110 protein-coding genes and 1 pseudogene (2 of these 111 only partly in view) are annotated in these 111,650 nt (G+C 63.9%); 65 read left to right on the forward strand and 46 right to left on the reverse strand.

All coding sequences use genetic code 11. From position 1 onward, the window contains the following. Together WDX12_RS01435 and WDX12_RS01440 are read left to right on the forward strand one after the other, a co-directional pair. On the forward strand, positions 1–1,017 hold the 3' portion of the coding sequence (locus WDX12_RS01435) for a mandelate racemase/muconate lactonizing enzyme family protein (RefSeq protein WP_320293420.1). The gene continues 195 nt to the left of window position 1, outside the view; the window shows 1,017 of its 1,212 coding nt (coding positions 196–1,212); its start codon lies beyond the left edge, outside the window; the stop codon is at positions 1,015–1,017. Further along, positions 1,014–1,934 carry an NAD(P)-dependent oxidoreductase gene (locus WDX12_RS01440; RefSeq protein WP_434723688.1) on the forward strand — a complete coding sequence of 307 codons (921 nt, stop codon included), beginning with the start codon at positions 1,014–1,016 and terminating at the stop codon, positions 1,932–1,934. The genes WDX12_RS01435 and WDX12_RS01440 overlap by 4 nt, the downstream gene beginning before the upstream one ends. A gap of 72 nt (positions 1,935–2,006) precedes the next feature. Here the strand turns inward: WDX12_RS01440 and WDX12_RS01445 are convergent, their stop codons facing one another. Further along, positions 2,007–2,945 (reverse strand): diacylglycerol/lipid kinase family protein, encoded by a 939-nt coding sequence (locus WDX12_RS01445; protein WP_434723689.1) that lies wholly within the window; start codon positions 2,943–2,945, stop codon positions 2,007–2,009. A gap of 902 nt (positions 2,946–3,847) precedes the next feature. Between WDX12_RS01445 and WDX12_RS01450 the strand changes: the two genes are divergently transcribed. Both WDX12_RS01450 and WDX12_RS01455 read left to right on the forward strand, forming a co-directional pair. Further along, positions 3,848–4,981 carry a hypothetical protein gene (locus WDX12_RS01450; protein WP_434723690.1) on the forward strand — a complete coding sequence of 378 codons (1,134 nt, stop codon included), beginning with the start codon at positions 3,848–3,850 and terminating at the stop codon, positions 4,979–4,981. A 141-nt stretch (positions 4,982–5,122) separates the two neighbouring features. Further along, on the forward strand, positions 5,123–5,638 hold the full coding sequence (locus WDX12_RS01455) for a hypothetical protein (RefSeq protein WP_320293416.1): 516 nt from the start codon (positions 5,123–5,125) through the stop codon (positions 5,636–5,638). A gap of 65 nt (positions 5,639–5,703) precedes the next feature. Here WDX12_RS01455 and WDX12_RS01460 read toward each other — a convergent pair whose 3' ends face one another. Then, a complete protein-coding gene (locus tag WDX12_RS01460; RefSeq protein ID WP_434723691.1) occupies positions 5,704–6,330 on the reverse strand; it encodes a hypothetical protein in 627 nt (208 codons plus the stop codon). A 180-nt stretch (positions 6,331–6,510) separates the two neighbouring features. On the opposite strand from WDX12_RS01460, the gene WDX12_RS01465 reads away from it, so the two are divergent. Further along, on the forward strand, positions 6,511–6,993 hold the full coding sequence (locus WDX12_RS01465; protein ID WP_434723692.1) for a YegJ family protein: 483 nt from the start codon (positions 6,511–6,513) through the stop codon (positions 6,991–6,993). Between the two features lie 3 nt (positions 6,994–6,996). Here WDX12_RS01465 and WDX12_RS01470 read toward each other — a convergent pair whose 3' ends face one another. Both WDX12_RS01470 and WDX12_RS01475 read right to left on the reverse strand, forming a co-directional pair. Then, entirely contained in the window at positions 6,997–7,968 is a 972-nt protein-coding gene (locus WDX12_RS01470; protein WP_434723693.1) for a DUF3137 domain-containing protein, read from the reverse strand. Positions 7,969–8,329: 361 nt separating this feature from the next. Beyond that, positions 8,330–9,373 (reverse strand): CapA family protein, encoded by a 1,044-nt coding sequence (locus WDX12_RS01475; protein WP_430699215.1) that lies wholly within the window; start codon positions 9,371–9,373, stop codon positions 8,330–8,332. A gap of 139 nt (positions 9,374–9,512) precedes the next feature. On the opposite strand from WDX12_RS01475, the gene WDX12_RS01480 reads away from it, so the two are divergent. The 7 genes from WDX12_RS01480 to WDX12_RS01510 all read left to right on the forward strand — a co-directional run bounded on the left by WDX12_RS01480 (position 9,513) and on the right by WDX12_RS01510 (position 18,106). Next, positions 9,513–10,766, forward strand: coding sequence for a hypothetical protein (locus tag WDX12_RS01480; protein ID WP_430699205.1), 1,254 nt, complete (start codon positions 9,513–9,515; stop codon positions 10,764–10,766). Between the two features lie 369 nt (positions 10,767–11,135). Continuing rightward, positions 11,136–14,270 (forward strand): excinuclease ABC subunit UvrB, encoded by a 3,135-nt coding sequence (gene uvrB, locus WDX12_RS01485; RefSeq protein ID WP_434723694.1) that lies wholly within the window; start codon positions 11,136–11,138, stop codon positions 14,268–14,270. A gap of 430 nt (positions 14,271–14,700) precedes the next feature. Beyond that, positions 14,701–16,227, forward strand: coding sequence for an ABC-F family ATP-binding cassette domain-containing protein (locus tag WDX12_RS01490; RefSeq protein WP_434723695.1), 1,527 nt, complete (start codon positions 14,701–14,703; stop codon positions 16,225–16,227). Positions 16,228–16,327: 100 nt separating this feature from the next. Further along, positions 16,328–16,717 (forward strand): nuclear transport factor 2 family protein, encoded by a 390-nt coding sequence (locus WDX12_RS01495; RefSeq protein ID WP_320293408.1) that lies wholly within the window; start codon positions 16,328–16,330, stop codon positions 16,715–16,717. Positions 16,718–16,810: 93 nt separating this feature from the next. Next, positions 16,811–16,993, forward strand: a complete 183-nt coding sequence (locus WDX12_RS01500; RefSeq protein ID WP_320293407.1) for a hypothetical protein — start codon at positions 16,811–16,813, stop codon at positions 16,991–16,993. Positions 16,994–17,141: 148 nt separating this feature from the next. Beyond that, positions 17,142–17,558, forward strand: coding sequence for a VOC family protein (locus WDX12_RS01505; RefSeq protein ID WP_434723696.1), 417 nt, complete (start codon positions 17,142–17,144; stop codon positions 17,556–17,558). 194 nt (positions 17,559–17,752) lie between these two features. Next, the gene (locus WDX12_RS01510) at positions 17,753–18,106 is read left to right on the forward strand and encodes a DUF1428 domain-containing protein (protein ID WP_434723697.1); all 354 of its coding nucleotides are present in this window, start codon (positions 17,753–17,755) and stop codon (positions 18,104–18,106) included. Positions 18,107–18,375: 269 nt separating this feature from the next. Here WDX12_RS01510 and WDX12_RS01515 read toward each other — a convergent pair whose 3' ends face one another. Both WDX12_RS01515 and WDX12_RS01520 read right to left on the reverse strand, forming a co-directional pair. Next, positions 18,376–20,016, reverse strand: coding sequence for a tetratricopeptide repeat-containing sulfotransferase family protein (locus WDX12_RS01515; protein ID WP_434723698.1), 1,641 nt, complete (start codon positions 20,014–20,016; stop codon positions 18,376–18,378). A gap of 192 nt (positions 20,017–20,208) precedes the next feature. Next, a complete protein-coding gene (locus WDX12_RS01520; RefSeq protein WP_434723699.1) occupies positions 20,209–20,595 on the reverse strand; it encodes a Kazal-type serine protease inhibitor domain-containing protein in 387 nt (128 codons plus the stop codon). A 437-nt stretch (positions 20,596–21,032) separates the two neighbouring features. On the opposite strand from WDX12_RS01520, the gene WDX12_RS01525 reads away from it, so the two are divergent. The 3 genes from WDX12_RS01525 to WDX12_RS01535 all read left to right on the forward strand — a co-directional run bounded on the left by WDX12_RS01525 (position 21,033) and on the right by WDX12_RS01535 (position 22,419). Beyond that, positions 21,033–21,245: a cold-shock protein gene (locus WDX12_RS01525; RefSeq protein WP_006202520.1), complete on the forward strand. Its 213-nt coding sequence runs from the start codon at positions 21,033–21,035 to the stop codon at positions 21,243–21,245. 239 nt (positions 21,246–21,484) lie between these two features. Beyond that, positions 21,485–21,697, forward strand: a complete 213-nt coding sequence (locus tag WDX12_RS01530; protein WP_006202521.1) for a cold-shock protein — start codon at positions 21,485–21,487, stop codon at positions 21,695–21,697. A gap of 290 nt (positions 21,698–21,987) precedes the next feature. Further along, complete coding sequence (locus WDX12_RS01535) at positions 21,988–22,419, forward strand: BA14K family protein (RefSeq protein WP_434723700.1); 432 nt, start codon at positions 21,988–21,990, stop codon at positions 22,417–22,419. Between the two features lie 114 nt (positions 22,420–22,533). Here the strand turns inward: WDX12_RS01535 and WDX12_RS01540 are convergent, their stop codons facing one another. The 3 genes from WDX12_RS01540 to WDX12_RS01550 all read right to left on the reverse strand — a co-directional run bounded on the left by WDX12_RS01540 (position 22,534) and on the right by WDX12_RS01550 (position 24,648). Next, positions 22,534–23,172 carry an MBL fold metallo-hydrolase gene (locus WDX12_RS01540; RefSeq protein ID WP_434723701.1) on the reverse strand — a complete coding sequence of 213 codons (639 nt, stop codon included), beginning with the start codon at positions 23,170–23,172 and terminating at the stop codon, positions 22,534–22,536. Positions 23,173–23,304: 132 nt separating this feature from the next. After that, on the reverse strand, positions 23,305–23,607 hold the full coding sequence (locus WDX12_RS01545; protein WP_320293400.1) for a hypothetical protein: 303 nt from the start codon (positions 23,605–23,607) through the stop codon (positions 23,305–23,307). Positions 23,608–23,754: 147 nt separating this feature from the next. Then, entirely contained in the window at positions 23,755–24,648 is an 894-nt protein-coding gene (locus tag WDX12_RS01550) for a branched-chain amino acid aminotransferase (RefSeq protein ID WP_320293399.1), read from the reverse strand. A gap of 259 nt (positions 24,649–24,907) precedes the next feature. Here WDX12_RS01550 and WDX12_RS01555 point away from each other — a divergent pair, with 259 nt between their 5' ends. From WDX12_RS01555 to WDX12_RS01570, 4 genes are all read left to right on the forward strand, one after another. After that, positions 24,908–25,438 carry a MarR family winged helix-turn-helix transcriptional regulator gene (locus WDX12_RS01555; RefSeq protein ID WP_430699204.1) on the forward strand — a complete coding sequence of 177 codons (531 nt, stop codon included), beginning with the start codon at positions 24,908–24,910 and terminating at the stop codon, positions 25,436–25,438. Further along, positions 25,425–26,144 (forward strand): response regulator, encoded by a 720-nt coding sequence (locus tag WDX12_RS01560; RefSeq protein ID WP_040989639.1) that lies wholly within the window; start codon positions 25,425–25,427, stop codon positions 26,142–26,144. The genes WDX12_RS01555 and WDX12_RS01560 overlap by 14 nt, the downstream gene beginning before the upstream one ends. A gap of 52 nt (positions 26,145–26,196) precedes the next feature. Then, positions 26,197–27,612, forward strand: coding sequence for an ATP-binding protein (locus tag WDX12_RS01565; RefSeq protein ID WP_434723702.1), 1,416 nt, complete (start codon positions 26,197–26,199; stop codon positions 27,610–27,612). A gap of 273 nt (positions 27,613–27,885) precedes the next feature. Continuing rightward, positions 27,886–28,950: a glycosyltransferase family 4 protein gene (locus WDX12_RS01570; RefSeq protein ID WP_434725756.1), complete on the forward strand. Its 1,065-nt coding sequence runs from the start codon at positions 27,886–27,888 to the stop codon at positions 28,948–28,950. On the opposite strand, the gene WDX12_RS01575 is transcribed toward WDX12_RS01570, so the two are convergent. From WDX12_RS01575 to WDX12_RS01585, 3 genes are all read right to left on the reverse strand, one after another. Continuing rightward, complete coding sequence (locus WDX12_RS01575) at positions 28,942–29,301, reverse strand: tRNA-binding protein (protein ID WP_066994400.1); 360 nt, start codon at positions 29,299–29,301, stop codon at positions 28,942–28,944. The genes WDX12_RS01570 and WDX12_RS01575 overlap by 9 nt on opposite strands. Before the next feature lie 18 nt (positions 29,302–29,319). Next, complete coding sequence (locus WDX12_RS01580; protein ID WP_320293395.1) at positions 29,320–29,820, reverse strand: YbjN domain-containing protein; 501 nt, start codon at positions 29,818–29,820, stop codon at positions 29,320–29,322. A gap of 314 nt (positions 29,821–30,134) precedes the next feature. Continuing rightward, positions 30,135–30,437 (reverse strand): accessory factor UbiK family protein, encoded by a 303-nt coding sequence (locus WDX12_RS01585; RefSeq protein WP_224636597.1) that lies wholly within the window; start codon positions 30,435–30,437, stop codon positions 30,135–30,137. A gap of 206 nt (positions 30,438–30,643) precedes the next feature. Between WDX12_RS01585 and WDX12_RS01590 the strand changes: the two genes are divergently transcribed. From WDX12_RS01590 to WDX12_RS01625, 8 genes are all read left to right on the forward strand, one after another. Further along, on the forward strand, positions 30,644–30,883 hold the full coding sequence (locus WDX12_RS01590; protein ID WP_434723703.1) for a BrnA antitoxin family protein: 240 nt from the start codon (positions 30,644–30,646) through the stop codon (positions 30,881–30,883). A gap of 107 nt (positions 30,884–30,990) precedes the next feature. Continuing rightward, positions 30,991–31,845, forward strand: a complete 855-nt coding sequence (gene lgt, locus WDX12_RS01595) for a prolipoprotein diacylglyceryl transferase (protein WP_434723704.1) — start codon at positions 30,991–30,993, stop codon at positions 31,843–31,845. Then, complete coding sequence (locus WDX12_RS01600) at positions 31,842–32,909, forward strand: class I SAM-dependent methyltransferase (RefSeq protein WP_434723705.1); 1,068 nt, start codon at positions 31,842–31,844, stop codon at positions 32,907–32,909. Before lgt ends, WDX12_RS01600 begins: the two co-directional genes overlap by 4 nt. Positions 32,910–32,997: 88 nt before the next feature. After that, positions 32,998–33,786 (forward strand): peptidoglycan editing factor PgeF, encoded by a 789-nt coding sequence (pgeF, locus tag WDX12_RS01605; protein ID WP_434723706.1) that lies wholly within the window; start codon positions 32,998–33,000, stop codon positions 33,784–33,786. After that, positions 33,786–34,937, forward strand: coding sequence for a M24 family metallopeptidase (locus WDX12_RS01610; protein ID WP_320293390.1), 1,152 nt, complete (start codon positions 33,786–33,788; stop codon positions 34,935–34,937). The genes pgeF and WDX12_RS01610 overlap by 1 nt, the downstream gene beginning before the upstream one ends. Positions 34,938–34,992: 55 nt before the next feature. After that, positions 34,993–35,607, forward strand: a complete 615-nt coding sequence (locus WDX12_RS01615) for a hypothetical protein (RefSeq protein ID WP_434723707.1) — start codon at positions 34,993–34,995, stop codon at positions 35,605–35,607. A gap of 170 nt (positions 35,608–35,777) precedes the next feature. Further along, entirely contained in the window at positions 35,778–36,713 is a 936-nt protein-coding gene (locus tag WDX12_RS01620; protein WP_434723708.1) for a ribose-phosphate pyrophosphokinase, read from the forward strand. Between the two features lie 94 nt (positions 36,714–36,807). Next, positions 36,808–37,323 (forward strand): hypothetical protein, encoded by a 516-nt coding sequence (locus WDX12_RS01625; protein ID WP_320293768.1) that lies wholly within the window; start codon positions 36,808–36,810, stop codon positions 37,321–37,323. A gap of 181 nt (positions 37,324–37,504) precedes the next feature. Here the strand turns inward: WDX12_RS01625 and WDX12_RS01630 are convergent, their stop codons facing one another. Next, positions 37,505–38,074, reverse strand: a complete 570-nt coding sequence (locus WDX12_RS01630; protein WP_434723709.1) for a dihydrofolate reductase family protein — start codon at positions 38,072–38,074, stop codon at positions 37,505–37,507. A gap of 115 nt (positions 38,075–38,189) precedes the next feature. Beyond that, positions 38,190–39,059, reverse strand: coding sequence for an AraC family transcriptional regulator (locus WDX12_RS01635; protein ID WP_320293386.1), 870 nt, complete (start codon positions 39,057–39,059; stop codon positions 38,190–38,192). A gap of 112 nt (positions 39,060–39,171) precedes the next feature. Between WDX12_RS01635 and WDX12_RS01640 the strand changes: the two genes are divergently transcribed. Next, on the forward strand, positions 39,172–40,401 hold the full coding sequence (locus WDX12_RS01640) for an MFS transporter (RefSeq protein ID WP_434723710.1): 1,230 nt from the start codon (positions 39,172–39,174) through the stop codon (positions 40,399–40,401). Positions 40,402–40,479: 78 nt separating this feature from the next. Here the strand turns inward: WDX12_RS01640 and WDX12_RS01645 are convergent, their stop codons facing one another. Then, positions 40,480–41,337 carry an alpha/beta fold hydrolase gene (locus tag WDX12_RS01645; RefSeq protein ID WP_434723711.1) on the reverse strand — a complete coding sequence of 286 codons (858 nt, stop codon included), beginning with the start codon at positions 41,335–41,337 and terminating at the stop codon, positions 40,480–40,482. Between the two features lie 147 nt (positions 41,338–41,484). On the opposite strand from WDX12_RS01645, the gene WDX12_RS01650 reads away from it, so the two are divergent. Then, positions 41,485–41,928, forward strand: coding sequence for a MarR family winged helix-turn-helix transcriptional regulator (locus tag WDX12_RS01650; protein WP_320293383.1), 444 nt, complete (start codon positions 41,485–41,487; stop codon positions 41,926–41,928). Between the two features lie 75 nt (positions 41,929–42,003). On the opposite strand, the gene WDX12_RS01655 is transcribed toward WDX12_RS01650, so the two are convergent. Then, the gene (locus tag WDX12_RS01655; protein WP_434723712.1) at positions 42,004–42,648 is read right to left on the reverse strand and encodes a glutathione S-transferase family protein; all 645 of its coding nucleotides are present in this window, start codon (positions 42,646–42,648) and stop codon (positions 42,004–42,006) included. Positions 42,649–42,998: 350 nt separating this feature from the next. Between WDX12_RS01655 and WDX12_RS01660 the strand changes: the two genes are divergently transcribed. From WDX12_RS01660 to WDX12_RS01690, 7 genes are all read left to right on the forward strand, one after another. After that, on the forward strand, positions 42,999–43,643 hold the full coding sequence (locus WDX12_RS01660; RefSeq protein ID WP_434723713.1) for a 50S ribosomal protein L25/general stress protein Ctc: 645 nt from the start codon (positions 42,999–43,001) through the stop codon (positions 43,641–43,643). A gap of 110 nt (positions 43,644–43,753) precedes the next feature. Further along, positions 43,754–44,476, forward strand: a complete 723-nt coding sequence (pth, locus tag WDX12_RS01665) for an aminoacyl-tRNA hydrolase (RefSeq protein ID WP_320293380.1) — start codon at positions 43,754–43,756, stop codon at positions 44,474–44,476. 63 nt (positions 44,477–44,539) lie between these two features. Next, positions 44,540–45,292, forward strand: a complete 753-nt coding sequence (locus WDX12_RS01670; protein WP_434723714.1) for a tetratricopeptide repeat protein — start codon at positions 44,540–44,542, stop codon at positions 45,290–45,292. Positions 45,293–45,404: 112 nt separating this feature from the next. After that, entirely contained in the window at positions 45,405–46,508 is a 1,104-nt protein-coding gene (gene ychF, locus WDX12_RS01675) for a redox-regulated ATPase YchF (RefSeq protein WP_434723715.1), read from the forward strand. A gap of 135 nt (positions 46,509–46,643) precedes the next feature. Continuing rightward, positions 46,644–47,618: a magnesium/cobalt transporter CorA gene (gene corA, locus WDX12_RS01680; RefSeq protein WP_320293377.1), complete on the forward strand. Its 975-nt coding sequence runs from the start codon at positions 46,644–46,646 to the stop codon at positions 47,616–47,618. 112 nt (positions 47,619–47,730) lie between these two features. Then, positions 47,731–48,192 carry a MaoC family dehydratase gene (locus WDX12_RS01685; RefSeq protein ID WP_320293376.1) on the forward strand — a complete coding sequence of 154 codons (462 nt, stop codon included), beginning with the start codon at positions 47,731–47,733 and terminating at the stop codon, positions 48,190–48,192. Continuing rightward, positions 48,189–48,659, forward strand: coding sequence for a MaoC family dehydratase (locus WDX12_RS01690; protein ID WP_320293375.1), 471 nt, complete (start codon positions 48,189–48,191; stop codon positions 48,657–48,659). Before WDX12_RS01685 ends, WDX12_RS01690 begins: the two co-directional genes overlap by 4 nt. A gap of 127 nt (positions 48,660–48,786) precedes the next feature. On the opposite strand, the gene WDX12_RS01695 is transcribed toward WDX12_RS01690, so the two are convergent. The 5 genes from WDX12_RS01695 to petA all read right to left on the reverse strand — a co-directional run bounded on the left by WDX12_RS01695 (position 48,787) and on the right by petA (position 53,127). After that, a complete protein-coding gene (locus WDX12_RS01695) occupies positions 48,787–49,332 on the reverse strand; it encodes an adenine phosphoribosyltransferase (RefSeq protein WP_434723716.1) in 546 nt (181 codons plus the stop codon). A 195-nt stretch (positions 49,333–49,527) separates the two neighbouring features. After that, positions 49,528–50,223, reverse strand: coding sequence for an acid phosphatase (locus WDX12_RS01700; protein WP_320293373.1), 696 nt, complete (start codon positions 50,221–50,223; stop codon positions 49,528–49,530). A gap of 140 nt (positions 50,224–50,363) precedes the next feature. Continuing rightward, positions 50,364–51,221, reverse strand: coding sequence for a cytochrome c1 (locus WDX12_RS01705; RefSeq protein ID WP_434723717.1), 858 nt, complete (start codon positions 51,219–51,221; stop codon positions 50,364–50,366). Between the two features lie 27 nt (positions 51,222–51,248). Next, positions 51,249–52,550: a cytochrome b gene (locus WDX12_RS01710; protein ID WP_320293371.1), complete on the reverse strand. Its 1,302-nt coding sequence runs from the start codon at positions 52,548–52,550 to the stop codon at positions 51,249–51,251. A 16-nt stretch (positions 52,551–52,566) separates the two neighbouring features. Next, positions 52,567–53,127 (reverse strand): ubiquinol-cytochrome c reductase iron-sulfur subunit, encoded by a 561-nt coding sequence (gene petA, locus WDX12_RS01715; protein WP_042647595.1) that lies wholly within the window; start codon positions 53,125–53,127, stop codon positions 52,567–52,569. Between the two features lie 312 nt (positions 53,128–53,439). Here petA and WDX12_RS01720 point away from each other — a divergent pair, with 312 nt between their 5' ends. After that, the gene (locus tag WDX12_RS01720) at positions 53,440–53,784 is read left to right on the forward strand and encodes a cupin domain-containing protein (RefSeq protein ID WP_434725757.1); all 345 of its coding nucleotides are present in this window, start codon (positions 53,440–53,442) and stop codon (positions 53,782–53,784) included. A gap of 73 nt (positions 53,785–53,857) precedes the next feature. After that, positions 53,858–54,712 (forward strand): alpha/beta fold hydrolase, encoded by an 855-nt coding sequence (locus WDX12_RS01725; RefSeq protein WP_434723718.1) that lies wholly within the window; start codon positions 53,858–53,860, stop codon positions 54,710–54,712. Here WDX12_RS01725 and WDX12_RS01730 read toward each other — a convergent pair. From WDX12_RS01730 to WDX12_RS01750, 5 genes are all read right to left on the reverse strand, one after another. Beyond that, entirely contained in the window at positions 54,709–55,020 is a 312-nt protein-coding gene (locus tag WDX12_RS01730; RefSeq protein WP_320293370.1) for a DUF6665 family protein, read from the reverse strand. The genes WDX12_RS01725 and WDX12_RS01730 overlap by 4 nt on opposite strands. A 9-nt stretch (positions 55,021–55,029) precedes the next feature. Then, positions 55,030–56,913, reverse strand: coding sequence for an ABC transporter ATP-binding protein (locus WDX12_RS01735; RefSeq protein ID WP_434723719.1), 1,884 nt, complete (start codon positions 56,911–56,913; stop codon positions 55,030–55,032). Continuing rightward, a complete protein-coding gene (locus tag WDX12_RS01740; RefSeq protein WP_434723720.1) occupies positions 56,910–58,802 on the reverse strand; it encodes an ABC transporter ATP-binding protein in 1,893 nt (630 codons plus the stop codon). The genes WDX12_RS01735 and WDX12_RS01740 overlap by 4 nt, the downstream gene beginning before the upstream one ends. A gap of 154 nt (positions 58,803–58,956) precedes the next feature. Then, positions 58,957–60,837 carry an ABC transporter ATP-binding protein gene (locus WDX12_RS01745; protein ID WP_434723721.1) on the reverse strand — a complete coding sequence of 627 codons (1,881 nt, stop codon included), beginning with the start codon at positions 60,835–60,837 and terminating at the stop codon, positions 58,957–58,959. 26 nt (positions 60,838–60,863) lie between these two features. Next, positions 60,864–61,283: a hypothetical protein gene (locus tag WDX12_RS01750; RefSeq protein ID WP_434723722.1), complete on the reverse strand. Its 420-nt coding sequence runs from the start codon at positions 61,281–61,283 to the stop codon at positions 60,864–60,866. A 470-nt stretch (positions 61,284–61,753) separates the two neighbouring features. Here WDX12_RS01750 and WDX12_RS01755 point away from each other — a divergent pair, with 470 nt between their 5' ends. Next, a complete protein-coding gene (locus tag WDX12_RS01755) occupies positions 61,754–62,212 on the forward strand; it encodes a tRNA (cytidine(34)-2'-O)-methyltransferase (RefSeq protein WP_320293365.1) in 459 nt (152 codons plus the stop codon). 147 nt (positions 62,213–62,359) lie between these two features. Continuing rightward, the gene (soxR, locus tag WDX12_RS01760) at positions 62,360–62,803 is read left to right on the forward strand and encodes a redox-sensitive transcriptional activator SoxR (protein ID WP_320293364.1); all 444 of its coding nucleotides are present in this window, start codon (positions 62,360–62,362) and stop codon (positions 62,801–62,803) included. Positions 62,804–62,806: 3 nt separating this feature from the next. Here the strand turns inward: soxR and WDX12_RS01765 are convergent, their stop codons facing one another. After that, positions 62,807–63,064, reverse strand: a complete 258-nt coding sequence (locus WDX12_RS01765) for a hypothetical protein (protein ID WP_320293363.1) — start codon at positions 63,062–63,064, stop codon at positions 62,807–62,809. 120 nt (positions 63,065–63,184) lie between these two features. Between WDX12_RS01765 and hemF the strand changes: the two genes are divergently transcribed. The 5 genes from hemF (at position 63,185) to WDX12_RS01790 (ending at position 66,967) form a co-directional block, all read left to right on the forward strand. After that, positions 63,185–64,099: an oxygen-dependent coproporphyrinogen oxidase gene (gene hemF, locus WDX12_RS01770; RefSeq protein WP_434723723.1), complete on the forward strand. Its 915-nt coding sequence runs from the start codon at positions 63,185–63,187 to the stop codon at positions 64,097–64,099. Positions 64,100–64,356: 257 nt separating this feature from the next. Then, positions 64,357–64,617: a DUF1344 domain-containing protein gene (locus WDX12_RS01775; RefSeq protein ID WP_320293361.1), complete on the forward strand. Its 261-nt coding sequence runs from the start codon at positions 64,357–64,359 to the stop codon at positions 64,615–64,617. A gap of 241 nt (positions 64,618–64,858) precedes the next feature. Continuing rightward, the gene (locus tag WDX12_RS01780) at positions 64,859–65,044 is read left to right on the forward strand and encodes a DUF1059 domain-containing protein (protein WP_008877709.1); all 186 of its coding nucleotides are present in this window, start codon (positions 64,859–64,861) and stop codon (positions 65,042–65,044) included. A gap of 282 nt (positions 65,045–65,326) precedes the next feature. Further along, entirely contained in the window at positions 65,327–65,905 is a 579-nt protein-coding gene (locus tag WDX12_RS01785) for a hypothetical protein (RefSeq protein ID WP_434723724.1), read from the forward strand. Between the two features lie 81 nt (positions 65,906–65,986). Then, entirely contained in the window at positions 65,987–66,967 is a 981-nt protein-coding gene (locus WDX12_RS01790; protein ID WP_434723725.1) for a S8 family serine peptidase, read from the forward strand. A gap of 23 nt (positions 66,968–66,990) precedes the next feature. Here the strand turns inward: WDX12_RS01790 and WDX12_RS01795 are convergent, their stop codons facing one another. The 3 genes from WDX12_RS01795 to WDX12_RS01805 are packed head-to-tail and all read right to left on the reverse strand — an operon-like array spanning position 66,991 to position 69,547. Continuing rightward, positions 66,991–68,259 carry a CCA tRNA nucleotidyltransferase gene (locus tag WDX12_RS01795; RefSeq protein WP_434723726.1) on the reverse strand — a complete coding sequence of 423 codons (1,269 nt, stop codon included), beginning with the start codon at positions 68,257–68,259 and terminating at the stop codon, positions 66,991–66,993. After that, entirely contained in the window at positions 68,256–68,888 is a 633-nt protein-coding gene (locus WDX12_RS01800; protein ID WP_434723727.1) for a CoA pyrophosphatase, read from the reverse strand. The genes WDX12_RS01795 and WDX12_RS01800 overlap by 4 nt, the downstream gene beginning before the upstream one ends. Beyond that, positions 68,888–69,547: a DUF1285 domain-containing protein gene (locus tag WDX12_RS01805; RefSeq protein WP_434725758.1), complete on the reverse strand. Its 660-nt coding sequence runs from the start codon at positions 69,545–69,547 to the stop codon at positions 68,888–68,890. Before WDX12_RS01805 ends, WDX12_RS01800 begins: the two co-directional genes overlap by 1 nt. Before the next feature lie 154 nt (positions 69,548–69,701). Here WDX12_RS01805 and WDX12_RS01810 point away from each other — a divergent pair, with 154 nt between their 5' ends. The 4 genes from WDX12_RS01810 to WDX12_RS01825 are packed head-to-tail and all read left to right on the forward strand — an operon-like array spanning position 69,702 to position 76,551. Next, positions 69,702–70,706, forward strand: coding sequence for an AAA family ATPase (locus WDX12_RS01810; protein ID WP_434723728.1), 1,005 nt, complete (start codon positions 69,702–69,704; stop codon positions 70,704–70,706). Next, on the forward strand, positions 70,706–71,641 hold the full coding sequence (locus WDX12_RS01815) for a DUF58 domain-containing protein (protein ID WP_127864491.1): 936 nt from the start codon (positions 70,706–70,708) through the stop codon (positions 71,639–71,641). The genes WDX12_RS01810 and WDX12_RS01815 overlap by 1 nt, the downstream gene beginning before the upstream one ends. Then, the gene (locus WDX12_RS01820) at positions 71,638–74,460 is read left to right on the forward strand and encodes a DUF4159 domain-containing protein (protein WP_434723729.1); all 2,823 of its coding nucleotides are present in this window, start codon (positions 71,638–71,640) and stop codon (positions 74,458–74,460) included. The genes WDX12_RS01815 and WDX12_RS01820 overlap by 4 nt, the downstream gene beginning before the upstream one ends. Before the next feature lie 3 nt (positions 74,461–74,463). After that, positions 74,464–76,551, forward strand: coding sequence for a hypothetical protein (locus WDX12_RS01825; RefSeq protein ID WP_434723730.1), 2,088 nt, complete (start codon positions 74,464–74,466; stop codon positions 76,549–76,551). A 44-nt stretch (positions 76,552–76,595) separates the two neighbouring features. Here WDX12_RS01825 and clpS read toward each other — a convergent pair whose 3' ends face one another. The 4 genes from clpS to WDX12_RS01845 form a co-directional block, all read right to left on the reverse strand. After that, the gene (gene clpS / locus WDX12_RS01830) at positions 76,596–76,901 is read right to left on the reverse strand and encodes an ATP-dependent Clp protease adapter ClpS (protein ID WP_434725759.1); all 306 of its coding nucleotides are present in this window, start codon (positions 76,899–76,901) and stop codon (positions 76,596–76,598) included. Positions 76,902–77,028: 127 nt separating this feature from the next. Continuing rightward, positions 77,029–77,373, reverse strand: a complete 345-nt coding sequence (locus WDX12_RS01835; protein WP_320293354.1) for a hypothetical protein — start codon at positions 77,371–77,373, stop codon at positions 77,029–77,031. A gap of 152 nt (positions 77,374–77,525) precedes the next feature. Continuing rightward, the gene (locus WDX12_RS01840; RefSeq protein WP_434723731.1) at positions 77,526–77,810 is read right to left on the reverse strand and encodes a hypothetical protein; all 285 of its coding nucleotides are present in this window, start codon (positions 77,808–77,810) and stop codon (positions 77,526–77,528) included. A gap of 39 nt (positions 77,811–77,849) precedes the next feature. After that, positions 77,850–78,191, reverse strand: coding sequence for a hypothetical protein (locus WDX12_RS01845; RefSeq protein ID WP_320293352.1), 342 nt, complete (start codon positions 78,189–78,191; stop codon positions 77,850–77,852). 236 nt (positions 78,192–78,427) lie between these two features. On the opposite strand from WDX12_RS01845, the gene WDX12_RS01850 reads away from it, so the two are divergent. The 3 genes from WDX12_RS01850 to WDX12_RS01860 all read left to right on the forward strand — a co-directional run bounded on the left by WDX12_RS01850 (position 78,428) and on the right by WDX12_RS01860 (position 81,020). Continuing rightward, positions 78,428–79,144 (forward strand): response regulator transcription factor, encoded by a 717-nt coding sequence (locus tag WDX12_RS01850; protein ID WP_320293351.1) that lies wholly within the window; start codon positions 78,428–78,430, stop codon positions 79,142–79,144. Then, positions 79,141–80,550: an ATP-binding protein gene (locus tag WDX12_RS01855; RefSeq protein WP_434723732.1), complete on the forward strand. Its 1,410-nt coding sequence runs from the start codon at positions 79,141–79,143 to the stop codon at positions 80,548–80,550. Before WDX12_RS01850 ends, WDX12_RS01855 begins: the two co-directional genes overlap by 4 nt. Before the next feature lie 95 nt (positions 80,551–80,645). After that, positions 80,646–81,020 (forward strand): YciI family protein, encoded by a 375-nt coding sequence (locus WDX12_RS01860; protein WP_434723733.1) that lies wholly within the window; start codon positions 80,646–80,648, stop codon positions 81,018–81,020. A 21-nt stretch (positions 81,021–81,041) separates the two neighbouring features. On the opposite strand, the gene WDX12_RS01865 is transcribed toward WDX12_RS01860, so the two are convergent. Continuing rightward, on the reverse strand, positions 81,042–82,523 hold the full coding sequence (locus WDX12_RS01865) for a pyridoxal phosphate-dependent decarboxylase family protein (protein ID WP_434723734.1): 1,482 nt from the start codon (positions 82,521–82,523) through the stop codon (positions 81,042–81,044). Positions 82,524–82,618: 95 nt separating this feature from the next. Further along, positions 82,619–83,704 (reverse strand): PLP-dependent cysteine synthase family protein, encoded by a 1,086-nt coding sequence (locus WDX12_RS01870; protein WP_320293347.1) that lies wholly within the window; start codon positions 83,702–83,704, stop codon positions 82,619–82,621. Between the two features lie 212 nt (positions 83,705–83,916). Here WDX12_RS01870 and WDX12_RS01875 point away from each other — a divergent pair, with 212 nt between their 5' ends. Further along, on the forward strand, positions 83,917–85,944 hold the full coding sequence (locus tag WDX12_RS01875) for a transcriptional regulator (protein WP_434723735.1): 2,028 nt from the start codon (positions 83,917–83,919) through the stop codon (positions 85,942–85,944). Between the two features lie 13 nt (positions 85,945–85,957). Here WDX12_RS01875 and WDX12_RS01880 read toward each other — a convergent pair whose 3' ends face one another. From WDX12_RS01880 to WDX12_RS01900, 5 genes are all read right to left on the reverse strand, one after another. Further along, complete coding sequence (locus WDX12_RS01880; RefSeq protein ID WP_320293345.1) at positions 85,958–86,995, reverse strand: MBL fold metallo-hydrolase; 1,038 nt, start codon at positions 86,993–86,995, stop codon at positions 85,958–85,960. Positions 86,996–87,176: 181 nt separating this feature from the next. Beyond that, on the reverse strand, positions 87,177–89,207 hold the full coding sequence (locus WDX12_RS01885; protein ID WP_434723736.1) for an autotransporter domain-containing protein: 2,031 nt from the start codon (positions 89,205–89,207) through the stop codon (positions 87,177–87,179). Between the two features lie 109 nt (positions 89,208–89,316). Continuing rightward, positions 89,317–90,498, reverse strand: a complete 1,182-nt coding sequence (gene choV / locus WDX12_RS01890) for a choline ABC transporter ATP-binding protein (protein ID WP_320293343.1) — start codon at positions 90,496–90,498, stop codon at positions 89,317–89,319. Beyond that, positions 90,495–91,349 carry a choline ABC transporter permease subunit gene (choW, locus tag WDX12_RS01895; protein ID WP_320293342.1) on the reverse strand — a complete coding sequence of 285 codons (855 nt, stop codon included), beginning with the start codon at positions 91,347–91,349 and terminating at the stop codon, positions 90,495–90,497. The genes choV and choW overlap by 4 nt, the downstream gene beginning before the upstream one ends. A gap of 121 nt (positions 91,350–91,470) precedes the next feature. Beyond that, a complete protein-coding gene (locus WDX12_RS01900) occupies positions 91,471–92,406 on the reverse strand; it encodes a choline ABC transporter substrate-binding protein (protein WP_434723737.1) in 936 nt (311 codons plus the stop codon). A gap of 232 nt (positions 92,407–92,638) precedes the next feature. On the opposite strand from WDX12_RS01900, the gene WDX12_RS01905 reads away from it, so the two are divergent. Beyond that, entirely contained in the window at positions 92,639–93,250 is a 612-nt protein-coding gene (locus tag WDX12_RS01905) for a thymidine kinase (RefSeq protein WP_320293340.1), read from the forward strand. 5 nt (positions 93,251–93,255) lie between these two features. Here the strand turns inward: WDX12_RS01905 and WDX12_RS01910 are convergent, their stop codons facing one another. Beyond that, positions 93,256–94,152, reverse strand: coding sequence for a DMT family transporter (locus WDX12_RS01910; RefSeq protein ID WP_434723738.1), 897 nt, complete (start codon positions 94,150–94,152; stop codon positions 93,256–93,258). A gap of 100 nt (positions 94,153–94,252) precedes the next feature. On the opposite strand from WDX12_RS01910, the gene WDX12_RS01915 reads away from it, so the two are divergent. The 9 genes from WDX12_RS01915 to WDX12_RS01955 all read left to right on the forward strand — a co-directional run bounded on the left by WDX12_RS01915 (position 94,253) and on the right by WDX12_RS01955 (position 105,782). After that, on the forward strand, positions 94,253–95,110 hold the full coding sequence (locus tag WDX12_RS01915) for a LysR substrate-binding domain-containing protein (RefSeq protein ID WP_434723739.1): 858 nt from the start codon (positions 94,253–94,255) through the stop codon (positions 95,108–95,110). Positions 95,111–95,209: 99 nt separating this feature from the next. Continuing rightward, positions 95,210–95,596 (forward strand): c-type cytochrome, encoded by a 387-nt coding sequence (locus tag WDX12_RS01920; RefSeq protein WP_434723740.1) that lies wholly within the window; start codon positions 95,210–95,212, stop codon positions 95,594–95,596. A 279-nt stretch (positions 95,597–95,875) separates the two neighbouring features. After that, complete coding sequence (locus WDX12_RS01925; RefSeq protein ID WP_320293336.1) at positions 95,876–96,964, forward strand: hypothetical protein; 1,089 nt, start codon at positions 95,876–95,878, stop codon at positions 96,962–96,964. 136 nt (positions 96,965–97,100) lie between these two features. Then, positions 97,101–98,246, forward strand: a complete 1,146-nt coding sequence (locus WDX12_RS01930; RefSeq protein ID WP_434723741.1) for a hypothetical protein — start codon at positions 97,101–97,103, stop codon at positions 98,244–98,246. Continuing rightward, positions 98,239–99,084 (forward strand): Fic family protein, encoded by an 846-nt coding sequence (locus tag WDX12_RS01935; protein ID WP_434723742.1) that lies wholly within the window; start codon positions 98,239–98,241, stop codon positions 99,082–99,084. The genes WDX12_RS01930 and WDX12_RS01935 overlap by 8 nt, the downstream gene beginning before the upstream one ends. A 2-nt stretch (positions 99,085–99,086) precedes the next feature. Beyond that, positions 99,087–100,997 (forward strand): ATP-binding protein, encoded by a 1,911-nt coding sequence (locus WDX12_RS01940; RefSeq protein WP_434723743.1) that lies wholly within the window; start codon positions 99,087–99,089, stop codon positions 100,995–100,997. 261 nt (positions 100,998–101,258) lie between these two features. After that, complete coding sequence (locus WDX12_RS01945; RefSeq protein WP_434723744.1) at positions 101,259–102,557, forward strand: DUF6638 family protein; 1,299 nt, start codon at positions 101,259–101,261, stop codon at positions 102,555–102,557. A 102-nt stretch (positions 102,558–102,659) separates the two neighbouring features. Then, positions 102,660–103,784, forward strand: a complete 1,125-nt coding sequence (locus WDX12_RS01950) for a DUF2333 family protein (protein ID WP_434723745.1) — start codon at positions 102,660–102,662, stop codon at positions 103,782–103,784. Positions 103,785–104,102: 318 nt separating this feature from the next. Beyond that, positions 104,103–105,782 (forward strand): formate--tetrahydrofolate ligase, encoded by a 1,680-nt coding sequence (locus WDX12_RS01955; protein WP_434723746.1) that lies wholly within the window; start codon positions 104,103–104,105, stop codon positions 105,780–105,782. A gap of 66 nt (positions 105,783–105,848) precedes the next feature. On the opposite strand, the gene WDX12_RS01960 is transcribed toward WDX12_RS01955, so the two are convergent. The 3 genes from WDX12_RS01960 to WDX12_RS01970 form a co-directional block, all read right to left on the reverse strand. Next, a complete protein-coding gene (locus tag WDX12_RS01960) occupies positions 105,849–107,165 on the reverse strand; it encodes a hypothetical protein (RefSeq protein WP_434723747.1) in 1,317 nt (438 codons plus the stop codon). Positions 107,166–107,182: 17 nt separating this feature from the next. Continuing rightward, entirely contained in the window at positions 107,183–107,398 is a 216-nt protein-coding gene (locus WDX12_RS01965; protein ID WP_320293328.1) for a hypothetical protein, read from the reverse strand. Positions 107,399–107,560: 162 nt separating this feature from the next. Next, on the reverse strand, positions 107,561–108,202 hold the full coding sequence (locus WDX12_RS01970) for a cysteine hydrolase family protein (protein ID WP_434723748.1): 642 nt from the start codon (positions 108,200–108,202) through the stop codon (positions 107,561–107,563). A 126-nt stretch (positions 108,203–108,328) separates the two neighbouring features. Between WDX12_RS01970 and WDX12_RS01975 the strand changes: the two genes are divergently transcribed. Further along, entirely contained in the window at positions 108,329–109,324 is a 996-nt protein-coding gene (locus WDX12_RS01975; RefSeq protein WP_434723749.1) for a helix-turn-helix domain-containing protein, read from the forward strand. Positions 109,325–109,342: 18 nt separating this feature from the next. Here WDX12_RS01975 and WDX12_RS01980 read toward each other — a convergent pair. Beyond that, positions 109,343–109,571: pseudogene (locus WDX12_RS01980) on the reverse strand (sugar O-acetyltransferase); the annotation flags it as partial. 448 nt (positions 109,572–110,019) lie between these two features. On the opposite strand from WDX12_RS01980, the gene WDX12_RS01985 reads away from it, so the two are divergent. Beyond that, positions 110,020–111,650 carry the 5' portion of an autotransporter domain-containing protein gene (locus WDX12_RS01985; RefSeq protein ID WP_434723750.1) on the forward strand. 2,413 nt of this gene lie beyond the right edge of the window, so the window shows 1,631 of its 4,044 coding nt (coding positions 1–1,631); it begins with the start codon at positions 110,020–110,022; the stop codon falls past the right edge of the window.

Consider the following 111,650-nt stretch of genomic DNA (forward strand, 5'->3'; position numbering starts at 1 on the left):
GATCCGCACGACATCGAGAATTTCTTCCGCCGCGCCTATTCGTCCGGCTTCACCCAGCGCCCCGACGTCTCCGGCATGGGCTGCTTCTCGGCGCTCGAAATGGCCTGCTGGGACATCGTCGGCAAGGAGGCCGGCAAGCCGGTCTACAAGCTGCTCGGCGGCCAGGTGCATGAGACGCTTCGCTCCTACACCTATCTCTATCCGCACACCGGCAGCGTCCATTCGGAGGATGCACGCGGCAGGAACGTCTACAACGACCCCGACATGGCCGCCGCCTGCGCGCTCGAATATGTCGAGCAGGGCTTCAACGCCGTGAAGCTCGATCCGGCCGGCCCCTACACCGCCTATGACGGCCACCAGCCGCGCCTGATCGACATCGATCTGTCGGCGCGCATGATCAAGGCGATCCGCGAGGCGGTCGGCACCAGGGCCGACATCCTGTTCGGCACGCATGGCCAGTTCACCGCATCGGGCGCGCTGCGCATGGCGCGCGCCATCGAGCCTTACGATCCGCTTTGGTTCGAGGAGCCGGTGCCGCCGGACATGCCCGAGGTCATGGCGCAGGTCGCACGCGGCACGTCCATTCCGATCGCCACCGGCGAACGGCTGACGACCAAGTTCGAGTTTGCCCGCGTCATCGAGAACCGCGCCGCCACCATCCTGCAGCCCGATCTCGGCCGCTCCGGCGGCATCCTGGAGACCAAGAAGATCGCCGCCATGGCCGAGGCCTACCATATCCAGGTGGCGCCGCACTGCTATTGCGGCCCGATCGTCGGCGCAGCCAACATCCAGCTTGCCGTCACGCTGCCCAACTTCCTCATCCTGGAATCGCTCAGGCAGTGGGACGGTTTCCACGAAAAACTGCTCAAGAAGAAGATCGAATGGCAGGACGGCAACGTCATCCCGTCGAAGGAGCCGGGCCTCGGCGTCGAGCTCAACGAGGAGGTCTGCGACGCCCATCCCTATAGCGGCAAGGACCTGCATCTGCAGATGATGCAGACGCCGCTGATGCCGTGACCGCGCGCCTCGCTTACGCCTTCATCGGCCTTGGCCATCTTGGCGGCAACCTTGCCGCCAGCCTGCTGCGCAACGGCTTTGCCGTCACGGTCTTCGACCGCGACCCGGCGGCGGTCGAGCGTCTCGTCGCGCTCGGCGCCACGGCGGCGGCGAGCCCCGCCGAGGCCGCCCGTGCCGGCAACGCGATCACCTGCCTGCCCTCGCCGAAGGTCAGTGAAGCGGTGCTCGCCGGCCCCGACGGATTGCTCCAGGGCCTGCCCGCCGGCGGCACCTGGATCGAGATGTCGACCAACGGCCGCGACGAGATTCTGCGGCTCGCCGCCCTTGCTTCGAAAAAAGGCATCAAGACGCTCGAATGCCCGGTGACCGGCGGCGTGCATCTGGCCGCGGTGGGCAGGATCACCGCGCTCGTCGGCGGCGACGCCGCGCTCTACGAACGCCATCGCCCGGCCATCGAGGCGATGTGCGCCAAGTCCTTCCTGATGGGACCAATAGGCTCGGCGGCGGTGATCAAGGTGATCACCAACATGCTGGCCTTCATCCATCTGGTCGCCGCCGGCGAGGCGCTGATGCTTGCCAAACGGGGCGGGCTCGACCTCGCCCAGGCCTATCACGCCATCGCCGCCTCTTCCGGCAACAGCTTCGTCCACGAGACCGAAAGCCAGCTCATTCTGAACGGTTCCTACGACATCGGCTTCACCATGGACCTGGCGCTGAAGGACCTCGGCTTCGCGCTCGCGATGGGCAGGGATTTCGGCGCGCCTCTCGATCTCGCGTCACGCGTCAACGCGATCTTCGAGGAGGGCAAGCACACCTATGGCGGCGGCGCCTGGTCGACGCAGATCGTCAAGCTTTTGGAGGACGCGGTCGGGACGGAGCTGCGCGCGCCGGGCTTCCCAGCCAAGCTCGAGATATAGCCGGCAAATAATTTAGCCAGCCATTTCAATCGCCTGACCACAAACATTGAATCAGCCTCTCAGCCAGTTGAATCAACTTCGCAGCGTCAGCGCGCGAGGCAGAATCTCGAAGGTCGCTGGAATCCGGCCTGGCGACTCGCCGTCTATGTCGACCAGCGCGCTATTCTTCTCGATATCGCCGAGCGGCTCGACCAGCACCTTGCGGCCACGCAGGATGGTGATCGACGGATGATTGCGATGCCGGCCGCCATAGAGCAGGCGGATGTCCCTTATCAGGCCGAGCTTGCCGGCGGCGCGCAGGATGACGATGTCGAACTGGCCGTCGGCGAGCTCGGCGTCCGGCGCGATCATCATGCCGCCGCCGAAGAATTTGCCGTTGGCCACGGCCACCAGCGCCATGCGCGCCTCGACCGGCTCGCCGTCGTCGATGGTGATCCGGACATCCTGGAAGCGGTAACGGACGAATTCCAGAACCGTGCGCCAGAAGAACAGCGCCTTGGCCGAGGCCCTGCCCTTGCGCTTGTCGGCATTGACGGCGCGATCCGTCGCGCCGGACAGGCCGAGGCTGGCGATGTTGATGAAATGGCGGCTGGCCAGCGCACCATGGTCGTCGATGTAGCAAATGCGTCCGGCGTCGATCTTGCGGCCCTCGGCCTCGGCGATCCGCTTCAGTGTCGCATCGATACCGCGCGGCAGGCCAAGCCCGCGCGCGAAGTCGATGCCGGTGCCGCACGGCAGGAGCCCAAGCGCGCTTTCGCGGCCGGTCTCGTGCCGCGCCTGCAGCAGCCCGTCGGCCACCTCGCTGGCGGTGCCGTCGCCGCCGGCCGCGATCACCAGGTCGCATCCGCCGGCGGCAAGGTCGATCGCCAGCCGCTCGGCGTCGCCGCCGCCTTGCGTCTCGCGCAGGTCGAAATCGCCGAAATTCGTCTTGAGCGAGGCCGCCGCCTCCGCCCAATGACGCTTGAGCCTGCCGCCTCCGGCAATCGGATTGAGAACCACCCCGACCTTCAAGCCGACCTCCCCCCAGGCTCGTCGCAAATACGCGGCGGCACCCGCTCTGGCGACCAAACTCTTTTTGCCGGCATTGAAACGCGGACCGGGCGGCGGAGCAAGGCTCCAACATCCAAGGTTGCTAAAAAAGCGGGGCAGGCTGTCTAAGGGGTTCGGCCGGCGGATTCCGAGGCTTTTGCCATTGGTCCCCGATAATCCCGCTATCCACAGGCTCACCGGCATTCCCCAAACCCCTTACCCGGCGTACGTTGAACCCATCTCAGGCGGCCACTGAACGCCCCAGCCGAAAGGCAAAAGCGCAAGGCGGATTTCCTGAGGCCCGTACGGCCCAGAACGAGAGCAGGCTTGCCTGTTGGAGGGACGGATGCCGAGACCTACGGGTGCCGCGGAAAGCGTGCCAACGCCGACGGCGGACCGATGCTGCCATGAAGGCCGGGAAAAACCTTCGATGGCACGCTGGGCGAAGCCCGCAAGGGTGGAGATCGGCGTGGTCTGGAACGGGAGCTGCCCTCGGGCGGCGACTGGCAGGACCGTCAAAATCAAGGCTGGCCTGGCGCGACGACTTTACGGAAGTTGCTGCCTCAACCGGTTCTGATCTGACAGGGAGGCGCTGGGAGAAATCCCAGCGCCAACTGTCTTTTTGGGACCCTTCCCCACCGATCGCTGCCGTGCGCCATCAGGCAGGCGAGTGGTGCGCGAGGATCGCCCGCGCCGGGAACCTCTTTCGCCTTTGTTGCCCAACCGGGCTGTTCCCCGCGCTAAAATCGGCTAACGTTCAGCGTGACGTGAAGGGGGATGCTTCATGCCGCTGATCCGCAAGCTTGCCGTCGCCGGCATCTTCGCCGACCGTGCCGGTCTTTGCATGCCGATATGCCGGTCCCTCGATCCAGGCGCGGCCTGACATGTTCCTGCTGCGCTGGCTGAGACGGCTCATCAAGACAATCCTCTGGCTGATCGTTCTCGTGGTACTGGTCCCGGTTCTGGGGCTGGCCTACGGCTTTCTCACCACCCCGGCGCTCGACAAGACCCCATTTCCCGGCATCGCCGAGGATGCTCCGCCGGCACAGCTCGCCGCGAAGGTGAGACAGGCGACACGGGATTATCAGGTGCCTGAGCAGGCGGCATGGCTCGCTTATCCGAAATGGGCGGCCGTCCATGCTGCGCACGACTACGCTGCCTTTGTCGGTAAGGATCAGCCGAGCGGCTTTCCCTATTGGGCCTATGTCGGCCATTGCTGGCAGGACTACGCAACGATCATCCGTGTGACTTCCGCTCGCGGCATCGACATCCTCGATTACGTCGTGCCGACGCTCATCGGCACCGGCCTGACGATCGACTACGCCACCCAGTGGGCCTACGAGAACACGGTCGGCCGGGTGACCGAGGCAACCGCCGGCAAGCGCGTCGCGGCCGACATCTACCAGGCCAAGATCGCCGGCGATTATGCCGCCTTTCTCGACACCGGACCCTGGACCGATTTTCCTTATGCCGAAAAGCGCGCCGGCCTGTTTGCGGTCGAGCCGGCAGCCGGCGACGACTCCATCCGCACCAGCGAACGCAAGCTCGCTTTCGGCCTGGCCGACACGGTCAAGCAATGGGGAGCCGATCTCGGCAAATCGGCCTTGGCCGGCGCCGGCGACCCGAGCCCGCCCGATATCCATGTCTGGGCCAAGGGCCCGGTCGGCGAGGCGGCGCGCAACGAGCCGGACACGCTCCTCGAGCGCGATCTCGGCGGCGACGGCACCATCTTCGTCACCAGCCGCTCGCAGGCCTTTACCGCGATGCTCCCGCGCCTCATCGACAAGGGCATCTCCTTCGTCGAGATCGGCGGCAACGACGAGATCATGATCACGGTGACCGCGGGCGCGGAGATCACCGCTCCCGAGGGCTCGCGCATCCTGTTCAACCAGCCGATCCCGGTATCGCCCGACACGCGCCGCATCGCGCTGACCGTCGCCGTGCGCAAGCTGCATTTGGTCCTGCCGGCTCTGGCCAAGGCCCGTGCCAAATTGGAACATGTTTACGCCGACGACTGAGGCATTTCGGTCACAGTGGCCGGCTGAGCAACCTTCGGAAACGTCCCGTCATCCACATTTCACAATCGCGGCCAAATCCCGCCTTGTTCGGCATGGATTGATGCGATTGGGGATTGGGAGGCAATTCGAAGGGACAAGACCGTGATCAAGACCGCCCTTGTCGCCATGACCATTGTCGGCTGCGACTGCGACGCCAAGCTGTGCGAATATATCGGCGAGACGCCGGCCAAATGGTCGACGATCGCCGACTGCGAGGCGGCGATGAAGAGCCAGATGCTGCACCAGCGCAATTTCAACTATCCGCTGGTTTCAGGCATCTGCCGCGTCAAGGGCTCGGCCTCGTCGTCCGAGCTTGCCGCGAAAGCCTCCAGACCGGATCTGAAGCCCAGGAACCGCGTCGTCGAAACCATCGCCCCGCTGCCGCCCGAGCTCGACCATCGCCCCAGCGCCCCGGTCGGTGGAACGGTGACCGCCAGCGAAACGGAGGCCGCGAAACCTGTGGCCTTCGACGGGTCGGTCGATGGCGGACGCGCCGTGCTCTACCGCACCACGGCCGGCTATGCCGTGGTCAAGACCGATCTCAGCCGCGCCGCCGGCGCAACGGTGGACGCGGCGAAGCGCTCGGCGAACTGGCTGGCCGGTCTGACCGGGCTGTGAGCCTGTCCAACAAGGCGTGTCGAGACTCGAGTTAAGCCGGCCTCACCTGAACATCGTCACGCGCCCTACAGCTTGATCTTCAAGGTCTCCCAGAACTTGTCGATCAGCGGCTGTTCGGTGGCGTTGTCCTGGTCGCCGATGCGCGTGATGAAGAGCAGCCCCTGATCGACGGTGCCGAAGCCGACGATCTCGAAATCCGCACTGTCGGTGCGCGTCTTCACGGTGGCCTTGAGGCCCGTCAACTCCTTGCCGTCGGCGAGCTTGCGGGTCGTCGCCCGCTGCGTCAGCTGTCCACCCGCCTGGACCGTTTCCTTGGTCATCTCCTGCAGCATCAGCTGGTTGAGGGAGACCGGGTTCATCTTGTCGTATTTCTGCACCACGACGAGGGTGCCGAGCGCCGATGCCATCAGATACTGGGCGATGCCTTCGCCAAGATCGGTCTTGGTGACCGAATTGGTGCTCGGATGGACGAAGGAGAATGTGCCGCCCGAGAAGGTCGCGAAATCATTGTGGTCGATCCGCACCTTGCTGGTCTTGCCGCCGGGCAGCGTCACGTCGATATCCTCGCCCGGATCGATGTCGACCGTCACGCCGTCGATCGTCAGCTTGAACGCCTTCGGGTCGTCGGCACGGGTTGGTCCGGTGCAAAGCACGATCACCGCGAGCACTGCTGCCGCTAATCTCAGTCGCATATCCTGTCCTCTCCGCGCAGTTCTGATCACCGCGTTCGATGGCGGCCTCGTTTCGGCGGCCGAAGCCGCTTCCTTATCATTCCCCGATGACAATTGGCGTGGGCCGGTTCTCTGATTGATAAAGCCGACACATTGCTCGAAAATAATGCGCAAGGATATTGGCCTTGACCGGGGGGTGTCATGACAATTGCCATTCGTATCGCGCTATGCTTGCTGCTGGCGCTCGCTCCTTTGGATGCTTGGGCGCAAAGCGACGACAAGGCCATGATGATCGTCTCGGACGACGCCGAGATGGCCGCGGCAATCGAGAAGGCGCGATCCGGCCTGGATGAATTCCTGGCTTTGTCCGATGCTCCGCTGCCGGGAACCGATAAGTTCAAGCTGAAGGTGATGATCGTCGACGGCAATGCGACGGAGCATTTCTGGGTCATACCATTCAAGCGGACCGACACCGGCCTCGTCGGCATATTGGCGAACGAGCCGGAAATCGTCCGCAACGTCGTCCTCGGCCAGAACATCGAATTCACCAGGGACGATATTTCCGACTGGGGCTACACCAAAAACGGCCATCAGGTCGGCAGCTTCACCGTCTGCGTTATGCTCAAGAAGATGTCGAAGGAAGAGGCGGATAACCTGCGTTCTGCATACGGCTTCGATTGCTGAACCTTACCCGGCCGCCTCGTCCCTCGCGCCGATCTTGCGCACCAGCGCCGCCGTTGCCAGCATCGCGCCGAGATCGGTGATCATCGGCGCGACATGAATGGTGTAATCGATCGGCTGCGCAATATCCGGCAGCTCGAAGAAGTTCTTCGATCGCGGCATCAACAGAAAGCCGTCGCTGCCGCTGAGCGCCACCCGCGCCTGATCGTAGGGCCATGTCTCGCGCAGCCAGGTCAGCGCCTGCGCCATCCGGCCGGTCACCAGCGGCCGCGCCGCCTCGACATTGTCGGTGCGGAATTCATAGGTGGCATCCAAGTCGTCGACGCCGGATGACAGCTCCTGCATCTTCGAGGCGAACATGCCGCGGAAGAAGTGCGTTACCTTACCGGCCTTGCGCGCCGCAACCAGCGTTCCCGGGAACGGCTCGATGGTCTCGAACGCGACGATGACGCCCTTGAAGGCAACCGTCTCGCTCTTGCCCGAGCCTTCCCAGAGCTTCGCCTCGTAAAGCTCGAACGCAAAATCCTCATAGCGTCCCGAAATGATGTCGTCGAAGCTCTGCCGGCTGAAGGCGCCGACCGTTTCGCGCGGCATCCTGTCGAAGGAGTTCGGCCGCACGCCGTGCTGGTAGCGCACGTCGCGCACGAAGCCGAAGATCATCGGCAGCAGCGTGTCGCGGAAGGATTGCTGCAGCCGCGTCGCCGGCCGCAGCGCCTGGAAATAGAGCAGCACCGCGGCAACGAGGCCGCCGAGGTAGAGAAAGACATGCGGCGTCGATAACCACTGTTCATGGGGATCGGCGACAGCGTTGAACAACCAGGCCACGAGCGCCACGAAGACGACGACCAGACCGACGAACACGGGCACACGCCAACGCACCTGTCGCTGGGCTGACGCCCGTTTTGCCTCATAGTCCTCGATGCCGCGCCTGATGCCCGCGATGACCGCTTCGCTCGGCATGAAATCCGCTGCTTCCATGGCCACCCCCGGCCGCCGCTGAGATGGGCTATGATAACTGCTTTCGCGCGAAAGTCGCCTGCGCTCGCGGCGGTAGGCGGCTAGTTCCCCAACACAGGGATTTTGAAAGATTGCAGGCCTGTCGGCGGGCAAGGTTATCAACGTCCGTTGGGGGTAGTCAGCGCAAACGCTGGCGATGAGCTGAAGGCTGCCGGACCTCGTCATTCTAGGGTCTACGCGCGTCGCTTCCAAGTCACGGAATGGATCCTCGGGTCTGCGCGCGTCGCTACGCTCCTTGCTCCGCCCGTGGATGACGATCGCGACGGGCGTTTCAGCCAATCGCCAAGCATGGGATCTGCCAACGCACTCTGTGCCAGGGGGACTAGTCCCTCAAGGTAGGAAAAATCGCCTCCAGCCGGCCAGCGACCCGCGGCTTGAGCGCGCCATCCAGGGCCTCGACCGGCACCAGCCGCTCATGGCTGCCTGCCCGCAACCGCATGAAGAAATGCATCCTGTAGGCGGCAATCGCGCCGCGCGTGGCCGGATCGGCGCTGACATCGACGACGAATATCGAGCCGACGCGTGCCGGCCAAGGCAGCCTGGCAAAGGCAGTGCCGAGGAAATCGCCAAGGCCATAGGCGATCACGCTGCCGCCGATGCGCCCGACGGGCTGCACGACATGGGAGTGATGCCCGACGATCAGCCGCGCGCCGCGATCCTGGAGCCGCCTCGCCAACGCCCGCGTCGCCGGCCGTGGAAAGTGCCGGAACTCCCAGTCCCAGTGCGGCACCGCGCAGGCGAGGTCGATGCCGGCAACAGCGTCGAGCGGCCATTCGGCCGCACGCCTCGAGATGCGCTCCTCGAACGGCGCGGCGTCCGTGTTGCGCCAGAGCGTAAAGGCGGCAAAGCCGATCGCCAGCGGTCCGGCGGCATGACGCTGGACCGGTCCGCCCGCAACCGTGCCGATGGTTCGAATCCCGAGCCGCCTGAGCGCTGCGAGCGTTTCCTCGAAACCGGCTATGCCCTGATCGAGCACATGATTGTTGGCCAGCGACAGCACGAGCCTGTCGCGCGCGATGCCGGCATTTTTCAGCGCATGCGCCAGGAAACGCTCGCTCATCGCGTGATGCGTGCCAAGCCACGTGCCCATTGCCGCATGTGGGCGTTCGACGATCGGGCTTTCGCAATTGCCGACCACGAGGTCGGCGGATGAAAGCAGCGCGGCGATCGCCGGATCGCATTCCGGCGCATCGCGATTGGCGACCGCCGAAATGTCGCCAACGAAGGCCACCCGTGCCTTCCGCATGGGCTGCGGATCGATCAACGTCGCCGCGGGCGCTGCCAAACCGTTCCGGTCGCCGGCAAGCGACGGTCTCAGCAGGCGAGGCAGCCACGACAGCTTGTAGGAGAGCGGATAATTCGACACGGACACGTCCAGTTTTGTCCTGTGTAGACTGTCTGACGGGCCGGTTGAAGCCGGCCGCCGAGTGATCCCGCGGCAGATATCTCGGGCTGACCAAAATACGTGTATGCTCACCGCGCCCGCGCAGTGGAGGACGATGACGATGTCGCTCAAAGCAGTGTTTGCAATTGCCCTGTCGATGTTCCTGCCGGCGTCCTTCGCCTGGGCGGAGATGCCGGACGCGGCCAAGTCGATGTTCGAAGCGAAAAGCGTGGCCGAGCGGAACACTGCGCTGGCGACGCTGGAGGTGGCAGCGGCCAAGGACCCGGCAGCGGCCTATGCGGCCGGCGCCGGCGAATTCTTCACCGCACTTGAGCTCCTCGCCGGCGGCCTGCATCGCCACGGGTTCGAGAGCCCGAAATCCTTCATGCTGCCGCTGATGCGGTTGCCCGTGCCGGACAATCCCAACCCGCAGCCGCTGACTTACGAAGAATTCCGAGCCATCCTGGTCGCCTTCCGCGACCGGCTCGAAAAATCCGCCGCCACGCTCGGCTCAGTCCCAGCCAACGCCGACATCGGCATGGTTGTCGACCTCACCCGCGCCGGTATCGATCTCAACGAAGACGGCGTGATTGCGCCAGACGAAAGCTTCGCCGCCATCATGGCGTCGCTCTCACGTGGCAGCATCGACACGAGCAATACCGCGCCCTCGCTCACCTTCCGCTTCGACCGCGCCGACGGTTTCTGGCTGCAGGGCTACGCCGAATTCCTGATGGCGCAGGCCGATTTCTGGCTGGCGCATGATTTCCGCAATGCCTTCGACGGCTCCTTCCACATGCTCTTCCCGCGGGCAAAACTGCCGCTACAGGACGCACTGGTGCCGCCGGACGGCGGCATGAGCGGCAACATGTTCGCCTCGGAATGGCGCTTCGCCGACTTCATCTCGTTGGTGCATCTCGTCAACTGGCCGGTGATCGAGCCGGAACGCCGGCAGGCCGCGCGCCGCCACCTGCTGGAGATGATCCGGCTGTCGCGCGAGAACTGGAAAGCGATCCTGGCCGAGACCGACAACGACCGCGAATGGTTGCCGGGACCGCAGCAGAAGGGCATCAACCCGCTGACCGGCCTCGAGGTCGGCGAGGAACAGGTGCAGGCCTGGCTGGCCACGCTGACGGTGGCCGAGGACCTGCTCGAAGGCCGCGTGCTGCTGCCGCATTTCCGCATCACCGGCAAGGGCATCAACATGAAGCGCTTCTTCGACGAGCCGAAACCCTTCGATCTGGTGCTGTCGATCACCGGCCCCGGCATCGCGCCCTATCTCGAAAGCGGCAAGATCCTCAGCAGCGACGATTTCGACCAGATCCAGCGCCAGTTCGGCGGCGCCGGATTTTTGACCTTTGCGCTGTGGTTCAACTGAGACATGGCAGGACTGGGTTCCGCGCCCCCCATGCAATGGGGGAGAGGTGGCTCGGCGAAGCCGAGACGGAGAGGGAGCGCCCTGCGAAGAACCCTCTCCGTCCGCTTCGCGGACACCTCTCCCCCGCCTCTGGCGGGAACCCAATCCTCGAGGTGGCGACAACCAATAGCGCTCGTGGCCCATAGCGGCCTGCAACACGCAGCATCGCCGCGGCGCTTGCCGCGCCCGCAACGTCGGCGGTAGACGATACCCGGTTCACCAAGTCATGACGTCTCTCCTGACAGCCTTCTGTCAGCAGCGTCCGCGCTCGGCCGGCGCCCAATCACTCGGCCCTTTCCATTTTGGCCGAGTCCACCCATATTCGGGGTCATGGCCAGACATCCTGACAAGAAGACGCCTTCGCAAGACGGCGCGCCGAAGCGGCGCAACCCGCTGACCGAATTCCTCGACGCCGCCGAACCGCTGAACCCAGGCGGCTTCGCCGAAGCGCCGCAGGCAGAGTTTTCCGGCGCGCCGCTGACCGGCTCGATCTCCGATTGGGCCGGGCAGATCGAGCGCGAGGCGGAGAAGCAGCCGAAGGCGAAAGCCCCGAAAAAGATACCCGAGCGCTCCTCGGCGCCCGGACGCACGGCGCGCGGCACCTCGATGGGCGGCGCCGCGTCGGCGAAGGAACGCGCGGCCGCCGGCCTCAACCCGGTGGCCGGCCTCGACATCAGCTTGGAGGACGCCGAGTCGGTTTCCTCGAGCAGCGTCACCGCGACCGTCGCGGCACTGTCGGCGTTGATCGAATCCGGCAATCCGCTGCACAAGGACGGCCAGCTCTGGACGCCGCACCGACCGGCCCGGCCAGAAAAGTCGGAAGGCGGCATCGCCATCAAGATGGTATCGGATTTCGAGCCGGCCGGCGATCAGCCGACCGCCATCAAGGACCTCGTCGAAGGCGTCGACCGGAACGACCGCACCCAGGTGCTGCTCGGCGTCACCGGCTCGGGCAAGACCTTCACCATGGCCAAGGTGATCGAGGAGACGCAGCGCCCCGCCCTCATCCTGGCGCCCAACAAGACGCTGGCCGCGCAGCTTTACGCCGAGTTCAAGAAATTCTTCCCCGAAAACGCGGTCGAGTATTTCGTCTCCTACTACGACTATTACCAGCCGGAAGCCTACGTTCCGCGCACCGACACCTATATCGAGAAGGAATCCTCGATCAACGAGCAGATCGACCGCATGCGCCACTCGGCGACGCGCTCGCTGCTCGAGCGCGACGACGTCATCATCGTCGCCTCGGTCTCCTGCATCTACGGTATCGGCTCGGTCGAGACCTATACGGCCATGACCTTCCAGATGCAGGTCGGCGATCGGCTCGACCAGCGCTCCCTGCTCGCCGACCTCGTCGCCCAGCAATACAAGCGCCAGGACATCAACTTCGTGCGCGGCTCGTTTCGCGTGCGCGGCGACACGATCGAGATCTTTCCGGCTCACCTGGAAGACCGGGCCTGGCGCATCTCGATGTTCGGCGACGAGATCGAGTCGATCACCGAATTCGATCCGCTGACCGGGCAGAAGACCGGCGAACTGAAGAGCGTCAAGATCTACGCCAACTCGCACTATGTGACGCCGCGCCCGACCTTGAATCAAGCCATCAAGTCGATCAAGGAGGAGCTCAAGCACCGCCTGCAAGAGCTTGAAAAGGCTGGCCGTCTTCTGGAAGCGCAGCGGCTCGAACAGCGCACGCGCTTCGATTTGGAGATGCTGGAGGCGACCGGTTCCTGCGCCGGCATCGAGAACTATTCGCGCTATCTCACCGGCCGCCAGCCGGGCGATCCGCCGCCGACCTTGTTCGAATATGTGCCGGACAATGCGCTGATCTTCATCGACGAGAGCCACGTCACCGTGCCGCAGATCGGCGGCATGTATCGCGGCGACTTCCGCCGCAAGGCCACGCTTGCCGAATACGGTTTCCGCCTGCCCTCCTGCATGGACAACCGGCCTCTGCGCTTCGAGGAATGGGACGCCATGCGTCCCCTCTCGGTCGCGGTTTCGGCGACGCCCGGTGGCTGGGAACTGGAGCAGTCCGGCGGCGTCTTCGCCGAGCAGGTCATCCGCCCGACCGGGTTGATCGATCCGCCGGTCGAGGTGCGTCCAGCCAAGAGCCAGGTCGATGACGTCGTCGGCGAGATCCGGGACACGACCCGGGCGGGCTATCGCACGCTGGTCACCGTGCTGACCAAGCGCATGGCCGAGGACCTGACCGAATACCTGCATGAGAACGGCATCCGCGTCCGCTACATGCATTCCGACATCGACACGCTGGAGCGCATCGAGATCCTGCGCGACCTGCGCCTCGGCGCCTTCGACGTGCTGGTCGGCATCAACCTTTTGCGCGAAGGCCTCGACATTCCCGAATGCGGCTTCGTCGCCATTCTCGATGCCGACAAGGAAGGCTTCCTGCGTTCCGAAACCTCGCTGATCCAGACCATCGGCCGCGCCGCCCGCAACGTCGACGGCAAGGTCATCCTCTATGCCGACCAGATCACCGGCTCGATGGAGCGGGCGATGGCGGAGACCAACCGCCGCCGCGAGAAGCAGATGGAGTGGAACACCGCCAACGGCATCACGCCGGAATCGGTCAAGTCGCGCATCGCCGACATCCTCGACTCGGTCTACGAGAAGGACCATGTCCGCGCCGACATCTCACAGTTCACCGACGATGCCGGTGCGATGATCGGCAACAATTTGAAAACCCATCTCGAGGCACTCGACAAGCAGATGCGCGACGCCGCCGCCAATCTCGACTTCGAGAAGGCCGCGCGCGTCCGCGACGAGATCAAGCGGCTGCGCGAGATGGAGCTTGCCATCTCCGACGACCCGCTGGCGCGCGAGGTGGAAAGCCAAAGTCCTGCATCGGGCCGCGAAAAGGGCAAGCACAACAAGGGCGTGGCCAAACATCGTACGGTCGAGGAACAGGAGCGCTTCCGCCAACTCGACGAAGCCCGCGCCGCCGAGGAGGCGGCCAAGGCTGCCCGGCCCAACCTCTTCCGCAAGCCGCATCTCGACGAGATGGGCGCCGACGGCGCCGTGCCGGTGAAGAAGCCGCTGTTCGCCAAGCCGTCGATCGACGACATGGGGCCAGGCACAGACATGACAACCCCGGCCGGCGCGGTGTCGCGCTCGCTGTTCAAGAAACAGTCGGCGTCCGAAGCGCACGGTTCCGATTTCGGCATTCCCGGCGATCGCACCAAGCCGCTGTTCCGCAAGAACTCGCTCGACGAAATGACGGTGCGGCGGACGGAAAAGCCGGTCGAGGGAAAAGTGCCGGCGAAGCCAAAGCCGATCTCCCCCCAAATGGGCGAGATGTCCGGCAGGACAGAGGGGGGCGCGAAGGAACGCGACGACTCCTCTAAACCAATCGTTCGCCAGCGCGCCGGCATCGGTTCCTACGAAGACCCGGGTGACGAGCGCCGGCAGAAACGACGGCCGGGCAAGACCGGGCGGCCGGGGCAGTAGCGCCTTTTCCTTCTCCCCCTGTGGGAGAAGGTGGATCGGCGCGCAGCGCCGAGACGGATGAGGGGTGTTCCAGCGGAGTGAGACGTTTGCGTTCCCTGGAACACCCCTCATCCGACCGAGCTTCTCTCGGCCACCTTCTCCACAAGGGGAGAAGGTAAAGCGCCCTTGCCACCAACCCCTCCCCCGGTGTACCCATCCCTCGTCTCGAACATCCTGAAGGAGGGCTGCGTGAACTATTACCACCATCGTCAGCGTGGCCCGATTTGCGCCCTGCGAGCTTGCTTGCAGGGCTGACCAGGACGGTCCGGGAATTCCCCCGCTTCGATTTTTGGTCTGCCCTTCGTGGTGTCGCTGAGCTTGGCCTGATGGTCTGCCGGCGCGCCGTCAAAGTGCATTCGCCGGATTTTCCGGACAGACCAGAGAAATCGACATGGCCCTGATCAGCCTCAAATCCCTCGGCGTCACCATGAGTGCGCCGCTCTTCTCCAATCTCGACCTCACTGTCGCCGCCGGCGATCGCCTCGGCATCGTCGCGGCCAATGGCCGTGGCAAATCCACGCTTCTCAAATGCCTGGCCGGCGAGTTCGAAGCCACCTTCGGCGACATCACCCGGTCGCGCGGCCTGCGCGTCGGCCATGTCGAGCAGTCTGTCCCCAACGCATTGCTCGGCCGCAGCTTCCATGACGTCGTCGCCGATGCCTTGCCGGCCGAGCAGCGCGACAGCGAGCTCTGGCGCGTCGATGTCGTGCTGGATTCACTCGAAGTGCCGGAAGACATGCGCGCCCGGCCGATGCGCGCGCTGAGCGGCGGCTGGCAGCGGCTGGCACTGATCGCGCGCGTCTGGGTCACCGATCCGGACGTGCTTCTGCTCGACGAGCCGACCAATCATCTCGACCTCGTCAGGATCAGCCAGCTGGAAACATGGCTGAACGCGCTGCCGCGCGAGGTGCCGGTGATCATCGCCAGCCACGACCGCGCCTTCCTCGACGCCACCACCAACCGCACGCTGTTCCTGCGTCCCGAAGACTCGTCGGTGTTCGCGCTGCCTTATTCCCGCGCCCGGCAGGCGCTCGACGAGCTCGACGCATCGACGGCGCGCAAGTTCGAGCGGGACATCAAGATCGCCCAGCAGCTGCGCAAGCAGGCCGCCAAACTCAACAACATCGGCATCAATTCCGGCAGCGACCTTTTGACGGTGAAGACCATGCAGCTCAAGGAGCGGGCCGAGAAGCTGGAGGATGCCGCCGTGGCGGCACATCGCGAACGCTCGGCCGGCGCGATCAAGCTGGCCAACCGCGGCACCCACGCCAAGGTGCTGATCACGCTGGAAGACGCGGCGGTCGAAACCCCTGACGGCACGCTGCTGTTCAGGACCGGCAAGCGCCACATCTGCCAGGGCGATCGCTTCGCGCTGCTCGGCCGCAACGGCGTCGGCAAGACGCGCTTCATCGCGATGATCCGCGACGCCATCGCCGAGCCGGGTTCGGTCGCGGACATCAAGGTGACGCCGTCGACCGTGCTCGGTTATGGCGATCAGGCGCTGTCGGGTATCGATGGCGACGACACGCCGCTTACGATGGTCTCGCACCGCTTCGAGGTCGGCGAGCAGCGCGCCCGCTCGCTGCTCGCCGGCGCCGGCGTCGCGATCGAGATGCAGGAGCGGAAGATCGGCACTCTGTCCGGCGGACAGAAGTCGAGGCTGATGATGCTGGTGCTCCGGCTCGTCCATCCCAATTTCTATCTGCTCGACGAGCCGACAAACCATCTCGACATCGACGGCCAGGAAGCGTTGGAGGACGAATTGTTGAAGCATCAGGCGAGCTGCCTGCTCGCTTCGCATGACCGCTCCTTCATCCGCGCCGTCGGCAACCGCTTCTGGCTGATCGACAGGCGGCGGCTGACCGAGATCGACGACCCTGAGGCGTTCTTCCGCTCGGTCGCCGAAACGCCGAACTGAGAGACAATATCTGCTGGGCTGGTACCGCCGGCCCGGCAATACTTTTCCATCTGCTAAAAAAGGAGCATCTTGAATTGCTCAACCATGGAGGGAACGGGCCATGCGTGCAGTAGACATCGTCAGCAATCTCTACCAGGCCTATGCGGAGCGTGACATCGAGGGCGCCCTCGCGCATTGCGCCGAGGATGTCGTGTTCCGCTGGATTGCCGATCCCCGGCAATCGCGTCATGCCGGCACCGCGCACGGCAAGCAGGAATTCCTCTCCAGGCTCCTGGCGCTCGACGACGACTTCGAATACCGGCACTTCGTCCCGGTCGAGATCGTCGACGGCGGCGACAAGGTCGCGGCGCAGGTCGAGATCCACATGACGCGACGCGCCACCGGCGAGGAGTTCATCATGCGCACCGCCGATTTCTGGACGGTGCGCGACGGCGAGATCGTCGAGATGGTGGAATATTACGACACCGCGCTGGCCGCGTCGGTGTTCTGAAAAAAGATCGCAGCGATCTGTCGGATCGCCTGCTGCCGCCTCGTCCTTGGGACGCCGACACGATGATGCCGGCATCAACCAGGGAGAACCAACATGTCGGTACTGTCGTCCATCGGCCGCCTCGCCAACCGCTATGCCGCTGCGCGTGCCCGTCATCGCAGCGAGCGCATCCTGCTTTCGCTGCCCGCCGAACTGCGCAAGGACATCGGCTTTCCGGAAATCTTCGAAACGCGCGACAGCCGCCGCGCCGCCACGTTCTCGGCGAAGGTCATATAAAGTGGCATATCCAATGCGATTGTTCTCCGGTCGCCCGGACTGCCGGGAACCGGCCCTTTAGAAAATTTTCGAGAGGCATGTAGGATCGCCGCCGCTTCGTCCGTCCTTGGGTGGCAAACCAGATCAACCCGTGAAGAGGAACACGAGAATGAACGACCAGACCCCGCCCCGCGCCAAGGTCCTTGGCGGATTGACCCCCTACCTGCAGGTCGACGGCGCCATCAAGGCCGCCGAATTCTACAAGAGGGCTTTCGGCGCGGAGGAAGTGTTCGCCTATCCGCCGGACGACAAGGGCCGCACCATGCACATCCATCTCTATGTCAACGGCTCGACGCTGATGCTGGGTGATGCCTATCCCGAGCACGGCCATCCGCACCAGGCGGCGCAGGGCTATACGCTGCAGCTCCATCTCGGCAGCGACGATATCGATGCCTGGTGGAAGCGCGCGGTCGATGCCGGCTGCGAGGTCGTCACCCCGCTCCAGGTGATGTTCTGGGGCGACCGCTGGGGCCAGGTGAAAGACCCCTTCGGCGTCGCCTGGGCGATGAACGCGCCGGTGAAGTGAGCCCTTCTACCTCTCCCCCTGTGGGAGAGGTCGGATTGCCCCGAATTGCCCTTCGCAATTCGGCTGGCAATCCGGGTGAGGGGTAAGCTTGGCGCCAAGCTGGAACACCCCTCATCCGTCTCGGCGCTGCGCGCCGATCCACCTTCTCCCACAGGGGGAGAAGGGAGAGCTGCACCCAACCGAGGAGTTTCATCATGTCCTATGTCGATGGTTTCGTGCTTGCCGTGCCGAAGGCAAATCTCGACGACTACAAGAAGCTGGCCAACAAGGGCGGCGCCGTCTGGATGGAGCATGGCGCGCTCGCTTATGTCGAATGCGTCGGCGACGACGTGCCTTATGGCGAGCTGACCTCGTTCCCGCGCGCCGTGCAGGCCAAGGACGACGAGGTCGTCATCTTCTCCTGGGTCGTCTACGAATCCAAACAGAGCCGCGACGCTGTCATGGCGAAAGTGATGGCCGATGAGCGTCTCAAGATGGACTGGTCCACCATGCCATTCGACGGCAAGCGCATGATCTTCGGCGGCTTCCAGCCGTTCATAGAGCTGTAGTCGGGCGGCCCATCGGTCGTCATCCACGGGCGGAGCAGGAGCGGAGCTCCTGCGCAGACCCGAGGATCCATGCCGTGACATAGAGGCGCCGCTACGGTCCAGAATTCTGTTCCGCTGCAATCTTCGCGCAGGTAACGGCATGGATTCCAGGGTCTCCGCGACGGAGCTTCGCTCCTGCTTCGCCCTGGAATGACGAAATTGCGAGGCAGCGGCTAATCTCGAAGGTCTGCGATGACTCAGAGCAAACGGCCTACCGGTATAATGCCGCCCTATCCGTTCTGGAGCTTATCGAGAAGCGGCTTGAGCTTGTCCCCATACCGCTTCCATAGATCGACGGAGCCCTGATACATCGGCTGGCGCACCTGCGCCGCCGATGCGGTGCGCACCGGCCGGTCGGTCTCGTGGAACGACAGCACCTTGTCGTCCCAAGGCAGGCCGAGATACGCCATCAGCGCCCTTGTCTGCCCTTCCTGGTCGGCGACGAAATCCTCATAGCGGACATCGTGCACGACGCCCGGCAGCACCTTGTGCCAATGCGCCATGATGTCGGTGTAGAGATTATGGAAATCGGCGAGCTCGCCGAGGTCGTAGCCGTAGCGGTGGCTGTCGCCGCGGAAATGCACCTTGAAGATCGACAGGCACGTCGCCGCCGCATCGCGCGCGCAATGGACGATCTTGGCCTTCGGCAGCATCATGTGCAGGAAGCCGACCAGCAGGAAGTTGCCCGGCATCTTGTCGGTGACATGACGATAGCCCGGATAGCGGGCATGCAGCATGTCGAGATAGGCCTGGCCGGCTTCGGCGAAGGCCTTGTCGGGCACGTCGGCGATACCGGCGGGAAAGCCGCCCGGCATGTTCATCGGAAACTGCTTGCCAACGGCCGTCTTCAGGATGTTCAACTCGCCGGCGCCAAAGACCTGGGGGTGGCTGGCGATGATCTGCTCGACCAGCGTGGTGCCGGAACGCGGCATGCCGACGACGAAGATCGGCGTGTCGTCGGAAATGCCGCTTGGCCTGTGCTTCTCGAAGAAGGCCGTGTCGAAGGCATCCTTCATTGCCTCGAACTCGTTGCGCGTGCGGGCTGCATCGTAGTTGATGACCTTGCGGCGGATGGCATTGCCCTCGGCGAAATAGTCGAAGGCGCGGCCATAATCCTTGAGGTCGTCATTGACCTTGCCCAGGCCGAAGGAGAGCTGCATGCGCGCGAGGCTGCCCTGCGGCGCCTTGGCGTGCTCGGCCTCCATGCCGGAGAGTTCCTTGTCGCGCTCGGTCTGGCGCTTGACCTGCGTCAGCAGAAGCCAGGCTTTGGCCATGGCGGGAGCGATCGCCACCGCTTGGCGCGCGAGATCGGCGGCCTCGTCGAGCTTGCCCTTCTCCATCATCGCGACGCCCAGCCCGTAGAGCAGCTCGGCGTCCTTCGGCCGGATCGACAGCGCCTCGCGAAACAGCGCGATCGCCTCGTCCAGCCGTCCGGCTTCCTGCAGCGTCTCGGCAAGGCCGATGCGCGCGCGGACATGGAACGGGTTGCGGCCGATCGTGCCGCGATAGATCTCCTCGGCCGCGTCAAACTGGCCAAGTTGCTTCAGCGACGAACCGAGATTGTCGCGCGCGGCCAGTTGGTCCGGCCGGATATCCACCGCGCCGCGGAAGAAATCGACCGCGGCGGCGATGCGCCCCAGGTCGCGCATGACCGTGCCCATATTGTTGAGGAAGTCGGCATTCTCGGGCTGCAAGGTCACCGACTGCTCGATGAGGTCGAGCCCTTCTTCGCTCCTGCCGGTCTGGTGCAGCAGCAATCCGAGGAAATGCAGCGCGGCGACATGGTTTGGCTGCTGCCCCAGGACCTGCCGGTAGAGTGCCTCGGCCTCCTGGCGCCGGCCTGCCTGATGCAGTTGCAGCGCCTTTTGCACATACGGGTCGAGCGGGCTGGCCGAGCCACCTGGCCTGCCACCGGCGTTTGCCGCTCTTCTGTGATCTCTGTTAATGGGAAACCTGCCGTGTTTGTTGGTCCGCCGGACCTAAGCCATGCGGGCAAGAGATTCAAGACAAAGCGTCAGCGCCCAGCGCGGTATCCATTCGCGAAGGTGGACGCCGCCGCCTTCTCAGCAGGGCCCGTCGCCGACGATGCGATAGTCCGCCGCGCGCGCCTCGCATGCGTTCGGGAAGGTGCGCACTTGTCCGTGGCGCCTGCCGCGAACCGGCGCGTATTCGCGCGTGCAGAACGTCTGCTCCCCACCACCACCGTCGCAGCAAGGACCTTCGCGCACGATGCGGTAGCCTTCCGTTTCAGCCAGGCAGGCATTGGCGAAGGTCTGGCGGTCGCCGCCGCGCCGGGCGCAGACCGGTTGGTATTGCATGGTGCAGAGCTGCGGATGTGGCTGGGGCGGCCGCGGGCGCGGGCCATCGTCGACGACGAGGGTGCAGGCCGCCAGCAGCGCGGACAGCATGAAAATGACGATGCCCTGCCGCGAGACCGCAAGAAACCGCATATGTCCCTTCTCCATCCCGAAGCGTGACGCCGGCTCGCGATCCTCGCATTCCCCGCCACAAACGCAACCACCGTTTGTGGAGCCGAGAGCAGCCTCGCGCTGGCCCATGCTTGGCCCGTCTCTGGCCGATGACCGGTAAAGAGGCCGGGTCTATCGAGACCCCAGCGTTGGACGCGCCGCGGGCCGCCCGCGAGCGTCGTATTGCAACCTTCACGTTTCCGTGTAATAAAAACCATGTTCGGGCATTTGCGACCCGGAGAGCGGAACGTTTTGGACGACCTTTCCCCGATAAGTGTGAATCTCTGACAACCCCGTTTTTCGGCGGGGGGTTTGACCATGCGCGAATGCATGACCGCCGAAGCAACCACCAGGATTTGCCCAAGGCGCGAGGCAGCGGGCAAACCACAAGACTGACACGGGTGAAGGAGTTTTCCCCAATGGCCCAGACCGGTACCGTAAAGTTCTTCAATGCCACCAAAGGCTTCGGCTTCATCACGCCGGATGGCGGCGCCAAGGACGTGTTCGTCCACATTTCCGCGATCGAGGCCTCTGGCCTGCGCACGCTGGTCGACGGCCAGAAGGTCACCTTCGACGTCGAGCCGGACCGCATGGGCAAGGGCCCGAAGGCGGTCAACCTGCGCGCCGCCTGATCGCCGGAACCGCCTGTCCTTGCGGATGCAATGATGCGGCAGGATCGTGAACCGGCTTCTGGACAGGCCTGAAATTGCGAAGGCGCGACCGAAACGGTCGCGCCTTTTTTTGCGCGCAAATGCCTGCATCGGCAGGCGAAAACTTTCTCTTGCCGATAGCGCTAAAATAAAGGACAAATTTCCTCTCGGGCAGTTTTGCCGGCCCGAGACTTGACTTGATGGGATCAAAGGAGTTTCCCATGCCGCAGACCGGCACCGTCAAATTCTTCAACCATGCCAAGGGCTTCGGCTTCATCACGCCCGATGATGGCGCGAAGGATGTCTTCGTCCACATCTCGGCTGTGCAGGCGTCGGGCCTTCCCGGTCTTGAGGATGGGCAGAAAGTGACATTCGACACCGAGCCGGACAAGCGCGGCAAGGGTCCGAAGGCCGTCAATCTGTCGATCGGCTAAGCCGGCCACGACGGATCCGACGGAAGCTTTTGAGGCGGGACCGCTCCCGCCCGGAATGGATTGTGCCCAGGTCCGGAAAAGTCGACCCGGCTTCGAAAAAATCGCCCAGGCTCGAAAAAGTCGCCCGGGCTCGAAAAATCGCCAAGCCACGAAAAATCGCCAGGCCACGAAAAATCGGTTGCGCCGATTTCCGTTCAGCCTCCGTTCAGCCAAGGTCTTCTATTAACCTTTGCTAAAGCCGGTCTGTATCCCCCGAAAAAATGCGCGGGCCGGCGCGAAGGAGACCGAAAATGAACCGCTTTCTCAAGACCGCCATCCTGAGCGTTGGCATTGCCGCGACCACATTGGCCACCTTCTCGGCGGCCAATGCCGATGACTGGCGCTGGCGCCATCATCACGACCGTGGCGGTGACGCCCTCGCCGCCGGCGTTGTCGGCCTCGCGGCGGGCGCCCTGATCGGCAGCGCGCTCAGCAACCCCGGGCCGCGCTATTACGAACCGGCCTATGGTGACGACTATTATGTCGACCGGCCGGTGCGCCGCTATTACGTGCAACAGCCGCGCTATTACGTGCAGCCGCGTACGGTCTATGCCGACCGCTATGCCGAGCCGTGGACCCGCGCCTGGTACGAGTATTGCTCGGACCGCTACCGCAGCTTCAACTCGCGCACCGGCACCTTCACCGGCAATGACGGCGACCAGCACTTCTGCGTCGCCAACTAAGCCACCCCAGGGTTCCCTGCCCAAGAAAAGCGCCGCCTCCAGCGGCGCTTTTTCTTTTTTGAAGCACTCGCCACTGACGCTCGCAGGCCGGCCTCACCTGAATATCGGCACAGCCTAGGTCAGAAACGGATTGGTCCGCCGTTCATCGCCGAAACGGCTGCCTGGGCCATGGCCGCAGATGAAACCTATGTCGTCGCCAAGCGGCAGGAGCTTGTCCTTGATCGAGGCGATCAGCGCGGCATGGTCGCCGCCGGGCAGATCGGTGCGCCCGATCGAGCCGCGGAACAGCACGTCGCCGACATGCGCGAACTTGGCCGCCCGGTTGTAGTAGACGACATGGCCCGGCGCGTGCCCCGGGCAATGCAGCACCTCGAATTGATGATTGCCGAACGACACCGTTTCGCCTTCGGCAAGGAAGCGGTCCGGCACGCAGTTGCGCACGCCGGCGATGCCGTAGCGCCTGCCCTGGTTCTCGAGATTGTCGAGCAACATCTTGTCGGCCTCATGCGGGCCGATGATGTCGATGCCCAGCGCATCCTTGAGCTCCATCGCGCCGCCGGCGTGGTCGATGTGGCCGTGCGTGATCCAGATGGCGCCGGCGGTGATGGCATTGTCCTTCAGCACCGACAGGATCTTGTCGACATCGCCGCCGGGATCGACGACGACGCCCGTCTTGTCGTCCATGTCAAACAGGATGGTGCAATTCTGCTGGAACGGCGTGACCGGCACGATGCCGGCATTGAGCTGACCCATGGCTTTCCTTTCGAGATGTAGCCGTGATGTAGAGGCCATGGCGTGCCGCGTCCACCGTCGGCCGACGCGAATAGTCCGCAAAAGGAAATGGGCGGCCGAAGCCGCCCATTTTGAAACCTGAAGTGGCAGGCCTTACTTCTTCATCGCGCCCATGACCGCGCCGATGATACCGGTCAAGATAGCGCCGCCGCCGGCGCCTCCAAGGATGTTCTTCAGATCGATCGCGCTTCCCGCCGCTCCCGCGGCTGCTGCCGGATCGGCGCCGCCGAGCAGGCTACCGAGGATGGCTGCACCACCGACGCCGCCAATCGCGCCGCCGAGAATTTTGGTGAGCTGGCCCATCGCCGCCTGCTTCAGTGCCACACCTACTGCCTGTCCGCCGATAACACCCGCAATCACCTGTACAACGATCTGAACAATCGTGTTCGTATCCATGTAACTGGTCCCTCCATAGCCGCCAGCCTCCTCGGGCCGACACCACCATGAGACGCCGAACCGTTCGAAAGTCAAATGCGCGAAAGCTTAAATAAAAGGGGCGGCTCGAAAACCGCCCCTGTTGCATAAAAAAGCTGTGACTAAACGCTATTCTGCGGCAATCGCATGCTTTGGTTGCACTGCGGCAGAATAGTCGTTCATCAACGTCTTGGCGATCTCGCCGACCTCGAATCGGTACGGACCGATCTCCGAAACCGGCGTGACCTCGGCGGCGGTGCCCGTGAGGAAGCACTGCTCGAAACCTTCGAGTTCCTCCGGCATGATGGGGCGCTCGATCACTTCGAAACCGCGATCCTTCGCCAGGCCGATCACGGTGCGGCGGGTTATGCCGTCGAGGAAGCAGTCAGGCGTCGGCGTATGGATCTTGCCGTCCTTGACGAAGAAGATGTTGGCGCCGGTGGCTTCCGCCACCTGGCCGCGCCAATCGAGCATCATGGCGTCGGCGTAGCCCTTGGCCTCGGCGGCGTGCTTGGACAGCGTACAGATCATGTAGAGGCCGGCGGCCTTCGACTTGGACGGCGCGGTGCGCGGATCGGGCCGGCGCCATTCGGCGACATCGAGGCGGATGCCCTTGAGCTTCTGCGCCGGATCGAAATAGCTCGGCCACTGCCAGATGGCGATGGCGCAGTTGATGCGGTTGTTCTGCGCCGAAACGCCCATCTGCTCGCTGCCGCGCCAGGCGATCGGGCGCACATAGGCGTCCTGGAAACCCTGTTTCTTCAGCAGCGTGCGGCAGGCCTCGTCGATCTCGGCGACCGGATAGGGAATCTTAAAGCCGAGCAGGCGCGCCGATTCATGCAGGCGTTCATTATGCTCGGTCAGCTTGAAGATCTGGCCGCCATAGGCGCGCTCGCCCTCGAAGACGGCGCTTGCATAGTGCAGGCCATGGGTCAGCACATGGACCTTGGCGTCGGCCCATTTGACGAACTCGCCGTTCATCCAGATGAAGCCGTCCAATTGATCGAAGGGAACGGATGCCATGGAAACCTCCCGCGGGCAGGCGCCCGCAAATCGTGGTGTTTTTAAAGCCTTTCGCACCGGCCTCGCCCCAGGAGCCGAAACGCTGGCCAATGCTTGAAAGCGTAGGCGGATATTCAATCCGTGGCAAACTCAGGAAGTTCCGGAAAAACGGCTTCCCCTTGCCTTTTCGTTCGCAATCCGCCGAAAAGCTTGTCAAAAATTATCATTGCCCGGAAATTACGTCAATAGTACTGACATAATTCCCGCCTCGCATGGAGAAATGATGACGAGCCCCGCAGCCGGTAAACCGATCAGGACGGCGATCGCCGATGAGGACGGCATCGACTTCGCCATCATCGAACTTTTTTTCTTCGCCTATCGCGATTTCACCTCCGACCCGGACCAGATACTGGCCGACTACGGCTTCGGCCGCGCCCATCATCGCGTGCTGCACTTCGTCAACCGCAGGCCGGGCCTCACCGTCGCCGAACTGCTCGACGTGCTGAAGATCACCAAGCAGAGCCTCGCGCGGGTTTTGAAGCAGTTGATCGACACCGACCATATCGTCCAGGTGCAAGGTCCGCGCGACCGCCGGCAGCGCGAACTCTACCCGACCGCCAAGGGTCGCGCCTTGGCCTTGGCGTTGGCGCGGCCACAGTCGCGCCGCATCCGTGCGGCATTGGAGGATTCCGGAGCCACCGAACGCGCCACGATCGAGCGCTTCCTGGAAGCGATGGTCAATCCGGAACTAAGAGCGCAGATCGACATTGTGCCTGCGCAAACATCGGGGAAGAACCATGGAGACCATTGAGAAGGTCGATCATCCGGCAGCGCCCGACGATGACGCGCCGCATCTTCTGGTTGTCGATGACGACACGCGTATCCGCAACCTGCTCAAGCAGTATCTGTCCGAGAACGGCTTTCGCGTCACCGTGGCCGGCAATTCCGGCGAAGCCAGGCGCAAGCTCGCCGGCCTCGACTTCGACCTACTGGTGCTCGATGTCATGATGCCGGGTGAAACCGGCGTCGACCTTACCAAGGCGCTGCGGGCCGAGAAAAATGTGCCGATCCTGATGCTGACGGCGCTGTCCGAGACCGACAGCCGCATCACCGGACTGGAAGCCGGCGCCGATGATTACCTGCCGAAACCGTTCGATCCGCGCGAGCTGATCCTGCGCATCAACAACATTCTGCGCCGTGGCGGCCCGGCGGCCACGCCGAAGGTCGAGCAGCTGGTGTTCGGGCCCTACACGTTCCAGATCGCCAAGCGCGAATTGAAGCGCGGCGGCGAAGCGCTTAAGCTGACCGACCGCGAGCAGGAGATCCTCGCGATCTTCGCCGCGCGGGCGGGCGAGACCATACCGCGCCACGAGCTGGTGGGCGATGAATCGGATGTCGGCGAACGCACCATCGACGTGCAGATCAACCGGCTGCGCCGCAAGATCGAGCGCGATCCGTCCAATCCGGTATGGCTGCAGACGGTGCGCGGTATTGGGTATCGGCTCAGCGTCGAATAAACTACCGTCGAAGGCCCTTTGCTGAACAGGCCATCGACGAGCGGAAGGGCGAATGGCGACCACGCAACTGGAACAGCCTGAAGGAGGCGGCCCCGGCGATCTCGCGCTGCGGACGCTGAGGGCGATGCCGCGCGCCTGGAACCGGTTCTGGCGCCTGGTCGCGCTCTACATGCCGAAGCGGCTCTACGCCCGCTCGCTGATCATCGTCATCGCGCCGATGATCCTGCTGCAGTCGGTTGTTGCCTTCGTCTTCATGGAACGGCACTGGCAGACGGTAACCCAGCGCCTGTCGCAGGCGACGATCTCGGACATAGCGGCCGTCATCGACATGATGGAGACCTATCCGCATGACGCCGACTACGCCAACATCATCCGCATCGCCCAGGACCGCATGCAGCTGAAGGTCGATCTTTTGCCGCCCGACCCGCTGCCGCCGCCCGGCCCGAAACCGTTCTTTTCGATCCTCGACGAGGCGCTGTCGTCGGAGATCACGAGACAGATCAACCGTCCGTTCTGGATCGACACGGTCGGCAACTCGAATGTCGTCGAGGTCCGCGTCCAGCTCGAAGGCAAGGTGCTGCGCGTTTTCGTGCGGCGCAGCCAGGCATATGCCTCCAACACCCACATCTTCCTGATCTGGATGGTCGGCACTTCGCTGGTTCTGTTGATGATCGCCATTCCCTTCCTGCGCAATCAGATCAGGCCGATCCTGACGCTGGCCGAAGCCGCCGAGAGTTTCGGCAAGGGCCGGCCGATGCCGCGCGATTTCCGCCCCCGCGGCGCCGAGGAGGTTCGCCGAGCGGGTTTCGCTTTCATCCAGATGCGTGAGCGCATCGAGCGCCAAATCGAGCAGCGCACCGCCATGCTGACCGGCGTCAGCCACGACCTCAGGACCATCCTCACCCGATTCAAGCTCCAGCTGGCGCTGGCTGGCGGCAAATCCGAGACCAAGGCCGCGCTGAACCAGGACATCGACGACATGCAGTCGATGCTGGAAGGCTATCTCTCCTTTGCCCGTGGCGAGGCCGCGGAAGATACCGGCCGTTTCGACCTCAACGCCTATTTCCAGAAGCTTGGCGAGGAAGCGCAATTGCGTGGCTGCAAGCTCACGACGACGCTGACCGGTGATCCGGCCGTGCATGTGCGGCCGAACGCCTTTGCCCGTTTGCTGTCCAACGTCATCGGCAATGCCTTCCGCTATGCCAAGACCGTCGAGGTCCACGCCAATCATGGCCGCGGCTCGCTCACCGTCACCATCGACGACAACGGGCCGGGCATCGCTGCCGACAAGCGCGAAGAGGTGTTCAAGCCTTTCCTGCGGCTCGACGAGGCGCGCAACCTCGACGCCAGCGGCACTGGACTTGGCCTGTCGATCGCCCGCGACATCGCCCGCAGCCACGGCGGCGACATCGGCCTCGAGGACAGCCCGCTCGGCGGCCTGCGCGCCGTGATCAAGGTGCCCGCCTAGCCAGAGCATGATCCCGAAAAGTGGAAGCCGGTTTTCGGATAAGATCATGCTCAATCAAAAGCAGCTTCATCCGCGCGTCATGAAATCATGGTCAAGAGCGCGCATGAAGCGCGCGACCCTTGTTGATTCGGCCCTGCCGCCCTGCTTCGATCCCGTGCCCAGCCGGGTGCGCTGGAGCGAGGCGCGGGCCGCTGCCTGGTTGCCGTTCCGGCACCGCGCCGGCGCGTCCGATAGCCATTCCGGCAAAGGATCATCATGCACATCAGGATCGCCATGCGTATCCTGATGGTCACCGACGCATGGCGGCCGCAGGTCAATGGCGTGGTGCACACGCTGGAACGCCTTACCGAGGCGCTGAAACCCTTCGACGTCGAGCTCGATTTCCTGACGCCGAACCGCTTTCGCACCTTGCCGATGCCGACCTATCCCGACATCCGGCTCGCATTGACGACGCCGGGCCATGTCGCGCGCATGATCGACGCCGCCAAGGCCGACCACATCCACATCGTCACCGAAGGTCCGCTCGGCATCATGGCGCGCCGGCATTGCCGAAAGGTGGGCCGCCCCTTCACCACCAGCTACCACACGCGCTTTCCCGAATATCTCAGCGCCCGCCTGCCGGTGCCGGAGCGCTGGGCTTACAGCTGGCTGCGCGACTTCCACAATTCGGGACAGGGCACGCTCGTCGCGACGCAATCGCTGGCGGACGATCTCGCGACACGCGGCTTCACCAAGCTGAGGCCCTGGACACGCGGCGTCGACACCGACCATTTCCGGCCCGACAAGCGCAAGGAAACCGGCTTCCCCCGCCCGGTTTTCCTGTGCGTCGGCCGCGTCGCGATCGAAAAGAACCTGACCGCCTTCCTTGATCTCGACCTGCCCGGCAGCAAGGTTATCGTCGGCGAGGGACCGGAGCTGGCAAAGCTCAAGGCGCGCTATCCCAAGGCGCATTTCCTCGGCCATCGCCCGAACGACGAACTGGCCGAGATCTACGCGTCGGCCGATGTCTTCGTCTTCCCGAGCCGCACCGACACCTTCGGCAACGTCATCATCGAGGCGCTGGCCAGCGGAACGCCCGTCGCCGCCTATCCGGTGACCGGACCGATCGACATTGTCGGCGATGGCGTCGGCGGAGCCGTGTCGAACGATCTTGGTGAAGCGGCGATGAAGGCGCTTCACGTCGACCGCGCCGAAGCCCGCCAGCGCGCGATGCGCTACAGCTGGCAGGCCTGCGCCGAAATGTTCCTCGACGTGGTCGACGAAGCGCTGGGCATGCCAAGCAAGCGCGCCGATCAGGATCGGCTGGCTCAAGGTCGCCCCAGCCTCGTCCTAGAATAGGCGCCCGCCGTCCGGCACTTTACGCTCGATGGCGCCGAGCACCACCGCGCCTTCTTCATCGGGAAAGCCGAGCGTCAGCACTTCCGACATGAACGGGCCGATCTGGCGCGGCGGGAAATTGACCACCGCGAAAACCTGGCGGCCGATCAGCGTTTCCGGCGCGTAGTATTTGGTGATCTGCGCCGACGACTTCTTCACCCCGATCGCCGGACCGAAATCGATCTTCAGCTTGAATGCCGGCTTGCGCGCCTCCGGAAACGGCTCGGCCTCGACGATCGTGCCGGCCCGGATGTCGACACGGTCGAAATCGGCAAAGCTGATCTCGGGCTTGCGCTCGCTGCTGGAACTCATCGGTGATGTCGGCCTGGCTCAGGCGTTTCCATGGGTCTCGAAGAGCACGCTGGACAGCGCGTCCTTGGCCGATGTACCCGACCAGACGACGAACTGGAAGGCCTGGAAATAGCATTCGCAGGCCTCGAGCGCCGAGGACAACAGCACCTCGACCTGCTGGCTCGACGGCTCGACCCCGCCGGCAAGCAGCAGCGATTGCCTGAACATGATCGCGCCTTCCTGTTCCCACAGGTCGAAGTGACCGAACAGCATCTGTTCGTTGATCAGCGACAGCAGCCGCATCACTTCCAGCGCACGCGTTTCGGGCACCTTGATATCGAAGGCGCAGGCCAGATGCAGCGCCTCGAAATCCTCCATCCAGGAAAAGGAGACATGGTAGTCTGTCCAGCTGCCGGCCACCGAAATCGCAATCTCGTCGTCGCCGGCGCGCTCGAAGGACCAGTCGTTGTTGTGGGCCACCTGCTCGATGACATCCACCGGGTGGATTTCGCGGGAGAATTCGAGTTCGAGGAGTTCCATGAATGCTTCCTGTGTTCAGGGGAGCGCCACACGCTCCGCGGGGCACACACGACGAACAATCTTGTCTAGAACTCGGACGGTCAGGACTTTCCAACGCAAAGACCCCAACCGGACCCCACCGCCCGGCGCATGACCCTACTTCGAATCATGCAACAAATTCAGTCTATTGATCGGGAGTCGCGTGAACAGCCCAATTTTTCGCACTGCGTCATCCGCATGTGGAAAGGTGGCTGTCACAAAGATTCATGCAATGCCGGTAAGCGATTCACGGCAAAGCGATTTTTCGGATCGCGCTATGTGGAAAAGTTTAACGATTATTTTTTTGCGCGGGGCTTTGCAGCACCCGCAGGTGCGGCCTGCCCGGTCAGTTCGGCGAGCCTAGCCTCGAGCGCCTCGACGCGCGTCGCCAGCTGGATGTTGTCTTCCCTCGCCTTGACCGCCATCTCGCGCACGGCCTCGAACTCTTCGCGCTGCACCACATCCATGGAATTCAGCATGCGCTCGGCCTGGGCCCGGAACGCCGTCTCCACTTCGCGACGCACACCCTGCGCGGCACCCGCGGCATCGGTCATGATCTTTGCGAATTCATCGAGAATGCGGTTCGGTCCGGTCGACATGGCAGATCCTCGCTTGCTTGATTTGACGTAGTGGGGCGCGACGCGGAATGCAAGAACGTTGAGGTTTAATGCCGCCTCTGCGTTGCTATGGCGCATGGCGGTGCCATGCCTGAACAGAGCTATCGCATCGCCCCGACCTGTACTTGAAGCCGCCAAATCGCCTATTGTGCTCGTGTATTGTTCCAGCACTCAGTCAGGATCGACCAATGGCAACGCCCCCGCGCCGACCGACAAACCCGATCGCAGCCGCGGAAGCCGTCTTCAAGCCCGTCAAAAAGCCCGCGGCGCCAATTCGCGAGGCCACGGCGGCGCCAAATGTCAGAGAGCTTGTTTCGATAAGGATCGATCGCGCCGTACTGGACCACTTCCAGGAGGATGGCCCTGGCTGGCAGGACAGGATCAACGACGCTCTAAGGCAGATTGTCGCCGGCAAACCTCAGGTTTGAAATCGCTCGCCGTGGCGTTCAGAACATCAATCGCCTTGCCTTGACCCTGCCAAAACCCTGCCGCATGGTCCGCGCCCGATAGACGACCGCAACCGGGAGATCCCAGTTTGAGCGAATATTTCCTGCTGCCGCTGGCCTCCCTGCCCTTCCCCAACATCAATCCGGTTATCGTTCAAATCGGGCCGCTGGCGGTGCACTGGTACGGCGTCGGCTATATCGTCGGCATCCTCTTTGCCTGGTGGTACGCCAAACGGCTGGTCACCAATACGCGCCTGTGGCCGGACGGCAAGCTGCCGATGAAGCCCGAGGACCTCGACGACTTCATCGTCTGGGCGGCGATCGGCGTCGTGCTCGGCGGGCGCACCGGCTACGTGCTGTTCTACGACCTGCCGCGCTACATCGCGCATCCGCTCGATATCTTCGCCGTCTGGCAGGGCGGCATGTCGTTCCATGGCGGCCTGCTCGGCGTCATCCTCGCCATGACGCTGTTTTCGCTCAAGCGCCGCATCCACACCTGGACGCTGTTCGACGTGGTGTCGGCCGGCGTGCCGGTTGGGCTAGGCCTCGTGCGTGTCGCCAACTTCATCAATTCGGAGCTCTGGGGCCGGCCGTCGGACGTGCCATGGGCGATCGAGTTCCCCAATGGCGGGCCATTCACCCGCCATCCCAGCCAGCTCTACGAGGCCTTGCTCGAAGGCCTGGTGCTGTTCCTGGTGCTGCGCTTCCTCACCCATTCGCGCCTGAAACTGAAGACGCCGCGCTTCGTCGGCGGCGCCTTCATCTGCGGCTACGGCCTATCGCGCATCTTCGTCGAGTTTTTCCGCGAGCCCGACCAGCAGCTCGGCTACCTGCTCGGCACCAACTGGCTGACCATGGGCATGATCCTGTCCACGCCGATGGTGCTGGCCGGCATATGGGCCATGGTCACCGCAAAGCCGATGGCGCAGCCGCAGGCGGCATGACCCGGCTCAAGGAGCGCATCGTCGATCTTATCGAAGCCGTTGGACCGATGCCGGTCGACGAATATATGGCGCTCTGCCTGTTCGATCCCCAGAACGGCTATTACACGACGCGCGAGCCATTCGGCGCCGCCGGCGACTTCATCACGGCGCCCGAGATCAGCCAGATGTTCGGCGAGCTCGTGGCGGTCTGGCTCTACCAGGCCTGGCAAGCTGCCGGCCGGCCGTTGCCGGCGACCTTCGCCGAGATCGGACCAGGCCGTGGCACCTTGATGAAGGACATGCTGCGCACCTGGTCGCGGCTCGACCCGGCGCTCGTGGCCGGCGCGTCCTTTGCCATGATCGAGACCAGCCCGCGCCTGGCTGAGATCCAGAAACAGACGCTTGCAGGCCAAAACGCGGCGCTTGCCTGGCACCAGACCATCGACGCGTTGCCGCGACGGCCGCTGTTCATCGTCGGCAACGAATTGTTCGACGCCGTGCCGATCCGGCAGTTCGTGCATGTCGGCGAAAGCTGGCGCGAGCGCATGATCGGTCTCGGCGACAATGACGAGCTGCGCTTCTTTGCCGGCGCCGGCTCGCTCGATCCCACGCTGTTGCCCCAAGATGCCTCCGGCGCGCCCGAAGGCGCGATCGCCGAAGTGGCGCCAGCCCGTGTTGCATTGATGTCGGTGATCGCGGGGCGCATCGCTGCCCAGGGCGGCGCGGGCCTCTTTATCGACTACGGTCATTTGCAGCCTGGCATCGGCGACACCTTGCAGGCCTTGCGCCGGCACCGGCATGAAGACGTGCTGGCCGGCCCCGGCGAGGCCGATCTCACTTCGCATGTCGATTTCGCCGCGCTTGCAACAGCAGTCCACCCGCATGGGCTTCGTGTCGAGATGACGACACAGGGAGAATTCCTGCTTGGCATGGGCTTGATCGAGCGCGCCGGCGCGCTCGGGGCGAACGCCGACGAGCAGGCCCGTCAAGCCATCGCCGACGCGGTCGAACGCCTGGCCGGCCCCGACGCGATGGGCGAGCTGTTCAAGGTGATGAAGATCCTGCCGGCGGCGAGAGCCGCTTGAGATTGGCAGGCGGTCCCGACGCCTGGTCCTGCCAGTCGTCCGAACTTCGCCTTGACGAGACCGCCCCGCACGGACGACAAACCCAACCATGCTGAATCAGACCAGACCCGATCCAGTACGCTCGCCGCTGCTTGAAAAGGCGCAAGGCATGCGCCACGGCTACTTCACCCGCATCGGCGGCGTCTCCGACGGCATCTATCGGGGGCTCAACATCGGCACGGGCTCCAGCGACGACCAGACACTGGTCGCCGAGAACCGGCGGCGCGTTGCCGACTGGATGGGCGTGCCGGCGGATCGTCTGTTGACCGCGCACCAGATCCACTCGCCGGATGTCGTCGTCGCCAGGGAACCCTTCGCGGGCCCTCGCCCGAAGGCCGACGCCATCGTCACCGATCGTCCGGGCATCGCCATCGGCGCCTCGACCGCCGATTGCGGACCGGTTCTGTTCGCCGACGCCGAGGCGCGCGTCATCGGTGCCGCCCATGCGGGCTGGAAGGGCGCCTTCACCGGCGTGCTCGAAAACACCATCACCGCGATGGAAGGCCTCGGCGCCCGTCGCGAGCGCATCGTCGCGGTGCTCGGTCCTTCCATCGGCCCCGACAATTACGAGGTCGGGCCGGAATTCGTCGCCCGCTTCGTCGAGGCCGATACCGGCAATCACCACTATTTCAGGCCGTCGAAGACCGCCGGCCACTCGATGTTCGACCTCAACCAATATACGGTCGACCGGCTGCGCAAGGCGGGCGTGACCGCCGAGGGTCTCGGCCGCTGCACTTACGCGGAAGAAGAGCTTTTCTATTCCTACCGGCGTACCACACACCGCAAGGAAGCGGATTACGGGCGCCAGGTTTCAGCAATCGTCCTGGAGAAAGAGTAATGGCGCTGCATTTCGAACGATCGGAATTCGACGCGCGGCGCGACCGGCTGCTCATCGAGATGGCCGACAAGAAGCTCGACGCCGTGCTCTTGTTCGCGCAGGAGAGCATGTACTGGCTGACCGGCTACGACACGTTCGGCTTCTGCTTCTTCCAGTGCCTGGTGGTGAAGGCCGACGGCTCGATGGTGCTGCTCACCCGTTCAGCCGATCTGAGGCAAGCGCGCCATACCTCGACCATCGAGAACATCGTGCTGTGGACCGACCGCCAGGGCGCCAATCCGGCGATCGACCTGCGGAACCTGCTCAACGACCTCGACCTGCTCGGCGCCCGCATCGGCGTCGAATACGACACCCATGGCCTTACCGCCTACAATGGCCGCCGCGTGGACGAGCAGTTGCAGACTTTCGGCCAGATCGCCGATGCTTCAGGCATCGTCGGCCGGCTGCGCCTGTTCAAGAGTCCGGCCGAAATCGCCAAGGCGGAAAAGGCCGCCAATCTTTCCGACGACGCGCTGGACGCCGCCTTGCCTCTGATCAAGCAGGGCGGCGACGAAGGGCTCATCCTCGCCGCCATGCAGGGCGCGGTCTTCGCCGGCGGCGGCGACTATCCCGCCAACGAGTACATCATCGGCTCTGGCCCCGATGCCTTGCTCTGCCGCTACAAGGCCGGCCGCCGCAAGCTCACCAAGAACGACCAGCTGACGCTCGAATGGGCCGGCGTCTTCCACCACTATCATGCCCCCATGATGCGCACCGTTTTGACCGGCAAGGTGTCGAAGCGCCACCAGGAATTGTTCGACGCTTCCCGTGCCGCCCTGCTCGCGGTCGAAAAGGCAATGACGCCGGGCAACACGTTCGGCGACGTCTTCGACGCGCATGCCCGCACGCTCGAGGCGCACAACCTGACCAAGCACCGGCTGAATGCCTGCGGCTATTCGGTCGGCGCCCGCTTCACGCCGTCCTGGATGGACATGCCGATGTTCTACCAGGGCAATACCGAGCCGATCGCACCGAACATGACGCTGTTCGCGCATATGATTATCATGGACTCCGAGACCGAGACCGCGATGACGCTCGGCCGCACCTACCTGACCACGGAATCGGCGCCCAAGCCGCTGTCGCGCCATGATCTCGACTTGATCGTGCAGTGAATCCATAATGGTTGGTTCACGCGGGGGCGTTCGCCAGTAAGGAGTTTTCAGGCAGATGAGACGATCGCAGGTGTCGACCGTGTCATTGCTTGCGGCGCTGGCGCTTGGCGCCTGCACCAATGCCAAGGACGTCCTGGAGCCTTCGGCCATCACCCCGCCGGCGACCTCGGCCCAGTCTTCGGCCGTCCCGCAGGGCACGTCGACAACGGCCACGTCTCCGACCACGACCGCGCCCGCTCCTTCGACCACGGCGACATCCGTGACACCCGCAACGCCCACCCAGACCGCAGCCCTCGCCAAGACGCGGCTGCAGGTGGCGCCGATCGTAGGCGCATCCGTGGAGGCCGCGGCGCCCTTGACGGCGGAACTGCAGACCCGTGCGAGGCAGCGCGGCCTGACGCTTGTCGGCAGCACGGACCAGACGGCGACGCATGTGTTGAAAGGCTATTTTTCGACGATGTCCGAGGGCAAGGACACGACCGTCATCTATGTCTGGGACATTTACGACCCCTCGGGCAATCGCCTGCACCGCATCAATGGCCAGCAGAAGGCGCCTGCGGCCGGCAGCGGCGAAGGCTGGCCCACGGTGGCGCCCGCGACCATGCAGGCCATTGCCGACCAGACGATCGACCAGTTCGCAGCCTGGCTTGGCAGCGGCGGCGCCGGTTGACTATTGCCGGCCGAACTGTTGCCGGCTTGCGATGTTTTTCCATGTTTGTTGCGGTCGCCGGAAGGATTCCCCACAACGAGGCTTGCAATACCGGCGCGGGCCGCTAAAAGCCCGCATAAAAGGCTCTTGAGAGTCTCTCCGGCCTCTCCATCCTTCACCAGGAACGGTGCATGAAGCTTTTCGCGGGCAATTCCAACCGGGTGCTGGCCGAAGCGGTCGCTCGCTATCTCAACATCCCGCTAGGGAAGGCCAGCGTCAGGCGCTTCGCCGACCAGGAAATCTTCGTCGAAATCCAGGAGAATGTGCGCGGCGAGGATGTCTTCATCCTGCAGTCGACCTCTTATCCGACCAACGACCATCTGATGGAACTGCTCATCATGATGGACGCCTTCATGCGCTCCTCGGCCAGGCGCATCACGGCCGTCATCCCCTATTTCGGTTACGCAAGGCAGGACCGCCGCGCTTCCGGCCGCACGCCGATCTCGGCCAAGCTGGTCGCCAATATGATCGCCCGTGCCGGCGCCGACCGCGTGTTGACGCTCGATCTGCATGCCGGCCAGATCCAGGGTTTCTTCGACATCCCGACCGACAATCTGTTCTCGGTGCCGGTGATGGCCCGCGACGTGAAGGCCAAGTACAAGCAGCTCGGCAATGTCGTCGTCGTATCGCCCGACATTGGCGGCGTGGTGCGGGCGCGTGCGCTGGCCAAGCGCTTCGACGCGCAGCTCGCCATCGTCGACAAGCGCCGCGAGCGTCCCGGCGAGTCGGAAGTCATGAACATCATCGGCGCCGTCGCCGGCAAGGACTGCCTGCTGATCGACGACATCGTCGATTCCGGCGGCACGCTTTGCAACGCGGCCGACGCGCTGCTCGCCAATGGCGCGACCTCCGTCACCGCCTACATTACCCATGGCGTGCTCTCCGGTGGCGCCGTTGCCCGCATCGCCGGATCGAAGCTGCAGGAACTGGTGATCACCGACTCCATCCAGCCGACGCAGGGCGTGCTCGACGCCCCGAACATCCGCGTCATTTCGATCGCCGACCTGATGGGCGAAGCGATCTCGCGCACGGCCACGGAAGAATCGGTGTCGAGCCTGTTCGACTGATTTTTCGCCCTGTCGGGGCGCCCATAGAATCCGAACGACCCGTAGAATCTGAACGACAAGACGTCCTGACATCGTCGCGAAAGGTATGCAGCTGATGCTGAATCGAATCAAAATGGCTGGCGTCGCGGCGACGCTCCTGACAATCGGCGTCGTCGGCACGGCCTATGCACCGACGATTGCTTCGATTTCGACCGCGCGGGCTCAAACGCAATATCTGCCCACCGAAAAGGACTTCATTGGCAAATGGACGATCACTGGGTCCGCTATCCGGCCGCCGCGTGATCTGAAGGAGCCCGCATCGCCCGACATGGAGGCGGCCGCGACGGAATTTCAGCAAACGGTGACGGCGTTCTACGGCGCGTTCGACTATCTGGAGATCACGGCGGACGGCCGTTACAATTTTCACCAACCGGGAGACCCTGCATCGGGATCTTGCGTTTGGTGCGGGACATGGTCCTTCAAAAACGATTCATTGTGGCTTGCGCTGGATACGGCGCCCAGGCTCGACATTTACGCCAAGGGCGGCGACCTCCAGATGACCTACACGGCGGAGCCCGAAAAGACCTCGCGCTATAAGTGGCTGGTTTTCGGCTGGACCAGGGCTGATTGATGATACCTTCGAGTTCGACGGCACGCTGTGAGGCGATCTCGCGCACGTCAACCGAAGAATCGATTGAGCTTGTTCGATTGATCCGAGCGAGCAGTTTCCGCGCCCGGCAAGAATTCGCTGAACGCAGACGCCGAAAGCGGGCGCGCCCCGCAACCGAGGAATCGGTGTCGAGCCTGTTCGATTAATCAGGACTGGTGGCCGCGGGCGCATAGCGCAGCAGCGTCACCCCTTGCGCAAGGCGCTCCGTGCCGAGCGGCTTCAATGACAGCGACAGACCGGACCGGAAATACGGCTTGCCGCCGCCCAGCACGACCGGATGCACGTAAAGCCGGTACTCGTCGATCAGGCCGGCACACGCAAGATGCCCGGCAAGCTCGGCGCCGGAGACGGAAATCTCGCCGTCCGTGTCCGCCTTGAGCGCCCTCACCACTGCCTCCGCGTCGCCTTTGACCAGACGGGCATTCGGCCCAACCTCCTGAAGCGTGGTTGAAAACACGACCTTCGGCGTTTCTCGCCAGGCGTAGGCAAAATCCCGCTCGACGTCTTCAGCGGCGATCTCGCGCTCGGGGCTGTCCCAGAAACGCATGGTTTCATACATCCTGCGCCCGCAAAGCGCGATCGATGTCCGTCGCATCTCGTCGTTGAAATGCCGATGCAGTTCTTCCTCGGGCACCGGCAGGTCGATGTCCCCGCTCGGCCCGGCGATATAGCCATCCAGCGATGTCAGCATGGCATAAACGATCGTCGCCATGGGAGGCCTCCGATTTCGCTTTCTCGCAAAAGGAACATAACTGATTGCAAATTGCAATCGGAATTGGAACCTTAGGCTGGAGCCGGCGCATCCGGTCAGCGCCGCCGGCGCTGCGTCACGCGGCGATCGGACCGCCTGTGCGGCGCGGGTTTTCACCGGCATCGCGCGCGCCGCGCATATAGCCGCGCGGCGAGGCGCCAAGCATACGCTTGAACATCGTGATGAAGGCCGGCACGCTGTCATAGCCGAGATCGAGCGCCACCCTGGTGATCGGCTCGCCGTCGGCGAGCCTCGGCAGCGCCGCGAACAGGCAGGCCTGCTGGCGCCAGGTCGACAGCGACAGGCCGGTCTGACGATGGAAGGCGCGGGTGAACGACCGGCGGCTCATGCCCGCTTCATCTGCCCATTCGTCGATCGTCGCATGCGGTGAAGGGGCCGCCACGAAGCGCCGGCAAAGCGCCGCGAGCTTCGGATCGGACGGGAAAGGCAGGCCGAGCGGCCGTTCCGGCAGGTTCGGGATCTCGTGCAGCAAAAGCCCCATGACAAGCGCGGCGCGCCCCTCGAGCTCGCCGCCCTGCGGCAGCTTCTCCGATTCGACGATCAGGCTGTGCATCAATTCCGTGATGCCGACGACGCGCAACCCTTCCGGTAGGCCGGGAATGGCATCCGGCATCACATAGACCGAGCGCATCGAGACATCACCCAGCATCTCGACGGAATGCTCGATCCCGGCAGGTATCCACATCGCGTGGTCTGGCGGCACCATCCAGCGCCCGTGTCTGGTCTTCACCAGGACCACGCCGACCAGCGCATGCAGCAACTGGCTGCGGCTGTGGCGGTGCTGCGGCACGTGATAGCCGTCCGGATATTCGGTCGGCAGCGCCACCGCTGGCCCGACGGCCTCTTCCAGCCATTGCCAGCGTGTCTGGTGCAGACGCCCGAGCTCAGCGGCATCGCCTTTGAAGATTTCCCTGCCATGCGGCATCGGAGATGGCCCACTTGCGAAACTATTGGACCAAACCACGAAAGAAGTCGCTTGGCAACAGGCCTATAAGGCGGCCTGCGGTTCGCCGCGAGAAGACCACGGAGCATTTGCCTTGACTGATACGACCGCCACATCCGTCGCCGCGCCGGCGACGGCAAGCAGCACCTCGGCGCAGGCGACGGCCTTTGCCGTCATCCTTTCGGTGAGCTTCTGCCACGGCATCAACGACATCATGCAGTCGCTGCTGCCGGCGATCTATCCGCTCCTCAAGGACAATTACGGTCTCGATTTCTGGCAGATCGGCCTTCTGACCTTCACCTTCCAGGTCACGGCCTCGCTGCTGCAGCCGGTTATCGGCATGGTCACCGACAAGCGGCCCATGCCTTATTCCTTGCCTTGGGGCATGGCTTCGTCGCTGGTCGGCCTGATCGTACTGGCTTATGCCGGCCATTATGTGCTGCTTCTGGTCGGCGCCTCGCTGATCGGCATCGGCTCGGCGATCTTCCATCCGGAATCCTCGCGCATCGCCCGCTTCGCCTCGGGCGGCCGCTTCGGCCTCGCGCAGTCGTTGTTCCAGGTCGGCGGCAATTTCGGCCAGTCGATGGGGCCGCTGCTCGCCGCCTTCATCGTCGTGCCCTTCGGGCAGACCAGCATCTCCTGGTTCGCCGTCGGCTCGCTGATCGGCATCTTCGTGCTTTGGCAGGTCGGCGGCTGGTACAGCCGTATGCGCGCCTCACAGGCCGCTCGCAAGCAGGGTGCCCACGTGTCGCCCTTTCCGCGCAAGAAGGTGATGGGCGCGCTCGCCGTCCTGACGCTGCTGGTCCTGACCAAGAACGCTTATATCGCCTCGCTTGCCAGCTACTACACCTTCTACTCCATGCATAAGTTCGGCGTTTCGGTGCAAACGAGCCAGGTGATGCTGTTCCTGTTCCTCGGCGCGTCGGCGCTCGGCATCCTGCTTGGCGGCCCGTTCGGCGACCGTTACGGACAGAAGGCGATGATCTGGTTCTCGATCGTCGGCGTGCTGCCCTTCACGCTGGCGCTGCCCTACGCCAATCTGGAATGGACGATGGTGCTCACCGTGATGATCGGCCTCATCCTGTCCTCGGCCTTCTCCAACATCGTGGTGTTCGCGCAGGAGCTGGTGCCAGGCCGGGTCGGCACGATCGCCGGCATCTTCTTCGGCTTCGCCTTCGGCATGGGCGGCATCGCCGCCGCGGTGCTCGGCGTCGTCGCCGACATGAAGGGCATCGATTTCGTATTTCAGGTCTGCTCGTACCTGCCCTTCCTCGGTCTGCTGACCGTGTTCCTGCCAAACATGAAGGAAGCACGGAAGGCTTGATTGCCCGGGCACTCCGAACGGCCTCTGAAGATCGAAGCACCCGCCGCTTGGCGGGTGCTTCGTGTTTGGCGACCTGCTTCAAGCCTTGAAGAAGGCCAGCAGATCCGCGTTGATGACGTCCGCATGCGTCGTTGCCATGCCGTGCGGAAAGCCCTTGTAGACCTTGAGCTCGCCCTTCTTGAGCAGCTTGATCGAGATGAGCGCGGAATCGGCGATCGGCACGATCTGGTCGTCGTCGCCATGCATGACCAACACCGGCACGTCGATTGTCTTCAGGTCCTCGGTGAAGTCTGTTTCCGAGAAGGCCTTGATGCAGTCGTAATGCGCCTTGGCGCCGCCCATCATGCCCTGGCGCCACCAATTGTCGACGACGCCTTCGGAAACCTGGGCGCCGGGACGGTTGAAGCCGTAGAACGGGCCGGCCGGCACGTCGTGGAAGAACTGGGCGCGGTTGGCCGCCAGCGCCGCGCGGAAACCGTCGAACACCTCGATGGGCAGGCCGCCCGGATTGGCCGCCGTCTTGAGCATGATCGGCGGCACCGCGCCGATCAGCACGGCCTTGGCGACGCGGCCGCCCGAGCCATACTTGGCGACGTAGCGCGCCACCTCGCCGCCGCCGGTCGAATGACCGACATGGATGGCGTCCTTGAGGCCGAGATGTGCGGTGAGTTCGGCCACGTCGGCGGCGTAGGTGTCCATCTCGTTGCCGATGTCGGTCTGGGTCGAACGGCCATGGCCGCGCCGGTCATGGGCGATGACGCGGTAACCCTGTGCCAGGAAGAACAGCATCTGGGCGTCCCAGTCGTCGCTGCTCAGCGGCCAGCCATGGTGGAAGACGACCGGCTGGCCGGTTCCCCAATCCTTGTAGAATATCTGCGTTCCATCCTTGGTGGTGATCGTGCCGCTGCCCGAACCTGGCTTGGTCTGCGAGGTCATCTCAATCTCCTTTGTTGATATCGCAATAAACAATATCGCGATAATCATCTGATAACGGACACCGCAACCCTTGTCCATGGAAATATGTATCGCGATATCATTTTTCGTGGTATGCAATAGATGCTCAGTCGGCAAAAGGAATGCGCCGTGCCTCTCCCGTTGGACAATCAGCTCTGCTTCACGCTCTACGCCACCAGCATGGCGATCAACCGCACCTACAAGCCGATGCTGGACGAGATGGGGATCACCTACCCGCAATATCTCGTGCTCAACGCACTGGGAGAAACGGACGGCATGTCGGTGGGCAGCATCGCGCATCGGCTGGCCCTGGAATCGAGCACCATCACGCCGCTGGTGAAGCGAATGGAGCAGGCTGGCCTTGTCACCCGCCAGCGCAGCCATACGGACGAGCGCCAGGTGCAGGTCGACCTGACCCCTGGCGGACGAGCCTTGCTCGTCCAATGCAATTGCCTGAACGAGACGCTGATCGAGCGCTCAGGCATGAAACTGGCGGAGCTCGATGCCTTGAACCGGCAAATCCAGGCGCTGCGCGATGCGCTGAACGGCGGCCTGGCGGTTGACGCCGCCTAGAGGTGCTGAAAACGAGGTCAAGCGCGGCGGAAGGGTTTGCGTCCCGGCACCTTTGACGGGCTCAGCGGATGCAGGTCACGCCTCGATCTTGACCGGCGGCAGCGGCGGCGCCTCCAGCCCCTGGAACGGATCGCGCCAGGCGTCGATCGCCTCCAGCCGGCCATACCAGCGCCGGATCGCCGGGTAGTCGGCGAGCGGCAATCCGGCGACGTCGTTGAAAGGCAGGAATGTCGCCATGCGGAAGTCGGCATAGGAGACAGAATTGCCGACCAGCCAATCCCGTGCGGAAAGCTCAGGCTCGAGCACCGCCGCGGCTCTATGGAACTGCCTCAGTCCCTCCTCGACCAGCGCCTGATCGATAGGACCAAGCCCATAGCGCTGCTTGGTGCCGCGCTCGAAATGCACCATGTCGCAAGCGAAGGCGAACCGTTCCTTGCCCCAGCTGATCCAGCGGATCATGTCCGGCTCGTCGTCCCCGCCGCGCCAGAAATCCGAGCCGACCTCGCGCGAAAGCCGGCAGGCGATGGCGTCGGCCTCCCACAGGCTCCATCCCTGCCCGGCCAGAATCGGCAAGGTCAGATTGGGGTTGAGCGCGCGATAGCGTTCGGCCTGCCCCGGCGCCATGGGCGATGCGAACTCGAACGCGATCTCCGCCTTGAGATAGCGCGCCGTCGCGACCGCGAGGCGAGGATTGGGATTGCGGCTGAACAGGAGTTTCATAGTGGTCCCCACGGGTCTGGTTGCATGCCGCAGGACGGCTGAGAACCGCCTGTTCCTACATTTGTCGCAAATGGGATTTCCGGTTTATGCATTCGGTGCTGGAAACCACCCTGCAAGCCTTCCAGCCCAACCGCTTGCGCCCTTGCCCGCCTTCCGCTATAGAGCCGCCACCCGCGTAGACACCCTTGGAGGCAACGCGGAGGAAGGCCGGCCAGGCCTCGCATGATCCCCAGACGCATTTGGATCGCCAAACGCATCGGACAGATCGTGCAGGGCCGCGACGGCTTTCGACGTTTACGGTTGGCCTCGTGCTTGCCGCAAGCGCTCCATAACACGCGAAAGGAAATGCCATGAGCCACGATGCTTACGAGCTCAAGGCCGAAGCGCGCGAACAGGTCGGTAAGGGGTCCGCCCGTGCAGTTCGCCGCAACGGTAAAGTGCCTGCAGTTATCTACGGCGACAAGCAGCCTCCCCTGGCGATTGCGCTCAACTACAAGGATCTCTTCTACAAGATCCATGGCGGCGGGTTCCTGACCACGATCGCCACGATCGATGTCGACGGCAAGAAGATCCAGGTCCTGCCGAAGGATTTCCAACTCGACCCGGTCAAGGATTTTCCTGTCCATGTCGACTTCCTGCGCATCGGCAAGGACACCGAAGTCAATGTCGACGTGCCTGTCCACTTCATCAATGAGGACAAGTCGCCCGGCATCAAGCGCGGCGGCGTGCTCAACATCGTCCGTCACGAAGTCGAGTTCCACTGCCCGGCCAACGCGATCCCGGAATTCATCACCGTCGATCTCACCGGCACCGACATCGGCGATTCGATCCACATCTCGGCGGTCAAGCTGCCGGCCGGCGTCAAGCCGGTCATCTCCGATCGCGACTTCACCATCGCGACCGTTGCCGGCTCGTCGGCGATGAAGCCGGAGACGGAAGCGACCCCCGAGCCGGCGGCGACCGAGACGGCGGCCCCGGCGGCCGAAGAGAAGTAATTCTCCGAGCCGGATGATTTCATCCGGCTCCAAATCAGAGAATAGAGCATGATGTTTTCCGAAAACCGCTTCACACTTTTCGGCATCATGCTCTAGGTCCGGAGACGGCGATGCTTGTCTTTGCAGGCCTCGGCAATCCGGGCGCGAAATACGAAAATAACCGGCACAATGTCGGCTTCATGGCGGCGGACGCGATTGCCCGCCGCCATTCCTTTTCGCCGTGGTCGAGAAAATTCCAGGGCCTGATCTGCGAAGGCACGCTCGGCGGCGAGAAGGTGCTGCTGATCAAGCCGCAGACCTTCATGAATCTCTCCGGACAGTCGGTCGGCGAAGCGCTGCGCTTCTATAAGCTCGAACCTTCCGCCCTCACCGTCTTCTATGACGAGATCGACCTTGCCGCCGGCAAGCTTCGGGTCAAGGTCGGCGGCGGCTCCGGCGGCCATAACGGCATCCGTTCGCTCGACCAGCATGTCGGCAACGCCTTTCGTCGGGTGCGCATTGGCGTCGGCCATCCCGGCGTCAAGGAGATGGTGCACGGCCATGTGCTCGGCGATTTCGCCAAGGCCGACCGCGAATGGCTCGATGTCCTGCTGGCGGCAATCGCCGACGACGCCGGTCTGCTGGCCAAGGGCGACGACAGCTCGTTCATGAACCGCGTCACGCTCGCCTTGCGCGACAAGCTCGTGCCGACCGGCGATGACGACCGCCCGCCGCCCAAGCCGCCGAAGCAGCAAAGCCATGTCCGCCAGGCGCGCCCGCAACAGCCGGCGGCAAAACTTCCCGAAAGCGGCCCGATGGCCGCCATGCTGAAGAAGCTGTTTGGAAAAGACTAAAGGGCGGCGCGTCCGCGCGGGATCGCTCAGCGGCATCGCACCCGGGCCACAAGTGAGATCGGCATGGCGGACAGTGTTTCGGATATCGCGGCACGCGCCAGAAAACTCGGCCTGGCCGGGGACTTCGCCGCGGGTCACGCGCTGATCGACCAGGCCTGTCGTCTGGCCGGCGACGATCCGCAAGCCCGCGCGCTCTGCGCCCTCGAACGCGGTCGCCTCTACAATTCCGCCGGCGAGCGCGAGACGGCGCGGCCGCTGTTCGGCGAAGCCTGGCGACTGGCGCGGGCAGCCGGAGCTCATGCATTGGCCGCGGATGCCGCGCATATGCTGGCAATCGTCGGTACGCTTGACGACGCCGTCGAATGGACCGCGACGGCCCTTGCCCATATCGGCGAGCATCCGGAGGCCGGTATCTGGCGTGGCCCCCTGCTCAACAATCTCGGCTGGTCCTATTTCGACGCCGGCCGGCTCGCGGATGCATTGGCGCTGTTCGAGCAGGCGGTCGAGCTGCGCCGCTCGGCCGGCGAGAAACGCGAGCTGCGCATCGCGCGCTATGCCGTGATCAGGACGTTGCGTGCGCTGGAGCGCCTGGAAGAAGCCCACCGGCTTGCCGAAGAAACCGCAGCTGCGGCGGCCGCCGACGGCGCGCAGGCGCCTTATGTGCTGGAGGAGCTGGCCGAATGCCGCGCCCTTCTCGGCGACTTGGACGGCGCTCGCGACAGCGCCCGAGAGGCGCTGGCTGTGCTGGAGAAGGACCAGGCCTTCGTCCGCAGCGAACCGGAGCGTCTCGCCCGGCTGCGCCAGCTTGCGCGGTGATCCGGCGATAACCAGATTAGCGGCCGTGAGGCGGCCGATCGGGGCTTGACGTTCGTCACCCCTATCGCCCATAGCCCTCACCAAAATCGAATTCCGACAGGACTGGACGAACATGGGTTTCAAATGTGGCATCGTTGGCTTGCCCAACGTCGGCAAGTCGACGCTGTTCAATGCGCTGACCAGGACGGCCGCCGCGCAGGCCGCCAACTATCCTTTCTGCACCATCGAGCCGAACACCGGCGAGGTGGCGGTGCCGGATCCGCGCCTGCAGAAGATCGCGGCGATCGGCAAGTCGAAGGAGATCATCCCGACCCGCATCTCCTTCGTCGACATCGCCGGCCTGGTACGCGGCGCCTCCAAGGGCGAAGGGCTGGGCAACCAGTTCCTCGCCAACATCCGCGAGGTCGACGCCATCGTGCATGTGCTGCGCTGTTTCGAGGATGACGACATCACCCATGTCGAAGGCCGCATCGACCCTGTCGCCGACGCCGAGACGGTCGAGACCGAGCTGATGCTCGCCGACCTCGAAAGTCTCGAGCGCCGCATCGCCCAGATCCGCAAGCGGGCCGCAGGCAAGGACAAGGAAGCCATGGCCGTCCTGCCGATGATGGAGGCCGCGCTTGAACTGCTGCAGGCCGGCAAGCCGACGCGCTTCCTGTTGAACGGCATCGCGGCGGAGGATCTGCGCATCCTGCAGGGGCTGAACCTGCTCACCTCGCATCCCGTTCTCTATGTCTGCAACGTCGCCGAGGCGGACGCCGCCACCGGCAACGAGCACACCAGGGCGGTGGAGAAGATGGCCGCCGCGCAGGGCGCCGGCACGGTGGTGATCTCGGCGGCGATCGAGGCGGAAGTTGCCCAGCTTTCCGACGAGGAGGAAATGGAGTTCCTTGCGTCGATCGGCCTCGATGAGCCGGGCCTCAACAAGGTGATCCGCGCCGGCTACGAACTCCTGCATCTGATCACCTATTTCACCGTCGGGCCGAAGGAGACGCGCGCCTGGACGATCCACAAAGGCGATAAGGCGCCGCAAGCGGCCGGCGTCATCCACACCGACTTCGAACGTGGCTTCATCCGCGCCCAGACGATCTCCTACAACGACTTCGTAACGCTGGGCGGCGAGGTGGCCGCCAAGGAAGCCGGCAAGGCGCGCGACGAAGGCAAGGAATATGTCGTCCAGGACGGCGACATCATGCTGTTCAAGTTCAACACCTGATTCCCTTTCGGTGCCGCTACCGCCCGCTGTCTTGACCTTGTGATATCACGGGGCTAGTCGGCTATTGCAGGCGGTGTTTCGTCGGCAATCCCGGTGCAATCGAACGAAACCCTTTCCGGCAAGGGAGACCCGGCGATGATAAAAACCTTCGTCGTGGACAATGATCGCCTGCGCCTCACCGAGGACCTTGCGGCCGATGGCGACAGGGTCGTCTGGGCCGATCTCTTCAACCCGACCAAGGAGGAAGAGGCGCGCGTCGAGGGCTGGCTGGGCATTGCCATCCCGACCCGCGAGGAGATGGAGGAGATCGAGATTTCGAGCCGCCTCTATATCGAGGACGGCGGCTACTTCATGACCGCCGTGCTGCCGGCGCAGACCGAGGCCGACGATCCCTTGATGTCGCCGGTGACCTTCGCGCTTGCCGGCAAGAGGCTGATCACCATCCGCTACCACGAACCCAAAGCCTTCAAGACCTTCCCGCTGCGCGCCGAAAAGGTGGCGACCGGCTGTACCAGCGGCGACACCATCCTGATCGGTCTTTTGGAAGCGATCGTCGATCGCCTGGCCGACATCCTCGAGCGCGCCGGCCGTGAGGTCGAAGTGATCTCGCGCGACATCTTCGAAGCCCGCTCGACCAAAGCCTCGAAGCGCAACCGCGATTTCCAGGAGCTCCTGAAAGGCATCGGCCGCAAGGAGGACATCGCTTCCTCGGTCCGCGACAGCCTGATCTCGCTGCAGCGCCTTGCCGGCTTTCTTGCCCATGTCGCCGCCCAGACCAAGATGAGCAAGGATGTGCGCGCCCGCATCAAGACGCTGTCGCGCGATGTGCTCTCGCTTGCCGACCATGCCACCTTCCTGTCGCAGAAGATCTCCTTCCTGCTCGATGCCACGCTTGGCATGATCTCGATCGAGCAGAACGCCATCATCAAGATCTTCTCGGTCGCCGCCGTCATCTTTCTGCCGCCGACGCTGGTCGCGTCGATCTACGGCATGAATTTCGACATCATCCCCGAGCTCAAATGGGAGTTGGGCTATCCCTTCGCCATCGGCCTGATGGTGGTCTCGGCGATCCTGCCCTTCTGGTATTTCCGCCGCCGCGGCTGGCTCTGACGGTGTTTGCCGGCGACGGCTGGCTTACCAGAAATCACTTGACCAAATCGCCATTGGCCTTCATCCGGGGTGCCCGACCTACGGATCGCACGTCGTCAACCGGATTGTCAGCATGACCGGAAAGACCTGGGCCTATGAGGATTTTGTCGAGGGCGCCTCGCTGGACATCGGCAGCAAGGACGTAAAAGCTGCCGAAATCATCGAATTCGCCAGCGAATTCGATGCCCAGCCGATGCATCTCGACGAGGAAGCCGGCAAGGCGAGCATCCTTGGCGGGCTTTCGGCTTCGGGCTGGCACACCTGCGCGATGTTCATGCGCATGTTGTGCGACGCCTTCCTGCTCGATTCGACCTCGCAGGGCTCCCCCGGCATCGAGCATGTGAAATGGAAGAAGCCGGTTCTGGCCGGCGACCGGCTGACCGGCACGGTCACCATACTGTCCAAGCGCCAATCCAAATCGAGGCCGCAGCTCGGCTTGATCACCATGCGCAGCGAGCTCGTCAACCAGCGCGGCGAAAGCGTCTTCGAGCTGGAGAACACCGGTATGTTCCTGACCCGCGGGGCCGGGGCATGACCCTCGACGAATTCTTCCTGATCGGCCAGACCGTCACGCTCGGCTCGCATAAATTCGAGGCCGACGAGATCAAGGCGTTCGCCAGGAAATACGATCCGCAGGTCTTCCACGTCGACGAGGAGGCGGCGAAGAACAGCGTGCTTGGCGGGCTCTGCGCCTCCGGCTGGCACACCGCCGCCACCTGGATGAAATACAACCTCGAAAAGCGCATGGAGACCGAGGGCGTGCGCTGGACCGGCCCCGGCCCGCAACCCGAATTCGGCCCCTCGCCCGGCTTCCGCAATTTGAAATGGCTGAAGCCGGTCTATGCCGGCGAGACGGTGACCTTCACGCGCACCGCCTTGGCCCACCGCCCGCTTGCCGGGCGTCCGGGCTGGAACCTGCTCACACTGCGCTGCGAGGCCTCCGATTCGACCGGCGACAAGGTCATCGAGTTCGACAGCGCCGTGCTGGTGAAGGTGGAGTAGTGAATGGTGAATGGTGAGTAGTGTGTAGTGTGTAGTGTGTAGTGTGTAGTGTGTAGTGTGCGCGGATAAATTCGACGCTTATCATCGAATAGCCATTCACTATTCACTATTCACTATTCACTACTCACTAATGCCCCTCGAACCCGATCAGCGTCCTGACCGGCACGTCGAGCGCTTCCAGCTTCTTGCGGCCGCCGAGGTCCGGCAGGTCGATGACGAAGCAGCCCGCGACGATGTCGGCGCCGATTTGCCTGAGCAGCTTCACCGCCGCTTCCGCCGTGCCGCCGGTGGCAATCAGGTCGTCGACCACGATCACCTTCTCGCCCGGCGAGACGCCGTCCTTGTGCATCTCCATCTCGTCCAGCCCGTATTCGAGGCTGTAGGCCACGCGCACCGTCTCATAAGGCAGCTTGCCCTTCTTGCGGATCGGCACGAAGCCCGCCGAAAGCTGGTGCGCCACGGCGCCGCCCAGGATGAAGCCGCGCGCCTCGATGCCGGCGATCTTGTCGATCTTCAGCCCGGCATAGGGATGCACCAGCTCGTCGATGGCGCGGCGAAAGGCGCGCGCATTGCCGAGCAGCGTGGTGATGTCGCGAAACAGGATGCCGGGCCTGGGGTAATCCGGAATGGTGCGGATGGCCGCAAGCAGCGTGTCTTCGAGGGAGGATTTCATCGAGGCTTTCCGCGTGTCCGGCTGTCGGATTTGACGGCGTCGGCCATTGCTGCCCGACGCGACCGACAAGGGCTACCGCGATGTTACGCCAGAGACAAGCACATCCGGCAAAGGATCAGCCCCTGAACGGCCTCGGCCATAATGAAAAGGGCGCCTGCGAAGGCGCCCTTCGAAAGGCAGACGAGATCGCCGCGACTACATGCCGAGATCCGAGCGCAACTCGGAGCGCGCCACTTCGTATTCGGCCTTGAAATCGGGGCGGTTGAGCAGGACCGCGGCGATGACGCTGCCGGAAATCTTTCCCATCTCGATGTCGGACGGATAGTGGATGCCGCCGACCACGCGGTTATGGGCGAATTCGGCCGCACGCGCCATGATCTCGGCGCGCTTTTCCGGAACCATATCGGCGAGGATGATGCCCATCATGGTGCCGACCGTCGCATGACCCGACGGCCAGGAACCGGAGTTCGACAGCTTCACGACCGGCTTGACCAGGTCGCTGAGCTGATGTGGGCGCGGACGCTTCCAGACATCCTTGGCCGGATCGACGACGGCGCCTTCGGTCGCCACGACGCGATCGAAGAAGGCGCTGAACTTCGGCAGCGTTTCCTTGTTGAACTTCGGCCCCATGACATCCGCGAAGCGCCAGACATTCTCTTCGGCATCGGCGATGGCGCGCTTTTCCATTTCCGGCGTGCGCGTCACCTGCAACGTCAGCACCTCGCCGAGCTCGGCTTTGGTTTCCGCCGAATCATTGGCTGGCGGCGGCGGCAGGATCATCGTCAGGTCGATGTCCTTGTTGGTGACGAAAGGCTGGGCTTCGTCAGCATGGGCGGCGTATCCAGTGACGAGCAGCAGGAAGCCGGCCGCGAGCGAGACGTATCTTCTCATGGGTGTGATCCTTTGATGAGGGCAAGGCAGGATCACCGCCCGCGATGACGGCCATGTGACATGGTCCGGTTTACGCATGCCGAAATGCAAGAAGGGCGCCTTGCGGCGCCCTTCTTGGATTGCGTGCGGTCGATAGCGCCTCAGTGCGCCACGTCGGCCCACACGCGGCGCTTGGTCATGTAGATCAATGCGCCGAACAGCAGCAGGAACGCCAGCACGCGGAAGCCGGTCTTCTTGCGGTCTTCCATATGCGGCTCTGCCGCCCATGCCAGGAAGCTCGCCACATCGCGAGAATACTGATCGACTGTCTGCGGCGCGCCGTCGTCATAAGTCACCTGACCGTCGGAGAGCGGCTTCGGCATCTTCAGCGACACGCCCGACATGAAATACGGATTGTAGTGCGTGCCTTCCGGGATGACCATGCCGGCGGGCGGCGTCTGATCGTAGCCGGTCAGCAGCGAGTGGATGTAGTCCGGGCCACCCGCATCATACTGGGTGAAGATGTCGAAGACGAACTGCGGAAAACCGCGCTCGACGCCGCGCGCCTTGGCGAGCAGCGACATGTCCGGCGGAGCGGCCCCGCCATTGGCAGCTGCCGCGGCCTCTACATTCGGGAACGGCGCCGGGAAATGGTCCGACGGCTTGCCGGGACGATCGAACATGTCGCCGGCATCGTTGGGGCCGTCATGGATCGTGTAGCTCGCGGCCAGCGACTTGATCTGGGCCTCGGAATAGCCAAGGTCCGACAGCGTGCGGAACGCCACCAGATTCATCGAATGGCAGGCCGAGCAGACTTCCTTGTAAACCTTGAGGCCGCGCTGCAGCTGCGCCTTGTCATAGGTTCCGAACGGGCCGGTGAAGCTCCAGCTCATTTCCTTCGGCTCGTTGATCGGGAAATGCGTCGGCGCGGCCGCGTTGTGTTCCTCTTCAGCGGCTATTGCCGCGGTGCCGGCAGCCACAAGGCCGATCAGCGCCAGCGAGGTGAGAATCTTCTTCATGCCAAATCCCCTTAGATTCTCTACCGCTCAGCCCTTGGTCTGTGGTGCGGCCGTGGCGCCCGCCGGATGCCCGCTGCCGCCTTTGTTCTTCTCCAGCACCGCCTCGGTGATCGAGTTCGGCAGCCTGCGCGGCGTCTCGATCAGGCCGAGCACCGGCATGATGATCAGGAAGAAGGCGAAGTAGAAGAGCGTGGCCATCTGCGCCATGAACACATAAGCGCCTTCCGCCGGCTGCGAGCCAAGCCAGCCAAGCAGGATGGCGTCGGCCACGAACAGCCAGAAGAACAGCTTGTACCACGGGCGGTACACTGCCGAGCGCACCTTGGAGGTATCGAGCCACGGCACCAGGAACAGCATGGCGATGGCGCCGAACATGCACAGCACGCCGCCGAGTTTGGAGTTGATCGGCCCGACGTTGAAGGTGATGGCGCGCAGGATCGCGTAGAACGGCAGGAAGTACCATTCCGGAACGATGTGGGCCGGCGTCTTCAGCGGGTTGGCGACGATATAGTTGTCGGCATGGCCGAGATAATTCGGCAGGTAGAAGACGAAATAAGCAAAGACGAACAGGAACACGATCATGCCAAACGCGTCCTTGATGGTCGCATAGGGCGTGAACGCCACGGTGTCGGTCTTCGACTTGACCTCGATGCCGGTCGGATTCGACTGGCCCACGACATGCAGCGCCCAGACGTGCAACACCACCACGCCGGCGATCATGAACGGCAACAGGTAGTGCAGCGCGAAGAAGCGGTTCAGCGTCGGATCGTCGACGGCGAAGCCGCCGAGCAGCAGCTGCTGGATCCAGTTGCCGACCAGCGGGATGGCGCTGAAGAAGCCGGTGATGACGGTGGCGCCCCAGAAGCTCATCTGGCCCCAGGGCAGCACATAGCCCATGAAGCCGGTCGCCATCATCAGGAGGTAGATGATGCAGCCGAGGATCCACAGGAGCTCGCGCGGCGCCTTGTAGGAGCCGTAGAAGAGGCCCCGGAAGATATGCAGGTAAACGGCGATGAAGAAGAACGAGGCGCCGTTGGCATGCAGATAGCGCAGCAGCCAGCCCGAATTCACGTCGCGCATGATCTTCTCGACCGAATCGAAGGCGAGAGTGGTGTCGGACGTGTAGTGCATGGCCAGCACGATGCCGGTCAGGATCTGCGAGACCAGCATGATCGACAGGATGCCGCCGAACGTCCACATGTAGTTGAGGTTGCGCGGCACCGGATAGGCGACGAAGCTGTCATAGATCAGCCGCGGCAGCGGCATGCGGGCGTCGAACCAGCGCTCGATACCGGTCTTGGGCGTATAGGTCGAGTGTCCCTCGCTCATCGAAATATCCCCTGCCTCAACCGATAAGGATCTTGGTATCGGAAATGAACTTGAATACCGGGATCGCCATGTTCTCCGGCGCCGGGCCTTTGCGGATGCGGCCGGCGGTGTCGTATTGCGAACCGTGGCACGGGCAGAACCAGCCGCCGAAATCGCCTTCCTGGCCGAGCGGGATGCAGCCGAGATGGGTGCAGACCTGCACCATCACCATCCAGGCTTCCTTGCCGGGCGTGGTGCGGTTGGCATCGGTCGCCGGCGCGTCGGACGGCAGGTTGGCATTGCGCGCGATCGGATCCTTGAGATCGGCGAGATTGACGGCCTCGCCGTCTTTCATTTCCTTTTCGGTGCGGTTGCGCACCACCACCGGCTTGCCGCGCCACTTGACGATCAGCGAGCTGCCCGGCTGCAGCGAGGAGACATCGACCTCGACCGAGGCCAGCGCCAGCGTCGAGGCGTCGGGACGCATCTGGTCGATGAACGGCCACGCGACGGCTCCAGCGCCGACAACGGCGGCCATGCCGGTGGCTACATAGAGAAAATCGCGACGGTTGGGATCGTGGATGTCGGTTGCGCTCACGGGTGCCTGATCCTTTCGCCTCTTCCTAACCGGAGGCCGAGCCTTGTCCCCGCTCAATCGCACCTGCCCGACAGCGCATGGCGAACAGGCTAGCGAATTCCTCCGGCATTTGGATTTTCGGTTTATGCGTGCGGCCCGTTTTTGTCCAGTCGGGTGAAGGCACAAGGGCAGATTGTCGCGGGGATGCGCGGCGGCCGTGGCCGGCGCATCCCCGCTCGGCCGCCGGACAGGATGAAACAGCGGGAAATCCCGGGTGAAATCGAGCCAATGTTCGCCTCGACATCGGCTTCTGGCCCGGTCTATTGTCCAGCCATGGCGCATGTCATTGAACGCGACAGCTGGGCCGAGGCACCCGACCGCTGGAAAGGCGAACTGCAATGCGGCCGGTTCGGCGCCAATTCCTGCCTGATCTTCAACTATCAGCCGACGGTCGGCGGCGGCCCGCGCCTGCACAAGCATCCCTATGCAGAGATCTTCGTCATCCGCTCCGGCACCGGCCTGTTCACGATCGGCGACCAGCAAATCAGGGCCACGGCCGGCCAGATACTGATCGTGCCCCCCGACACGCCGCACAAATTCACCAATCTCGGCCCCGGCCCGCTCGAAAGCACCGACATCCACGAGAACGGCCACTTCATCACCGAGTGGCTGGAATGATTCTTCCAATCCACCTGTCCGAAGCGTGAGCGCAGCCTAGTTCCGTCCATCTGGCACCGATGGAGATCGAAGCATGCAAACACACGCCGTCGAGGTCGAGGGGATGGCTATCGCAATCCGGGAAGCCGGACCGTTCGACGCGCCCGGCCTTCTGCTGCTGCATGGCTGGCCGCAGAGTTCATATGCATTCGAGGCAATCATCGACCGGCTGGCCGAGAACCAGCGCGTGGTCGCGCCGGATCTGCCCGGCATCGGCAGCTCGCACGGTGCGCCCGAGACTGGTGAAAAGACACATCTGGCAAGATTGATGAAGGGTCTGATTGGCGCCTGCGGCTTGCGGCAGGTCATCGTCGCCGGTCATGATGTCGGCGGCCAGATCGCATTCGCCCTGTTGCGCGACGAGCCCGAGGCATTGTCAGGCGCGGCGATCATGGACGTCGTCATCCCCGGCGTAGCGCCGTGGGAAGAAGTCATCCGCAATCCGCATATCTGGCATTTCGCTTTCCATGCGATCCCGGCTTTGCCCGAGATGCTGGTGAGCGGCCACGAGCGCGCCTATTTCGATTTCTTTTTCGATATTCTTTCGAAGGAAAAATCGGCGATCCCTGCGGAAGCCAGGGACATTTATGCCAAGGCCTATTCGCGGCCGGAAAGTCTCAAGGCTGGCTTCGACTGGTACCGCGCTTTCGCCGCGGACGCCAAGATCAATTCCGCCCCGCCCAGGGCGCCAATCGCCACGCCGGTGCTTTATCTCAGGGGCTCGGCCGAAACCGGCGACATCGCCGATTATCTCGAGGGCTTACGGTCCGCCGGTCTATCGCGGGTGGAAGGCGACATCATCGCCGACAGTGGACACTTCGCGGCTGAAGAGAACCCCGAGGCGCTCGCTGCCCGGCTGGCGCGCTTCCGCGAGGAAATCGGCGGCTAGCTGGCGCCGAGCCTGACCAGCACCGCCCTTGGAATGTCGTACTCACGGATCACGGCGTCATGCTTGCGCAGGCCGCAAAGCTCGCGCTGGATGAAGTAGGCGTGAACGGCCGCGGCCGCTTCCTTGAGCAACCGGTTGCGATGCTCGCCCTCGCCGCCCTCGCGCAACTTGGCAAGGGTTTCCTCCACGCGCTGGCCGGCGCGGCCGAGCGCGGCGGCTTTTTCGGCGAGGATTTCGTGGCCGAGCAGGTCGAGCGCGCTTTCCTGCGCGCCTGACCGTCCGAAATTCGTGGGCATGCGTACCGACATGGCGCCGTTCTACTCCGCCGGTCGCGTCTCTTCCAGCACGCTTTCCTCGTTGAAAAGGAAGCCGCCGGACTGTCGTTTCCAGAGCCGCGCATAGAGCCCGTCGAGCGCCACCAGCTCGTCATGCGTGCCCTGTTCGACGATGCGGCCGCCGTCGAGCACCACCAGCCGGTCGAGCGCCGCGATCGTCGACAGCCGGTGCGCGATCGCGATCACGGTCTTGCTTTCCATCAGACGCGTCAGATTTTCCTGGATCGCCGCCTCGATGTCCGAATCGAGCGCCGAGGTCGCCTCGTCGAGGATCAAGATCGGCGCATCCTTGAGAAAGACGCGCGCGATCGCGACGCGCTGCCGCTGGCCGCCCGAGAGCTTCACGCCGCGCTCGCCGACATAGGCCTCGTAGCCGGCGCGATCGCGATTGTCGCGCAGTCCCAGGATGAACTCATGCGCCTCGGCCTTCTTCGCCGCGGCGATCACTTGCGCGTCGGTGGCGTCCGGCATGCCAAGCTTGATGTTGTCGCGCAGCGAGCGGTGGAAAAGCGCGGTGTCCTGGCTGACCACGCCGATATTGCCGCGCAGCGAATTCTGCGTCACCTGCGCGATGTCCTGACCGTCGATCAGGATCTGGCCACCTTCCAGATCGTAGAGGCGCAGGATCAGATTGGCCAAAGTCGTCTTGCCCGCTCCGGACGGCCCGACCAGCCCGACCTTCTCGCCCGGACGCACGACGAGATCGATGCCGTCGAGCACACCTCGCCCCTTGCCGTAATGGAAGGTGACGTTGCTGACGTCGATGCGGCCGCCTGTGACAACCAGTTCCTTGGCATCCGGCGCGTCGGTCAGACCCAGAGGCTGCGAGATCAGCGCCTTGGAATTCTCCAGCACGCCGAGATTCCTCAAAATGCCGTTGAGCTGCATCATCAACCGTCCCAGCAGCATGTTCAGCCTGAGCACCAGCGACAGCGTGAAGGCGACGGCGCCGACGGTGATCGAACCTTCGACCCACAGATAGATGGCGAAGGCGGCGATCGAAGTGATCATGACGCCGGAGAGCATGGTCAGCGCCATGCGCACGCCGGTCAGCCGGCGCGTGAACGGCCGCAGCGCATCGAGATAGATGTCGAAGCCGTTGCGGATATAGCGGTCGTCGCCATCGGCCGAAAACAGCTTCAGCGTCTGGACGTTCGAATAGGAATCGACGATGCGGCCGGTGATCATCGAGCCCGCCTCGGCCGTCGCCTCGGCATGCTTGCGGATCGCCGGCAGATAGAGTTTGGCCAGCCAGCCGAACGCCGCGATCCACACCACGACCATCACTGCCAGCCGCAAATCCAGCCCCGCGACAAGCGCCAGCGTCGTCACCGTGTAGACGATCATGAACCAGACGACCTCGATGAAGCTCTCCATCAGGTCGCCCGTCGCCTGGCCGGCCTGCCAGACTTTTGTCGCGATGCGGCCGGCGAAATCGTTCTGGAAGAAGGCGTAGGACTGACGCGAGACATGCCGGTGCGCCTGCCAGCGCACCAGATTGTAGAATCCGGGCGTGATCGTCTGCTCGTCGACCAGCGCCGAAAGGCCGACGACGGCAGTGCGGATGACGAGCACCACCGCGCCCATGAACATGAGTTCTGGGCCGGCTGCGGCCCAAAGCGCGTGCCAGCTGCGTTCGCCGGGCAATTGATCGAGGATATCGACCAGCCTGCCGACGAAATAGAACAGGCCGGCCTCGACCAGCGGCGCGATGCCGCCGATGATCAGCATGGCGAAGAAGGCGAGCTTTGCCTGCCCGACATAATGCCACAGGAAGCCGCCGACGCTGGCGGGCGGCTGCAGATTCGCCGGCTCGCGGAACGGATAGACCCAGCGCTCGAACCAGTGATAGACGGCTTGCATCATTCGGCGGCTTCGCCTTTCGTCGCCAAACTGTCGGCCGCCTGCTTTTCCTCCAGCAGGAACCCGCCCGACTGGCGCCGCCAGAGCTGAGCGTAGAGCCCGCCCTTGGCGATCAAGGTCTCATGCGAGCCTTCCTCGACGATGCGGCCCTTGTCCATGACGACCAGCCGGTCCATCGCCGCAATGGTCGACAGCCGGTGGGCGATGGCGATGACGGTCTTGCCCTGCATGAGCTTGTAGAGGTTCTCCTGGATGGCGGCCTCCACCTCCGAATCGAGCGCGGACGTGGCCTCGTCGAGGATAAGGATCGGCGCGTCCTTCAGCATGACGCGGGCAATCGCGATGCGCTGCCGCTGGCCGCCGGAGAGCTTCACGCCGCGCTCGCCGACAAGCGCCTCATAGCCGCTCTGCCCATGCGGATCGGTCAGTGCCGCGATCACATCGTCGATCTGAGCGGCCTTGGCGGCGCTGAACATGGCCTCGTCGCTGGCGGACTGGCGCCCATATTTGAGGTTTTCGCGAACGGATCGATGCAACAGCGAGGTGTCCTGGTTGACGAAGCCGATTGCCGCGCGGACGCTTTCCTGCGAGACGTTGCGGATGTCCTGCCCGTCGATCAGCACCTTGCCGTCCTGCACGTCGAACAGCCGCAGCACGAGATTGACCAGCGTCGACTTGCCGGCTCCCGAACGGCCGATCAGGCCGACCCGCTCGCCCGGCGCGATCGTCAGCGACAAATTGTCGATGACGCCGCCTTTGCCGTCCTTGCGCCAATAGTTGAAGTTCACCCTGTCGAACTCGATGCCGCCGGCGCTGACGACAAGGGCTGGCGCGCCTGGATCGTCCTGCATGCTGATGGGACGTGCGATCGTCGTCATCGAATTGCTGGCGACGCCGATCTGCCGGAAGACGTTGGCGCCGACATCGAGGATCCTGCCGGAGATGTTGGCGATCTGCAGCGCGAATGGTATCGCCGTCGCCACGGCCGCGGTGGTCATGGCGCCGGCGTTCCAGCCGGCCAGCGCCAGCCAGCTTATGGCGATGAGCAGCGTCGCGTTGAGGACGAACAGGGCCGACCACATCAACGTGAAAACACGCATCAGCCGGTAGAACGTGTCGGCATGCTCGACCACCGCTTGCGAGACATATTCGTCCTCGTGCTCGCCGGTCGAGAACGTCTTGAGCGTCAGGATGTTGGTGTAGCTGTCGACCATGCGGCCGCTCACCTGCGACCACCTCTCCGACAGTTGGGACGAGCGTTGCGTGATCCTCGGCATCGCCAGGCAGAAGATCAGGCAATAGAACACCAGCCACACCGCCACCACCGCCAGGAGAAGTGGGTCGAGCCGCGCCAACACCACGATGGCGACCGCAACGAAGACCAGCGCGTACCAGACGGCATCGACGGTGAGGTTGACGCTCATCTCCACCGAATCGCCGCTTTGCATGACCTTGGTGCCGATGCGGCCGGCAAAGTCGTTCTGGAAGAAAGACCAGTCCTGGCGCACGACATGCCAATGGCTTTGCCAGCGGATGAGGTCGATGAGGTTCGGCGCGATGGCGTGGTTGCGGATGAGCCCGTCGACGACCATCGACAGCGGACGCAGCAGCACGACGATCGCCATCATGACGAGCAGCGGCCCATGTGCCGCGAAGAAATCGCCTGGCTTGGTGCTGGAGAGCAGGCCGACGATCAGGCCGACGAAAATCGGCAGCATCGCGTCTACTATCGCCGCGACGGCAACGATGATCATGCGCAGCCAATAGGCGGCGCGAAACTGCCTTATGAAATACCAGTAGAACCGCCAAAGCCCCATTGGCGGCTGCCGGTCATCGGCCAGCGCCACCGGCGAATAACGGCTTTCGAACCAGGTGAAGATGCGGTCGAGCATTTTTCTCTCATGGATGCCGAAAACCCGCCGGCACCCGATCGGGGCCGCCGGCAGGCCTCTGACCAGGTCGAGGCAGGCCCTCTGACTAGGTCGTGGTTACGCCCGGGATCGATTCCCGGCAATCGTCGCAACCTTGATGCAAATCGCGATCGCGTTACTCCGCTGCCATCTCCGATTCCGGCGCCTTGGCATCGACCTCGGCTGGCGCTTCATCGAGCAGGAAGCCGCCGGACTGACGCTGCCAGAGCTGCGCATAGAGGCCGCCTTTGGCGACGAGTTCCTCATGCGAGCCCTCCTCGATGATGCGGCCCTTGTCCATGACGACGAGCCGATCCATCGCCGCGATGGTCGACAGACGGTGCGCGATGGCGATGACGGTCTTGCCCTGCATGAGCCGGTAGAGGTTTTCCTGGATCGCCGCCTCGGCTTCCGAATCGAGCGCGGATGTCGCCTCGTCGAGGATGAGGATCGGCGCGTCCTTCAGCATCACACGCGCGATCGCGACGCGCTGCCGCTGACCACCGGACAGTTTGACGCCGCGGTCACCGACATGAGCATCGAATCCCGTGCGGCCGTTGGCATCGATGAGCCCGCCGATAAAGTCCAGCGCCTCGGCCCGCCCCGTCGCCTCGATGAGCATCTCATCTGTCGCATCCGGGCGGCCATAGAGGATGTTTTCGCGGACGGAGCGGTGCAGCAGCGAGGTGTCCTGCGTCACCATGCCGATCTGCGCGCGCAGCGAATCCTGCTTCACCGAAGCGATCTCCTGGCCGTCGACGAGGATCTTGCCGCTTTCCAGGTCGTAGAAGCGCAGCAACAAATTGACCAGCGTCGACTTGCCGGCGCCCGAGCGGCCGACAATGCCGACCTTCTCGCCGGGCTTCACGGTGAGCGACAGGTTCTCGATGACGCCCTTCTGCTTGCCATAGTGGAAGCGTATGTCCTCGAAGCGGATTTCACCCTGGCTGACGGCGATGTCCTTCGCACCCGGCCTATCCTCGACCAGGCGCGGCAGCGAAATCGACTGGATACCGTCCTGCACTGTGCCGATATTCTCGAACAGGCCCGACATCTCCCACATGATCCACTGCGACATGCCCCACATGCGCAACACCAGGCCGATGACCACGGCGACGGCGCCGATCGTGACAGCCTGGCCGAGCCACAGCCACAGCGACAGCGCGGTGACCGAGAACAGGAGCAGCGCGTTGAGGATGTAGAGCAGGCCGTAGAGCACCGTGACCAGCCGCATCGAGCGATAGACCGTCTCGAGGAAGCCGGCCATGCCTTCCCTGGCGAAAGTGGCTTCGCGGCGCGCATGGGAAAACAGCTTCACCGTCTGGATGTTGGTGTAACTGTCGACGACGCGGCCGGTCATGGTCGAGCGCGCATTGGCCTGCTCCTCGCCGACCTTGCCCAGCCGGGGAATGAAATAACGCAGCAACCCGATATAGCCGACCAGCCAGACGGCAAGTGGCACCGCCAGCCGCAAATCCGCCGAGCCGACGATGAACAGCATGCCGAGGAAATAGACGATGACGTAGTTGAGGACGTCGATCAGCTTGATGACGCATTCGCGCACGGCGAGTGCCGTCTGCATCAGCTTGGTGGCGATGCGGCCGGCGAACTCGTCCTGATAAAAGGACATTGACTGCTTCAAGAGATAGCGATGCACCTGCCAGCGGATGCGCATGGGATAGTTGCCCATCAGCGTCTGCTGGTTGAGCAGCGAATGCAGCCATACCGTGCCCGGCAGCGCAAACAGCACGACGAAGGCCATGCCGGCGAGCTTCCAGCTCTCAGTCTGCAGGAAGGTTTCGCGGTTCTGCCCGGACAGCCAGTCGACGATACGGCCCATGAAGCCGAACATCCACACTTCGGCGACGGCGATCGCCGTCACCAGCGCTGCATCGATAAGGATATAAGGCCAGGCGCCACGCGTATAATGCACGCAGAAAGCGACCAGCGTCTTCGGCGGCTCGACCGGCTCCGCGGCGGGGAACGGATCGAGCCTGTTTTCAAACCAGCGGAACATTCCAGGCACTCGATTTATCTATGCGCTCACGCGGCGCGGGATTGATGGGCAAGGCTTTGCGGCCGCGCGGCACTGCTGCGGGCCGGCGATACGGAATCATCCGCGTCACCGGCCCTGCTTCGCGCAATATAGGGTTTCTCCGTCATTTCGCCGACAGGCTCGTTTGACGATCCTAACGGCCCCGAACTTCCGGACGAAAGGCCGGAACCTGCCCGGTTCCTGTCGCCTGGCCGGATCAAACGGATGATCCGGCGCACCAGCGTGGGCCGGCTGTGGTCGGGCACCGCGCGCGAGAAATCGACGTCCGGCAGCATGCCGCGATGCGGCCTGCGCCGTTCCTCGGCATGCACCGCCGACGAGTAGGTCTCGCCGATCAGCAGCGCCCAGGTGGCCACCTTGCGCTCATGCAGGCTTCTTGACCCCGGTATCTTGTAGGGATCGAACATTGGTCCGTCCTCCATATGCAAATGCGTTAAAAAGGGTGATGCGGCCTCGACCACCGGCATTCGGCCGAAGGCGCGGGTCGAATCGGCCGGGACCAGACGACGAGCGTCAGCCTCGACACGACGGCAAGCATCGGTCTTGACACGTTCAGCGGGGGCGCGGCGCCCCTTTGGCAGTTTGAAAAACATCGCAAGATTCCTTCGAAGGCCGAAAACTGGGTTCGGCGGGAATCGGTGCGATGAGGACTTAAAGTGTCAGAAGAATCGTCGTACCGAAACCGCCGGTGGGCATACGTGAGCCCCGGATGGGAGCTGGATGTGCATGGTCATCATGTGTTCCCCTCCATTCGGTTCGGGTTGACGATGGTGGGCATATACTCGACTTCGCAGAAAATGGCCACCCGCCAGTCCAGAAATCGCCGAAAGCCGGAGGCGCCTGTGGCCGATCTGCCACTTATTAGCAGGATGCGGAAATGAACGATCGTCTCCGCATCGCGCTCTACCAGCCGGATATCGCCGGCAACACCGGGACAATCCTGCGCTTCGCCGCCTGCCTCGACATCGGTGTCGACATCATCGAGCCGGCCGGCTTCCCGCTCTCCGACCGGGCGCTGAAACGGGCCGGCATGGACTACCTCGAAATGGCGGCGCTTTCCCGCCATGCCGACTGGCACGCCTTCGAGGAATGGCGAAAGGCGCATGCGCGCCGCCTTGTGCTGCTCACCACCAAGACCACCAGCGCCTATACGGACTTCGCCTTTGCCGCCGGAGACATTCTCCTGTTCGGCCGCGAATCCGCCGGCGTGACGGAAGAAGTCCACCAGGCGGCCGACGCGCGACTGACCATCCCGATGCGGCCGGGAGCGCGCAGCATCAATGTCGCGCTGTCGGTCGCCATGGTCGCCGGCGAAGCGCTTCGCCAGCTCGGCTAGGATCTGCCGCGCTTCCTCGCTGTCTCGGACGGGCTTCCCGTCCGCAATCATTCTTGCCCAGGCGCACATCGCCTTCTCCTCAATTGCCCTATCGACATTTCTTGGCTACAAGCTCAACTTAACTTTAGGTCAAGCGAGAATTTGAGAATGGCTCCGGTAAGGGAATTGACGGTCGGCCAGGTGGCCGTGCGCAGCGGCGTGGCGGTATCGGCGCTGCATTTTTACGAGGCGCGCGGCCTGATCCGCAGCCATCGCACTTCGGGCAACCAGCGGCGCTACGGCCGGGACGTGCTGCGGCGCGTGGCGATCATCCGCGTCGCCCAGGAAGTCGGCATCTCGCTCGCCGACATCGCCGCTGCGTTCCAATCCCTGCCCGAGGGCCGCACCCCGACCCGCGAGGACTGGAACCTGCTTTCAACGGGTTGGCGCGACGGGCTCGATCATAAGATCAGCCAGCTCAAGAAATTGCGCGACGGCCTGACCGATTGCATCGGCTGCGGCTGCATGTCGATCGACAAGTGTCCGCTGAGGAATAAGGAAGACCGCTTGGCCCGGGAGGGTACAGGTGCGAGGCGGCTGGTGGTGAATTGATGCCTAGTCGGCCGCCGGCAGCCGCCGCATGGTGAACTCGATCACGTCGCCTGGACGTTCGAACCAGCTTTCGATCTCGGTCCAGTAGGCCTGCTTCGGAAAGCGCTCGAACCACTCCTTCGCCTTGAGGCGCGCATCCGGGCGCGGCAGCACGAAGGTCTCACGCAGGAATCCGTCTCGCGACTGGCCCGCGCGCTCCGCCCGCGAACGTTCCAGTCTCTTCTTCAAGCCATCCAGCGGCGGTCTTGCCGGGGTGCGCACGAAGGAACTCCTTTGCACCTGGATCAGACAGGACTTGACCCTTGCCCTCAAGAGATTAGGGATCGCGGGCGAAAAAAACGAGTCATTTGTCAGGCAATAAGCCTGTGACTGGAGACCGAATTGGAAAGACCTGACCTTCCGGTGGGCCTGCCGGCCGATATCGAGCAGAAGAAGATGAAGGCCCGCCTCTGGTTCGAGGCTTTGCGCGAGCGCATCTGCGCCACCTTCGAGCAGATCGAGCAGGAACTCACCGGTCCGCAAGCGTCATGGTCGCCAGGCCATTTCGAAAAAACCCCCTGGGAGCGCGACGAAGGCCGCGGCGGCGGCGGCACGATGTCGATGATGCGCGGGCGCGTCTTCGAGAAGGTCGGCGTGCACACCTCGACCGTCTATGGCGAATTCTCGCCCGAGTTCAGGAGGCAGATTCCCGGCGCCGAGGAAGACCCGCGCTTCTGGGCGAGCGGCATTTCATTGATCGCCCACCCCTGGAACCCCAACGTGCCGGCCGTGCACATGAACACGCGCATGGTCGTCACCACGCGCCAGTGGTTCGGTGGCGGCGCCGATCTGACGCCGGTGCTCGACCGCCGCCGTACCCAGGACGATCCCGACACGATTGCCTTCCACCGCGCCATGCAGTTCGCCTGCGAGAAGAACGGCGCCGTCGCCGACTATCCCAAATTCAAGGCCTGGTGCGACGAGTATTTTTTCCTGCCGCACCGCAACGAGCCGCGCGGCATCGGCGGCATCTTCTTCGACTGGCTGCATTCGGACGAGGACAAGGGCGGCTGGAACGCCGATCTCAATTTCGTCCAGGATGTCGGACGCTCCTTCCTCGTCGTCTATGCCCATCTGGTGCGGGGCAACTTCGACCGGGACTGGACCGATGGCGAGCGCGACGAACAGCTGATCCGGCGCGGCCGCTACGTCGAATTCAACTTGCTTCACGATCGCGGCACCATCTTCGGCCTGAAGACCGGCGGCAATGTCGCCTCGATCCTGTCCAGCCTGCCGCCCGAGGTAAAATGGCCGTAACGATGCGGTGAACTCGGCCATGGCCGCATTGCTGTCCCATTCGCCGAATCTTGGCGAGCAATGTGGCAGGGACGATATCTTTTTCGTCTAATATCCATTTGAAAAAATTGAGCTATTTAAGATCGTCGGGTCGGGAAGCGCCGGCGGTCGAAGCGGAGATCACCTGTCTCCGCTGGCCGTGACCCGACGCGACTTGACGACCCTGACCAGAAGGGTGTCTCCCCAAACGGGCGCCCCTATTTCCAGGAGAGCATGCCATGCGCAAGCTTATCGTGACGGCGGCAGCCGCCGCCCTTCTCGCCTCCGGCGGCGCCGCGTTCGCGGCGGTCAAGCACACCACCGGCACCGTCAAGAGCTTTGACGGAACGGCCATGAGCCTTGTTCTGGACGATGGGTCGACATTCACCCTGTCCAAGGCCTTCAAGGATCCAGGCGTTCAGGTCGGCGAGAAGGTCCGCGTATCCTGGGACACGAGCGGCAAGAACAAGATCGCCGAGGCCGTCAAGATCATGAAGTAAGACCTTGCTCTGAAGGTCCAGTTCTCAGGCAGCAGGGAAAGGCGGGGCATAGCGCTCCGCCTTTCCTTTCCATTCCGGGACTGGGGACTTTCGATGCAACCGAACCGTCCGACGCGTGTTATGGTAGTCCGGCAGAGCAACCGGAAGAGGCGCGCCGCCGTCTCCCTCCCGGACTGCCAAGACAAAAAATCAGGGGCGGCCGGCCAAGGTCGAACCACCTCGCGCTAGGAAAGGAAGAGTCATGAAGGAATTCCAATGCGGATCGCTGGTTCCCGGCTGTGACTGGCACACGCGCGCCGACGAGGAAGCCGAAGTCATGCGCCGCGCCGTCGAGCATATGCGCGAGACGCATGGCGAGACCGTCATTCGCGAGACCATGATCGAGGCGATCCGCTCGCGCATCCAGAAGGTTCGCGACGCCGCCTGACCGGGCCAGATCGCAGACTTCCAGACGTCACCGGCCGGCAAGGCCGGCGGGCCATTGTTTTCCGGCGCATCCCGCCTTCTTCGTCGGCGATCCTCCGATCGCTGGCCAAGGCACTGTTTATGCACAATTCCAGCGAATTCTTATATTCGTAACAGCTTAGATAACTTGGCGGTAACGGTCTGCGTGCGATTCTCCCGCGCATGATCCGGCCAGAGGCGGCTGCCCGAGGAGCCCTTCGCCATCAAGGCGCTGTCCGGAATGGTGGGGCGAGGTGCTTCGCGCATGCGCGAGCGGTCCAACATCCGAGGCGGTCTCTGCACGGCGGTGCTCCTGGCGTGCGTGTCCCTCTTTGCGTCCGCTGCAACCGCGCAGGAATGGACCACCTCGCTCGTCGATGTCCATCAGGGTTCTTCGCTCAGCGACAAGGCCAGGGGTCTCGGCAACGGCGGCTATGAGCTGCAGAGCGGAAGCTGGGTCTCCTTCAGCCGTTGGTATCACGCGAGCTGGGTCGACATGCATGTCGACTTCCTCACTCAGATCACGCCCGACACCGGCTTTCTCTGGGGGTTCGGCACCGGAGAGCAAGCCGAGAAATATCGTATCGAGCCGAGCCTCAAGCTCGGATTTCTCACCCAGACCCATCCGAATCCCAACAGCACCCTGTCCCTGTCGGTCACCACCACCATCGGCGGCAACCTGACTGAAAAGCCTTGCGAGGCCGACTACGGCGCGTTCGGAACCTACAGCGTCAACTGCCGGCTGGCGGCGGGCGAGACCGCGCCTGAGGAAACGCTGAAGTACCTGGTCAGCGCCAAGCCCGAGACCATGCGTCTCTGGCTGAACTACCGTCTCACTTTCTGATCGGAGGGGCTGCCAAATGAAATCATCTTGTCCCGAAACCCACGATCGCCTGTCCTGCTTCTGTCTGACTGGAGAATGAACATGTCGGTTAAGTCCTTGAAGTTCGGCCTCGCCGCTGCCTTGGCCATCCTTTCGGCGCCGATGGCATTGGCGCAGGAAGCTCTCAGCCCAGACGAAATGGCTGCGCTCTGCCATGGCGGTGGGTCGATCTGCGTAAGCGCAACGATCCCGGTCGCGCGGACGACGCAAGTCGTACAGAGCTGGATGAGCCCCGATGTCGGCGCCGCGTGGGCAGCCGGCTACAAGGGCAAGGGCGTCACCATCACCATGGTCGACGACTTCAGCAGCTCGTCGCGCTTTTCCGGCAATTTCGGCCTCGGCGTGCAGACCCAGCGGCACGGTGAATGGACGCGCGAGGAGGCAAGCATGGTCGCTCCCGCGGCGACCATCCGCTCCAAGGATTTCTCGACGGGCACGGCCGTCCCGCTGGCCGCCGGCCGCAACGTTCTCAACCTCAGCTACGGCATGTACGCCACCGCGGGCTACGGCGTGAACCAGATCGGCTGGGCTCCGGAAGAGGCATCGATCATCTATTATGCAACCAAAGGCTCGGCCATCGTCTCGAAGGCCGCCGGCAACGACGCGGTCGCCGTCGGTGGCGTCACGGGCGGGCAGCAGGACTACCTCGACCTTGCCCTGATCGGCAAATCGACAGCGATCTTCGTCGGCGCGCTGTCGACGAACGGCACGACGGCCAACAAGGCCCAGCTTGCCTGGTACTCCGACTATGCCGGCTCCAACCCGCTCGTGCAGAGCCACTTCCTGGTGGTCGGCGTCGAGGGCGACAAGACCGGTCTTTATGGAACGTCTTTCGCCGCGCCGATCATCTCAGGCTATGCCGCGATCATCGGCAGCAAGTTCACCAACGCAACGCCGGTCCAGATCACCAACGACCTGCTCAACACGGCCCGCACCGACACGCTGGTCAATTACAACCCGTCCGTCTACGGCAAGGGCGAGGCAAGTCTGTCGCGCGCCCTGGCTCCCGTCGCGATACGTTGACCGGGTGTGAGAGCTTTGACCGTCTAAGCCTCAAGGGCTTGCGCGGCGCGTTCCATCAACGCGCCGCGTTCCAGGGTGAAGCCTGACCCCACCCATTCCTTCTCGAGGTTCTTCAGCGTGGCGCCGAGTTTCGGCCCCGGCGACGCGCCAAGCTCGGTCAGGTCGGCGCCTTTGATCGGGAACACCGGCTTTTCCCATTTCAGCGTGAAATTGAGCAGGCGTGAAAAGCCGCCGGCTTCCATCATCGCCTGATTGTCCTCGACGGCACGCGTCCGCGTGGCGGCAAGCGCCAGCCGAATGCGGTCGAGATAGCCGTCGCGATCGCCGTAATAGAGTTTCTTGGCGAGTTCCGTCTCGGTCGCCTTGGCATCCGGTACCGTGGTCAGCGCCCAATGCCGCAGGCGATCGGCCTCGTCGTTCGAAAGTCGCAGCCGCTCGCCAAGCGCCTTCATGCGCACGGCATCGGGCGGGACGATCGCCTCCAGCCTCAGCATCGGATCAGTGGTCCAGCCGAGATCCTTTCCGGCTTTGACCAGGCCATGGATGGCGTCGATGCCCCATTTCTCGCTTTCCGGCAGCACGGCGGTGAGCACGCCGGCCTGGCGCATCCACAACAGCGCGCGCGAGGGATCGGGAGCCGACAAGAGCTTCTTCAGTTCGGACCAGACGCGTTCGGCGGAAAGCCGCGCAAGCCCATCCTTCAGCCTGGCGCAGGCCTTCAGCCCTTCCGCGTCCGGCCGTCCGTCGCCATACCAGGCAAAGAAGCGGAAAAAGCGCAGGATGCGCAGATAGTCCTCGTGGATACGCGCCTCCGCGTCGCCGATGAAACGCAGCCGCCGCGCTTCGATGTCGGCGATGCCGCCGACGAGGTCGACGACCGTGCCGTCCGCTTCGGCATAGAGCGCGTTGATGGTGAAGTCGCGCCGCTCGGCGTCGGCTTTCCAGTCGCGGCCAAAAATCACTTTCGCGCGCCGGCCGTCGGTTTCGATATCGGCGCGCAGCGTCGTCACCTCGTAGGGCTTGCCGCCCGCGACCACGGTGACCGTGCCATGCTCGATACCTGTCGGCACCGTCTTGAAACCAACCGCCTCGGCGCGCCGGATCGTTTCCTCCGGCACGGTGGTAGTGGCGATATCGATGTCGGCGACTGGCTGGCCGATCAGCGCGTTGCGCACCGCGCCGCCAGCGACACGCGCTTCCTCGCCGCCCTGCTTCAGCGCGGCAAGCATCTTCTGCAGATGCTTGTCGGCCAGCCAATCGGCCCTGCCCGAGAGAGAAACCTCAGCACTCAACCATAGAGCCTTTCATAGAGCGTGCGGATGATGCCGGCGGTGACGCCCCAGATGCGCTGGCCGCCATAGGGCATATCGTAGAAGAACCATTCGAGGTCGTTCCAGAAACGGCTGTCGCGCGCGTGGTTGGCCGGGTCCATCAGGAAACTCAGGGGCACCTCAAAAGCAGCGTCGACCTCATCGGCATTGATCGTCAGCGAAAAACCCGGCCGCACGATGGCAAGCACCGGCACGATCCGGTAGCCGCTGCCGGAGACGTAGTCGGGCATGCGGCCGATGATCTCGATGAAATCCCGCTCCAGGCCGATCTCCTCGTAGGTCTCGCGCAACGCCGCGGCCTCGGGGCCAGGATCGGTCGGATCGATCGTGCCGCCCGGAAAGGCCACCTGGCCGGAATGGCTGCGCAGCTTCTCGGCGCGCTTGGTGAAGAGCACCATGGCGCCCTCGGCACGGGCGATCACCGGGATCAGCACCGCCGCGTCGCGCAGTGGCTTGACGTGGTTGAGCCTGGGATGGCCGGGATTGAAGCGATGGTCGCCGAAATCGTCGCCGGGGACGATCGCCGCCTGCGCCGCGACGCGGTCACGAAAGTCAGCGATTGAAAACGGCGCCGGCGTCACCTGATCCATCACGCGCTCAGCCGCCGCAGTTTCTCGGCCGGCATGATCGGATAGACCTCGCCTCCCGAGCGTACCGCGAACATCGTCTTGCCGTCGATGTCGATCTCCTCGCCATGCTCGACCAGTTCATACATCACCGGTCGCGCCACCAGCGCCTCCAGCCGTCCGCGCACCAGCACATAAGGTTTCAGTCCGCCGGTTTCGTGCTCGTCGACGAAGCGCAGCGGACGGCCGGGGCCGGCGGCGACGACGTCGCCGACATTGGTGCGGAAGGTGATGACCTGGTCATCGCCCGTCCCCGACACGTTCATTTCGACGGCGATGAAGGGCGCATCGGCGACACGGATGCCGACCCGCTCGACCGGCGTCACCAGATAGGTCTTTCCGTCCGCATCCTTGCGCAGCACGCTGGAAAAGAGCTGCACCAGCGGCATGCGGCCGATCGGCGTGCCGAGGTAGAACCAGGTCCCGTCGGCCTTGATCTCCATATCGAGGTCGCCGCAGAAATCCGGATTCCAGCGCTCGACCGGCGCCGGCCCCTTGCCGGCCCGGGCTGCACGCGAGATCAACGCCTCCAGCCCGCGAGCCTCGGTGGCGCCGGTCAGGCTCTGCTTGCCAGGGCTCTGTTCGCCCAGGCTTTGTTCACGATGCTCGCTGCGTTCGGCCATGGTCACGAAATAGTCACTGTTGTCCCGATTGTCAGCCTTGTCCGTCCAAGTCTGTGATTTAAGTTCGAATACAGGCGCCAGGCGAGGCCGAATCGCGGCATTCTGCGCCGTTGAGAATGCAGGCCGGCATTTCCAACCACAAGGATCGAACGGCATGAGCGTGATGATCAAGGAAAGCCCGATCAGCGAAAAAGCGATGATCGAGGAAGCCGAAAAGGCGCTGGCCGACATCTCCAGGGTCCGCGACGCGGTCGGCCGGGTGATCTTCGGCCAGGAAGCCGTCGTGGAACGCACGCTGGTGGCGTTGCTGGCGGGCGGGCATGCGCTGCTGGTCGGCGTGCCGGGCCTGGCCAAGACCAAGCTGGTCGAGACGCTGGGCATCGTGCTCGGCCTCGATTCGCGCCGCGTCCAGTTCACGCCGGACCTGATGCCGTCGGACATCCTCGGCTCCGAGGTGATGGAGCAGGACGAGTTCGGCAAGCGCTCCTTCCGCTTCATTTCCGGGCCGATCTTCACGCAATTGCTGATGGCGGACGAGATCAACCGCGCCTCGCCGCGCACCCAATCGGCGCTGCTGCAGGCGATGCAGGAATATCACGTCACCATCGCTGGCGCCCGCCACGACCTGCCCGCGCCCTTCCACGTGCTGGCGACGCAGAACCCGCTGGAACAGGAAGGCACCTATCCGCTCCCCGAGGCCCAGCTCGACCGCTTCCTGATGCAGGTCGACATTCTCTATCCGGAAATCGAGGCTGAACGCCGCATCCTGCTTGAAACGACCGGCGTCGACGAGGCCAAGGCCGAGAATGTGCTGCAGCCGGAGAGACTGAGGGAAATCCAGACGCTGATCCGCCGCATGCCGGTGCCGGAAAGCGTCGTCGAGGCGATCCTCAAGCTGGTGCGCTCGGCCCGGCCAGGCCAGGGCAATGCCGAAACCGATAAGCACGTCGCCTGGGGGCCAGGCCCTCGTGCCAGCCAGGCGCTGACCCTATGCGCCCGGGCGCGCGCCCTATATGATGGCAGGTTGGCGCCTTCGGTCGACGACGTTCGCGCCTTGGCCGAGCCGGTGCTGCAGCATCGCATGGCGCTGACTTTCGCCGCCCGCGCCGAAGGCACTTCGGTGCGCGACGTGGTGGCGAAGCTGGCAAAAGGCATCTGATGGGTCGAATAGGCGAGGTCCAGGCACCGGTTGCGACGCGCGATGCGCTCGCCCGTGGCCGGTTGCGGGCTTCATTGGTGCCGGACCTGCTGGTCGAGGCGCGCCGTATCGTCAACACGGTGATCGCCGGCTGGCACGGCCGCCGCAAGCGCGGCATCGGCGAGAATTTCTGGCAGTTCCGACCCTATGTCGAAGGCGATTCCTCGCGCATCGACTGGCGCCGTTCCGCCAGGGACGACCACACCTATGTGCGCGACCGCGAATGGGAAGCCGCGCACACCGTCTGGCTCTGGGCCGACCCCTCGCCTTCGATGCTCTATAAATCGGCCGGGGCCGGCGTTTCCAAGGAATCGCGCGCGCTGGTGCTGGCGCTCGCCTTGGCCGAGCTTCTGTCGCGCAGCGGCGAGCGCATCGCCTGGCCGGGCCTGACCGACCCGTTCACCGCCCGCAACGGCGCCGAACGCATCGCCGCCCAGCTGAGCCACGCCGCCGCGCTTCCCGCCAAGCCCGATCTGTCGGCCATCCGCCGTTTCTGCGACATCGTGCTGGTCAGCGATTTCCTCGATCCGGTCGAGGAAACCATGGCCTGGCTCGACGTGCTCGCTCGCCACGGCGTGCGCGCGCATCTGATCGAGGTCGCCGACCCGGCCGAGGAAACCTTCCCCTATGCCGGCCGCACCGAGTTCACTGATCCCGAGACCGGCGACAAGCTGACCGCCGGCCGCGCCGAGATGCTGGCCGAGGAATATCGCCTGCTTTACCGGGCCCGCCGCGAGGAACTGGCCGCCTGGTGCAAGCGTCTCGGCTGGAGCTACACCGTCAACCACACCGACCGCCTCGCCTCCGAGGCGCTGGTGCGCATCCACATGGCGCTGACCGTGGAAGGCGGTCATGCAGCGTCAATTGCCAATCGAGCCGGAAAGGCGGTCGCATGAGCTGGCTGCCGCTTTCCTTCGGGGCGCCCTTGGTGCTGTGGGGCCTATTGGCGCTGCCGGTGATCTGGTGGCTGCTGCGGCTCACCCCACCCAAGCCGCAAACGGAAGTTTTCCCGCCGTTGAAGATCCTCGCCAGGGTGCTGAGGCGAGAAGAAACCCCGCAGCAAAGCCCGTGGTGGTTGACGCTGCTTCGGCTGCTGATGGCGGCGCTCGTCGTGATGGCGCTGGCCGAGCCGGTCTTCAATCCGCGTGAGAAACTGCCGGCGGAAGGCTCGGCTCTCGCGCTTGTCGTCGACAATGGCTGGGCGAGCGCCGCCGACTGGAGCAAGCGCGTGGCCACCGCCGAACAGCTGATCGCCGATGCCGGCTCGAACGGCGTGCCGGTCGTCATCGCCTTCACCGCCGAGAAGCCTAATGCCGAGATCGGCCCCTTCGACGCCTCGGCCGCGCTCGATCACCTGCGCGCCGCCAAGCCGCGGCCGGTCCCCACCGACAGGCCCGCCGTCTACGCCCGCGTCGCCGCCGCGTTGGAGCGCCTGCCCGGCGCCAGCGTTGCCGTGCTCGCCGATGGACTTGCCGCCAAGGGCGACGAGGCCGCGTTCAAGACGCTGCTCGAAAAGAACGCGACACGGCTGGTCTGGGCCGCGTCCGACCGGTCTTCCCTGACCGGCCTGATTGGCGCCGACAACCAGGTCGACGGCTTCGCGCTGACCGCCATCCGCGCGCCGGGCGATCCGGCGCCGGCGCAGGTCACCGCTGGCGCCTTCGACGACAAGGGTCGCCGCATCGCCGATGCGACGCTGACCTTCGCGCCGGGCGAAGCCGCCGCCACGGCGACGATGACGGTCCCGTTCGAGCTGCGCAACGATTTCGCTTCGATCGCGCTCGACGGCGAGCACCAGGCCGGCGCCGTGCGCGTGCTCGACGAGAGTTCCAAGCGCCGCCGCGTCGGCCTTCTGTCGCAGGCCGAGGCCGACCAGGCGCAGCCGCTTCTATCGCCGCTCTACTATATCCGCCGCGCCCTGCAGCCCTTTGCCGATCTGGTCGAGCCGTCGAGCGCCGACCTTGCCGACGCCATTCCGCAGCTTCTCGACCAGAAGCCGGCGATGATCATCATGGCCGATGTCGGCACCATCCCGGAGCAGGTCAAGCAGCGGCTGGTCGACTGGGTCGACAAGGGCGGCACGCTGGTGCGCTTCGCCGGCCCGCGCCTTGCCGCGGCCGGCAACGACGACGACCTTTTGCCGGTCAGGCTGCGCAGCGGCGAGCGCGCTCTGGGCGGCGCGCTGTCGTGGACGACGCCGCAGGCCGTCACCGAATTCCCGAAGAACGGCCCCTTTGCCGATCTTTCCCCGCCCTCCGAGGTGACGGTGAGCCGGCAGGTTCTGGCCGAGCCGACGCCCGACATCGTCGAGCGCACCTGGGCCACGCTAGCCGACGGCACGCCGCTGGTGACTGGCATGAAGAAGGACAAGGGCACGCTGGTGCTCTTCCATGTCACGCCCGAGGCGACCTGGTCGAACCTGCCGATCTCCGGCAGCTTCGTCGAAATGCTGCGGCGCGTCGTGCAATTGTCTCGCAACCAGGGCGCCGCGATCGCCAATGCCGAAGCCACCGCCGCGTCGCTCGCGCCCTACCGCATGATCGGCGCCGACGGCATGCTGACGCCACCATCGCCCGATGCGCGGCCGCTGGTGCCCGGCGCCGGTCCGCTGCCGGTGACGCTGGAAAACCCGCCCGGCCTTTACGGCTCGGAGACGGGTGTGTTCGCGCATAATCTTCTCAACGCTTCGAGCACCTTCGCGCCGCTGGCCCGCCCGCAGGTGTCGCTGCCGGTGACAACCGTCCCCTATGCCTTCGACGAATCGGAGAACCTCAAAGGGCCGCTCGTCGCCATCGCCCTTCTGTTGATGGTGCTCGACACCCTGGCCGTATTCTGGATGGGCGGCCTGCTGGCGCGACGGCCGCGCCGCGCAGGAGCGGTGGCAACCACCGCGGCCGTTCTCATCGTGCTGGGCGGCCTCTTCGGTCACGCCGACCTTGCCCGCGCCGACGATTCGAAGCCGGGCGACGCTCAGGCGATCGACGACATTTCGAAAACCCGCATCGCCTATGTGATCACCGGCGAGCCTGGCGTCGATGCGATCAGCCGCGCCGGCCTTGAAGGCCTCACGCGTTTCCTGATCGAGAAGACCGCGCTCGAGCCCGGCCCGCCGGCCGGCGTCGACATCGCCAAGGACGAGTTGTCCTTCTTCCCGCTGATCTATTGGCCGATCGACGCATCGGCGCCCATGCCCAGCCAGGCGGCGATCGCCCGCATTGACGCCTATATGCAACAGGGCGGCACGGTTCTGTTCGACACGCGCGACCAGTTCTCGAACGGCATCGGCGCCGGCTCGGCAAGTCCGGCGACCGAACGGCTGCGCGACATCCTCGGCAATCTCAACGTGCCGCCGCTGGAGCCAGTGCCGTCGGATCACGTGCTGACCAAATCCTTCTTCATCCTTCCGGAGTTCCCCGGCCGCTTCAACGGCAGCCCGCTCTGGGTCGAGGCCTCGCTGGAGGCCAGCAACACCGAGAACCGCCCGGTGCGCACCGGCGACGGCGTCTCGCCGATCATGATCACCGCCAATGATTTCGCCGGCGCCTGGGCCATCGACGAGAACGGCGATCCCATGCTGCCGACCGTGCCGCCGGATCCGATGCAGCGCGTCTACGCGCTGCGCGCCGGCGTCAACATCATGATGTACATGCTGACCGGCAACTACAAATCCGATCAGGTGCATGTGCCCGTGCTGCTCGAACGGCTGGGGCAATAGGTCATGAACTGGTCGATCTCTTTCGAACCGCTCGTCTCCTGGCCGATTTTCGGCCTGCTCTTCGTGCCGTTGCTGATGCTGGCGCTGGTCGGCCTGTGGTTCCGCCAACGCGGCTCGGCATTGCGCTTCGTCGCGCTGCTCGCGCTTGCCGCGGCATTGCTCAATCCCGTGTTCCTCGCCGAGGAGCGCGAGGCGCTGAAGAGCGTCGTCGCCCTCATCGTCGATCGCAGCCAGAGCCAGGACATCGGCGACCGCGCCAAGCAGACCGACGAGGCGCTGGCCGGAATGCAGCAGCGTCTTGCCCGCTTCAAGCAATTCGATGTCCGTGTCATCGAGGCCGGCAAGTCCGAAGCCGCCGACGACCGCACCGAAACCAGGCTGTTCAGCGCGCTGGAGGGCGCCTTCCGCGACGTGCCGCCGTCGCGCATCGGCGGCGCGGTCATGATAACCGACGGCGAGGTGCATGATGCGCCCGCCGGCGCGCCGGAGTTCAGCGCGCCGCTGCACGCGCTGATCACCGGCAACGAGCACGAGAAGGACCGCCGCATCCGCTTCGAGAACGCGCCGCGCTTCGGCCTCGTCGGCAAGCCGCTCGACATGACCTATCGCGTCATTTCGACGGAAGGCGACGGCGCTCCGGTGGACGTGCGCGTCTCGGTCAATGGCGAGCAGGTCTCGGTCGAGCACGCGACCGTCGGCCAGCCGATGAAGCTCTCTGTCACCATACCCAATGCCGGCCGCAACATCGTCCAGCTCGGCATCGACCGCGAGCCCGGCGAACTGACCGATGCCAACAACCGGGCGATTGCCCTGGTCGACGGCATCCGCGAGAATCTGCGCGTGCTGCTGGTCTCCGGCGAGCCGCATGCCGGTGAGCGCACCTGGCGCAACCTTTTGAAGTCGGACGCGTCGGTCGATCTCGTCCACTTCACCATCCTGCGCCCGCCGGAAAAGCAGGACGGCACGCCGATCAACGAATTGTCGCTGATCGCCTTCCCGACGCGCGAGCTGTTCGTCGAGAAGATCAAGGATTTCGACCTGATCATCTTCGACCGCTACCAGCACCGCGACGTGCTGCCGATCCTCTATTACGACTACATCTCCGAATATGTCGAAAAGGGCGGCGCGCTGCTGATTGCCGCCGGTCCCGAATACGCAGGCGAAAACTCCATTGCCCGCACGCCGCTGAACGCCGCGTTGCCGGCCATGCCAACCGGCGAAGTGGTGGACAAGGCCTTCTATCCGCGCCTGACCGATCTCGGCCAGCGCCATCCGGTGACGCGCGGGCTCGACGGTTCGGCGAGCGAGCCGCCGCATTGGAGCCGCTGGTTCCGCACCATCGGCGTCAAGAATCCGGAAGGCGAGGTGGTGATGAAGGGCGCCGACGACCGGCCGCTGCTCCTGCTCGACCGCAAGGGCGAAGGTCGTGTCGGCATGCTGCTCTCCGACCAGGGCTGGCTGTGGGCGCGCGGCTTCGAGGGCGGCGGTCCGCATGTCCAGCTTTATCGCCGCATCGCCCATTGGCTGATGAAGGAGCCGGAGCTCGAAGAAGAACGGCTGACCGCCGACGGCCGCGGCATGATGCTCGAGATCCGCCGCCAGACCATGAGCGACGATCCGGGTCCGGCCCAGGTCATCACGCCGTCCGGCAAGGCGGTCACGGTGAAGCTCGAGAAAGCCGAGCCCGGCATCTTCACCGGCAGCCTGCAGACCGGCGAGATCGGCCTCTACCAGATCGGCAATGGCGACTTGACCGCGCTCGCCCATGTCGGTCCGATCAACGCGCCGGAATTCTCGGACGTGATCTCGACCGAGGATCGGCTGAAAGCACCTGCCGAAGCGACCGGCGGCAGCGTGCGACGACTGGCCCCGTCGTCGGCGCTCGGCAATCTAGCCGGCGGCGTGACCTTGCCGTCGATCGTCCCGGTCCGCTCTTCGGCGGCCGCGTCGGGCGACGACTGGATAGGCCTGCGCACCACCGACGACAGCACGCTCAAGGCCGTGTCGCGCGTGCCTCTGTTCGGCGGCTTCCTCGGCCTCGGCCTGCTGCTGCTCGCCATCGGCTCGATGTGGTATCGCGAAGGGCGGTAGCGCCTTTCCCTTCTCCCCTTGCGGGAGAAGGGAAAGCGAGCCCCCTACTCTTCCGGCTCGACGGTGAACAGCAGCGGATAGCCCTTGGCCTTGCCGGCATCGGTCGCTCGCGTCGCCTTGGTCTCGGCGACATCCTTGGTGAACACCGCGACCACGCACACGCCGCGCGTATGCGCCGTGATCATGACGCGGTGCGCCTGGTCTTCGCTCAGCTTGAATTCGCCCTTGAGCACCGTCACGACGAATTCGCGCGGCGTGAAATCGTCGTTGACGAGAATGACCTTGTAGAGCTTCGGCCGCTCGGTCTTCGGCTGCGTCTTGGTGCGGGGTTTGATGACGGTTTCGGGCATCGGATCCGGCAGCGAGAACTGGGCTCTCGCTCTCACTTTGTCACGCGGGAAAGCATACGTCCAATTGCGCGCGGATAACCACGGCCCCTGGAAGATCAACCCTATGTGGGGAAGCGCTAGCGGTGGGTCAACGGCCCTGGCGCCCGACCGGGCGGCGCATCGCGGCGCCGGACCTGCCGGAACCGGCGTCGCCATTCATGCCGGAGCCGCGCTCCTTGAAGGCAAAGAACATCCAGCCGACAAAGCCGATCATGGTCGCGCCGGTCAGCAGGAGCAGAATCCAGGACTGCGCCGGCGTGATGTAGTCGAAGCTTGAAGAGATCAGTGGAGCGAAGAGCTCGGGCTCGGTCCTGCCGCTGGCGGGATCCGGCACGGGGCTTGCGGTAAAGATGATCAACGATCGTGCCGCCGCGGTGGCGATCAGGCCACCGAGGGTCAGCAAACGCATCAGGGACGAGAACCGCTTCTTCATGCGGATTGTCCTACAGCACCGGCATTGCAATCGGGTTAAGGATCGACCGCATAAGGCGAGAACCTGCCGGTTTCGGGCTAGTGCCGCCAGAAGGCCGCTCCCGCCGAAATCGGCTGGAGCGGCTTTCGTCTAGCGTGACGCCGGGCCCTGGATCAGGGCTTCTTCTTGGCAGCCGGCTTCGCATCGGCCGGCTTCGCGGCCGGCGCCTTCTTCGGAGCCGGGCACTTGTGCTTCTTGGTCGGCTTGCAGACCTTCTTGGTCGCTACCTTCTTCGGAGCAGGCTTGGCGGTCGCGTCGGCCGCCGGAGCAGTCGTCGTCGTCGTGGTGGCGGTGGCGGCCGGAGCGGCGGTCGTGGTGGCGGCGGCGTTGCCGAGAGCCGGCATCGAGAAGGCCAGGGCAACGCCGAGGCCGAGAGCGGAGAGAAGGGTCTTTTTCATGGCTTAGCTTCCTTTTTGTGCGGGTCGGAGAGTCGAGCGTCACTGATCTGGGTCGACCGGTGTCACTCCAAGCAGCTTCAAAGCGTTTGCGAGCATCCGGATACCCTGCGCCTGCTTCTTGTTGGCGCAGAACCGGTTTCCCTTTCTTTGCAGTGCTTTCGCCGCGGTGACCTGCGTTGCCGCGGCATGGGTTTCGAGGGCTTCGTCAACTTGACGGCTGAGATCGGTGCAACGCTCGGTCCGGGTGAGTGGGGCAACCTTTGCGGTGGCCGCGACCTTCGCGGGAGTCGCGACCTTCGCGGGGGTCGAGGTGCCGGCTGCTGCTGTGATGAGCGACATGCTGAGCAAAGCACCCGTCACGCTGATCCAGAACCTCTGCATTGGTCTTGCCCGTTACTCCGGAAACTTGCGTCGCAGCCATCGCTGACCGCCACGGCACCGGTTATGGCCTTTAAATCTTTCACCAGTTTTTCCCGATTGTAGAATTTTGTTTCTGGATTGTTTCTGGGGAAGCCGGCCGCTGCGCCGATCGCGGCCACTGGCCAAGATGTGGCCCGAATTCTATCGTGTGGGTGGTCGGCGAAGGGATTGCTTGGCCAACAAATGACAGGGCACCAGTGAAATCCGACGCACACATACTGATCGTCGACGACGACAAGGGCATACGCGACCTGCTGCAGGAGTTCTTCCAGAAGCGCGGGCTGCACACGACGGTGGCCGGCGACGGCACGGAAATGGAAGCGGTCCTGCGCCGAACGCCGGTGGACCTGATCGTCCTCGACGTGATGCTGCCCGGCAAAAGCGGACTTGAGCTTTGCCGCGAGATCCGCGCCAACTACACCACGCCGATCATTATGCTGACCGCGGTCACCGAAACGACCGACCGTGTGGTCGGCCTCGAAATGGGCGCCGATGACTACGTGCCCAAGCCCTTCGACCCGCGCGAGCTTCTGGCGCGCATCCGCGCCGTGCTGCGCCGCAACGGCAGCGCCGAGCCGCGTCGCTCGACCGCCAAGCAGGTCTACCGCTTTGCCGGCTGGACCATGGATTGCGCGCGACGCCGCCTGACGGCGCCCGACGACGTGCGGGTGGAGCTGACGATGGCGGAGTTCAACCTGCTGCAGACCTTCGTCAAGAGCGCGCAGCGCGTGCTGACCCGCGAGCAGTTGATCGAGCTGTCCGGCGGCGACACCGGCTATAGTTTCGACCGCAGCGTCGACATCCTGGTGAGCCGGCTCCGCCGCAAGATGGAAGACGATCCGAAGACGCCGAAACTGATCCTGACCGTGCGCAGCGGCGGCTACCAGTTCCTGCCCGAAACGACGTCGGAATGAAACGCTTCCTGCCGCAGACCCTGCCTGCCTGGGTGCTGCTGATCGTCATAGCCGGCCTGATGATCAGCCAGGTGGCGACGCTTTACATCGTCGCCCGCGACCGCGCCGCCTCAAACGGTGTCGTCGATCTCTACCGGCTGAACGACCGCGCCTATTCGCTGGTTCAGCTGATGCATGACGCCACGCCCGAAGAGCGCAAGGCGACCGCGTCGGGCCTGTTCAACTCGACCTACGCGCTGACGGTTTCGGACACGCCCGCCGTCACCTCTTCGATCGCCGGCGACGACCAGCTTGCCGAGTTGGAGGACATCCTGGTCGGCCGCCTGTCGAAATTCGGCATCACCGACGCGCGTGTGCGACGCGATCCGGCCACCCAGGAGTCCGACGTCCCGGACGGTGAAGCGGTAAACAAGGATGTCGGCCAGGTCGAGCGCGACCTGCTGGTGCTGGGCGCGGATTTCGCGCAGAGCGACAAGCTGACCGCTTCGTTGCGCTTTTCCGACGGACAGTGGTTGAATTTCACCGAACCGATCACACCGCCGGGGCCGATCCTCAGCCTCGACAGCCTGCCGCTCTACTCGCTGATCGCCGGCTTGATCGTGATCATGTCGATCTGGTCGCTGCGCCGCCTGACGGCGCCCTACCGGATGATGGAGACGGCGGTGACGCGCATCGGCAACGACCTGAAAAGTCCGCCGATCGCCGAAAGCGGCAGCCGCGAGATTCGTGCGGCCGCGAAGGCGATCAACGCCATGCAGATGCGGTTGCGCGATTATGTCGAGGACCGCGAGCACCTCGCGGCGGCGCTGGCGCATGATCTGCGCACGCCGCTGACCCGAATGCGCCTGCGCCTGGAACTGTTGCGCAGGTCGCCGGCGCGCGAGGCGCTGGCGCATGATCTCGCCGACATCGAAGGCATCGCCAGCTCGGTCATCGACTTCGCCAAATTCGAGGTGACCGAGGAAAAGGCCGAGCGGATCGATTTCTGGTCGCTGGTGGAATCGGTCGCGGACTCCTTCGACGGCGCATCCTTCGACGAAGACGTGGTCCCGTCGCGCGGCCTGATTTGCGTCGCACGGCCGGTGGCGCTGCGGCGCTGCGTCACCAATCTCATCCAGAACGCGGTGACCTACGGCAAGAAGGCGCATCTCGGCGTGCGACGATCGGGCGACACGATCACGCTTTCGATCCGCGACGAAGGCCCCGGCATCCCGCAGGCGAAACTGGACGCGGTGTTCGGCTCCTTCGTGCGGTTGGAGGAATCGCGCAACCGCACCACCGGCGGGCTGGGGCTCGGCCTGACCATCGCCCGCAACATAGCGCGTGGCGCCGGCGGCGAGGTCAATCTTTCCAACTACCCCGGCGGCGGGCTGCTGACGGAGCTGCGGCTGCCGGTGGCAGCTTGAGTCAGGAGCGGACTCTGTCCGCCGTCGGCCCTACTGGATCAGTCGAACCATCCTTGTGATAGTGCGGCCTGCCTGGTTACGAGGGAAATCCACCCATGTTCTACGCCGTCCTTGCCTATCACGTCGAAGACGCCGTCCAGTCCTGGACGCCAGATGAGGACGCGGCGCTGATGAAGGACCTGCTCGAGGTCAACACCAGGCTGACACGGGAGGGCAAGCTCGGGCCGGCGGCGAGGCTGGGCGCGACGGCCGATGCCGTGACGCTGCGCGGTCCGGGCGACGGCATGGTGATCGACGGTCCCTTCGCCGAGACCAAGGAACAGTTGCTCGGCCTCTATGTCCTCGACTGCGCGAACCAGGACGAGGCGATTGCCGCCGCGCGCGATCTCAAGCGCGTCAATCCCACCGCCGTCTACGAGATCCGGCCGATCATGCTCTATTTGCCCGGCGCCGCGCTGGCAGCCGGTTGAAATACGCCTCGGCCGCGTGGCTCACGTTGGTGTCGCGGCAGCCCCGATTTCCCTTCCAAGCCGGAGCATCTCTGCGACCAGCAGGTCGAGGTCGTCGCGGCGCGTGCGGTGGTTGGTGATTGCCACCCTCAGGCAGTGCCGGCCGCGCACGGTGGTATCGGACAGGACGGCGATGCCCTCTTCCTGGAGTCTCAGCATGATCTCGGTGTTGAAAGCCTTGAGGCGCTCTTCGGACGCGCCGGCCAGCCGGTGGCGGAAGCTGGCGATGTTGATGGTGGTCGGCGCCATCAGTTCGAGCGCCGGCTCCGCTTCGACCAGCCGCGTGAGGTAGCGGGCCTGGGCGATGTTCTGGTCGATCAGCCGGCCGAACTTCTCGACGCCATGCTCCTTCAGCGCCATCCAGATCTTCAACGCGCGGAAACCCCGCGATGTCTGCAATCCGTAATCGAACAGCCATTCTCCGGAGGCGAGGCCGCGCGGCGCCGATTCCAGATATTCGGGCGTGACGGCGAAGGTGTTGCGGTGGGCGGACGCGTCCCGCACCAGCGCGCAGCCCGCCTCGAACGGCGCGTGCAGCCATTTGTGCGGATCGAGCGCGATCGAATCCGCCTGCTCTATGCCGGCGACGAGCGATCGGCTCTCGGGCGCGATCGCGATCAGCGCGCCGATGCAGCCGTCGACATGAAACCAGAGGTCCTCTTCGGCAGCCGCCCTCGCCAGCGCCTGAAGATCGTCGACGGCCCCGGTGTTGACGGTACCGGCGGTGCCGATCACGCAGGCCGGCTTGAAGCCCGCCTCGCGATCCTCCGCAATGGCCGTCTTCAACGCATCGATATCGATGCGCAAACCGGCATCGGTTGGGATCCGCCGTAGCGCCCGGTTGCCGAGGCCAAGCGCTTCCATCGCCTTGCGGTGGCAGGAATGGACCTGGTCCGAGGCGTAGAAACGCAGCGGCCTGGGGATGGCGCCGACGCCACGTTCGCGCACGTCGACGCCCGCCTTGACGTTGCGCGCCACGGTGAGGCCGATGATGTTGGCCATCGAACCGCCGCTGACCAGCGTGCCGCTGGCCGAGGCAGGAAGGCCGACCATCTCCTTGCACCAGTCGACCACCTGGCTGTCCATCAGCCCGGCGGCGTGGTTGCCGCCGCCGAGGTTCGAACCCTGGATCGCCGCCAGAAAATCACCGAGCGCGCCGGTGAAATTGCTTGAGCCCATGTACCAGGACCAGAAGCGCGGATGGATGTTGCCCATCGGATAGGCCATCACGTTGCGGGCGACGTCGCCGTACACATCGGCGAGCGGTGCCGGCCCGCGCGGCAACGGCGCCGAAAAGAAAGCCCGCACCTCGGCTGGCATCTCGCGCCAGGGCGGACGATCCCGAACGTCCTTGAGATAGCCGATGGCGTCATCAACGATCCGGCGCGACAGAGCCTGCATATCGGCCCAGTCCCTCGGATCCAGTGTTTCCTCAGTCGCTATGGTTTCCGGCAAGCCGTCCATCGATCTCTCCCGCACAACAAACGTGACCCTGAACAGGGTCACGTTGCGCCAATCAATCTGGCGTCCCCACCCGAAAACCCAGCTACGGAGCGCGCTTACGCGTCGAACCGACCGCTTGGCGTCGAGCGCGACAGCGCCGTTTCCTCCGCGTCCATCTCGGCCTCGATGCCGTCGAAGAGCGGCGTCGACATGTAACGCTCGCCGGTGTCGGGCAGCATGCACAGGATGACCGAGCCGGCCGGCGCCGTACCCGCGATCTGCCGCGCCACGGCGAAGGTGGCGCCGCCGGAGATACCGGTGAAGATGCCTTCCTGCTGCGCCAGCGCCTTCGCCCATTTGATGCCTTCGGGACCGGGGATCGGCACCACCTCGTCATAGTAGCGCTGGTCGATCGCCTCCTGCAGGACATGGGGGATGAAGTCCGGCGTCCAGCCCTGGATCGGATGCGGCTCGAAAGCCGGATGGCTGGCGGCCGGCGCCCCGCCGGCGCCGCGCTCCTGCTGCTTGCCGCTGCCGACCAACTGGGCATTCGCCGGCTCGGCGAGCACGATCTTCACCTCCGGGCGCTCGCGGCGCAGCACACGGCCGACGCCGGCAACCGTGCCACCGGTACCGTAGCCGGTGACGAGATAGTCAAGCCGCGACCCGGCGAAATCATTGACGATCTCGCGCGCCGTCGTCGCTTCGTGGATGGCGGCATTGGCTTCCGTCTCGAACTGGCGCGCCAGGAACCAGCCATTGGCTTCGGCGAGCTCGACCGCCTTCTTGTACATGCCGAAACCTTTCTGGGCGCGCGGCGTCAGCACCACCTTGGCGCCAAGCATGCGCATCAGCTTGCGGCGCTCGATGGAGAAGCTGTCGGCCATAGTCACCACCAGCGGATAGCCTTTCTGCGCGCAGACCATGGCAAGGCCGATGCCGGTGTTGCCGCTCGTCGCCTCGACCACCGTCTGGCCGGGCTTCAGCTTGCCGCTGCGCTCGCCTTCCTCGATGATGTTGAGCGCCAGCCGGTCCTTGACCGAAGCCGCCGGGTTGAAGAACTCGGCCTTCACATAGATGGTCGCGTGGCCCGGCCCGAGATTGTTGATGCGGATGACCGGCGTGTCGCCGACCGTATCGAGAATGCTGTCGAACAGACGGCCGCGCCCGGACGTGGTTCTGATTTTCAGTTGATGCAACATGGCTTTCTCCTCGATGTCCTCACGTGCCGGTTACAGACCGGCAGCTTTGGCGGCGCGGTTTCGACACCTGGCCGCGATAGGTTGCTTGATCTGCCGCAAAAGCGGCAACGGCGGCGTTCCGGTACGGAATGGGGCTGCCGGCTGCCTCCTGCCATCTTTGGTGATAGAATATGGACCAACTGGCCAGCGTTGGAGAAAGCGTGGAAACATACGTGGAATCCACCCGATCGAGCCTGAACGGCACCGTTGGCCTGTCCGTAAGGCTGCTCGGGCAACTGGCGATTGCCCGCGACGGGGTGCCTGTTACCTTGCCGTCGTCGCGCAAGCTGCGCGCGCTGCTTGCCTATCTGGCGCTGGCGCCCCACCCTGTCAGCCGCGGCCGCCTTTGCGAACTTCTCTGGGACGTGCCCAACGATCCGCGCGGCGAACTGCGCTGGTGCCTGAGCAAGTTGCGCGCCGCGCTTGACGACCCGGATCGACGCCGGGTCGAAACCCATGGCGATACGGTGTCGCTTCGCCTCGATGATGTCCATGTCGACGCGCTGGATGCCGCCTCGGCGGTGGCCGAAGGTGTCGAGACGCTCGATCTCATGCGGTTGGAGGCGCTTTCGCAGCATTTCGCCGGCGACTTTCTCGACGGTCTCGAGCTCGATCGCAGCCCGCATTTTGGCAGTTGGCTGACGGCGCAGCGCCGCCGTTTCAGCGCATGCCATGTCGCCGTCCTGGAGCACATCATCGGTCTTGTCCCGCAGGGGGCCGAGGAGGCCGGCGCCTATATCGACAGATGGCTGGAGCTCGCGCCCTTCGACCGCCGCGCGCATGTGGCGCTGCTGGAAAATCTGGCCCGGCGCGGACAGATCGGCGCCGGCGAAGAGCATCTCGCGACGGCGGCGGAGCTGTTCCACTCCGAAGAGCTGGACTTCACCCCGCTGCGCGAGGCGTGGCAGGAGATAAGAGCCCGGAACGCCGGCGCAACGCCATGCGCCCGATCCGGACCGGCTTTCCCGGCCTCGGAGCCGCCCGCCGCCGCGATCGAATCCGAGCCCGCGGCGACGCGCCGGGCGTCCCTCGCGGTGATGCCGTTTGCGGAGAGCGCCGGCGCTGGCAGCTTCCGCGGCGGGCTGGCCGACGGTCTCACGCATGACATCATCACGCGGCTTGCCAAGCTGCGCGATTTCTTCGTCATCGCCCGCGGCTCGGTCTTCGCGCTCGCCGAGAAGAACATTGCACCGGACGACGCCGGGCGCAGGTTGAATGTCGACTATGTCGCGGCGGGCTCGGTGCGCAGCCTGCCGGGCCGGTTCATCGTGTCGGTCGAACTCGTCGAGGTCCGCACGGCGCGGATCGTCTGGGCCGAGACCTTCGAGCACAAGCCCGACGACATCTTCATCGTCATCGAAGATATCGGCAACAGCATCGTCTCTTCCATCGCCGCCGAGATCGCGACGGTGGAGCGCAACCGCGCATTGCTGAAAGCGCCAAACTCACTCAATGCCTGGGAGGCCTATCATCGCGGCCTCTGGCACATGTACCGCTTCACCCGCCAGGAAAACGAGCTGGCGCAGCACTTCTTCAGCGAAGCGCTGAAGCTCGACCCCACTTTCGCGCGCGCTTATGCCGGCATGTCCTTCACCCACTGGCAGAATGCTTTCCAGCGCTGGGGCGACCGCGACCGCGAGACCGCGCTTGCCTTCGAAAGCGCCGGGCACAGCCTGCTCGTCGATGACCGCAACCCCGCCGCTCACTGGGCGATGGGCCGCGCGCTATGGCTGCGTGGCGAGCAGGACGGCGCGCTGCTGGAGCTGGCGAGCGCCGTCGACCTCAGCCCCAATTTCGCGCTCGGCCACTACGCGCTGTCCTTCGTCCATTCGCAGTCGGGCGACCCGCAATCGGCGATCGGTTCGTCCGACCATTCGCGCCATCTGAGCCCCTTCGATCCATTGCTGTTCGGCATGATGGGCGCGCGCGCCATGGCGCATGCCCGTCTCGGCGAATACAACGAAGCCGCGGAATGGGCGCTGAAGGCGGCCGCGAGGCCAAACGCCCATATCATCATCCTGGCGATTGCCGCCCACTGCCTGGCGCTGGCAGGCCGGCAGGATGAAGCGCGCACCTTTGCCGCCGCCATCCGCAACACCTTGCCGAACTATCGCGCCGACGATTTCATCGCCACCTTCCGCTTCGATCGGGATGGAGAAGCCCTCTTCCGCAACGGCGCAAAGCTGATCGGGCTGAACTGAATCCAGCCATCCGCTAATGCATGAGTGGCCCGCTGGCCTTCCGCCAGGCGTCGATGCCGCCCTGGATGTGGCGGGCGCTGGCAATACCGACATCCTGCGCCGCCTGCACCGCCATCGCCGAGCGCTCGCCGAAAGCGCAGTAGAACAGGAGCTGCTTGCTCGTCGATTTCGCCAGCTCGTGCAGCATGCCGCCGGCGGCGATGTTTTCCTGCAGCCGCGCATAGGGCAGATGGATCGCGCCGGGAATGACGCCGTGCCGCTCGCGTTCGGTCTGCTCGCGCAGGTCGATCAGCGCCACGTCGGGCCGCCCGACCAGCGCCAGCGCCTGCTCGGCGCTCACCGCCCAGCCGCGGCTGGCAATATCGTCCTGATGCAGCCCGACCCGCATGTTGGCGGGCACGGCCACATCCATCATCTTCGGGTTGGACAGATTGAGATTGTTCATGATGTTCACATACTCGTCGACCGACTTCACCTGCAGGCGCGGGTTGAAGGCCTTTTCCTCGCCGATCGTCGACACGGTCTCGCCCTTGTAGTCGTGGGCCGGAAAAATCATCGTCTCGTCGGGCAATTTGAGGAGGCGGCCGAAGATCGATTCATATTGCTGGCGCGGATCGCCGTTCTGGAAGTCGGTGCGGCCGGTACCGCGGATGAGCAGCGTGTCGCCGGTGAAGACCCGGTCCGGCAGGATGAAGCTGTAGGAATCGTCGGTGTGGCCGGGCGTGTAGATGACGTCGAGCGCCAACCCCTCGATGCCGAGCTTGTCGCCGTCGGCAAGCCGCATCGAAACCACGTCGGCCTTGGTCTGCTCACCCATCACGGTCACGCAATGCGTCTTGTCGCGCAACGCGCCGAGGCCGGTGATGTGGTCGGCATGAAGATGCGTGTCGACGGCCTTCACCAGCCTCAGATCCAGCTCGTTGACCAGTTGCAGGTAGCGCTCGACCTTCTCCAGCACCGGATCGATGATCAGCGCCTCGCCGCCGCGCCGGCTGGCCAGCAGATAGGAGTAAGTGCCCGAGACGGAATCGAAGAGTTGACGGAAGATCATCGTCGCATACCCCGCTGCATTTTCACTGCCGGACGTCGTCCGTACGGCCGCAGCAACATTCTACTGCATAGGCTTCCGGAATCGGAATGGATTTCGAAAAATATATAGGTCGGTAGACGGCCTTCCCCATAGCGACGGAATGCCACCTTTAAATGCGGCGCCGGCCGGTCGAGCAGCTTCCTCAAAAAGCCTTGCTGAGACGAGCTACGCCCCGGACGGTGAAGGCATTGTCGCTGCCGTAGCCCGCCTCGAAGCCGGCATTCAGCATCATTCCGGCGCCCACCTCCGCGGCGACGTCCGCGCCGGCAAAGCCGCGCATCACAAATTTCTTGCCGCCGGCGGGAAACGAGATGTCCTGGCCGAGCAATGTCGCCGAAACGTCGTCGCTGCTTTGCGCTATCGCGTCGATCCCCGCTCGAAGCATGGTTTGCCAGGCTTGGCTCGGTGTGCTGACGGGCTCCAAAGCCAGCGCGAGCTGGCCACGCGCCTCGAAGACGTTGACGTTGCGCCGCGCGACCGCGAGATCGCCGTCCGAACCGGTCTCGGCATAATCGTCGAAGAACAGCCCGGCGTAACGCAGCCGCACGCTGGGTATTAGCGTACCGGCCTTGACTGGGAGCCGCATGCCGAACGTGACCGATGGGCTGAGGAAAACGCCGTTGAAATCCGCCCGCGCCGTCTCGATGCCGTCGAGCACCAGATTGTTCGCGACACGGCGGCGGCTGCGTTCCTGGAGCAGGCCGGCGACGAATGCCGCCTCGGCAAAATGCGCGCCTCCGTCATAGCCGAGGTAGCCGCCTGCAAACACACCACGGTGGACGATCTCCTGCGCGGCGCCGTCGACCTCGGTCGATCCGGCGGCGCCTCCGAGGAACAAGCCGCCGAGGAAGCCGTCGCCCGAGCGCTTTTCGGCGCCGGCGACCACGCCGCCTAGCGCCTCGCTGAACCCGGCCGATGCGCCGGAACCGCCCTGGGAGCGTAGCCCGCCGAATGTCGAGATCCAGGCGTCTGGACCTCTATGCGTCGCGGGCAAATCGTCGCCTGGGGCGGACATGCGCGCCTCGGCGACACCTTCTATGCCGTCGACGAGGTCCTCGACCAGCGGCCCGCTGCTGGCAATCCCGGTGATGTCCACCACCGCCACGCTGTCGCCGCTCGTCACGAACGGCCTGCCGCCGGTCACGATGGTTTGTGGCAGGCCGCTTCCTGAAAAGCTCAGGACGGCGTTCAGTCCGGGGCCGAAGGTGACGGTGTTGCCGCCGCCGGAAAAGACGATCGGCCCCTGGATGGCCGTCCCGCCCAAGAGATTCAGCACCGCGTCGGGCGCACCGAAATAGATCGCCACGCTCTGGTCGCTGAAGACGCGGCCGGAATTGGTAATGACGGAGTTGCCGCCCTGGGCGGCGATTGCCACACCGCCCACGCCCCCCACGATGACCGAACCCGAATTGCTGATCGTGGCGTTGCCGAACAGGGTGCCGATGCCCGTCGAGGCTGTCCCGAAGACATTGACCGTGCCGCTGTTGGCGATTGCGATATCATTGCCGCCAGCACCAATGCCGACGGAAGCCAGCCCCGACACCGTGATCGACCCGGAATTGTCGAGCCGAAGATCGTTGCTCTGCCAGATGATTCCTCCGAGGGCCTCGTAGGCCTCGATCGAGCCGCTGTTGTTTATCTCCAGGTCCGGTCCATCGCCGATGATGGCGGCGGCGGCCGTGCCCGAGACGCCGATAAAGCCACTATTGTCGACGCGCCCGCCGGCGGCATCGCTGATGATGCCGTATGTGGCGACGCCAAGCGCTTCGATCACGCCGTCGTTCACGATGCGCGCATTGCCGCCCTCCGACAAGATGCCGATCGAGGCATCGCCTATCGCCAGGATGCCTCCGTTGTTTAGGATGGTTGCGCCGCTGCCTTGCGAATGCACATTGGCAGCGCCGCCGCCCAATGTTGCAATCAACCCGTCATTGGTCAGCCGCTGGCCCGAATTGAGCATCCGCACCGCATCGATGCCGGCGCCGAATGTCTCGATCACCCCGTTTGCAGCCACGATGCCAGTGTCGCTGGCGCCCGTCATCGTCTGCTGGCCGGCAGTGGCGCCATTGCCGATGACAAAGCTCTGGCAAAGCGCCGCGCCGCTTGCAAGCGAGACCCCGGCGAAAATCGACAGCGCAACCGCGCCTGACCCCCCTGTGCGCGACGTCGGCATCACCCCCTCGGCGCATGGGCACGCAACAGACGGATTCTGCACTCGAAGGAGACGAAACACAAGCCGCGGGCAAAACGCCTGGACGGGGCTGAACGACCCGCGAAGAAGCCTACCGCCGCAGCACCGCGCTCAGCACGTCGCGGATGCCGATCGAGCCGACGAAACGCGAGCCTTCGTCGAACAGCGCCACCGGCGCCGTCTGCGAGCGATGCATGGCGAGCATCACCGTCTTCAGCGGCGTGCCGGGGTTGGCCCAGAACACCTGGGCCCCCTCCTCCGGCTGGCGCTCGACATCAGCGCAGGAGACCCACACCGCCGGCTTGCCGTCGCGCTCGGCCGCGGCCACCAGGCCATGCTCGTCGATCTTGAAGCGCGTCGTCTTGCGCCGGTCAAGCCACACCCAGCCGTCCTCGCCGTGCTCCAGATCGCGCCGGTCGCGCATCACGTTCCACGCCGTCAGCACCGAGAGCGGGTTAACGTTGGCGATGAAGTCGCGGACATAGTCGTTGGCGGGGCGCAGCACGATGTCTTCCGGCGCGCCGGTCTGGACGATGCGGCCGCCCTCCATGATCGTGATGTGGCTGCCGATCTTCAGCGCCTCCTCGAGGTCGTGGCTGACGAAGATGATGGTCTTCTTCAGTTCGGCCTGGAGCTGCAGCAATTCATCCTGCAGCTTGGTGCGGATCAGCGGGTCGAGGGCAGAGAACGGCTCGTCCATCAACAGGATCGGCGCCTCGGTGGCGAAGGCCCGGGCGAGACCGACGCGCTGCTGCATGCCGCCCGAAAGCTCATGGGCGTATTTTTTCGACCATTGGTCGAGATGGACCAACTGCAGTTGCTTCTGCACCCGCGCCTTGCGTTCGGCCTCCGGCACGCCTGCAAGCTCGAGCCCGAAGCCGACATTTTCCTCGACCGTGCGCCAGGGCAGCAGGCCAAACTGCTGGAACACCATGGCCACCTGCTTCTGCCGCAGCCGCCGCAAGGTCGCCTCGTCGCAGGTGACGACATCGACGGTGCGGTCGCCGTCCTTGACCAGCACCTGGCCGCGCGACACGACGTTCAGCCGGTTGACGGCCCGAAGCAGAGTCGACTTGCCGGAGCCGGAGAGGCCCATCAGCACCGAGATCTCGCCCTCATGCACGGTGAGACTGGCGCCGGCGCAACCCAGCACGTTGCCGGTCTTTTCGAGTATCTCGGCACGCGTAGCGCCTTTGTCGATCATCGCCAGCGAACCGGCCTGATCGGCCCCGAAGACGATATCGACGTTCTTGAAGTCAACCGCGACGGTCATTTCTTGCCTCCAACGCCGATGCGGGTCATCCGGTCGAGCACGATAGCAAGCACGACAATCGCAAGTCCGGCCTCAAGTCCGAGATCGATGCGGCGCGAGCCGAGCGCGCGGTTGATTTCCGTGCCGAGGCCGCCGGCGCCGATCAGGGCGGCGAACACCACCATCGACAGCGACAGCATGATCGATTGCGTCAGGCCCGCCATGATGGTCGGCAGCGCCGACGGCAGCTCCACCTTCCACAGAAGCTGGCGCTTGGTGGCGCCGAAGGCTTCACCGGCTTCGACGATCGCCTTGGGCACCGAAACCACGCCGAGATGCGTGAGGCGCACGGCTGTCGGGATGACGAAGATGATGGTGACGATCAGGCCGGGCGCGTTGCCGAGGCCAAACAGCGTCAGCACCGGGATCAGGTAGACGAAGGTCGGCAGCGTCTGCATCAGGTCGAGCACCGGCAGCATGACCCGGTAGACCTTCGGCTTGTGCGCGGCCCAGATGCCAAGCGGCACGCCGATGGCCATGGCCATGGCGGCGGCGGCAACCACCAGCACCAGTGTCTGCACCGTCTGCTTCCACAGGTTCTGGTTGATGATGAAGATCAGGCCGAGGAAGACGCCGATGGCGAGCGGCCGCGAACGCTGCAGCAGCCAGGCGATGATCGCGATGACCAGCGCCAGAAGCACTGGCGGCACCATCAGCAGAAGGTCCACCGCCCCGTCGAGGATAAAATTCAGCCCGTTTGAAAACGCCCGGAAGATGGTGTCGAAATTGTCGGTCAGGAAGCCGAAGAAGGCTTTGCCCCACGGCCCGATGGGGATCTTGTAGTCGGTCAGGAGTTTCGAAATCGGATCCATCTTTCCCCTCTCGGCTTCGCCGCGCTTTCCGTACGGTCATCTTCTCACAGGATAAGAAAAAGGGCAGCCTTTTCTATCTGGCTGCCCTCTTCCGGATGATCATTCCGGACTCAAAGCCGGCTCAGCTCCCAAGCGCGGTCTTGACGGCTGCCGCCGCGTCGCCGCCATCGAAGGTGGTGACGCCGGCAATCCAGGGCGCGACGGCGTCGGGATGCTTCTTCAGCCAGTCTTTCGCCACCGTTTGGGCGTCGCCGCCCTTCAGGATCGCGTCCATCATCTCGCCTTCCATGTCGAGATTGAACTTCAGGTTGGCGATGAACTTGCCGGCGTTCGGGCATTCGGTGGTGTAGCCCTTGCGCACATTGGTGTAGACGGTGGCGGCGCCGAAGCCGCTGTCGCCCATGCCGTCGAGATAGGTGATCTTCATGGCGCCCATCACAGGATGCGGCGTCCAGCCGAGGAAGGCGATCCACTCATTGTTCTTCATCGACTGCTCGGCCTGCGTCAGCATGCCGGCTTCCGACGACTCGACCAGTTCGAAGCCTTCGAGATTGTCCTTCGGGTTCTTGATCATGTCGAGGATGATGCGGTTGCCGTCATTGCCGGCCTCGATGCCGTAGATCTTGCCGTTGAACTTATCCTTGAACTTGCCGAGATCGGTCAGCGACTTGACGCCGGCATCCGCGACATAGGTCGGTACGACGATGCCGTAGCCGGCGCCGGTCAGGTTGGTGCTGATCGTCTCGACCGAGCCGTCTGCGGTGTAGTCCTTGATGTCATTGGTCATCGACGGCATCCAGTTGCCGAGGAAGACGTCGAGGTCCTTGTTCTTTAGCGAAGCCATGGTCACGGGCACCGAGAGCTGGATCGTCTGCGGCTCATAGCCGAGCGCGGTAAGCAGCACCGAGGCCAGCCCCGTGGTGGCCTGGATGTCGGTCCAGCCGACATCGGAGAGCCGAACCGCCTTGCAGCTCGCCGGGTCGCCGGCATAAGCGGCGGTCGTGGTCAGAAGCGCCGCGAGGCCGAGGCCTGCGACGAAAGATTTCATACGCGACATGAACTTTCTCCCATTAAGATTCCGAGGCGATGCGAAGTTACGGTTCTTGCGCCCGCCTTGTTTCGTCAGCCAAACACCATTTTGATGTTGTTTCAAGCGGTTCGACATCGCGATGAACGGCGCGCGCTGGTCATTAAGCGACATGACGGGGTTTTGAACGACATCCAGTTTTTGGTGGACGGAGCCGGCGCCCCCCTCCCCGTGCGCCGACATGTGGGCTTAGAAGGGCGACATGGCCAAGCTTTACTTTCACTACGCGACGATGAACGCCGGCAAGACGACGATGCTCCTGCAAGCGTCCTACAACTATCGCGAACGCGGCATGTCGACGATGCTGTTCGTCGCCGGCCACTACCGCAAGGGCGACAACGGGCTGATCTCGTCGCGCATCGGTCTCGAATCCGAGGCCGAGATGTTCAGAGACGGCGACGACCTCTACGCCAGGGTCACCGAGCATCACCAACACGCTCCGGTGCATTGCATCTTTGTCGACGAGGCGCAGTTCCTCGAGGAAGAGCAGGTCTGGCAGCTCGCCCGCATCGCCGACCGTCTGGGCATTCCGGTCATGTGCTACGGCCTGCGCACCGATTTCCAGGGCAATCTGTTCTCCGGCTCGCGGGCGCTGCTCGCCATCGCCGACGACCTGCGCGAGGTGCGCACCATCTGCCGCTGCGGCCGCAAGGCGACGATGGTGGTGCGCTTGGGGCCCGACGGCAAGGTGGCGAAGCAGGGCGACCAGGTTGCGATCGGCAAGGATGTCTATGTCTCGCTCTGCCGCAGGCATTGGGAAGAGGAGATGGGTCGGGCCGCGCCAGACGACTTCATCGGCTTTGTCCGGGCCTGAAGGTTTCAGGCAGCCGAGACGCGCCGTGTCGGAAACCGCCAGCCAAGCCGAACGCCGAGTGTCGCCAGCGCGATCAGCGCCATGCCGGCAGCCTGCGCCAGCCGGAGCGGATGCGCATACAAAGCCCAGTCGATGATGATGGCAACGACCGGATAGATGAAGGTGAGGATGCCGATCACCGGCGTCGTCAGGCGCGGGAAGGCCGAGTTCATCAGCACATAGGCGATGCCCGTATGCAGGATGCCGATCCCGGCCAGCCAGCCCCACGATGCCGGCGGCATGGGATGACCGATATCGGCGAACGGGGCGAGCATCACGACCCCGACCAGCGTCTGGCAAAGCACCGTGACCTCGGCGCGCTGCCGTCCGAGACCCTTGGCGAGAATCGTCGCCACCGCGTAAAGCAGGGCGGCGCCGAGCGTGAGCGCGATGCCAAGCGCCCATTTCGGGTCGGCATGGTCCCGCGTGACGACCAGGCCGCTGGCCAGCACGACGCCAAGCAACGCGCCGAGCATCCACAGAACCTGGTCGAGCGAGATGCGTTCCTTGAGGAAGGCAACGCCAAGCAGCACCACGAAGAACGGCTGCACATGGTAGACGATCGTCGTGGTTGCGATCGATGTCATGGCGAAGCCGGCGAAGAAGGCCGTCCAGCTCAGCACCATGCAAGCGCCGGCGAGTGCCGCCAGGGCAAGCCGCGATAAGGCCAGCGTCCGATCCGGCAGGTAGCCGCGCAGCAGGCACCATGCGGCCAGGAATATGGCGCCGAACACGCATCGCCAGAAGACGACAGTGACCGGATGCTGTCCCGATTCCGTCACGAAGGCGCCGACCGTGCCGGCAATCACCATTGCCAGCGCAAGCGTCGCGGCGGGGAAACGGTCGATCGATATGCCTCTCATCGCAAGGCTCTCCGGCGGGTCGAAATCCATCTGGCCACTTGCAGCGATCTCAAGCAAGCGAATAGATTTGTGATGACCTATTCGATATGCTGATAGCACCATGGCCGCTCCCCTCGACCTCAACCTGCTGAAGACCTTCGTCGCCGTCGTCGAAAGCGGCAGTCTGTCCAGCGCAGCACCTCGCGTTGGCCGCAGCCAATCGGCGGTCAGCATGCAGATGCAAAGGCTGGAAGAGACGGTGGGCAACCAGCTTCTGGTGCGTGGGCCGAGAACGGTCACGCCCAACGCGGCCGGAGAGGATTTCCTCATCTATGCGCGCCGGCTGCTGAAACTCTCCGACGAGGCCTGGGCGAGCGTCACCCGGCCGAAGGAAACCGGCAGCGTTCGCCTCGGCGTGCCGGACGACTACGCCGCCTTTCTGCTGCCGCCGGTGCTGTCGCGTTTTGCCGAGGAACACCCGCTGGTGACTGTCGAGCTCGTCTGCGAGCAATCGACCGCCCTGGTGAAAACCCTGGCCGAAGGGCGGCTCGACCTGGCGATCGTCACCCGTCTGCCGGACCAGCCGCTCGACGTGATCCGGCTGGAGCGCTTCGTCTGGGTCGCCTCGCCGAACCACGTCGCCTGGCAGGCCGATCCCCTGCCCGTCGCCCTGTTCGAACCGGGCTGTGCGGCGCGGATGAACGTCCTGCAGGCGCTTGGCGATGCCGACAGGTCCTATCGCTGCACCTATTCCAGCGCCTCCCTGCTTGGCCTCGTCGCCGTGGTGCAGGCCGGGCTCGCGGTCGCCGGCCTGGCGCAGCGAAGCGTGCCTCCGTCGCTGCGCATCATCGGCGCCAATGAAGGGCTGCCGGTGCTGCCGGACCTCGAGATCGGCATCTTGCGCAACCCGTTGTCGACGACGCCGGCTGTCGAGCGGCTGAACGACTTCCTGCGCCGCGACCTGGCCCAACAGGCTTGATTGCGGCTATCTGGACGAGGCGGCCGGATCACGCGCAATCTTTGTTAAGGCCCGCGCCCTATTTTCTGTCGTCAGCCAGAACCAGCCGGAGACCCCGTCATGTTTCGAGCCATCTGCGCCGCCCTTTTCCTGCTCGCCGGCGGCCTTGCCGCGCATGCCGATGGCGACGCGGCGCTTGGCAAGAAGGTCTTCAACCGCTGCATCGCCTGCCATGAGGCGGCAAGCGACCGCGACAAGGTCGGCCCGCATCTGATGGGCGTCGTCGGCCGCAAGGCCGGCTCCGCTGAGAGCTTCGCGAGCCATTATTCGCAAGCCATGAAGGATGCCGGCGCCGCGGGCCTCGTTTGGGACGACGCCAACCTCGCTCAATATCTCAAGGCGCCCAAACAGAAGGTTCCAGGCAACAGAATGGCCTTCACCGGCCTGACCAGCGATGACGACATCGCCAACGTGATCGCCTATCTCAAGGCCGACCCCAAGCCCTGATCGACCCCGTGAAACCGGCATCGCCGCCGCAAGACATTTGCCGACGTTGTTTCATGACCTTGGCCGTTCGCAAAAACAAGACCTAAGGCATATCAGCTAAAGCTGTTTGATGGTGGTGCGCATGACTAGGCGCCATGCGCATGCTTGCCTTGCCTTTCAAGCACCTAGCCAATTCTTTTGTTTTGACGCATCTCCTTGTCTTCCTTCTTTCAATCCCTTGAAGCCCCACATATATTCGCCGCCACGACACGGAAACGGATGCCGAAGCGGGAGGCCCCAATGGCGACATTGCAGAATTTCGATGCCGAGATTGCCAAGACCAAGCAGGTCGTGCAGGACATGCGCACCAAGATCGAGCAGTCCGGCACCGTGCTCGACACGCTCGCTCAAGCCGACAAGAAGATCGGCGACGCCAATTTCGACATCGAGAACGCCCGCATCGAGGACGTGCTGAAGCAGCAGAAGGTCATGGAAGGCAACATCGCCGACCTGATCATCGGGCTCGAGGACGCCACCAATGTCTTCGGCGCCGAATTCGAAAGCATGAAGAACTACACCGGCTGGGAAAACTTCGTCGGCGTCTTCTCGGCGCAGCGCAAGCAGCGCATGCGCACCGACCGCGTCCGCAACATGTCGCTGGCCGGCAACCTGCAGGAGCTTTTGGCGAAGTCGGACACCATCGTCGGCATCCTGAAGGCGCAGAAGCAGGTCCTCGACCAGCGCTACAAGACCTCGGAGGCCAGCCTGTCGCAGGTGATCGAGCGCCGCAAGGTGACCATGTCCAACCTCGAGGCGGTGCAGAAGCGCATTGAGGAGTTGAACCCGCAGCTTCTCGACATCGAAAACAAGATCGCCGCCTCCACGACCCAGAAGGAGCGCACCGAGCTTGAGGGCGATCGCTCGAAGATGGCGACCGAATACAACGAAAAGCAGGCCAAGGAGCAGGAGTTGCTGGCCGAAAGCCAGACGCTGGAGCGCTACACCTCGATGTTCCAGACCTTCGTCGATTCGCTCAACAACCAGATCGCCGCGCAGTCGACGCTGATCAACAAGCTGACCATCGACACCGAGCAGCGCATCGTCCTGTACAAGGCGCTCGAAGATTCGCTGAAGACCGCAGCCCAGCAGGACGTCGCCCACAAGATCAACACGCTGGGCAGCCAGGTCGACAACACCGCCGAGGAAACCATGGCCGGCATCGGCGCCGCCTCGCAGAAACACATCGGCGATCTGCTCGAAATGCACGAGAAGAACATGGTGGCTTCAGCCGACATCCAGCGCCGCAAGAAGCTCGCCGACGATGCCTTTGCCCGCCGCTTCGACGATGTGATGAAGAAGCACAATTCCGCCAACTACGTGCAGTCCTAAGCAGGTTCCGCAAAAGTGTCCCACGGTTTTGCGGTCAGAACCTGCGAAAAACAAAGGAACCCAGGCAGATATTCGTGGGGTACCCCACGAATATCTGCCTGGGCGGCGCCGCTGATTTCATTTCCACGGCAGCCTCATGACACCTGAGAACGACGCGGCGGCGCGCTATTTCTCCGCTATCACGGCGGCGCTGAGCGGGCTGGAAGTGTTCATGCGCGACGACCGCTCGCCGCTTTACCGGCACGGCATCGTCGCCAGGATCGTCGCGGAGTATATCGCGCGGTTGGACAAGTCCTTTGCCTGCTGGCGCAACCGGCTCGGCTTCATGGACACGTTCCGCATTTCGCGCGCCGAGAGCGGCTATCCCGTTTTTCAGAACCTGCTCGAATTGCAAAATGACCGCCAGCAGGCCGATGCCCGGCTGGCCAACATCCCGCAGGCCGGTGAGCTGCGCGAGGAGATGGCCGACTTCATCCTGCGCCACAAGGAGTTTCCCGAGGCGCTGCAGAAATCGATGGCGGAGCGGCTCTATCTGGAGGACGTCAAGAGCGAGGCGACCTTCGGCCCGTTCACCCTGGCGCAGACGGCGAAGGTCTCGGTCAACCCGAAGACCATGCGGCCCTATTACCTGGTGCACTGGGCCTCTTTCGACGGCAGCGCCAACCTGCCGCTGGTCTATATGGTGACAGTCGAGGATTCCTCCGACAGCATGGTGCGCCAGCTGGTCGACGTGAACGGCAAGCTCAACGAGCGGGTCGATATCCCGCTCCCCGTCGACGGCCTGCTCAACCCGGAGCTCGCACACCGCTTCGACGACTTCACCGAGAAGAATTCGGCCTATACGCTGTCGCCGGCGACGATCGCGGTCAATCTCGACAAGGATTTCGAGCCGCTGCATCCCAAGCAGCTGCGGCGCGTCGTGCTGGGGCCCTTCTACTCGGCCGGCATCACCGACAACAATTCGACCGTGGCCGAGGTGCTGGCCAAGGTGCGCAAGCCGGAGAACGCCTGGCTGCTCACCTGGACCATCCAGGAGGTCTTTTCCAAGAGCGAGAAGCCGGGCCGCAAGGGCCTGTTCTCCAGCGAAAAGACGACGCAGGAGTTTTACATCAACACCGACGATCTCGAAGCAGCGCGCCAAGGCGTGTCGAGCTACGAGAACCACGCGCTGATCCCGCATGAGGCCTATCAGGCGCTCTATGCCGCGGGCGAGGCGCAGAAGATCTTTTCCGGTTACAAGGTCCACATCCTGTCCAACGGACAGGTCATCAGCGATGTATGAGATGCTTGCACGGCCAGAGGCGCGGCGCGCGAGCGAGGTGCGAAAAATGACACCAGCAGGCAGAGTTTTCGCCAAGAAAAGAGAGCTTGACGCTCTAAAAAAGAAAGCTCGCCCGGGTGCCTTGGATGGCTTGGAGCACACCCAGCGGATTGACATCACCTATACGTCGAACGCGATCGAGGGCAACACGCTGAGCGCGGGCGAGACCGCCCTGGTCCTTGAGAAAGGCATCACGATCAGCGGCAAGCCCCTCAAGGACCATCTCGAGGCGGTCGATCATGCGCGGGCCCTGAACTGGGTGCTGGAAATCGCTACCCAACGCGACGCTGCGATAATCGAGGCGGACATCCGCAACCTGCATCACCTGGTCGTCGCGAATTCCAGGCCGGAGATCGCCGGCCGCTACGCCGATCGCGCCCGTTATGTGAACACCGATGCCGGTGTTCACAATTTCCCGACGCCAACCGAAGTGCCCGCGCTGATGGAAGCTTTCTCCCGCTGGCTTGGCGCGGCAAGCAATAAGCCGCAAACCGCCTTCGAGGCCCATCGGCGGCTGGTTGGCATTCATCCCTTCAACGACGGCAATGGTCGCACGGCGCGGCTGTTGATGAACCTTGTGCTGGCGCGCGCCGGCTATCCGCCCGTGGCAATCCGCCCCGAAGATCGCCCTGCCTACATCGCGGCGCTTGAAATCGACCAGCGCGGCGGCGGTCATGCAGCCTTCGACAGGCTGCTTTTCGAAAGGCTGGACCAAACGCTGGACCTCTATCTCGATGCCGCGCATCAAGCTCGCGATCCGTCCGTCGGTGCCGGCAAGATAATTCCGATGAGGAGCTGATCATGGACACCGGGCTGACCACGATCTCGGAAGCCGCAATCGAAAAGCACCGCGCGACCGCGCAGAGCTTCATCACCCGCATCGTCGTGCTGGAGGATCCCTCGCGCGAATCCGGCACCGCGCTTGCCGGCACCAACCGCCGCTTCGTCTCGACGGTGTCGGTCGGTTCAGTGCGCCGCACGCGCGAGGTCGAGCTCTCGAAGACGGTCGCGGCCATCCATCCCGACGACCAGTTGATGACGATCCCGCAGCACACGCTGCTCTACCGCGCCCGCCGCGGCCTGGCGATCGCGCTCGCCATATCCGACGTCTTCGCCGAAGGCTCCGACCTTGAAAGCCTGCAGGCGAAAAATGCGCGCGCGCCGCTGGAGGGCGACGAGGCGGCCACCTTCAAGAAGCTTCTCTCGGCGTCGGCCTACGTCTCCGCCTTCAGTTTCGCCTCCTATCTCTTCCAGCTGATAGACAGCGACGGCGAGGCGCCGAACGATAGTCCCGAGCCCGACTTCCTGTTCGACACCCCGCAGGACGCGGCGAAGTCGATCGTCGCCGGTCTCGACAAGGCGATCGCCGGCTCGAAGGACGACGCCGACCTGATGACGCGCGCTCACGCCTTCGCCCGCGTCGCCATCGACGGGTTGCTTGCGCGAAAAGGTCGCTTCGACGGCATCGGCCCGTTCGAGAATGCGCATATCCGCATCGATGTCGACGATTTCACCCTCGACGGCTTCGACGTCGCGCCCGGCAAGCGATCCAAGCCGCTGGTGATGACCTTCAAGAAACCGGAGGAGGTGGTCGGCAACCACATCGCCAAATTCCAGTCGGTCAGGCTGGCCAAGATGCTGATGGCCTATGATTTCGAGCGCGAGCTGAACCCCTTCGTCGAGCTCGGCGGCTTCCTCTTCACCTTCATCGGCGACGGCGCGCCGGGCACCGGCAAGACGACACTGATCCAGATGATCGCCGGCCTCGTCAACGGCTACTGTCAGATCGCCGGCTATCCCTTTGCTTACGAGAATTTCGGCGTCGACCAGATCTCGTCCTACCAGGGCAAGTCGGGCCAGAACTGCCGCCAGTTCATCAACAACGTACTCAATCCGCGCGTCATCGGCTTCGGCACCATCGACGACATCGACCAGGTGGCTGCGCGCCGTTCCGACGATCGCGCATCGGCCGGCCAGCAGGAGATTACCGGTGTGCTGATGGATGCCTTCGCCGGCGCCTCGACGGTCGTGCGCGGCAACTGCTCCTTCGGCATGTTTTCCAACTATCCCGAAAATGTCGACGATGCGCTGCGCCAGCGCGCCGGCGCGCGCTGGCTGGTCGATGGCCCGCAGACCCGCGACGACTACATCGACATCTTCGTGCTGCTCGCCGGCAAGAACCACGAGATCCCGCTGGGCAAGCACGAGCTCTATGCCGCGCAGGAGATCCAGCGTGCGGTGAGCGAAGCCTATGAAGAACACGAGAAGCCGCAGGAAGACGGGCTGATGAAGGTCTATGAGCGCTACATGAAGGAGAATGGCGCGCCGAAGACCATGGCCGATGTCGGCACCTACCTGCACATGATCAAGGACGCCGAGCCGCGCTTCACCGGCCGCGCGATCAAGAACGTTACCGACGCCATCAAGATGCGCGCGATGGATATCGAGCTGCCGGACGACTGGTTCGAGAAGCCGGAAGCCTTCATGCACAAGAGCTACGACGACAAGAAGGCGATGATCGAGGAACTGCGCGGTCCGTTCTCGATGGACATGGTCATGCAGGAGATCAACCGCTACGCCGATTCCGAGTTCCGCTATTCCGACAAGTCCGACGATGCCGCGGTGGAGAAGTTGCTGCGCGACGCAAGGCTGCGCGAGAGAGCGGCACGCGAGATGGAGGAGATGAAGAAGAAGGGGCTGTGGAATGCGTGAGCTGCGCCAACGCCCCCTTCTCCCCTTGTGGGGTCCGAAGGACGGGGCGAGACCCGTGGCTCGCCCCCGTGGGGTGGATCGGCGCGACAGCGCCGAGACGGATGAGGGGTGCTCCAGCGGAGTGAGGCGCTCGCGTTCCCTGGAACACCCCTCATCCGTCGCCTTCGGCGACACCTTCTCCCACAAGGGGAGAAGGGAAGGCTGCGCCGCCCCTCATCCGCCCTTCGGGCACCTTCTCCCCGTGAACGGGGAGAAGGACAGGTGAAGAAAAAGCCCGACCTCCTGCGCGACAACGAGCTGATCTACGGCCGGCTGCTCACCATCGACGAGTCGCATCTTATCCAGCGCTACAACAAGGCGCTTGCCGCCTTCGGCCTCGAACCGACGAAGCTGAAAAGCTTCCAGATCGACCGCACCGGCTTCTCGCCCGAAATCGCCGAGGAGTGTGGCGATTATGACTATCTCGACCCCAACGAGGTCAACCGCCGCTTCATCATCCTGACGCCGTCGCAGATCGACCTGCCGGTGGTGCACACCGCCTTCTCCAACACCTCGCAGCTGATGTTCGAGTTCATGTCGAAGAACCAGCGTGCCATCGACGCGCTGACCATCAAGGACGTGATCTACGGCGAGATCGAGGACTCGGTCCCCAAGGTCAACGACATTGAGGACCTGCTGTCGATCAACCAGGTCGAGTTCAAGGTGTTGTCGGCCGAGGACGTGCTGGGCAAGGCGGCAGAGCTCGGCAAGCTGGTCGACCGGCTGAAGCAGGAGCCCGACGCCTGGCGCGACAACGCCATGCTTGAGCGCATGGTCGATCTTGCCAAGGTCTGCGGCGACATCCGCGAGAACGCGCTGGTGCCGGATCAGGTCATCTTCCGCCACAACGCCTACTGGACCAGCCATTTCGGCGGGCTCTATGTCTTCGTCGACCCCGACATGACGACGGTCATCTGCGACCCGGCCGCTCCCGGCTTCCGCCGCTCGCGACCCTGGCAGGTCAGCTATCTGTCGATTAACGACGCCGACAAGGTGTTCCGATTCCTTGCCGCCACCGGACGCCTCGACCTGCCGCGCGCCTCCTGGATCGAAGCTTCCGGCTATCTCGAACATCGCGCCGAAATGGTGGTGCGGGCGCTGATCCGCGATGCCGAGCCCAATCGCAACCTGACCGACGTCGACAAGGTCTGGCTGCAGACCTGGATCCACGGCCATGCCGACCTGATCGCCCAGGACGGGAACTTCCCTTTCCTCAACGCCGCCAAGCGCGAGATCGCCCAGTTCGGTCATCTCAAGATCGAGGACGTGGCGCCGCGCCAGCGCTTCCTGGTCGTGCGCGCCAAGCCCGATCATCCCGATGCCTGGCTGACCAACCAGCTGATCTCGGATTTCGTGCCGCAGGACTTCGTTTCGCGCTACGTCTTCAACAAGCCGGGTTTCTACAAGGACTATGACGGCTTCAGCGACGCCTGGCGAAGCCATGTTGTGGACGTTCTGAAAACCACATATCTGAAGGACAAGGTGGCGTTCCGCGCGCGCCTTTACGGCCTGACTGACTAGAACGAAATGAACCGTCATTTCGTTCTAACTTTTTGTTTGGCGCATGATGTTGTCCAAAAAGTCTGCAACTTTTTGGCATCATGCTAAGGGGGTGCCACAGCCATGCTCGACCCGATCGTGAACTTCTTCACCCGGATATTCCAGTGGATTGGCCGCGGCATCGGCTTCGTCATCGGCGTCATCCTGTGGCCGTTCATGTGGGTCGGCCGCTGGTACGGACAGCGCGGCTGGATTCTCAAGGCGGTGGTCGGCCTTGCCATTCTGGTATTGATCGGCCTCTACGCCAATTTCTTCTACGCCACGCAGTGGTGGAACAATTTCAACCCGAACTATCCCGACACCTACACGTTCGAGACGCGCAACGTGTCGGCCGGCGAGCAGGTCGCGGCTGGCAGCGGCACCGATACGGCCAAGACCTGCGGCAATTCGGCGATCGCGCAGGTCGCCGCCGATTTGACGGACTTCAACGTCAACCAGAATGCCTGGATCTCCTCGATGATCCTCTACAAGCTCGGCCTGTTCGGCATCGATTGGGACGACACGCCGTGGATGGACAACAAGGCCTCCTTCCAGCGCGGCATCAACCAGGCGGTGCGGCGCACCGCGACCGAGCTTGCCGACAACCTCGGCCGCGTGCGCACCACCTCGCAGATCGACGCCGACCTGCAGGATGCGCGCGGCAATCTGCAGTTCGACGAGTACACTTGGTATTTCGGTCTTAATCCGTTCGGACCCAAGACGCCGACGCCGAGCTATTATCGCGACGCGGTGCGCAAGCTGCGCTCCTTCAACGCCCGTCTTGCCACTTGCCAGGCGACCTTCGACGCCCGCGCCGACAATCTGAAGCAATATATCGACCGCATCGCTTCGGACATCGGCTCGACCTCGGCGATCCTCAAGGAGCGCGCCGAGAACCACAACAATGGCTGGTTCGACACCCGCGCCGACGACCGCTTCTGGTTCGCCTATGGCCAGCTCTACGCCTATTACGGCCTGATGAAGGGCGCCCAGGCCGACTTCGAGGACGTGATCAAGGAGAAGCACCTGCAGAGCCTGTGGGACACGATGGACCAGCAATTCGTCTCGGCGCTGCGCATCCAGCCTTTCATCATCGCCAATGGCCGCGAGGATGGCTGGCTGTTGCCGACGCATCTGACGACGATGGGCTTCTACATCCTGCGTGTGCGCTCCAACATGGTCGAGATCAGCAACGTGCTGACGCAGTAGCGGCCTCTTCGCCAAAGACGGCGATGGCGGATTTGCGCCGTCGCCTCTGTCGCTTTTCGCGTATTAGGCGGCTGTTTTGAGACGGCGAAGCGGCCCCCGCTCTGGCTTCTATACGCCGCAAGCGACCGGGCGCCGATGACCCGAAGCGGGCCGAGCCGGGAACAGCAATATTCTTTCTTTACAGGAAACATAGTTGCATGAAAGTTGACGCCCAGGCCGCGACAGGGTTAGAAAATATCCCTGCGCCCGTGCGGCGTTCGAACATGCACAGTTGATCAAAACCGTCCCTTCCACCGCCCAATCCAGAGGAAAGCCGTCATGGCCGAAGTGAAGTCCGACATCGAGATCGCCCGCGCCGCGAAGAAGAAACAAATCCAGGAGATCGGCGCCAAGATCGGCATCCCGACCGAACATCTGCTGCCCTATGGCCATGACAAGGCGAAGGTCTCGGCCGAGTTCATCAAGTCGGTGAAGGGCAACAAGGACGGCAAGCTGATCCTGGTCACCGCCATCAACCCGACGCCTGCCGGCGAAGGCAAGACGACCACCACGGTCGGCCTTGGCGACGGCCTGAACCGCATCGGCAAGAAGGCGATCGTCTGCATCCGCGAAGCCTCCCTCGGCCCGAATTTCGGCGTCAAGGGCGGCGCCGCCGGCGGCGGCTACGCGCAGGTTGTGCCGATGGAGGACATGAACCTCCACTTCACCGGCGACTTCCATGCCATCACGACGGCGCATAATTTGCTTTCGGCGTTGATCGACAACCACATCTACTGGGGCAACGAACTCGGCATCGACACCCGCCGCGTCGCCTGGCGTCGCGTCATGGACATGAACGACCGGGCGCTGCGCGAGATCATCTGCTCGCTCGGCGGCGTCGCCAATGGTTATCCGCGCGAAGCGGGCTTCGACATCACCGTCGCCTCGGAAGTGATGGCGATCCTGTGCCTCGCCACCGACCTCAAGGACCTCGAAAAGCGCCTTGGCGATATCATCGTCGCCTATCGTCGCGACAAGTCGCCGGTCTTTGCCCGCGACCTCAAGGCCGACGGCGCCATGGCGGTTCTGCTCAAGGACGCCATGCAGCCCAACCTCGTGCAGACGCTGGAGAACAATCCGGCCTTCGTGCATGGCGGCCCGTTCGCCAACATCGCGCATGGCTGCAACTCGGTCGTCGCCACCACGACGGCGCTGAAGCTCGCCGACTATGTGGTGACCGAAGCCGGCTTCGGCGCCGATCTGGGCGCCGAAAAATTCTTCGACATCAAGTGCCGCAAGGCAGGCTTGAAGCCGTCGGCGGCGGTTATCGTCGCCACCGTACGCGCCATGAAGATGAACGGCGGCGTCAAGAAGGAAGACCTCGGCAAGGAAAACATCGAGGCGGTCAAGAAGGGCTGTCTCAACCTCGGCCGCCACATCGAGAATGTGAAGCAGTTCGGCGTGCCGGCGGTGGTGGCGATCAACCACTTCACCACCGACACCGACACCGAGATCCAGGCGATGAAGGATTTCGTCAAGGCGCAGGGCGCCGAGGCGATCCTGTGCAAGCACTGGGCGCAGGGTTCGGCCGGCATCGAGGACCTCGCCAGGAAGGTCGTCGAGATCGCCGAATCCGGCGCCTCGCAGTTCTCGCCGCTCTATCCCGATGAGATGCCACTGTTCGACAAGGTCAACACCATCGTCAAGCGCATCTATCGCGGCGACGAGGCGATCGCCGACAAGTCGGTGCGCGACCAGTTGCACGCCTGGGAGCAGGCCGGCTACGGCAACCTGCCGGTCTGCATGGCCAAGACCCAGTACTCCTTCTCGACGGACCCGAACCTGCGCGGCGCGCCGACCGGCCACACCGTGCCGGTGCGCGAGGTCAGGCTTTCAGCCGGCGCCGGCTTCGTCGTCATCATCTGCGGCGAGGTCATGACCATGCCGGGCCTGCCAAGCAAGCCGTCGTCGGAGAAGATCTTCCTGAACGAAGCCGGCCAGATCGAAGGCCTGTTCTAAGCCAGACTGACCTGAACGGAAAAAGGGCGCCGCATCATCGCGGCGCCCTTTTGTTTCGCCAGCTTTTCACGCCACCGTAGGCGAGCCGAACTTCTTGATGCCGGCGACCGACATCGAGACGAACTGGTCGAGGATGGCGAAGAAGATATCGAGGCTGAAGCCGAACAGAAAAGCGAAGGTGAACAGGCTGAAGCCTATGCCGGTGACCTCGCCGCCGAGCTTGGTGCCGGGCGCCATGAACCAGGCGAGGATCATGCCGGCAAGCCCGCCGAGCGCGATGCGGTGAATGAGCCGCGACAGCGGCGGATTGGGCAGGAGCGGGTTCAGGATCATGCGCATGTGGAACATGATGCCGCCAAGCGCGCCGTAAAGCGCGGGCAGAATCCACAGCGCATAGGGGCTGAGGACTTCGCTCAGCGTCTTGGCCTGCAGTGTCAGCGTTGAAATCGAATTCGGCGTGATGGTGATGACGCCTTCGCACTGCAGATCGCGTGTCGCCGCGTCGAAATCCGCGTTCACATCTTCGGCCTGGCCGGCGGTGCCGGTGGCGCTGACGACTTGCATGCCGCCTTGAATGTTGCCGTTGTTCTTGCAGTCGAAATCCGACTGCTTGAGCGGCTGGCTGTTTTCGGCACCGCTCTGCTGTTGCGCCAGCGCGATTTGCTGGCCGCAGAACTGGTCTATGGCCACCTGCCTGGGGTTCGAGAAATCAAGCGGCGCCCCTGCCTTGGCCGCCGAAGCCGAAAGCTTGCAATAGGCCCATTGCATGCCCCAGAGCGGAAAGGGCGCCTCCTGCGTCATGAATCCCTGCGCCCGCACCAGCAGCGAGGAGAACCGCTGGTCGAGCGAATGCAGGCTGTCGACGGAATTGTAATAGGCATCCTTCAGAAGCGTCAGGTCGGTCGTCGACGCCTGCTTGGCGGTGGCCGAGCTCAATTGCTTCTTCGTCGCCCAGACCTGCCGGATCGACTGCCCGAACCGAGCACTGAACTCGTTGTTGTCGATCTCCTGCAGCTCCGTGTTGATCGAAACGCCCCTGTTGTAGACATAGGTCAGCTTGCCGATGACGATCATCATCGTCACCGACAGGGCGATGAGAAAGTAGGTCGCGAGCGCGGAGCGCCGCGACATGTCGCCGGGCGACCAGCCAGTGCGGAGCGCAGCCAGGGTGGAAAACGGCACGGTGTTGGAGCAGTCGTTGAGTACCGTCTGAAGTTTGACGACCTCGGGCTGGCTTGCCGTCGCATCATTGAGCTTTTCCGCATCGCCGATGGCGGCGAAGAGCGCGCTGTCCTTGAACACCCCGTAGCGGCCGTAGCCGGCAACCAGCTTGGCATCGGCAAGCAAGCCGGAGACGAGAGGATCGTGGGATGTCGTCGTCATCGCGTCCCCTCCGACGACTAGCCCAGATAACCCGGCACGAAGCCATATTGCGACGGGCACCCGCAGGGATAGCCGGGCGGCCCGGGCGGCTGCGCCCAGCACCAGAAGAATTGGGTGATGCAGATCGTCCCCGGCGCGTGCGGCGGAACTTGCGCGAGAGCGGGCCACGGCAGCACCGCCGCGCCGACGGCGAGAGCCAGAACGACCAGGGTTCGTGCAACGCGCGCCTTCAATCCAGCCCCCAAAAGCCAACCGCGCTTACTCACATGCGTGGCGACTTTCGGAAAATACCGGAGCGACGTCCGTGAAATGGCTCACGCTCTGCCTGGATAGTTGGCGCGCCAACAAAAAGGCGCCGCATCCTGGCGGCGCCTACCCGTTCGAAGCGGTTCGAGCTAGGCGGCGTTCCGCTGCAAGGCACGCTGGTTCGAAGCGTAGATCGTGTCGCGTTCAGGCAGGGCCCCGGTCTTCAGGCAATCGATCCAGCCGGCGGTCTTCAGCACCGCGGCGAAGCGCGACTGCAAGACGACGCTCACCACGCGGTGGATGTCCTCGGCCGACGCGTAGCCGGCGCTGTTGGCATAGGGCACCGAGCCGCTGGCATCCGAAAGGAACTCGACGGCAAAGCCCATATGCACCGCGTGGATGATGGTCGACAGATCGCAATTGTGGGTCATGTAGCCGACGACCGCGATCGTATCGATGGCGTTGGCGCGCAGCCAGGCTTCGAGATCCGTGCCGGTGAAGGCCGAAGGCAGCGTCTTTTCGACATAGTGGTCGCGGCCGCGCCTGGCGATCTCGGGATGCAGCTCGCCACCATGGCTGCCCTTGGCAAAGATCGGCGAGGTCTCGGGCGCCATCTGCTTGACGACGACGATCTTGATGCCCGCCGCCGCGGCGGCATCCATGGCGCGCGCGACATTGGCGACGGTCTCGGCGAACGGCGGATGCTGGATGGCGAGATTGCCGCCATTGTAGTCGTTCTGGACATCGACGACGACAAGCGCGCGGCGTGGCTGGGTGGCTGGTGCTGACATGGCGGTTTTCCTTTCGACCGGGTTGATGGCGCAAAGCTAGGCGGATGTTTTAGGTCGAGAAAGTGGCCCGATTGACATCATTCGAAAGAATTGGGACAATCAGCTCTCAACGGATCAATGCTTGCCATGAGGAACCCGATCATCGCCGCTGTCGCTTTCGACGGCATCAGCCCGTTCCACCTCTCCGTGCCGTGCCTGGTGTTCGGCGCCGATCGAACCAAGCTTGGGCTGCCGCGGTTCGACTTCCGCGTCTGCGCGATGGAGGAGGGACCCATTCATACCGATGCGGGACTGAGCATCATCGTGCCGTATGGGCTTTCGGCGCTCGACGAGGCCGACATCGTCATCGTCCCGAGCTGGAAGGATCTCGAGGCCCCTCTGGCCGCGCCGTTCAAGGAGGCGCTGCAACGCGCGCATCGGCGCGGCGCGCTGATCGTCGGCTTGTGCCTCGGCACCTTCGCCATTGCCGGCGCCGGATTGCTGGCCGGACGCAAGGCGACCACCCACTGGGCCTATACCGACCGGTTGCAAGCGCTGCATCCCGACCTCGCGATCGATGCCGACGTGCTCTATGTCGACGATGGCGACATCATCACCTCCGCCGGCGTCGCCGCCGGGCTCGATTGCTGCCTGCACATCGTGCGCGCCCGCTACGGCGCGGAAGCCGCCCTTCGCCTTGCCCGCCATGTCGTGCTCTCGCCGCACCGGCAAGGCGGCCAGGCGCAGTTCATTGAGCGCCCGGTCGCGCCGACGCCGAACGCCGACCGGTTCACGCGCGCTCTCGACCAGGTGCGGGCAACGCTCGGCGAAACGCACAGTCTCGACAGCGTCGCCGACATGGCAGGCCTCACGCGCCGCACCTTCACGCGCCGCTTCCAGAACTCGATCGGCACCAGTTTCGGCGACTGGCTCGCCGACCAGCGCGTGGCACTGGCGCAGAGGCTGCTGGAGCAGACGGACAAATCGATGGACATGGTGGCCTTCGAAGCCGGCTTCGGCAGCGCCACGTCGCTGCGCCAGCATTTCGCCGCAAGGCTCAGGACCTCGCCCTTGCAATATCGGCGCGAATTCTCAAGGCGAGGTGGTCCAGGCGAGCGCCGCGCCCGCGCTTCCTCGCGCTGATCCGACAGGACGATTTGCTCAGCCTCCCATTGTCGGCCGCGCCGGATCGCCGACGACCGTGCGGTTGTCGGCAACGTCGCGCGTCACCACCGCGCCGACGATGGCGCCCTCGCCGATCCTGACGCCGCGAAGGATGAGCGCGCTGCCGCCGATCCAAGATTGTCGCCGATCTCGAAGGCCTGGCGATCTCCTGTCCCGCCAGCCCGCCTGCGGCCTCCTTGTGATGCTCGGCGCAATAGATCTGCAAGCGACGTGCCCCTGCCGATGCGGGCTGGGTTCGATGACCGTTATGTGCTCATCGGCCGCCGACATCACCCGCTGCGCCACAAGCGGATTGCCCTCGGGGCGCATTCGCGAGTGGAGCGGTGACGCCGCCCCGGTTCAATGCAGAAGGCCTCTGTTTCTGCCTTTCAAGATGCGCAAACCACCTCTGGCCAAGTGGTATTATATTTTGGACAAGTGGTATCTATCCGCGCCTCCAAACAGCTAAAATTTCGCAGAATCTTCGAACAATCACGAGAAAACGCTTGAAATGTGCACGTGATTGATGTCTTCTTTACCTTAAGTTGCAAAATTGACGCTACCAATTCAATACCACTTTTTTGAGGTTGCGTAAAGAAATAACGCCCAATGCGCGTCAATGGCGCATCTCGCCCAATGGGCGCTCGACGGTCAAAAACAACAGGGGGAATGCTATGAATCAGATAAAGTTACGTGGTTTATCGCGTGCTCTGCGGATCGGTCTCTGTCCCGCGCTACTGGCTACGACTGCCCTGTCACCGGCGCAGGCCCAGGTTTCCGACAAGCAATTGACCAGTGCGTTCCAGCAAATTGCCAGGGGCGATACCGATTTCAAACTGGACAGCACGAGCCGCATCGTCCTGGATGTCAACGACGCTGCCTTGATGGAAACGCTGACGGCTCCACGCGGCTTGGTTCAAAACCTGCGCTATGCCACGGGCCTGCAACTGGATGTCGTTGTTGGCACGCCGGGCAAGAATGATATTTTTGTTACCCGGCAAAGCCTGGCGGATCAGGCCGATACGCTGACGCTGACAGCGATGGGGAGCAAGGGCACTGTCAGCAAGGACATCGGCAACAACCTACTGAACGAAGGCTATCAGTTCCAGTCCGGGGAAAACGGCCTGACCATCAAATACAATGCCGGCCTTGGCGCGCTGCGGGGCATGCAAACGATCACGCAGCTTCTGTTGGCGGACGGCAAGTCCGTTGGCCGGCATGATACGATCGCCGGCGGGACCGGGCTGGACTTTCCGGCGTTCGAGAGCCGGGAGGTCATGCTGGATGTCGGCCGCCTGTTCATGCCCGTCGATCAGATTATCGGCTATATGGAAAAGATGAGCCTGAACAAGCTCAATGAGCTTCATCTTCATTTGAATGACAATGCACGGACGCCGGATGGGAATGCATTCGGATATTTCCGTCTCCAGAGTGACAACTATCCGGGACTGACGCCGCCGGATGGCAAGTTTTACACGAAGGAGGACTGGGCCAGGCTTGAAGAGGCCGCCGCGCGATATGGGGTGACAATCATTCCGGAAATCGACACGCCCGGCCATTCGAGGGCGTTCAACCAGGACAATCCCGACCTGCCATGGCTTGGTGGTACGTACGGCGCCTTCGATATTAGCAGTGACGAGAAACTCCAGGTCGTCGCCGATTATGTGGTTGGCGTCATCAATGAGTTCCGACCTTGGTTCAAATCAGGTGTTTTTCATCTCGGCGGTGATGAATCGGATAACTCAGCTGGCCAAACAACGAAGTATCTGAACCTACTTTATGACAGGATCGCGAAATCCGATGCAAATCCGGATGGCTTCAATTCTATTCGCGCATGGAGTTTTGAAAGTTCAGGCAAATATGCCGGGATAAATCCAAATATCGTTCTGGAAAACTGGCACGATAACGCGATGACAGACAAAGATGTCAAATGGGTCGACCTCGTCACGCCCTATTACTATTTCGTGCCGACGCTGGGCCAGTATGGTTACACGCGGGAGGGATTGGACCCAGCCGAGGCAGGGCGGCAGTTTCAGAAGGCGATCGATCAGTATGTCGCCACCGGCATTCTGCCGGACGGGCTTTTCGTTGCCAACTGGAACGACATTTCGGCAGCGAAGGGATTGTCGTCCGATTTCATCAATGCCGGCATGTCGAAGACTTTCCCCGTCATGGGGTTGATTTCATGGCGTGGCCAGATTCTGGGTCCGGACGGAAAGGTCATTCCGGTTGAGACAGCGGGACTGGAAAATCTCATTCCAATCTCGCAGGAACTTTCCTCCTATTGGGTGCGGGACCGGTTCCC

The sequence above is a fragment of the Mesorhizobium sp. RIZ17 genome, assembly GCF_051127865.1.
GTDB lineage: Bacteria > Pseudomonadota > Alphaproteobacteria > Rhizobiales > Rhizobiaceae > Mesorhizobium > Mesorhizobium humile.

Excerpts from the sequence above, each read along its gene's own strand:
- WDX12_RS01940 (WP_434723743.1), top strand. The coding sequence starts at position 99,087 with ATGGACACCGGGCTGACCACGATCTCGGAAGCCGCAATCGAAAAGCAC.
- WDX12_RS01615 (WP_434723707.1), top strand. The coding sequence starts at position 34,993 with ATGAGACGATCGCAGGTGTCGACCGTGTCATTGCTTGCGGCGCTGGCG.
- WDX12_RS01480 (WP_430699205.1), top strand. The coding sequence starts at position 9,513 with ATGTCGCTCAAAGCAGTGTTTGCAATTGCCCTGTCGATGTTCCTGCCG.
- WDX12_RS01930 (WP_434723741.1), top strand. The coding sequence starts at position 97,101 with ATGACACCTGAGAACGACGCGGCGGCGCGCTATTTCTCCGCTATCACG.
- WDX12_RS01955 (WP_434723746.1), top strand. The coding sequence starts at position 104,103 with ATGGCCGAAGTGAAGTCCGACATCGAGATCGCCCGCGCCGCGAAGAAG.
- WDX12_RS01590 (WP_434723703.1), top strand. The coding sequence starts at position 30,644 with ATGGCAACGCCCCCGCGCCGACCGACAAACCCGATCGCAGCCGCGGAA.
- WDX12_RS01860 (WP_434723733.1), top strand. The coding sequence starts at position 80,646 with ATGTTCTACGCCGTCCTTGCCTATCACGTCGAAGACGCCGTCCAGTCC.
- corA (WP_320293377.1), top strand. The coding sequence starts at position 46,644 with ATGATAAAAACCTTCGTCGTGGACAATGATCGCCTGCGCCTCACCGAG.
- WDX12_RS01670 (WP_434723714.1), top strand. The coding sequence starts at position 44,540 with ATGGCGGACAGTGTTTCGGATATCGCGGCACGCGCCAGAAAACTCGGC.
- WDX12_RS01880 (WP_320293345.1), bottom strand. The coding sequence starts at position 86,995 with ATGATCTTCCGTCAACTCTTCGATTCCGTCTCGGGCACTTACTCCTAT.
- WDX12_RS01695 (WP_434723716.1), bottom strand. The coding sequence starts at position 49,332 with ATGAAATCCTCCCTCGAAGACACGCTGCTTGCGGCCATCCGCACCATT.
- WDX12_RS01700 (WP_320293373.1), bottom strand. The coding sequence starts at position 50,223 with ATGAGAAGATACGTCTCGCTCGCGGCCGGCTTCCTGCTGCTCGTCACT.
- WDX12_RS01545 (WP_320293400.1), bottom strand. The coding sequence starts at position 23,607 with ATGGATACGAACACGATTGTTCAGATCGTTGTACAGGTGATTGCGGGT.
- WDX12_RS01710 (WP_320293371.1), bottom strand. The coding sequence starts at position 52,550 with ATGAGCGAGGGACACTCGACCTATACGCCCAAGACCGGTATCGAGCGC.
- WDX12_RS01465 (WP_434723692.1), top strand. The coding sequence starts at position 6,511 with ATGACAATTGCCATTCGTATCGCGCTATGCTTGCTGCTGGCGCTCGCT.
- WDX12_RS01730 (WP_320293370.1), bottom strand. The coding sequence starts at position 55,020 with ATGTCGGTACGCATGCCCACGAATTTCGGACGGTCAGGCGCGCAGGAA.
- WDX12_RS01470 (WP_434723693.1), bottom strand. The coding sequence starts at position 7,968 with ATGGAAGCAGCGGATTTCATGCCGAGCGAAGCGGTCATCGCGGGCATC.
- WDX12_RS01740 (WP_434723720.1), bottom strand. The coding sequence starts at position 58,802 with ATGCTCGACCGCATCTTCACCTGGTTCGAAAGCCGTTATTCGCCGGTG.
- WDX12_RS01970 (WP_434723748.1), bottom strand. The coding sequence starts at position 108,202 with ATGTCAGCACCAGCCACCCAGCCACGCCGCGCGCTTGTCGTCGTCGAT.
- WDX12_RS01745 (WP_434723721.1), bottom strand. The coding sequence starts at position 60,837 with ATGTTCCGCTGGTTTGAAAACAGGCTCGATCCGTTCCCCGCCGCGGAG.
- WDX12_RS01705 (WP_434723717.1), bottom strand. The coding sequence starts at position 51,221 with ATGAAGAAGATTCTCACCTCGCTGGCGCTGATCGGCCTTGTGGCTGCC.
- WDX12_RS01690 (WP_320293375.1), top strand. The coding sequence starts at position 48,189 with ATGACCCTCGACGAATTCTTCCTGATCGGCCAGACCGTCACGCTCGGC.
- WDX12_RS01635 (WP_320293386.1), bottom strand. The coding sequence starts at position 39,059 with ATGCCGCATGGCAGGGAAATCTTCAAAGGCGATGCCGCTGAGCTCGGG.
- WDX12_RS01600 (WP_434723705.1), top strand. The coding sequence starts at position 31,842 with ATGACCCGGCTCAAGGAGCGCATCGTCGATCTTATCGAAGCCGTTGGA.
- choV (WP_320293343.1), bottom strand. The coding sequence starts at position 90,498 with ATGACCGTCGCGGTTGACTTCAAGAACGTCGATATCGTCTTCGGGGCC.
- WDX12_RS01625 (WP_320293768.1), top strand. The coding sequence starts at position 36,808 with ATGCTGAATCGAATCAAAATGGCTGGCGTCGCGGCGACGCTCCTGACA.
- WDX12_RS01500 (WP_320293407.1), top strand. The coding sequence starts at position 16,811 with ATGTCGGTACTGTCGTCCATCGGCCGCCTCGCCAACCGCTATGCCGCT.
- WDX12_RS01820 (WP_434723729.1), top strand. The coding sequence starts at position 71,638 with ATGAGCTGGCTGCCGCTTTCCTTCGGGGCGCCCTTGGTGCTGTGGGGC.
- WDX12_RS01630 (WP_434723709.1), bottom strand. The coding sequence starts at position 38,074 with ATGGCGACGATCGTTTATGCCATGCTGACATCGCTGGATGGCTATATC.
- WDX12_RS01660 (WP_434723713.1), top strand. The coding sequence starts at position 42,999 with ATGAGCCACGATGCTTACGAGCTCAAGGCCGAAGCGCGCGAACAGGTC.
- pgeF (WP_434723706.1), top strand. The coding sequence starts at position 32,998 with ATGCTGAATCAGACCAGACCCGATCCAGTACGCTCGCCGCTGCTTGAA.
- WDX12_RS01905 (WP_320293340.1), top strand. The coding sequence starts at position 92,639 with ATGGCCAAGCTTTACTTTCACTACGCGACGATGAACGCCGGCAAGACG.
- WDX12_RS01505 (WP_434723696.1), top strand. The coding sequence starts at position 17,142 with ATGAACGACCAGACCCCGCCCCGCGCCAAGGTCCTTGGCGGATTGACC.
- WDX12_RS01490 (WP_434723695.1), top strand. The coding sequence starts at position 14,701 with ATGGCCCTGATCAGCCTCAAATCCCTCGGCGTCACCATGAGTGCGCCG.
- WDX12_RS01755 (WP_320293365.1), top strand. The coding sequence starts at position 61,754 with ATGAACGATCGTCTCCGCATCGCGCTCTACCAGCCGGATATCGCCGGC.
- WDX12_RS01825 (WP_434723730.1), top strand. The coding sequence starts at position 74,464 with ATGAACTGGTCGATCTCTTTCGAACCGCTCGTCTCCTGGCCGATTTTC.
- WDX12_RS01915 (WP_434723739.1), top strand. The coding sequence starts at position 94,253 with ATGGCCGCTCCCCTCGACCTCAACCTGCTGAAGACCTTCGTCGCCGTC.
- choW (WP_320293342.1), bottom strand. The coding sequence starts at position 91,349 with ATGGATCCGATTTCGAAACTCCTGACCGACTACAAGATCCCCATCGGG.
- WDX12_RS01540 (WP_434723701.1), bottom strand. The coding sequence starts at position 23,172 with ATGGGTCAGCTCAATGCCGGCATCGTGCCGGTCACGCCGTTCCAGCAG.
- WDX12_RS01555 (WP_430699204.1), top strand. The coding sequence starts at position 24,908 with ATGATGACGAGCCCCGCAGCCGGTAAACCGATCAGGACGGCGATCGCC.
- WDX12_RS01535 (WP_434723700.1), top strand. The coding sequence starts at position 21,988 with ATGAACCGCTTTCTCAAGACCGCCATCCTGAGCGTTGGCATTGCCGCG.
- WDX12_RS01950 (WP_434723745.1), top strand. The coding sequence starts at position 102,660 with ATGCTCGACCCGATCGTGAACTTCTTCACCCGGATATTCCAGTGGATT.
- WDX12_RS01460 (WP_434723691.1), bottom strand. The coding sequence starts at position 6,330 with ATGCGACTGAGATTAGCGGCAGCAGTGCTCGCGGTGATCGTGCTTTGC.
- WDX12_RS01550 (WP_320293399.1), bottom strand. The coding sequence starts at position 24,648 with ATGGCATCCGTTCCCTTCGATCAATTGGACGGCTTCATCTGGATGAAC.
- WDX12_RS01870 (WP_320293347.1), bottom strand. The coding sequence starts at position 83,704 with ATGTTGCATCAACTGAAAATCAGAACCACGTCCGGGCGCGGCCGTCTG.
- WDX12_RS01800 (WP_434723727.1), bottom strand. The coding sequence starts at position 68,888 with ATGGATCAGGTGACGCCGGCGCCGTTTTCAATCGCTGACTTTCGTGAC.
- WDX12_RS01655 (WP_434723712.1), bottom strand. The coding sequence starts at position 42,648 with ATGAAACTCCTGTTCAGCCGCAATCCCAATCCTCGCCTCGCGGTCGCG.
- WDX12_RS01575 (WP_066994400.1), bottom strand. The coding sequence starts at position 29,301 with ATGAGTTCCAGCAGCGAGCGCAAGCCCGAGATCAGCTTTGCCGATTTC.
- WDX12_RS01645 (WP_434723711.1), bottom strand. The coding sequence starts at position 41,337 with ATGACCTCGCAGACCAAGCCAGGTTCGGGCAGCGGCACGATCACCACC.
- clpS (WP_434725759.1), bottom strand. The coding sequence starts at position 76,901 with ATGCCCGAAACCGTCATCAAACCCCGCACCAAGACGCAGCCGAAGACC.
- WDX12_RS01810 (WP_434723728.1), top strand. The coding sequence starts at position 69,702 with ATGAGCGTGATGATCAAGGAAAGCCCGATCAGCGAAAAAGCGATGATC.
- WDX12_RS01510 (WP_434723697.1), top strand. The coding sequence starts at position 17,753 with ATGTCCTATGTCGATGGTTTCGTGCTTGCCGTGCCGAAGGCAAATCTC.
- WDX12_RS01925 (WP_320293336.1), top strand. The coding sequence starts at position 95,876 with ATGGCGACATTGCAGAATTTCGATGCCGAGATTGCCAAGACCAAGCAG.
- WDX12_RS01885 (WP_434723736.1), bottom strand. The coding sequence starts at position 89,207 with ATGCCGACGTCGCGCACAGGGGGGTCAGGCGCGGTTGCGCTGTCGATT.
- WDX12_RS01935 (WP_434723742.1), top strand. The coding sequence starts at position 98,239 with ATGTATGAGATGCTTGCACGGCCAGAGGCGCGGCGCGCGAGCGAGGTG.
- WDX12_RS01920 (WP_434723740.1), top strand. The coding sequence starts at position 95,210 with ATGTTTCGAGCCATCTGCGCCGCCCTTTTCCTGCTCGCCGGCGGCCTT.
- WDX12_RS01780 (WP_008877709.1), top strand. The coding sequence starts at position 64,859 with ATGAAGGAATTCCAATGCGGATCGCTGGTTCCCGGCTGTGACTGGCAC.
- WDX12_RS01815 (WP_127864491.1), top strand. The coding sequence starts at position 70,706 with ATGGGTCGAATAGGCGAGGTCCAGGCACCGGTTGCGACGCGCGATGCG.
- WDX12_RS01845 (WP_320293352.1), bottom strand. The coding sequence starts at position 78,191 with ATGCAGAGGTTCTGGATCAGCGTGACGGGTGCTTTGCTCAGCATGTCG.
- WDX12_RS01835 (WP_320293354.1), bottom strand. The coding sequence starts at position 77,373 with ATGAAGAAGCGGTTCTCGTCCCTGATGCGTTTGCTGACCCTCGGTGGC.
- WDX12_RS01790 (WP_434723725.1), top strand. The coding sequence starts at position 65,987 with ATGTCGGTTAAGTCCTTGAAGTTCGGCCTCGCCGCTGCCTTGGCCATC.
- soxR (WP_320293364.1), top strand. The coding sequence starts at position 62,360 with ATGGCTCCGGTAAGGGAATTGACGGTCGGCCAGGTGGCCGTGCGCAGC.
- WDX12_RS01580 (WP_320293395.1), bottom strand. The coding sequence starts at position 29,820 with ATGGAACTCCTCGAACTCGAATTCTCCCGCGAAATCCACCCGGTGGAT.
- WDX12_RS01720 (WP_434725757.1), top strand. The coding sequence starts at position 53,440 with ATGGCGCATGTCATTGAACGCGACAGCTGGGCCGAGGCACCCGACCGC.
- WDX12_RS01775 (WP_320293361.1), top strand. The coding sequence starts at position 64,357 with ATGCGCAAGCTTATCGTGACGGCGGCAGCCGCCGCCCTTCTCGCCTCC.
- WDX12_RS01560 (WP_040989639.1), top strand. The coding sequence starts at position 25,425 with ATGGAGACCATTGAGAAGGTCGATCATCCGGCAGCGCCCGACGATGAC.
- WDX12_RS01975 (WP_434723749.1), top strand. The coding sequence starts at position 108,329 with ATGAGGAACCCGATCATCGCCGCTGTCGCTTTCGACGGCATCAGCCCG.
- WDX12_RS01610 (WP_320293390.1), top strand. The coding sequence starts at position 33,786 with ATGGCGCTGCATTTCGAACGATCGGAATTCGACGCGCGGCGCGACCGG.
- WDX12_RS01840 (WP_434723731.1), bottom strand. The coding sequence starts at position 77,810 with ATGAAAAAGACCCTTCTCTCCGCTCTCGGCCTCGGCGTTGCCCTGGCC.
- WDX12_RS01525 (WP_006202520.1), top strand. The coding sequence starts at position 21,033 with ATGGCCCAGACCGGTACCGTAAAGTTCTTCAATGCCACCAAAGGCTTC.
- WDX12_RS01685 (WP_320293376.1), top strand. The coding sequence starts at position 47,731 with ATGACCGGAAAGACCTGGGCCTATGAGGATTTTGTCGAGGGCGCCTCG.
- WDX12_RS01520 (WP_434723699.1), bottom strand. The coding sequence starts at position 20,595 with ATGCGGTTTCTTGCGGTCTCGCGGCAGGGCATCGTCATTTTCATGCTG.
- WDX12_RS01495 (WP_320293408.1), top strand. The coding sequence starts at position 16,328 with ATGCGTGCAGTAGACATCGTCAGCAATCTCTACCAGGCCTATGCGGAG.
- WDX12_RS01570 (WP_434725756.1), top strand. The coding sequence starts at position 27,886 with ATGCGTATCCTGATGGTCACCGACGCATGGCGGCCGCAGGTCAATGGC.
- WDX12_RS01735 (WP_434723719.1), bottom strand. The coding sequence starts at position 56,913 with ATGATGCAAGCCGTCTATCACTGGTTCGAGCGCTGGGTCTATCCGTTC.
- WDX12_RS01960 (WP_434723747.1), bottom strand. The coding sequence starts at position 107,165 with ATGACGACGACATCCCACGATCCTCTCGTCTCCGGCTTGCTTGCCGAT.
- WDX12_RS01585 (WP_224636597.1), bottom strand. The coding sequence starts at position 30,437 with ATGTCGACCGGACCGAACCGCATTCTCGATGAATTCGCAAAGATCATG.
- WDX12_RS01620 (WP_434723708.1), top strand. The coding sequence starts at position 35,778 with ATGAAGCTTTTCGCGGGCAATTCCAACCGGGTGCTGGCCGAAGCGGTC.
- uvrB (WP_434723694.1), top strand. The coding sequence starts at position 11,136 with ATGGCCAGACATCCTGACAAGAAGACGCCTTCGCAAGACGGCGCGCCG.
- WDX12_RS01565 (WP_434723702.1), top strand. The coding sequence starts at position 26,197 with ATGGCGACCACGCAACTGGAACAGCCTGAAGGAGGCGGCCCCGGCGAT.
- WDX12_RS01900 (WP_434723737.1), bottom strand. The coding sequence starts at position 92,406 with ATGTCGCGTATGAAATCTTTCGTCGCAGGCCTCGGCCTCGCGGCGCTT.
- WDX12_RS01855 (WP_434723732.1), top strand. The coding sequence starts at position 79,141 with ATGAAACGCTTCCTGCCGCAGACCCTGCCTGCCTGGGTGCTGCTGATC.
- WDX12_RS01785 (WP_434723724.1), top strand. The coding sequence starts at position 65,327 with ATGCGCGAGCGGTCCAACATCCGAGGCGGTCTCTGCACGGCGGTGCTC.
- WDX12_RS01450 (WP_434723690.1), top strand. The coding sequence starts at position 3,848 with ATGTTCCTGCTGCGCTGGCTGAGACGGCTCATCAAGACAATCCTCTGG.
- WDX12_RS01865 (WP_434723734.1), bottom strand. The coding sequence starts at position 82,523 with ATGGACGGCTTGCCGGAAACCATAGCGACTGAGGAAACACTGGATCCG.
- WDX12_RS01750 (WP_434723722.1), bottom strand. The coding sequence starts at position 61,283 with ATGTTCGATCCCTACAAGATACCGGGGTCAAGAAGCCTGCATGAGCGC.
- WDX12_RS01530 (WP_006202521.1), top strand. The coding sequence starts at position 21,485 with ATGCCGCAGACCGGCACCGTCAAATTCTTCAACCATGCCAAGGGCTTC.
- WDX12_RS01805 (WP_434725758.1), bottom strand. The coding sequence starts at position 69,547 with ATGGCCGAACGCAGCGAGCATCGTGAACAAAGCCTGGGCGAACAGAGC.
- WDX12_RS01910 (WP_434723738.1), bottom strand. The coding sequence starts at position 94,152 with ATGAGAGGCATATCGATCGACCGTTTCCCCGCCGCGACGCTTGCGCTG.
- pth (WP_320293380.1), top strand. The coding sequence starts at position 43,754 with ATGCTTGTCTTTGCAGGCCTCGGCAATCCGGGCGCGAAATACGAAAAT.
- WDX12_RS01725 (WP_434723718.1), top strand. The coding sequence starts at position 53,858 with ATGCAAACACACGCCGTCGAGGTCGAGGGGATGGCTATCGCAATCCGG.
- ychF (WP_434723715.1), top strand. The coding sequence starts at position 45,405 with ATGGGTTTCAAATGTGGCATCGTTGGCTTGCCCAACGTCGGCAAGTCG.